The organism is Maccoyibacter intestinihominis (assembly GCF_040096355.1).
Classification (GTDB): domain Bacteria; phylum Bacillota; class Clostridia; order Lachnospirales; family Lachnospiraceae; genus Maccoyibacter; species Maccoyibacter intestinihominis.
On the sequence record NZ_JBBMEX010000007.1, the window covers coordinates 1 to 115,343 of the forward strand.

Here is a 115,343-nt window from a genome sequence, read left to right on the forward strand (position 1 = left end):
TCTTGAAAATACTGACTTTTAGCCTCTTTCAAAGAAAAATCCTCGGCGGAATGCCGAGGTCTTTGTCTACAGTCTGACCATCCACAACCGCGTTGTGAATGGTATTTCCATGAATAATTATAAAAACTATTATAAAATTCATTTCAAACTCCTAATCTAGTCACCCAATACTCTGGTTACACAGATTGGGGAACGGTAAAATGCATTGGAGATCTTGATTCCTGTCTTCTTAGAACTTGCATGTACGATCTGTCCGTTTCCAATGTAAATTGCAACATGGCTGATGCTGCTTCCGCTTCCGTAGAAGAATAAATCTCCCGGTTTTGCCTCTGATGCACTGATCCTTGTACCACAATTTGCCTGTGCTTTAGAGGAATGTGGCAGATATACACCGTATTTTGCAAAAATAGAAAGTGTAAATCCGGAACAGTCAGCGCCGTTTGTCAGGCTTGTACCACCCCAGACATACGGATTTCCAACAAACTGTGTTGCATAGGAAATCAGATTTACTCTGACATCGGATACTCCGTTGCCATAGCGAACCTCTGTCATGGTCATTGCTTTTGGAAGCTGCACGGAAATATCTACATAGTCTTTGCTGATAAATCCGTTGGTATTATCTAAATCAACTTTTACCCAGCCGCTTAAATCTTCTAAAACATTCAGTTCTTCGCCCTGTGGCATCAATGCTAAAATGCTGCACTCTGTGTTCGGCTCTTCCCTAACATGTAAAGTTGGTGTCTTAACGGTTGCGATCGTCTGCTTTACTTCTTCTGCACGGGCTGCTGCCTCTTCTCCCGTGATCAGGTAATCTGCACTGACATAACCTGTCACATCACCGGACTGGATCTTATACCAGCCATCTAAAGTCTCTAAGATCTCGCCTGCGGCATTCTTTGGCATCTTACCTACCATGCTGCTGTCTGCAGAAGGAGTCTCTCTGACATTTAATGTCTCCTCCACATTTGCGATCCCTAAATTCGTATATCCGTAAATCGTAGCAGGTGCTTCTTTTGTTACCTCTACATCATTCTCTGATACGCTTGCCTCTTCTTTCTGCTCTGCCGGCTTGTCCTTAATTGCCTCTGTAAATAATGCTCCGGCTCCTGCAACGGTCTGCACTTTATGGTTTTCCTTCGCCTGTGCCGTTAAGCCTGTCAGACTGCTTCCTGTAAAAATAAGGGTTCCTGCCATTGCGATTGCAAAGAACCGATTTATATTCTGATTCATAAAAACCTCCTGATAAAAGAAAAACAGTAGAATATGTAATACTCTACTGTTACGTTGTTTTTAAATTATAACAACATTTTTTTACACTGTCAACACATTTGCGTAATATTTACGTAACATTTGTCATTTTTATAAATCAAAATAGATCCTTGCGATCTTAATATCCTGCTGTAACTGCGCTTTTAATTCATCTATGGATGCAAATTTTACCTCTGCACGGATGCGGTGTAAAAATTCCACTTCTACCGCCATATCATAAACATCGTCAGAAAAATCCAGCACATGTGTCTCGACACCGATCGGATTATCTCCCTCGATCGTCGGTTTACATCCGACATTGGTGATTCCACAGTATTCCTCTCCTCCGATCAGAATCCTTGTGATATAGACTCCAAATGGCGGCAGCAGTTTGTCATCCTCAGGCACCAGATTCACGGTTGGAAACCCGATCGTCCTTCCAATCTCATTTCCATGCTCTACGATGCCCTGTACAAAAAAGGAATAGCCTAACAGTTCATTTGCCTTTTCGATATTTCCTTCTTTAATATACTCACGGATATAGGTGCTGCTGATATCTCTTCCGTCACTCTGGATCTTTTCGATCACCTGTACCTCATAACCGAATTTGTCAGCATATTCTAAAAGCAGCTGATAATCTCCCATGCGGTTATGTCCAAAATGAAAATCTGTACCGACCACCATGTATTTTACATGCAGTTTTTCTACCATCATACGGATAAAATCCACTGCATCCATATTGCGGATTTCCTCTGTAAACGGACATTCCACCACATAGTCGATCCCCATATTTTCAAAGACATGCATTTTTTCCTCGTTGGTTGTCAGCACGTCTCCACGGTCATCTTCCACCTTTTTTCTCGGAGGAATGTCAAAGGTAAACACCACGGCTTTCAGATCATCTGTTTTTTTCTGTAATACGGTATCTAAAAGCAGCCGGTGTCCTCTGTGGATCCCATCGAATTTCCCAAATGTGATGACCGTAGATTCTTCTATATTAAAATCCGTTGTTCCTCTTAAATAAATCATTTTACTCTCTCACTTACTGTTCCAAAAAAATTTTCACAGGCTTGTAATTTTCCTGTCTTTTATCATAACGGTAGATTCCGATAAACCGTCCTTCTTCATCATAAATACGGATGGATTCTGCCTCATCCGATATCGGCGGTGTTACAAAAAATGCTTTTGCAATACGGTTTCCGTTATAGAGCACTTTGCCGTATTTTTTTTGTACCGTTACCGCTTCTAATGCACGAAATACATAGTCTGTCGGATAGAGGATCTGTTCTAGCTCTCCTGCATCCCGTTTTTTCTCAATTTCTCCTAAGGTCAATGCCTGTTCTATGGAAAAATCTGCCACTCTTGTCCGTTTTAACGACTCCATACAACCACCACAGCCCAGTTTCAGACCAATATCGTGGCAAAGAGTACGGATATACGTTCCTTTCGAGCAATGTACCCGCATGGTCACACGCGGAAGTTCTATGTTCTCGATTTCAATCTCATAAATCTGAACCAGTCTGGGTTTACGCTCTACCTCGATCCCATTTCTTGCAAGGTCGCACAGTTTTTTTCCGTTGACCTTTAATGCAGAATACATCGGTGGTATCTGTTCGTATGCTCCGACAAATCCCATAATGGCTTTTTTTACTTCTTCTTCGCTGCAGGTTACCGCCGACTGCTCTAACACGGTTCCTGTGGTGTCCTGCGTATCGGTGGTCTGTCCAAGCAGCAGGACTGCCTCATAGACCTTGTCCTTATCGGTTAAAAGGTCGCAGACTTTTGTGGCTTTTCCAAGACATACCGGCAGCACCCCTTCTGCCTGTGGGTCTAAGGTTCCGGTATGTCCGATCTTTTTCTGCCCTGCGATTCCACGCAGTTTTGCCACTACATCGTGGGAAGTATAGCCTTTTTCTTTGTATACATTTAAAATACCGTTTAGCATCTTCTCACCCTTTATATCTCTGAAACGTCAGAAGACAGTTGTTTTTTCATCTCTTCTAAGATTTTTTCTATGATCTCGTCTGCATTTCCTTCCATAGAAACTCCCGCTGCGCGGATATGACCGCCGCCGCCATACTCCATGGCAACTCTCGCCACATCCATGCCTCCGTTAGAACGCATGCTGACTTTATAACCGTCCTCTGTCTCATACAGGAAAACAGCCGCCTCTACGTCTTTGGTCACACGAAGCTGACTAACGATCCCGTCTAAATGCTTTGGCAATACCTCAAATTCTTCCATCTGCTCTTTGGTCACTACGGAAGTAATGACCGCACCGCCAAGCTCTAATTTAGACTGTACCAGCGCCTGACCTAAGATCCGGTTCTGTTCATAGGTCTTTGTATAAAAGGTCTTATCTACGATCTCGGTAAAGTCGATTCCCATATCCATCAGCTTTCCGGCAATGTTCATGGTCTTTGCCGAAGTTGATGAATACTGGAATACTCCGGTATCATGGATGATCCCCACATAGATACATTCTGCAATCTCTTTTGAAATCTTTTTCTCGTCTAAAAGCTCAAACACCAGCTCCGAAGCAGAACTTGCATGCGGAAAGATGTAATTCTCATCGGCAAAACTCTGATTGCTGATATGATGGTCTATACAGATCGTCTTTTTTGCTACGTTAAAATACTGTGCAGCCTCTCCTAATCGTCCGGTATCTCCGCAATCCTGTGCAATGAACAGATCATATGGTTCATGCTCTGCACACTCATGGATGATCTCTTCGGAACGCTTTAAGAATTTAAAAATGTTCGGAATCGGTTCTAAATATAAATCCACCTGAATCTGCGGATAATTGTCTTTGATATAATTATAGGTTGCAAGGCAGGAGCCTACGCAGTCGCCGTCCGGACGGACGTGTCCTGCGATCGCTGCTGTCTGTACTCCCTGTAACTGTGAATCCAAGTCTTTCATGCTTTTTCCCCCGGTCTCGCTGTATCTCTACTCCTGTATATCCTTTGTTACATCATCTATCAGTTTTGACATATTGACACCATATTCAATGGACTGGTCTAAAATAAACTGTACCTGTGGTGTGTTACGCAAATTGATATTCTTTGCCAGCGTTCTTCGGATATAGCCTTCCGCACTCTTTAAGCCTGCGATCGTATCTTTCTGGGACTGTTCATCCCCTAAAACAGAAATATATGCTTTACAGGTCTTTAAGTCCGGTGCTACTTCTACTGCAACCACACTGGTCATCGGATTGATCCGCGGGTCTTTGATCTCCCCACGGATGATATTGGAAAGTTCTCTTAAGACTTCCTCATTAATCCTTGTATTCTTAATACTGTTTTTTCGCATTCTGCCTCTATTCCCTTCGTTCTATCTCGGCACTTCTACCATAATATATGCTTCAATCTGATCTAATTCCTGGATATCATTGAAGTCTTCAAATACCAGACCACATTCATAGCCTGCTTTTACTTCTTTTACATCATCTTTAAAACGTTTTAAGGATGCAAGATTTCCTTCAAAGATCTGTTTTCCTTCTCTGGAAATACGTACCATACAGCCACGCTGGAAATAACCGTCTAAGACATAGGAACCTGCAATATTTCCAACGCCGGATGCTTTAAAGATCTGACGTACTTCTGCATGACCGATGACTTTTTCTTCAAAGATCGGGTCTAACATTCCCTTCATGGCAGCTTCTACATCCTCGATGGCATTGTAGATGATCTTGTACAGACGCACATCTACACCCTCACGGTCTGCAATCGCTTTTGCAGTGGTATCCGGGCGTACGTTAAATCCGATAATGATGGCATTGGATGCAGATGCTAACGTAACGTCGGATTCGTTGATCGCACCAACACCGCCATGGATGACTTTGACTACAACCTCTTCGTTTGAGAGTTTTACAAGACTCTGTTTTACTGCTTCTACAGAACCCTGAACATCTGCTTTGACGATGATATCTAACTCTTTGACATTTCCGGACTGGATCTGGGAGAACAGATCGTCTAAGGACATCTTGGATTTTGTCTCTTCGATCAGGCGGTTCTTGCCTTCTGAAATAAAGGTTTCTGCAAAGCTTCTTGCCTCTTTTTCTGTCTCCGTGGATACAAATACTTCTCCTGCTCCCGGTACGCTGGATAATCCTAAAATCTCTACCGGTGTAGATGGTCCTGCCTCTTTTACATTGCGTCCCTTGTCATCGATCATGGCACGGACACGTCCGTAACTGCTTCCGCAGGCAATCGGCTGACCGACTTTTAAGGTTCCTTTCTGTACTAAAACAGTTGCTACCGCACCACGGCCTTTATCCAGTCTTGCCTCGATGACGATACCACGCGCCTGACGTTTTGGATTTGCCTTTAACTCACAGATCTCTGCTGTTAACAGGATCATCTCTAAGAGCTGGTCAATACCTTCCCGTGTATGTGCGGATACCGGAACGAAGATGGTGCTTCCACCCCAGTCTTCCGGAATTAATTCATATTCTGCAAGCTCCTGTTTTACTTTTTCAATATTGGCATTCGGCTTATCAATCTTGTTAACTGCAACAATGATCTCGATACCTGCTGCTTTTGCATGGTTGATCGCCTCTACCGTCTGTGGCATGACTCCATCGTCTGCTGCTACAACTAAGATCGCAATATCTGTGGAATTTGCTCCACGCATACGCATTGCCGTAAATGCCTCGTGTCCCGGTGTGTCTAAGAAAGTGATCTTTTCTCCGTTGATCTCTACCATATAGGCACCGATGTGCTGGGTAATACCACCAGCCTCACGGTCTGTTACATGAGTATCACGGATCGCATCCAACAGAGAAGTCTTACCGTGGTCAACATGACCCATAACGCAGACTACCGGTGGACGTTTTACCATCGTGCTTTCGTCTTCTTCTTCCTCTCTTAAGAGTTCTTCGATCACATCGACTTTTACTTCATGTTCTGCTAAACAGTTGAACTCTAAAGCGATCTCTTCTGCAGTATCGTAATCCACATCCTGGTTTACGGTTACCATCGTTCCTTTTAAGAACAGTTTCTTTACAATTTCTGACGGCTGAACCTTCATCTTATCTGCTAATTCACGGATTGTCAGTGAATCCGGCAGTGTGATGGTACGGATAGTCTCTTCTTTTTTCTCCTGTGGCTGCTGTGGCTGTTTTTTCTTCTTACCGCCATTCTTCTCTAAATTAATATAACGCTCCTGCTTCTTGTTGCCGAAGTTATCTTTATTCTGACCCTTATTCTTCTTATCGTTTCTACGGGTATCTCTGCGGTCTTTTCCGTTATTTTCTTCTACCGGTGTCGCACTCTTGTTGAATTTGTTGATCTCCTGATCTAATCTCGGACGAGATTCTTTCTGGCGATTCTGACCGACTCTGTTGTTACCTCTATTGTTTTGGTTATAATTGGCATTCGGTTTATGATTCGTACGGCCGTTCTGATTCTGGCGATTATTTTCCTCATTTCTAGGTCTCCTCTCACCCTGTCTGTCTGCCTGCTGTGCGCGGATCGGACGATCTCCCTGTGGACGTACCGGTCTTTCTCCCTGCGGGCGTTCCCCCTGTGGACGCATCGGACGGTCTCCCTGCGGTCTTGCCGGTCTGGCTCCACCCTGTGGTCTTGCACCTCTGTTTCCGTTCTGATTGTTATGCTGTCCGTTATTTCTGCGGTTATTCGGCTGTTTACTGTTCTGTGGATTGTATACTGCCGTAATACTGGATTTTTTCTTCGGACGTTCCTGATGTGCGTCTTCTTCCTTTTCTGCTGCCTTTGGTGCAGCTTTTTCCTCTTTTACCGGTTCGCTCTTTGCAAACTTTTTCTTAACAACCCGGATCACATCGTCCTCAATAGAACTCATGTGACTCTTCACCTCTATATTCTGCTCTGATAAGTACTGTAATATTTCCTTAGACTGTATATTTAATTCCTTTGCAAGTTCATGCACTTTGACTTTTGCCATTCCATTTCCTCCATTATTCAATTTTCTCACCGCTTAGTATCTTACTCTCTAACGCTTTTGCAAATCCGCTATCGGTAACTGCAAGGGAAGCCCGATACTGTTTTCCGATACATCTTCCTAAATCCTCTTTTACCGCATATTCATAATATGGCACTTCGTAAAATGCACACATGTTGCGGAACAATTTTTTCGTATTATCGGAAGCATCCTTTGCCACGATGACTAAGCCGGCTTTTCCTGCCTTGACCGCTTTTTCCGTTGAAAATTCCCCACTCTCTATCTTCCGTCCTCTCGCAGCTAACCCAAGCATCTGCAAGACTTTATCATTTTTCAATCGCTTCCATCTCCTCTTCGAGCTGTTCATAGATTTCTTTGAGAATCGCAGTCTTTAATGAGCGCTCCAGTCCTTTGGACTTCTCTGCTTTTTTCAGACATTCACTGTCTGCACAAAGATATGCGCCTCTTCCATTCTTCTTTCCTGTCGCATCTAGGATGATCTCATTCTCGGATGTCTTGATGACGCGAATCATTTCCCGCTTATTTTTCATTTCACCGCATCCTACACATTGACGCATCGGGACTTTTTTACTCGTCATAGTCGTTCACTTCATCCTCATCTGTTTCCTGATAGTTATCTAACTCTTCCTCTGTATCCGGTTCAATGTACTCGCCATTCTCATCGTAGTACTCTTCCCCATCTTCGTAATATTCATCCTCATAATCATTCTCGTAATCGATGAAGTCACCGGCTTCTCTTGCCTGCGTCTCACTCTTGATATCAATCTTGAACCCGGTCAGTCTTGCAGCAAGTCTTGCATTCTGTCCTTCTTTTCCGATTGCTAAGGATAACTGATAATCCGGTACAACAACCTTTGCTGTCTTTTCTTCATCATCTGCAATAACAGAGATGACTTTTGCCGGGCTTAATGCATTCTGGATTAAGATCGCGGAATTCTCACACCAGTTGATAATATCGATTTTCTCGCCGCGCAGCTCATTCACGATCGCATTGACACGCGCACCGTTCATTCCGACACATGCACCGACCGGATCGACATCCGGGTCATTGGAATATACGGCAATCTTTGTTCTGCTTCCTGCTTCTCTTGCAATACTCTTGATCTCAACGATACCATCTCTTACTTCGGTTACCTCTGATTCAAACAGACGCTTTACCAACTCCGGATGTGTTCTCGACACTAAGATCTTTGGTCCTTTTGAAGTGGATTTTACTTCTAAAATATAGAGTTTGATACGCTCGGTAGGTTTGAACACTTCCCCTTTGATCTGTTCGCCCTCTGTTAAGATTGCATCTACTTTTCCAAGATTGATGCTTACATTCTTACCGATGTAACGCTGAACAACACCGGTTACTACATCGCGCTCTTTGCTGTAATATTCGTCAAACAGCACTTTTCTCTCTTCCTCACGGATCTTCTGTAAGATGACGTTCTTCGCATTCTGTGTCGCAATACGTCCGAATTCTTTGGATCTTACTTCGATGTTTACGGTATCTCCAAGATCATATCTTGAGTCGATCATTTTTGCATTTGCAAGGCTGATCTCAAGACAGGGATCTTCGACCTCTTCGACTACGGTTTTTTCCTGATACACATGAAACTCGCAGGTCTCCGGATCAATGTTTACTTTAATGTTATCTGATTTTCCAAAATGATTCTTACAAGCGGTAACTAAAGAGTTCTCTATAGCCTCAAGCAAGGTATCCTTACTGATATTTTTTTCCTCTTCTAATACATTTAACGCTTCTAACAATTCATTGTTCATTATGATATTCCTCCCATTTAATTTGTTATTGTACGCTAAAAATCAAATGCTAAACGGATCAATGCGATATCCGTTTTTGCAAAAGTCAATTTTTCGTCTTCTTCTGTCTGAATTGTTACGGTATCATCGTCATAACCGGTTAAAACTCCGTAAAATTCTTTGCTGCCGTTCATGGAACGATAGGTACGGATCTCTAATTCTTTTCCCATACTGCGAATATAATCTTTTTCCTTTTTGAGCGGTCTGCCAAGTCCCGGTGAACTCACTTCAAACACATAGGAATCTTCAATATAATCTTCCCTGTCTAAAATCTCATTCATCTCTCTTGCTACAATTTCGCAGTCATCCACCGTAATGCCGCCTTCTTTATCAATATAGGCTCTTAAATACCATGTACTTCCCTCTTTGACATATTCCACGTCTACGAGTTCAAAATTGTTTCTTTCGAGAATCGGGGTAATCCAGTGTTCCGTCTGTGTCTCATACATTTGTCTTTTTGACATATTCCCACCTTCTTTCATTTCCATTCTGGCTGTTCTTTCGGACATGACCCTAACATAAAATCAAGAGCGGACATTTGTCCGCTCTCAACCTAGTTAACTCTACATATCGTATATATGATAACACTTGCTACATAGAAATGCAAGTATTTCCAAACAAAAAATGCTCAAAACCGATTATCTTCTGGCTTTGCGCATCTTCAAGGGTTGGGCTATTCATTAATGAATAAACAGTTCGTAGGGGAATCGAACCCCTGTTTTCGCCGTGAGAGGGCGACGTCTTAACCGCTTGACCAACGAACCTTAGTATTTATTTTGTTGAACCGCGTCAACAATTGGTATTATATATGGTCTTACAAAAAAAAGCAAGTACTTTTTTTTAATTTTTTAAATTTTTTTATTTTTTTGTATTTTCCTGTATTTTTCCGTAGGAAATTGATGCTGGCTGGCACGATACTTCCTATAGGATCAAGGTGTCAGAAGTCAGCCCACAATTTAGTGACTGGCAACTTGCACAAAACAGACTCGGCTTTGTGCAAGTTATTTACTGTTTCCACTTTCTCTACTGCGAAACAGAATCCGCTAAGTGTTCAAGTATCTCTGTAATTTTCCTGCTCTCTTCTAAGCAGATATTTTGCAGATTCTCGGAATTTTCTGCCTGCGCAGATACTTCCTCTGTGGTTGCAGACAGATTGGATATCTGGTCTACGATCTTTGCGTTGTTATCCTGTAAGTTTACACAGTCATTGTGAAGTGTCTGAACTTCTTCATTGGTTCTCATCAGGTCAGAAGCAATATTTTCAAAGGATGTATTGGCTTTTTCCATGATCTCACTGTTCTGCTGAACGGTTTCTGCCGTATGTGTCACGGTCTTTACCATGTCCTCAATCTTTCCGATAAAGTTCTCTAATACCTGTTCGATATTTTCGGTAGACTCTTTTGTCTCATCTGCCAATTCGCGGATCTCATCTGCGACTACGGCAAATCCCTTTCCGGCTTCACCGGCTCTTGCCGCCTCAATCGAAGCATTTAATGCAAGCAGGTTTGTGCTCGAAGAAATGCTTGAGATCGTCTCTGTAATACCTTTCATATTGACAATCTCTTCTGATAAATACTGCATTTCGTCACTCAGCTCACGGCTTTCTTTTACGATCGTATTCGTACTCTCCTGTAACTCATTCATATAGACCTGTCCCTGATTAGAAGCTGTTACAGATGCCTGTACGAAATCCTGTACAGTTTCAGAAACAACATTGATTTCCCGGATCAACTGCTGAATCTCCGTGGTCAACTGTGTCTGCTCCTGAATGCTCTCTGCGGTCTGCAGCGTACTGGATGCAATCTCCTGTGTTGACATCGCTGATTGCTGCATCTGGTTTCTTAAACGTACTGCAGATTCTTTCGAGGTGCTGACAGTCTCTTTGACAGCTTCCGAAGTCTCTAACAACTGCATCATCTGATGTTCCTGTTCCTGCTGACCGATCTGTATCTCTTTTTCATCCTCCGTTGCAAAAATCCTCTGTAAACGATTTGTGTAAGCATAAGTCAGTACAAATAAAATGTTGATGACAATCTGTGTTAATACAACCATCAGTGATGATGTGCCCATTTTCAGTCTTGCTAAAAACAGAACCGTATTAACCACAAAAACTGCTGTCAGTGCCACGGTTGTAAATTTTTTATCATGGTATACTACCACGACGGAACAGGCTATGTAAGAGCATGCAAAGATAATAATATGCGCTGAAAAAAGTATCCAGAAAGAGTACGTCAGTCCGTAAAAGACAATCAGAAAATAACGAACTGCGTACTTATCTGCAAATTTCGTTCCTAAAATCAAAAATGCAATGACTCCTGCGAGTGCAGAAACCAGTGTGGAATATAAGACCAGATTGTTGCCGTTATATAGTTTTTCCGTAAACGTAAAAGCCGGAATGATGGCGGTCAGAAAACCCACAACGGCCAACATGGTCTGGTTTGTTTTTTTCAAACGTTCCATATATAACCCCCTCCTTCTATGTTCGATGTATGGATTGCATCTTTCATAGCTCCATTTCAGATATCATTAAAAATCTGATAAATATCAATCTTTAAAGCATCCGTATTGGACATTCCGATAAAGATTCCCCCATAACGATAACCATCCTCTAATTCTTCGCAGCGGACAACTTCGATCACTACGTCAATAATTTCTTTCGTCCAGATTTGGATCTTTGTGTTATAGTGAGAACCCACTTCAAGCCGCTGTCCTGCTTTAAACCCGATTCCGGTTCTTGAAATATCCACTACTTCCACATGGGAATAGCGAAGTGTCGTAACCCCATCCTCATCTAAACGCTCTAATTCGACGGTCACGTCTAACTCCAGCCGTTTATGTTTTCTTTTTTCTTCCATAGTCCTTAATCCTCTCCTTCCTTCGTGTTTTCCGAAGTAATAAACATCGCATCCCCAAAACTGAAGAAACGGTATTTATTCTCTATTGCCTCCTGATATGCCGCAAGGACATGCTCTCTTCCTGCTAACGCTGACACTAACATCAAAAGCGTGGATTCCGGCAAATGAAAATTCGTGATCAATGCATCTAATATCTTAAAATGGTACCCCGGATATATAAATATCTCCGTCCAGCCACTGGTCGGCTCGATCGTGCCATCTTCTTTTGCAGCCGATTCCAATGTCCGACAGCTTGTCGTCCCTACACATATGATCCGTCCGCCTGCACGTTTTGCGGCATTGATCGTATCCGCTGCCTTTTCATCTATCATATAGAATTCCGAATGCATATGATGTTCGCTGACATTCTCTACCTTTACCGGCCGGAATGTTCCCAATCCGACATGGAGTGTGACCTCTGCAATATGGACACCCTTTTCGCGGATCGTCTGTAACAGTTCCGGTGTAAAATGCAGTCCCGCAGTCGGTGCAGCGGCAGAACCATCATATTTTGCATATACCGTCTGATAGCGGTTTTTATCCTTTAACCGGTGTGTAATATACGGTGGAAGCGGCATCTGTCCCAGTCTGTCTAAAATTTCTTCGAAGATTCCCTCATAAGAAAATTGTATCAGACGGTTTCCCTCTTCTACTACGTCTATGACTTCACCTGTTAACAGTCCGTCTCCAAATATGATCTTTGTACCCGGTTTTGCCTTTTTGCCCGGCTTTACCAGTGTCTCCCAAATATCATTTTCTCTTCTTTTCAACAAAAGGATCTCTATATGGGCTTCGGTCCCTTCTTTCACTCCATACAAACGTGCCGGAATTACTTTTGTATTATTGATTACCAGACAGTCACCCGGATTCAGATAAGATACAATATCCCGAAAGATCCGATGTTCTGTTTTTCCGGTATCCTTATCTAAAATCAGTAATTTAGAACCGGAGCGATCCTCTAACGGATCCTGTGCAATTAATTCCTGTGGAAGTTCAAAATCAAAATCTTTTACGTTCATTACCTATTCCTTAAAAGAGCAGAATTCGCTGAATCCTGCTCTTTGCTAATTATTCTTTTACCATATTTAATCTGACTTCTACTATTTCTGACGGATTGGATTTCTTCTGGTATGTAACCCATATACAATCAAATCTGCCATTATAAGTCATTTTCGGTATCGTATAGGAACTCTTATAGATTCCATATTTACTGAAATGTTTCTTATCTGTGCTTACAAATACAGAATATATCTGCCAGCCACTCTTTGCTTTTAAAGTAATCTTCTGATTTTTGAAAGATTTGGTATGATACCAGTAATCTTCAAAGCATCCTTTGAACTTGGATGTTACATCCGTACTTCCGATCTTCATCTGTTTTACAGGTGAAGAATATTTTTTAACAGTAACCTTTGTGCTGATCTTCTTAGAACCCACTTTACAGGAAATTGTTACTGTACCAGGTTTTTTATAATAGTACACATCTACAGAACCCGGTTTTGCTTTTACCTTTGCAATGCTGGTATTAGAACTCTTCAGATTCTTGATCTGTGTTGCTTTGGTGCAGTTAAAAATCGACACATTGACTTTCCATGTAGTATACGGTGAATCTGTTTCATAGTATACTGTCTGGTTGCCGTAAAAACTTGGTGATGCTGCGGCAGCTTTATTGCCTGCTGTCGGAATTACTAATACGCCTGTGAGCATTACTGCAAGTGCCATAACCAGTGACAGGCTTTTTTTCATGATTTTTTTCATTCTTCTCTTTCCTTTCTCTTTCTCCAAATATTTTGTCTCTTTCTTAAAGAAAAAATATGATAAAATTCACATAACGATTATAACATAGTTATTTACGGAGTTCAATTCCCAGTTCTTCCAATTTTTTCAGGATCTTATTCATTGCGTTCTGGATATCGGCATCCTCTAAGGTCTTATCCTGTGCACGGAAGGTCAGCGTATAGGCAATGGACTTATAACCGCGTTTGATCTGTGCTCCTTCGTAAATATCAAACAGTGCATAGCGTTCTAAATACTGTCCGCCTTTTTCATCAAATACTTTTTCGATGTCGCCTGCTAATACCTCTTTTGGCACTACCATGGAAAGGTCTCTCGTTACTGCCGGGAATTTTGCAATACCCCGGTATTTACGGTCAAAACTTGCATACTCCACAATATACGGCATATCCAGAACTGCTACATAGACACGTTCTTTGATCGCATAATTTGCGGCAACGGTCGGATGGATCTCTCCTAAATAACCAATGACATTTCCGTGATATACGATATCTGCCTGACGGCCCGGATGTAGGAATGGCTTCTTATCAGACGGATCATATTCTGCCTTTTCATGCATTCCAAGTTTGTCAAAGAGCTCCTCTACGACTCCCTTCATCGTATAGAAGTCCCCTTCTCCATACATTCCGAGTGTGAACTGCATACGTTCTTCCGGTAATTCCGTAACCGGAGTCTGCTTTGGAAGATAAATATTTCCAAGCTCATACAGACGCACATTTTGGTTTCTTCTATTATAATTGGTTGCTAAGGAAGCCAACATTCCGTTTAAGGAAACGGTTCGCATAATACTGAAATCTTCGCCTAACGGATTGGTGATGACTACGGTTTCACGCAGTGGGCTGTCTGCCGGAAGCAGCAGCTTGTCAAATACTTTCGGGCTTTCAAAAGAATACGTCATTGCCTGTGAAAATCCACAGAATTCAGCGATATCTCTTGCTAATTTTTCCACGCGCAGTTTGAAGGATAATTTTCCGGTAGTTGCCTCTCCGCTTGGAAGGGAGGTTGGTATCTTATCATATCCATAAAAACGTGCAACCTCTTCCGCAATATCTGCATCACACTCTAAGTCCTGTCTCCAGGATGGAACTAAAATCTCGTTTTTCTCTTTGTCATATCCTAAGTCTAACATTTTGAAGTAGTCTAACATGGTTTCCGGTGCAATGTCTGTTCCGAGCAGTCTATTGTATTTTTCCGGTTCAAAAGGGATATTTCTTCCCTCTTTGACGGTTGTATAGACATCTACAACTCCACCGACTACTTCTCCTGCACCTAATTCTTCGATCAACTGGCAGGCGCGGTTCATTGCCTCGATCGCATTATTCGGATCTAAGCCTTTTTCAAATTTTCCGGACGCATCGGTACGAAGTCCTACTTTTTTAGAGGAAAGACGGATATTGGTTCCATCAAAGCAGGCAGCCTCAAACAGCATGGTCTTTACATCGTCTGTGATCATGGAGTTCTCACCACCCATGATTCCTGCAATACCGATTGCTTTTTCACCATCACAGATCATCAGTACGGAATCATTCAGCGTACGTTCCTGTCCGTCTAAGGTCACAAATTTCTGTCCTTTTTCTGCTCTTTTTACTACGATCTGATGTCCTGCGATCGTATCTAAGTCATAGGCATGCATTGGCTGACCGTATTCTTCCATGACATAGTTGGTAATATCTACAATATTGTTGATCGGACGGATTCCCTGTGCGGCAAGTCTGCGCTGCATCCACTCCGGTGACGGTGCAATCTTAATATTTTTTACTACACGCGCAGTATATCTTGGGCAAAGCTTTGTATCTTCTACCGATACTTTAACATAGTCATTGACATCCTCATTATTTCCGGTTGCGGTGACTACCGGCGGATGGAACTCTTTTCTGAAAGTTGCTGCTGCCTCTCTGGCAAGTCCGATGATTCCAAAACAGTCTACACGGTTTGATGTGATCTCATACTCAAATACGGAATTGTGAAGTCCGAGTGCTTCTACTGCATCTGCTCCAACCACTGCATCTTCCGGGAAGATATAGATTCCATATTCCGGTGCTTCCGGATACATGTCCTTTGTAGAACCAAGCTCTTCTATTGAGCACATCATACCAAAAGATTCCACGCCTCGCAGTTTTCCTTTTTTGATCTTGACTCCGCCCGGAGTCTTTTTTCCATCATGACCGCCTGCCACACGTCCGCCGTCTAATACGACCGGAACTTTGTCGCCTTCTTTTACGTTTGGTGCTCCGGTAACGATCTGGATATTTTCTCCTGTACCAACGTTAACCTGGCAGATGATCAGCTTGTCTGCATCCGGGTGTTTTTCAATCTTTTCAATCTGTCCAATGACGATCTTCTCTAAATCCGCATCTAACTCCTCATAACCTTCTACTTTAGAGCCGGAAAGTGTCATTGCATCCATATATTCCTGTGCCGTACATGATAATTCCGGCACCATTGATCTTATCCATTCTAATGATGTTCTCATCGCTATTCTCCTTTACCTTTTCATCTAAAACTGTTTTAAGAAACGGATATCGTTCTCATATAAAAGACGCATATCATCAATCTCATATTTTAACAGGGCAATTCGCTCTAATCCCACTCCGAATGCAAATCCTGAATATTCTTCCGGATCAATACCGCTCATTCTTAAAACCTTCGGATGTACCATTCCACAGCCTAAAATCTCGATCCAGCCTTCACCCTTACAGAAGCGGCAGCCTTTTCCACCACATTTAAAGCAGGTAACATCCATTTCCGCACTTGGTTCTGTAAACGGAAAATGATGCGGACGGAATTTTACTTTGGTATCCTCTCCAAACAGTTCTTTTGCAAATTCTGCTAAGGTACCTTTTAAATCCGCAAAGGTAATGTTCTTATCTACAACCATTCCCTCAATCTGATGGAAAGAAGGGGAATGTGTCGCATCCACTTCGTCGGAACGGAACACTCTTCCCGGTGCGATCATACGGATCGGAAGTTTTCCTTCCTCCATGACACGCACCTGTACCGGAGAAGTCTGGGTACGGAGCACGATACTGTCATTAATATAGAATGTATCCTGTTCGTCTCTTGCCGGATGGTTCTTTGGAATATTTAACGCCTCAAAGTTGTAGTAGTCCTGTTCTACTTCCGGTCCTTCTACGACTTCATAGCCCATGCCGACGAAAATACGCTCTACTTCTTCTAATGCGATCATATTCGGATGACGATGTCCGACAGAATTCTGTTTTGCCGGTAATGTTACGTCGATCACTTCTTTTTCTAAACGGTGCTCTAACTCTGCACTCTCTAATTTTTTCTTTGTCTCTTCTAAGGTACGCTCAATTGCCTCTCGTGTCTCATTTACTAACTGACCAACCATCGGACGATCCTCCGGTTTTACGTCTTTCATACCCTTTAAAACTGCGGTCAGCTCTCCTTTTTTTCCAAGAACGGAAACACGGACATCATTTAACGCATTGAGTTCCTTTGCCTCCTCTATCTGACGCACCGCTTCCTCTCTGATTTTTTGCAGCTTTTCTTTCATAATAAATCTCCTTTCTTAGTCGCATCTTCGCCCGAAAGACTTTTTGCTTTATAGCATAAAAAAGCTCCGTCCTTCTTACATAAAAAGGACGAAGCATTCTCCGCGTTACCACCTTAATTCCCAAAAATCGGGCTCTTCATTCAGATACTTAACGTGTATGACCCGTCCGGACCTACTTACCATTCTGTTCAATCCGGAAGCTCCAGTGAGAAATTCGTCTGTTACCTTACCTTAAAGATGCTTTCAGCCGATGGCATCCTCTCTCTGAAAAAAGTATAACAGACTACTGACACTTTCTTTGCTTTTCTTCTAAACTTCTCACATTTTAGCACAGCCTGCTAAAAACTGCAAGTGATTTCTTATCTCGTTCATTCTTATGTTTCCGGTTATTTCTTATCTCCCACTCGCTTTTCATGCAATTTTGCTCTCCATTTGTGGAACAGATCCGAAAAGACAACATTGGTCTCTGCACAGAGCAGCAGGATGTACATACAAAAATACAGCCACAGCATGACAAGCACGATCGTTGCCAGACTTCCATAGGTGGAAAATCCGTTAAAATACTCCACATAAATAGACAGTCCAAACGAAAATACATACCACGAAACGGCACTTAAAATTGCCCCCGGAAGTTGACTCTTAAACGAAGCCTTGCGGTTTGGCACCATTTTAAAGATCCATGCGAAGAAAAAGATCAGCACACCCATGATAATAATGATACGGATTCCAATCAGCACACTCATAAAATGCGAAATGATCGGCACATACCGAATGGCTGCCTTTTGCAGCGTACTTCCGAATACCAGCAATACCAGCACGGTGATCAGTGTCAGGATCAGGACTACGGTATAGAATATCGCACGGAAACGCAGTACAAACCAGTTTCTGGTTTCCTGACAGTTATTGACCATATTCAGTCCGGTTCCTAAATACTGCAAGCCCTTCGCAGACGACCAGATTGCAACCACCGCCGCGATCGAGATCAATCCGACAGACTGATTGTATACCTCCGCAATGATCGAGTTCACTAGCGGCGAAATATAGTTTGGCATATAATTTCCTACTGCCGTTGTCAGCATATCCTGTGAGATCGGTGTGTATTTTAATAAGGAACTAAACACCACCAAAAATGGAATTGCCGACAAAATAATAAAAAACGCCGACTGTGCCGCAAAGGCTGTAATATTATCTATCCGGCATTTATCTAAAAATGTTTTTACATTTCCAAAAATCTTCCAAAGCATTGTTTTAAAAACCTCACTTCTGTTTCTCCGAATAAAAGGTTACCATGAACTTTCTGTTTTGGCAAGTTTCTCAATAAATACTCTCAATTTTCACATCATGATAGAAAAATCCTAAAATTTCATCGCAGGAATATCCCGCCTGTGCCATTCCGTCCGCACCATACTGGCTCATACCGATCCCATGGCCAAATCCGCCGCCGATGGCTGACGCGGTCTTTGTGTTCTTATCATAGTCTAAAACACAATACGCACTTGGCAGTACGGTCATCTGGGTATTCTTTGTTCCATCCTGAAGTGTGACTTCTTTTAAAGCAGCTCCTAAAATCCTACGGATATTATATTCATTTTTCACAAGTGCCATTCCGTTCTCAAATTCCAGTTTCAGTATCTTAACCGCTCCCGAAGTTCCGCGTTTTTTCACGGATACTTCCGTAATTGCTCCAAATCCTTTTAAGGATTTTTTCTTCGTTCCATCCTTTGCATAAAATGTAATATTTTTTCCATTTGCTTTTTTCTGCTCTTTTAAGATATTTCGTATATTTTCGTCCTTTTGGTTAAAATCTAAAGCCGCACTCCAGCGAAAATACGGTGTTTTTCCGTCAAAACATACTTCATCCCCGCTTTGGATATAGGTCCTGAAATTCTTCTCTTTAGATAGATCCGTTTTAGGAGCATCGTTTTTTACCCAGACACTTTTTAAATATCCATAGGTCTTATCATCCGAAAGATTCCAGTTTTCCATTGTTCCGGTATGTCCGCAGGAGGTGGAATAGTAATATGCCTCTACGACATTTCCCTTGTATTTTAATACCTGACCAACCGTATCTTCAACTGCTTTTATGGACTTTTCTCCTGCCGGATTCTTATTGTATACCTGATAATTCGTACTGTCATCTACATGCGCACCAAGTGCCGCATAGTCACCTTTGACCATTTGCATACAGGCATAACTTCTGGCACAGATTGCCTGTGCTTTTAATGCCTCTACATGGAATTTCTCCGGCATCTCACTCGGCAGGACACCACAGATATAGTCCTCTAAAGATATCTTATTCACCACAGTATATCCCTGTTCACTGTGACGCAGTTCCATACTGCCGGAATAGCCTAAGGTTTCTCTGCTTCCATCCGCTTTCGTTAAATAGATTTTTCCATGATCCGCTGCCTTGATCTTGCATGCTTCCTCGGAAGTTCCTAATAGTTCCGCTGCCGATAATACACTGCCTGCCTCTGCTTCTCTTTTTTCTTCCCCTAATGTGATCTTCATTTTCTGTTCAGAAGTCAGATAAATATTTTCATAATACGGCGAGCCTTCATTTAAAAGCAGCACGCGGATATTTTTGATATTTGCCGGCTCTTTTAGCAATACTGCCTGCACCTTGCCGTTTCCAACGACATATTGGACATCCATATTTCCAATGACAATATCCTGAAATGTCTTCTCTTCTAAGGTTCCATAAATCTTATAAACCGGGACCCGCTTCGCTAATGGGATTTTTCCATAGCCTTCTATCTCAATCTGTGACTGATCCATCGTAATCAGATTTCCGGTGATCGTGTCCTGTTTTTTTCGGATTTCTTTAATCTTTTCTTTTTCAAATACAAGGTCACAGACGATATTGCTTAATTCTCCATCTGTGCTTTTTGTATCAAATTCATATTCTTTGCCACAAAAAAACACAACTGCTTTTCCATCGGCAAGCGTTTTCAGATATACATTTGCCAAAGTACTCTCGCTCTTTTTTTCCTGCTTTACGATCCCTAATATCTTTTGATCGGTCACATACAGACGATACTGCTTCATTTCTTCTAAGGTGATTCCCTGCAAAGAAAAAGAACCGATACTGGTATCCACGCTTTCCTTCTTCTCATTCACGCCAAGCACCAGAACACTTTCTTTTTTGATCCGCTGCTCTGAATCTAAATAATCTAAAATTTTATCATAGATCGTATTCCACTCTTCTCTTGGTACTTTTTTCGCGCCGCTCTTTTTTTCATAAGTAATATAGTCATTCAGATGCAGACGTTCTAACACTTCCTCCATATCGGCATATGTAAGATAAGCACCGTCTAACTTTAAGCTGACACCGGTTACTTCTTCCAGTTCATTTTCCGCTTCTGCTACCGATACACTGTCTTTTGTCTGTCCTCTATCTGTGATAACCCTGATCGTAACGACGATCCCAAGCAGTAATATCGCTGCCAACAATAAAATTCCTGTTTTTTTCTTCGTTCTTTTTTTCATGGACCAATCCTCAATATTTCTTATAGAGTAATGAAAGAAGCTGCTAAATACTTAGCAGCTCCTCTTCTTCCTTCGTACAATCTATCTTTTGTAAAAGTCCTCTTCTGTACTTTTAACAGCTCCTCTTTTGTACCGGGTTCTCTTTTGTTTTCATTTCTCTTTCGTTCTATTTATCTTTTGCATATGTTCTCTTCTGTATCTTTAGAATCTTTTGTACTCTAAAAATCTTTCGTGTCCCATATACATTTTCTTCTGTAATACCCAAAATGCCGTTTCCTACAATTTTGACTCCTAGCAAAGCTAGGTGGGTGTCCGCAACTGCTCTTCTGCCTTCCGCTGCTGACGGCGGCCTGGCATTCAAGTCAGCGATATGAGAATCCCATGAACGTAAATGTAGGTTCAAAATAGTAGGGTGTCGCACATCCCAGGAATTTTTGATGCTTTTATTATACTCTAGTATTTGTTTCTTTTCAATAAAAAATAAGTTGAAAATTTTGTCAAAATTTGTAGGAAATTTTTGTATAAAATAGGACTTGCTTTTTCTATGCAAAACGTGTACGTGACGGATTTATTTCAAGATTTTCTATCCATTCTTCCGACAGGCACTTTCCGATAGATCTTCTCCTGTATCATCTAAATTTCATAATGCAAAAAACAAGACACAGAATTCAAACATCCTGTGTCTTGTAATATTTCACCCGTTAAACAGATAACGCGTCTTTATTTTCCTTTTTTTCTGCTTGTCAGAAATTTTTATTTCTGAGGACCAGCAGCTACTAATGCCTTACCAGCATCGTTTCCTTCGTATTTAGCAAAGTTCTTGATGAATCTGTCAGCAAGGTCTTTTGCTTTTGTCTCCCACTCGGAAACATCTGCGTATGTGTCACGAGGATCTAAGATTCCTGTGTCTACACCTGTTAACTCTGTTGGAACCTCAAAGTTGAAGTATGGGATTTTCTTTGTAGGTGCATTTAAGATAGCTCCGTTTAAGATCGCATCGATGATACCACGAGTATCTTTGATGGAGATACGTTTTCCTGTTCCGTTCCATCCTGTGTTTACAAGGTATGCTTTTGCACCGCTCTTCTCCATCTTCTTAACGAGCTCTTCTGCATATTTCGTAGGATGAAGCTCTAAGAATGCCTGACCAAAGCAAGCAGAGAATGTAGGTGTTGGCTCTGTGATTCCACGCTCTGTACCAGCAAGTTTTGCTGTGAATCCTGACAGGAAGTAGTACTGTGTCTGCTCCGGTGTCAGAATGGATACCGGTGGAAGTACTCCGAATGCATCTGCTGACAGGAAGATTACGTTCTTTGCTGCCGGTGCAGAAGAGATCGGACGTACGATATTCTCAATGTGGTTGATCGGGTAAGATACACGAGTATTCTCTGTTACACTCTTATCTTTGAAATCAATCTTTCCGTTTGCATCTAATGTTACGTTCTCAAGAAGAGCGTCACGTTTGATCGCGTTGTAGATATCCGGCTCAGAATCTTTGTCAAGGTCGATAACTTTTGCGTAGCATCCACCCTCAAAGTTGAATACGCCGTTGTCATCCCAGCCGTGCTCGTCATCACCGATCAGGAGACGCTTCGGATCTGTGGAAAGTGTTGTTTTACCTGTACCGGAAAGACCAAAGAAGATTGCTGTGTTCTTTCCATCTAAGTCTGTGTTTGCTGAGCAGTGCATAGAAGCCATTCCTTTTAATGGAAGGAAGTAGTTCATCATAGAGAACATACCTTTTTTCATCTCTCCGCCGTACCATGTGTTGATGATAACCTGCTCTTTTGTTGTAATGTTGAACATTACTGCTGTCTCAGAATTAAGACCTAACTCTTTATAGTTCTCAACTTTTGCTTTAGATGCGTTGTAAACAACGAAATCAGGCTCGAAGTTCTCAAGCTCTTCAGCAGTTGGTTTGATAAACATATTTGTTACAAAATGCGCCTGCCAAGCAACTTCTACGATGAAACGGATTGCCATACGGGTATCTTTGTTTGCTCCGCAGAATGCATCTACTACGAAAAGTCTCTTGTTAGAAAGCTCTTTCTTAGCAAGCTCTTTTACTGCATCCCATGCTTCCTGAGTTGCAGGATGGTTGTCGTTCTTATACTCATCAGAAGTCCACCATACAGTGTCCTTGGAGTTCTCATCCATTACGATATATTTGTCTTTTGGGGAACGGCCTGTATAAATACCAGTCATTACGTTAACAGCACCAAGCTCACTAACCTGACCTTTTTCAAAGCCTTCCAGTTCTGGTTTTGTCTCTTCCTCAAATAACGTATCGTAAGAAGGATTGTAGACAATTTCTGTAGTTCCGGTAATACCATACTTACTTAAATCAATGTTTGCCATCTTCCATTTACCTCTCTTCTTTTTTTTAGTAATAGGCGTCTACATTACGGTATCTCAATGAGACATCTTTATGTAATGTATTAAAAAAAATACACTACAGTACACTATACACTATGTTAAGTTTTTGTCAATATCTTTTGACGAAATTTCTTTAATTTTTACCGTCAGATGCTGCGGATAAATCACTCTTCGAAAATGATGCCGGTAACAGTTCTGCTAAGGTCATTTTCCTGTATTCACAGCTCTTTGCTGCCATCAGCACGACGAACTTCTCAGGCTCTGTAAATTCTAACAATACCTGACGGCAGACTCCACAGGGTGCTAGGTATTCTTCCGCGTCCCCGCAGACTGCGATCGCCCTAAATTCCCGCTCGCCTTCGGACACTGCTTTAAAGACTGCTGTCCGCTCTGCACAGTTCGTTGGCGTATATGCAGCATTTTCTATATTACAGCCGGTATAGATCCTGCCACTCTTTGTAAGGAGTGCCGCTCCGACCCGGAAGCCTGAATATGGAGAATAGGAATATTCTTTGGCTTCTCCTGCTTTTTTTACTAACAGTTCTTCTGTTTTTTTATCTAAATGCTTTAAATCCAAATGATCTGAATTTAAGTTTTGATCCTGCACTTCACTCATGTACTACCCTCCTCACTTTGCCTTTCTGCCCGTAAAATACAGACACGCTTTTCCCTCTGAGTATACCATAATTTTATCAGATACTGTCTGCATATTTATAAAATAATCGTAAATTTTTCTTAAAAAAAGTTTGAAATCGTGGAATTTTTCTTGTGTCGGTATTCATAGAATGTTATGATATATCAGAAACATAAAGGAGGGAAACTATGACTACAAATAATTTTTGCGAATTAACTCCTGAAATTATGGAGCTCTCAAAAAAGTGTTCTGAGGCTGCTACGATCGACCCTGAGTTATATGGTAAATATGATGTAAAACGCGGTCTGCGTGATCTGAATGGTAAGGGTGTTCTTGTTGGTCTGACAGAAATTTCTGATGTCTGCTCCACTAAGATTGTAGACGGAAAATCAGTTCCTGCCGATGGAAGTCTCTACTACCGGGGCTACAATGTAGAGGATATCATCAAAGGAATTGACAAAAGCAGCCATTTCGGTTTTGAAGAGTGTACTTATCTGTTGCTCTTTGGAAAACTGCCTACAAAGGAAGAATTACAGAGCTTTTGTGCACTGTTGAGTCAATACCGTACCCTGCCGACGAGTTTTGTGCGTGATATCATTATGAAAGCGCCGAGCAAGGATATGATGAATACTCTCGCCAGAAGCGTTCTGACTCTGTATTCTTATGATGACCGTGCAGACGATATCACACTGCCGAATGTTCTTCGTCAGTGTCTTCAGCTCATCAGTCTGTTTCCGCTGTTATCGGTTTATGGCTATCAGGCTTACAACCACTATCATGATGGTGCCAGCCTTTTTATCCATGCTCCACAGCCGGAACAGTCTACTGCCGAGACGATCCTGCATGTACTGCGTCCTGACAGCAAATACACACCATTAGAAGCAAAGCTGTTAGACATTGCTCTGATCCTTCATATGGAACACGGCGGTGGTAACAACTCTACTTTTACCACACATCTCGTCTCCTCTTCAGGAACCGATACTTATTCTGCGATCGCAGCAGCCATCGGCTCTTTAAAAGGTCCAAGACACGGCGGTGCGAATATCAAAGTTGTAAAAATGTTTGATGATATGAAAAAACATTTACATGACTGGACCGATGAGGCTGAGGTAGAAGCATACCTGCGGGCACTTTTGAACAAAAAGGCATTTGACCATGCCGGACTGATCTATGGTATGGGTCACGCAGTATACTCACTTTCCGATCCCCGTGCAAGGATCTTCCGCTCTTTCGTAGAAGAACTGTCACAGGAAAAAGGACTCAATGAGGAATTTGCACTCTACACTTTAGTAGAACGCCTTGCACCAAAAGTCATTGCCGAAGAAAGAAAAATTTACAAAGGTGTCAGTCCAAATGTGGATTTCTTCTCAGGATTCGCTTACAGCATGTTAGATCTTCCGTTAGAACTGTACACTCCTATTTTTGCGATCGCCCGTATTGCCGGATGGAGTGCTCACCGTTTAGAAGAATTATCTTACAATGGCAAGATCATGCGTCCTGCCTATAAAAATGTCTGTGACCACAGGGAGTTCATTCCTATGGATCAGCGTTAACAAGATTGTTTTCACGATCAGACATCTTATGCCCTAATGAAAACAGAAAGAGAATTCCCAAAGTCACTATCGACTTTCAGGAATTCCCTCTTTCCTTTTTCTTTCTGCTTCTTTTTTCGGATTTTTATCTTTCTGATCTCCACATTTTATTTCAGATATTTTTCTCTGGCACTTCTCATTTCCTTACAGAACCATAATACCGCTATGATAAAAACAGTCAATGCAATGATATTCAATAATTTAATGGAGCCAAGACCATACTCATTGATCGTGCAGACCGCTCCATAGACAATACAAAGGATTCCAAATACCAGAGTCTTTTGATACATCGCCTCACAAAATCCTACCGGATCTTTGCAACCGGTCAACTCTTCTGCCGGGATCAGCATACTTGCCGGCACATTGGTCTTATGCATCTGTAACGCTCCCCGTACAATTAAAAATCCATATCCTAAAATTACAATATCAAAAATCATCAGAAAATTAATTGATTCCATGTTTTCCTCTCTTTTCTCCTGTTATTTTGCAAATGTCCATCATGCAAGCATGTTGACTCGCTTGCACTCATTATATCATTCTTATCCTGTTTTGCAATTTACTTTCTTGTTATTTTCGGTAATTTTCGTCGATATTCGTCAAATGTCACAAAATAACGATTGAATCATACCGGTAATTAGTGTAAAATAAAATAAATACATTAGATTATTGGAGGGTTTCGTGTATGTTACTTGAAAACGCAAAAATATTAGTTGGTGATGATTCTATTCTTGCCAGAAAACAGCTAAAGGATGTGCTGACTTCTTTCGGTGCTAAGAACTTTATTGATGCAGCGAACGGTCAGGAAGCGATCGATCAATATAAAGCCGAAAAACCGGATCTCGTATTTTTAGACATTGTAATGCCTGTTAAAGACGGCATTGCTGCTGTACAGGAAATCTGTGAATTTGACGCTTCCGCAGATATTGTGATCGTATCTTCTGTCGGAACACAGCATCAGTTAAAACAGGCAATCGAAGCAGGTGCAAAGGACTTTGTTCAGAAACCTTTAAATGCAGAACAGGTGGAGAATATTATTAAGATTCGATTTGAAGGGAGATAAGCTATGTATACACAATTTTTTGGCAACTATCTTTTGGAAAAAGACATCATTACCACAGAACAGCTTTTAGATGCTTTACAGGAGCAGTCTAAGGTTCATTTAAAACTGGGTACTCTTGCGATCCATGAAGGATATATGACTGCCGGCGAGGTAGATAATATCATTATCATGCAGACGCATCAGGATAAGAAATTTGGAGAACTTGCCATTGAAGAAGGTTATCTGACAGAAGAACAGGTCAATGCTCTTTTAGAGGCTCAGAAACCGGACTATCTGCTTCTTGGACAGGCTTTAATCGAGAAGGGAATCCTGACCAATACACAGTTTGAAAATATTCTGATCGAATATCAGTCTGACAATGAGATTTACAACTTAGATCTTACGGATTTCCAGAAGAAAAAATTCGATGAGATGATCCACGGACTGGGTGATTATATTGATGAATTACAGTCGAAACGTTTAGTAGAATATTTACAGCTTTTAATTACAAATCTGATCCGTTTTATCGGCAATGATTTTACCATCCTCTCTCCGCTTCCATGCAAAGAGTATCCTGCTGTTTACTGTGTAAACCAGAATATCGATGGTGCTTTCACGGTAAGCTCTTATTTAGATACTACCGAAGTAGCTGCGATTGAATTTGCATCCCGTTATGCCAATGACAGCTTTACAGAATTTGATGACTATGTAAAAGCTTCCCTAGAAGATTTCTTAAATCTTCACAACGGATTATTCAATGTAAATATGTCAAATACTTATTCTACCGAGCTTCAGCTTTTACCGCCTGAGGTTCATACTGATTGTTTACTGACCTTTGAAGATGAACATTTCATCCTTCCGGTAATCTATCCGTTTGGAACATTGAATTTTATCTTCTATATTTCTAAATCTAAATAATGAAACGTTCAGATTTTAAGATAGGATTTTCCAAATTGACTTACATAATTCTACATACTACAAAACAAAGAACTCCGGTACCCACCGGAGTTCTTTGTTTGAAACCTTATCTTATTACAGTTCTTCTCAAACACAAGACACTGCTGTCTCAATACTTTTTACACAGGACATTGCTGTATCTTACATCTCAATGCTTCTGCTTATATTTTTTATATTTCTGAATTACATACCAAGAAATTCTTTAACGACCCTTGGCATCTCATCCACTTCACAGGTTGCCTTATGACGTACCGGTGCATTGCGGATCTCTTCGATCGCATTCGGTATTTTTACATTGCCGATCTTGGATAATTCATCGATCAGTTCAAACTCTTCCATTGTATCGTATTTTGGATCGATCGCATCCATAACGCTTCTGCTGAATTTGAACGGACTTGCTGTAGATGCAATGACAGTTGTGGTCTGGTCATCCTTTGTCTCTGCTTTATATTTTCCATATACACTTGATGCAACTGCTGTATGTGTATCTAAAATATATCCTGTTTTTTCATAAAGTGTACGGATTGCCTCTGCAGTCTCTTCTTCGCTTGCATAATTTCCATAGAAATCTTTTAATTTTTCCTGCATCTGTGGTGTGATCTCATAGACACCTTCTTTTGTCAGTGCAGTCATAAATTCTACATTTTTCTTTGCATCATTTCCGGCTGCCCAGTAGATCAGACGTTCTAAGTTTGAAGAGATCAATATATCCATAGATGGAGAGGATGTCAGGATAAACTCACGATTCTTGTCATATTTTCCGGTTTCAAAGAAATCATAGAGTACTTTATTCTCATTGGATGCACAGATTAATTTTGCAACCGGAAGTCCCATATTTTTTGCATAAAATGCAGATAAGATATTTCCAAAGTTTCCGGTCGGTACTACGATGTTAATTTTCTCATCTTTTGCAATTTTCCCATTTGCATATAATTTTGCATAAGCATATACATAATATGTAATCTGCGGTATGAATCTTCCGATATTGATGGAGTTTGCAGAAGAAAACTGATATCCTGCAGCATCTAACTCTTTTGCTAACTCTTTGTCAGAAAACATTTTTTTCACACCGGTCTGTGCCTGGTCAAAGTTGCCGTTGATTCCGACTACATAGGTGTTATCCCCTTTCTGGGTCACCATCTGCTGCTTCTGGATCGGGCTGACTCCGTCTTTTGGATAAAAGACAACGATCTTTGTTCCCTCTACATCTGCAAATCCTGCCAGCGCTGCTTTTCCCGTGTCTCCGGAAGTTGCTGTTAAGATCACGATCTCATTATTTACCTGATTTTTCTTTGCTGCTGTTGTCAGTAAATGAGGAAGGATTGACAATGCCATGTCCTTGAATGCAATGGTTGCCCCGTGGAACAGTTCTAAATAATATGCTCCATCTGCCTCTACTAACGGCGCGATCTCTTCTGTGTCAAATTTGCTGTCATATGCCTTATTGATACAGTTCTTTAACTCTTCTTCGGTAAAGTCGGTAAAAAAGAGCTTCATGACCGCATATGCTGTCTCCTGATAAGACATCTTCGCTAACTCTTCGATTGTAACATCCAGCTTTGGAATCGACTCCGGCACAAATAATCCGCCATCATCTGCAAGTCCCTTTAAAATTGCCTTGGATGCAGTTACTTTTTCTTCACCATTTCTTGTACTTGAATATAACAAATCCATCTTCTTATCCTCTTCCTGTTGTTCTATTTTCTTCACTGATTTTCATTATAATGGAAAGGAATATCGACTGTCAATATGCGATTATGTGTGATATAATGAGTGCAAGCGAGGCAACATGCTTGCATGATTGACGAACGACGAAATTACTGAGTGAGCTTTACTCACGATGTAATGAGTGCAAGCGAAAAGAATGTGCTTGCACATTCGGTGAGCGACAAATGTTGATCATGTGCTGTTTTTGCACATGATATAATGAGTGCAAACGAGTCATCATGCGTAGCAAACCTAAGCATATCAAATCCCCCCCACAAAAGGAGTCCCCATGTTACCAGGCGTATATCCGGCAAAACGAAAAGACGGCACCCCATATTTCCGTGCCGGCATCCATTATAAAAACAAACATATCAGCCTTGGCAGCTACACAGAGGAATCCCTTGCCCACAATGCCTATTCCCAGGCAGATTCTCTGCTCCATGATAGCGGGATCTCTTTAGAGACTGCACTCTTTTCTTCCCAATTCCTTTCTTTTGAAAAAATTGTAGTCCTCTGTAACTTCCGCGACAATGGCATGTACATCAAAACACCCATTTATCTGCGCCGTAACTATTTTTCCTATTACTTTAGTAAAAATGAAGAATATAAATTCGATATTGACGACCTTTTTTTCTATTCCCAGCATAAGATCTTACGCCGGGGTGGACGGTTGTTTGTCAATGAATATGGAATGCAGACCAGCATCTTCTCCCGCTACGGCATCCCAAGCCATGGTGTTCCGGGCAGGGATTTTACCTTTGCTAACGGTGATTCTACTGATCTGCGCTATTCTAACGTGATTCTTTTAAACTCCTACCATGGAGTCATCCGCCATGTCCAAAACGGAATGGTACGTTTTAAAGCCCGTATCCATATCAATGGCAATTATATCATCGGTTCTTATTCAACATCCGTCAAAGCGGCTGTTGCTTATAATAAGGCGGTAGACCTTGCAAAACGTCACGGTATTGCAAAGAATTTTCCTGAAAATTATGTAGAAGAGCTCTCTGCAAAAGAATATGCAGAGCTCTATACCAAAATTAAAATCTCAAAAAAATTCCTTGCCTACTTAGATTCCATGTCATCTATTTCTGATTGATGTAGTTGACAAGCCCTTCTGCCTTAATGATCTTTTGCATAAATTCCGGGAATGGCTGTCCCTGGAATGTCGTTCCTTTCGTCACATTGGTGATCACTCCGGTATCGAAATCCACTTCCACTTCATCTCCTGCTTCAATGCCTTTTGCTGCCGCAGGACACTCAATGATCGGCAATCCGATATTAATTGCATTACGATAAAATATTCTTGCAAATGTTTCTGCTATGACACAACTTACACCCGCTGCCTTAATTGCGATTGGGGCATGTTCCCTGGAAGAACCACATCCGAAGTTCTTATCCGCAACAATCAAATCACCGCTTTTTACCTGATTTACAAATTCCTTGTCAATATCTTCCATGCAATGTGCTGCAAGTTCTTTCGGGTCTGAGGAATTCAGATATCTTGCAGGAATAATGACATCGGTATCTACATTATCTCCGTATTTAAATACGCTTCCATGTGCTTTCATCTTCTACCTCCTACAATGTATCCGGTCCTGAGATTTTTCCGGTTACGGCACTTGCTGCTGCAACGGCAGGACTTGCTAAATATATTTCCGAATCAACATGTCCCATACGTCCGACAAAGTTACGGTTTGTCGTAGAGACACATTTTTCTCCTGCTGCTAAAATTCCCATATAACCGCCAAGACACGGTCCACAGGTCGGTGTGCTGACAACGGCACCTGCTTCGATAAAGGTCTTTAAGAGTCCCTCTTCCATTGCCTGTAAATAAATCTTTTGTGTCGCAGGGATAATGATCACGCGAAGACCTTTGGCTACTTTTTTGCCTTTTAAGATTTCTGCTGCACATCTTAGATCATCAATTCTTCCGTTGGTACAGGAGCCGATGACTACCTGATCGATTGTAATATCTCCCACCTCGTCAATGGTCTTTGTATTCTCTGGAAGATGTGGAAATGCAACGGTGGATTTTAACGTATTTAAGTCAATCGTGATCTCCTGCTCATACTCTGCATCCGCATCTGCCTCATAGATCTGATACGGGCGTTTGGAATGTTCTTTCATGTATGTCTCGGCTAACTCATCCACCGGGAAGATTCCATTTTTTGCTCCGGCTTCAATTGCCATGTTTGCAATGGTAAAGCGGTCATCCATTGTCAGATTTGCCACTCCTTCTCCGGTAAATTCCAAAGATTTATAGAGTGCTCCATCCACGCCGATCATTCCGATCAAATGTAAGATGACATCTTTTCCGCTGACCCATTCAGATGGTGCTCCGGTCAACTCTACCTTGATTGCCGCCGGTACTTTGAACCATGCTTTTCCTGTTGCCATTCCGGCTGCCATGTCTGTACTTCCGACTCCGGTGGAAAATGCTCCAAGTGCTCCATATGTACAGGTATGTGAATCCGCACCGATGATCACATCTCCCGCAACGGTCAATCCCTGCTCCGGTAAAAGTGCATGCTCGATTCCCATCTGCCCTACATCAAAATAATTTGTGATTTCATGTTTGCAGGCAAACTCTCTGACACATTTACAATGCTCTGCTGATTTGATGTCTTTGTTCGGTACAAAATGATCCAGTACCAACGCTATTTTGTCTTTATGGAACACACCGTCCGTCTTCATTTTTTCCATCTCATGGATTGCGACCGGTGATGTAATATCATTACCCAGAACTAAATCCAAATCCGCTTCAATCAACTGTCCTGCACATACAGAATCCAGACCGGCATGTGCTGCCAGAATCTTCTGCGTCATTGTCATTCCCATGCATAGTTCCTCCTTTTTGTTCTGTCATAATTTTAGTGTGAAAACGTATGTAATATCTATTGTTGCTATCATAGCACAGAACATGCTATAATAACAATACATATTAAACATATTTATTATAACTTTTTGTTATGGAGGATTTATGTATCAGAATTTATCATCTTACCGGATTTTTTATACGGTTGCAAATACAAAAAATATTTCCAAAGCTGCTAAAGAACTCTATATCAGCCAGCCGGCAATCAGTAAATCGATCCAGAAATTAGAAGAAAGTCTTGGCACAAAGCTGTTCGAGCGCAGTTCCCGCGGTGTCGCACTGACAGATTCCGGAGAACTCCTTTATACACATGTAAAATCTGCCTTTGAAACACTAAGCATCGGAGAAGACCGTCTGCGGCGCTCCATTGAACTTGGAATCGGTCATCTGACGATCGGTGTCAGCTCTACCCTGTGCAAATATGTGCTTTTACCTTATCTGAAAGAATTTATCAAGGAGAATCCGCACATTAATATCTCCATTTCCTGTCAGTCTACCAACCAGACCTTAAAACTCCTAGAAGAAGAAAAACTGGATGTCGGTCTGATCGGTAAGCCTTATCTGTTAAAAAACATTGATTTTTATTCTTTGCGTGAAATTGAGGATATTTTCGTTGCCACAAAGGATTATCTGCACAACTTAAGCATCCGTGGTGTCCGTCATGACCAGATTTTACAAAATGCCACACTGATGCTGTTAGATAAGGAAAATATGACGCGTCAGTATATTGATGACTATTTTCAGGAAAATCATATCTCTTTACAGGATATCATTGAAGTGTCTAATATGGATCTTGTCATTGAAATGGCTAAGGTCAGCCTCGGTGTCGGCTGTGTCATCAAGGATTTTGTCAAAGAGGAATTACAAAACGGTACGCTTTTAGAAATCCCGCTTGGCATCCCGATCCACAAACGTGAAATCGGTTTTGCCTATAACCGGGATATCAAAGTGTCGGATTCCTTAGAAAAGTTCATTCATTTTTATGAATCCTTCCGTTAGATTTTCTACTCATAAAAAGGCTCCCTCCCAGGTAACAAGTCATATTCTTTCGCTTGTCTACCCGGAAGGGAGCCTTTTATTTTATAATTTTATTCTTTTCCTACTGAACTTTGTTCTATCGTAAAGATTAGTTGTTGATCAGCTTATCCTCCTCATTGTTCCAGCTGTAAAGTTTGCGGATTTCTTTTCCTACAGACTCTGATGGATGCTCTGCTGCTAATTTTCTCATTGCCTTGAAGTGAACCTGACGTCCTGCATCAGACATATCTAATAAGAACTCTTTTGCAAAAGAACCATCCTGGATATCGGAAAGTACTTTTTTCATTGCCTTCTTAGTATCCTCTGTGATGATCTTTGGTCCTGTGATATAATCACCATACTCTGCTGTGTTAGAGATGGAGTATCTCATTCCTTCAAATCCTGACTGATAAATTAAATCTACGATTAATTTCATCTCATGGATACATTCAAAGTAAGCATTTCTTGGATCATAACCAGCTTCGCAAAGTGTCTCAAATCCTGCCTGCATCAATGCACAAACACCACCGCAAAGAACTGCCTGCTCACCGAAGAGATCTGTCTCTGTCTCTGTTCTGAAAGTTGTCTCAAGAACACCTGCTCTTGCTCCACCGATTCCAAGTGCATATGCTAATGCCATATCTAATGCTTTTCCTGTTGCATCCTGCTCTACTGCTACTAAGCAAGGTGTTCCTTTTCCTGCCTGATACTCGGAACGAACGGTATGACCCGGTGCCTTTGGTGCGATCATGGTAACATCGACATCCTTTGGAGGTACGATACATCCGAAGTGGATGTTGAAACCATGTGCGAACATTAACATGTTGCCTGCCTCTAAGTTTGGCTCAATATCGTTTTTATACATATCAGCCTGCTTCTCATCGTTGATCAGGATCATGATGATATCAGCTTTTTTTGCTGCTTCTGCTGCTGTAAATACTTCAAATCCCTGTTGTTCTGCTTTTGCCCAGGATTTAGAACCTTCATAAAGACCGATGATAACGTTGCATCCGGACTCCTTTAAGTTCAATGCATGTGCATGTCCCTGACTTCCGTAACCGATGATCGCGATGGTCTTTCCATCTAAAAGTGAAAGGTTACAGTCTTCCTGATAATAAATTTTTGCTGCCATTATGTTATCCTCCTAAATTATAAAAAATTGATAGCTTAATCTAAATATGTAACATCGTCACAACCTCTGGTAAGTCCGGTCAGTCCCGTTCTCGCCAACTCTAAAATCTCATATCCCTGTAATAAATCTAAGAAGGAATCGAGCTTTGCCTGCTTTCCTGTCAGTTCGATGATCATGGAATCGTGGGTAACATCCACGACTTTTCCATGGAAAATCTCTGTGACATTCAAGATGGCCTGACGATCGGTATCCTTTGCACGGATCTTTACCATGATCAATTCCCTTGTTACGGAATTGTCAGGTTCTAACTTCTTGATATCCAGTACGTCTTCGAGCTTTGCTAACTGCTTTTCAATCTGCTCTAAGACCAGCTCATCTCCACTGGTTACAATTGTAATCCTTGTAAACCTCGGATCAGCCGTAACACCGGATGAAAAACTGTCAATGTTATATCTTCGGCGGCTGAACAGCCCCGAAATACGGCTTGTTACGCCTGCTGTATTCTCTACCAGAATAGATAATACCTGTCTTTTCATAGAAAATCTTCCTTTTCTTACGTTTTCACACTAAGCACATTTTAGCATACTACATTCTTTTGTCAATGTTAAAACCGAATTTTGTCAAAAAGCAAATTTTATGATCAGGCCAAAAATCAGCAAATGTACCGGGTAGAAAAAGTAAAATATATATTTAACATTTATGCCCCGCTTGCCATTATAGTGGTAGATCGGTAAAAATGCCAGTGGTGCCGTAATCTCCCACAAGAACAGCACACAGCCGCAAAGTACTTGTCGCTTTCTGTCTTTTCGCAAAAAATACAATTCTGCGATTGCAAGCACTCCAAAGGCTCCGTAATCGGTATGTAACAGATGTGCCACTCCCATTCCAACGGCTGCTACGGCAATCTGTGCCAAAAGCTGCAACGCTTCCGACCATTCCTGCTTTTCACTCACATATTTCATCCCGGCTAAGACAAGAAGTGCGATCCACAGCGTAAAAAATACATTCTGACTTGAAAAATCATACCAGCTCTTAAATACGGCAAGGTCAAATGGTACTTCTGAGATAAGGCTGAACAGAAACAGTCTGCTGAAATATTTTTTCCAGTTGCCGGTATGCAAAAATCCTTCCACTAACAAAAAGCAGAAGATCGGAAATGCGATCCTTCCGATGCCACGGCATGCCATATCCACCGCTTTCCACCTGTTATATACTTTCATTGCCTCTACGCCTGCATCCATAACGCTGCCATCTGCTGCCTTTGGCATGACTCCCCGCTCTAAAATGCTTGCTCCAATGTGGTCTATCAGCATGGTAACCATTGCTATGATCTTCAATGTGGAACCTGTCAGACCTTTTTGCTGTTCCATTTCTACCTCCATGATCTTTCTATCGTCCTATCCGATTTTCTTTAAATAGTCCTCTAAGAGACTTGTTGCGTGTTTGTAGTCTAAGTCTTCGATATAACGTTTCAATTCCTCTAGGACCTCTTCCACATCCTCTGCGTAGCGGTTTTTATAAAGCTCTTTTAAACATTCCTCCGCTTCATCCATATCGAATTCAGCAAGTGCCTTTAAAATCTGATATACACTGCTTAATTCTAACTCCGGCAGAAAATCTCCATCGCGCTCTACCTGTTCGGATGCATCCTTCAGATAGGTGTCCACTCTGGTCATAACTTCATCTAAGGTATTTAAGAACTCATCTAATTTTGCTAATATCTCTGCCTGTTTTCCTTCTTTTGCCAGCTCCTCTAACCGCAATGCCTCATCCGCTAAATCTTCTGCTCCGATATTGCGGCTGCTTCCCTTGATTCCATGTACACTGATACGGAACTGTTCTAAATCCTCATTTGCATAGTCTTGAAGCACTTCCAGCATCTGTGACATTTCCCGATAGTATACCTGTAAGATTTCATGATATTTTTCAATATTTCCACCGATATTCCGGATTCCGATCGTGCAGTCGATCTCCGGCATCAGGCTCTTGATCGGTAATATCTCTTCCTGTTCTTCCGTCTCTTTTTGCTGTATCTTATCCGGAATAAAGCGTTTCAGCACCTCTAACAGTTCGGTGGTATGCAGTGGTTTGGTAAGGCTGTCATCAAACCCGCTTTTTTCATAAAAATCGGTCGTAAATGCCACCGCATTTGCCGTGATCGCAACGATCGGTGTATCTTTTCCGTTTTCTAACTCACGCATTCTCTGCAGGGTTTCAATCCCATCCATCTGCGGCATCATATGATCTAAAAAGATGATATCATACTTTCGTTTTTTTACCAGTTCTAATGCCTTTCTTCCACTATTTACCATTTCCGGTTCAATTCCGTAAAGCTGCATCAGTCCCTGCTCTACACTAAGATTGGATTCCATGTCATCGACAAGCAGAATATGTGCTCCCGGAAAGCAGACATGTATTTTTTCTAAAAAACCGTTTGATTCCATATATGCAACTGCACGTTCTCTTGTCATATTTTTTATGAATAAAGCTTCACTGTCTGCAATCTCCTGATAAAAATAGGCTAAAAACGTTGTTCCTTCATTCAGACGGCTCTGTACGGTAATATTCCCGTCCATCATTTTGACAAGCGACATCGTAATATTTAAGCCCAGTCCGGCTCCAAATACTTTTTCCGTTCTCGCATTTTTTGTCCGTTTGAAACGCTGAAAAATCTGCTCGGCATCCGTTTCATCCATCCCTACTCCGGTATCCTGAACGGAAAGCCTGATCTTATAACGGTTCTCTTCGCGTTCGCCTCCTAAGGACAAGGTAATGGTTCCGCTTTCTGTATATTTTATGGCATTTCCTAAAAGATTCTGGAAAATCTCTTTAACCCGCATCCGGTCTCCGTAAAATGCACTTGGAAATCCCTCTTCGATCTCAATCCGGTAATCTAAGTCCTGATTGTGCATATTCATATAGACCATATTTGAGACTTCATAGAGCAGTCTCTCCATCTCATATTTCTCGTGAGACAGCTCGACCGTGCCCGATTCCAGCTTTGAGACATCTAACAGGCTGTTGACCATCTCTAATACGCCTTCTCCTTCCCGGTAAACTGTCTTTAACGGGCCTTCTAAGTCTTTTGCCGTATTTTTTCGGATCGCAATCTCACTCATACCAAGGATCGTATTCATCGGGGTACGGATCTCATGCGTCACATTTGTTAAAAACTTAGTTTTCTGGGCATTCGCCTTTTCTGCCTCTTCTTTTAATATTTCTAATTGATGACTATACTCTTCTAAATCCGTGATATCATAAACGGTCAGTGCATAACCGATCAAAACACCGCTCTGCGTCCGCACCTCACTCTTCTGACAATTATAGTTTCTGCCTTTCCAGAGTATCTTTGACCGTTTTCCGGTCATTACATCGTGAAATTCTTCACATTCTTTGACAAAATCCGGCGTTTCCCAGACCTCCGGAAAATGCTTCTCCATAAACTGGTTTGCCTCTAAAAAATGCTCTTCCGTGTCAAAGATCAAAAGTCCTAAATCCATATTGTCCGCCACCAGTGCTTTTGCATTCTGAATGACTTCCATATAATTAAAATGGTTCAGGGCATGGATCAGCAACAATGCCGACAGTCCGATTCCGATACAGACCGGACTGTAGATACTCTTTCCTTCAAACAGATATAAAATTGCGATCATCAAAGGCAGGAGTGATACCTGCAAAAGGATGTGTGCCCTTTTTTTCCGCATCTGTCCAGTGTTATCTTTTGTATTCTGATAGTATTTCCACGCCAGATAAAAACAGAAAAAAGAAGTCAGCAGCAACACTGCATAAAAGAGATAAAACCCGATCCCATGCTGTATCTGGAATTTAAAATAGCCGTTTTCTCCCGTCCGTACGTCCAGTTTCCGGTAAAACCAGTGATGAGAGGAATCTGTCAGTAATAACAGCAGGAAAAAAGCATAGGCACTCATAAATCCTATGGTGATCTTTCTGTCAATGCGAAAACCGGTGACATAGATAATGTAATGGTAGTAAAAGATAAACAATATCCCAAACACAAAATCTGACACCATCCGGTCTATGATCAGCAGCTGCGGAACATAGTCCATACAGAGCAGTTCTCCGACCGTTACTAAAAAGCAATAAATCAAGGAGACCAGCATAGACGCCATATTGATACGTCTACCCCTGCTCTCCTTTCTTCCTGCAAGACAATAAATTGCCATTAATATAATTACAATACAGATCGTGTTAATTACTAAAGGCATTCCCATATTACTCGTTTTCTCCCAATACTGCCGCAACACGTTCCCGGATATAGTTTACCTTAAACGGTTTTACGATATAATCTGCGGCTTTGACATCCTTACATTCCAGTATCGTCTGCACATCACTGGCACTTGATAAAAAGATGACCGGTATATTTCCCGGAAAACGCTGGCGGATCACTCTGACTGCCTCAATTCCACTCATATTCGGCATAAGGATATCCATTAGGATCAGATCCGGTGTTGCTTTCTGTAAGTATTCAATGGCTTCACTGCCGGAGCGTACGGCAATAATTTTATATAATCCGTCCAATGCAGCTTTTACGGAACGGATACTCGTTACCATATCATCTACAACCAGAATTGTTTTAATCTCTCTGCTCTTACGCTCTTTTTCAAACTCTATCATTTCCTGCTCATCAATTGTCTGTGTATTGACCTGATTGATGATCGTGATATTCATTCCTACGGATGAGTCATTCAGATTTAAATCCGTTCCATCAAAAAATCGGACTGTCGGACGCAATGGGCTTCCTAAATGATTTTCGACGACGATGGCTTCTCTGCCATCGGATAATAATACCGTTACACCCTTTGGATATACAGGAACTTTATCCATAAATGCACGGACCACCTGCTGATCAAACAGTGTTCCACAGCCACCCATCAGATATTCTAACGATTCCGAATAGGTGTATGCTTTTTTATATGCACGGTCACTTGAAAGTGCATCATATACATCTGCCACATGGATGATCTTTGCAAACGGATGGATCTTGTCTCCGGTCAGACCGTTCGGATAGCCGCTTCCATCCTCATTTTCATGGTGGCTCAATACTGCCGCTTTGACTCTTGCCGGAATGTTCCATTTTTCCTTTAACATATCATAGGAACGCTGGGAATGACTGCGTAAAAGTTCATTCTCCTCCGGTGTCAGTTTTCCCGGTTTATTTAAGATTGCCTTATCTATGGAGATTTTTCCAAGATCATGAAATACTGCCGCGGAGCAAAGATCTACTAATTCCTCATTGGTATATCCCATTCCCATTCCGATGACTACGGAAAGTACCGCTACATTGACGGAATGTCGGAATGTATAATCATCAAAAGTACGGAGGTCTAACATATCTAAGGATATGGTTTTTGCCTCCATCAACTGCTTTACGATGCTCTCTGCAACGTTTACTGCCTCTTCTAAATCCAGCTCCTGCAATGCCTCTACCGCATGATTACGCAGTTCGGCTGTAATGGTGTCCTGAATGACAACATCTTTTGTTAATTCGTCCTCTATATAGATTCCCGGGTATCCCCGCTCTCTGATCCTGACAATGATCTCATCACTTAACAGCTTTCCTTCCCGCAATAAGGTTCTGGTTTCGTAATCATAAATTGATTTTGCCAGCATCATTCCATGTTCTACTCGTTCTATCGGTACAAATCTCATATGTCCCCTCCGCAATAAATTATGTGAATTTTCCTAAAATATAACATTTTATGACTGACAAGTCAATCTTAATCCATTTTTCCTACCTATATTACAGGGTTTGACTTATTCATTTGGCTTTTGATAGAATCTTCCTGCAATCTGCTCTGTTTTGATCGCATTCACAAATGCATGTGGGTCAGCTTTTTTCACTTCGCGGATGATCGACTTGCTCTGTGCACTGGAAACTACGGAATAGACGATTTTTCTCTCCTGATGTTCATAGGAGCCTTCTCCCTCCATAATGGTTGCGCCATGGTTACTCATCTTTGAAATCACTTCATAAACTTCTGTTGCCTTATTCGTTACGATAAACAGGGTTTCATGCTGGTACTTCCGATATAAAATATGCACTACCTGCGTAGAGGTGTACTGGAATATGATCGAGTACAGGGCTTTATCCCATCCAAACAATACGCCTGCAGCCGCTAAAATGACCACATTGATGCCTAATACCACATTCCACGAATCGATCTCTTTTTTTTCTGAAAGATAGATTGCAATAAAATCCGTTCCTCCTGTTGTCGCATTCATATGCAGGCAGAGTCCGATGACAAATCCATTGATCAGTCCGCCAAAAATACTGATCAGCAGCGTATCGTATGTGATTGCATAGCCCGGTATGATATCGGTCAGGACACTTGTCAGCACGATCATCAGACAGGAATACATTGTGAATTTTTTACCAATGAATCGAAAACCGATATACACCGGTATGGCATTGAGCAGTATATTGACAATGGTATATGGAATTGTAATATGTAAAAACATGTCCGCTGCTCTTTGTATTAAAAGTGCCAGACCGGTCGCCCCTCCCGGATAGAGTCCTCCGGTTCTGACAAAGGATTTGATGTTCAATGCCATTAAAAAGGATGCGAAACATATGACAAGGATTTTTTTGATACTTTCTTTTGCTTCTGTTTTCATTTGTAGCCCCCATTCTTTTGTTTATTATTCAATTTATCATATTTAGGAGATTGTTTCAATGTGGTTGGTAGATCATTGTCACTTTTATATTTAGACATAAAAATAACCCCTACAAACAGTGTCACCACCATTCATAAGGGGTATTAATCATTTCAGAAATTTAACACAATATTCAATTATGCATTCATCTGAGCTGCAACTTCTGCTGCGAAATCTTCATTCTTCTTCTCTAAACCTTCACCGGTCTCGAAGCGAACGAATTTCTTGATCTTAATCTTTGCATTGTTTGCTTTTGCAACTTCTTCTACATATTTGCTTACAACCTGTTTTCCATCTTCAGCTTTTACATAAACCTGGTCTAATAAGCAGATTTCTTTTAACTCTTTGTTGATACGTCCCATTACCATACCGTTTAAGATCTTCTCGTTTGCATCCGGCTTCTCGTTCTTAGCCTGTACCATTAAGATTTCTTTCTCTTTCTCGATATAGTCTGCATCTACTTCATCTCTGCTGGTGTAAAGTGGTTTTAATGCTGCTGCCTGCATTGCAAGGTTCTTTGCCATCTCTTTGATGTCATCGTTGATCACATCTGTCTCAACGTCTACTAATACACCGATTTTTCCGCCTGCATGGATATAAGAAGCGATAAATCCGTTCTCTTCTTTTACCTGCTCAAAACGACGGATATTCATGTTCTCACCGATTACTGCGATCTGCGCTGCTAATGCTTCGTTTACAGTTTTGCTTGTATCCGCTGCCCAAGGCTCTGCTAAGAATGCCTCGATATCTGCTGCACTTGTAGTTAATGCCTGTGCTGCAACTTCTGCAACATAGTTCTGGAATTTCTCATTCTTTGCTACAAAGTCTGTCTCAGAGTTAACCTCTACAACAACTGCGGCTTTTGCATCATCTGTCAGTTTTGTAACTACGATACCCTCTGCTGCAATTCTGCCGGCTTTTTTCTGTGCAGTTGCAAGACCTTTTTCACGTAAAAAGTCTACGGCTGCTTCCATATCACCATTTGTCTCACCTAATGCCTTTTTACAATCCATCATTCCGGCACCGGTCATCTCGCGTAACTCTTTTACCATTGCTGCTGTAATAGCCATTTTATCGTCCTCCATTTTTTACACAATACAGGACAGGCAAAATGTCTGTCCTGAGAATTCTCTTATTATGCTTCTTCAGCTTCCTCTGCTTCAAACTCTTCTGCTGCTTCTACATCAACTGTTCCCTGATTAGCTTCTACGACTGCATCTGCCATCTTAGAAACGATTAATTTTACTGCACGGATCGCATCATCGTTTCCAGGAATTACATAGTCTAATTCTTCCGGATCACAGTTTGTATCACAGATACCAATTAACGGAATACCAAGTGTGTGTGCTTCCTGTACGCAGATTCTTTCTTTCTTAGGATCTACTACGAAGATTGCATCCGGAAGACCTTTCATGTCTTTGATTCCGCCAAGGTTCTTCTCTAATTTATCCCATTCTTTCTTTAAAGCAATTACTTCTTTCTTCGGTAATACATCAAATGTTCCGTCCTCTGCCATTGCTTCGATCGCTTTTAATCTCTCGATACGGCTCTGGATAGTCTTGAAGTTTGTAAGCATTCCGCCTAACCATCTCTCATTTACATAGTACATTCCACATCTCTCTGCCTCTGTTTTGATAGCATCCTGAGCCTGCTTCTTTGTTCCTACGAAAAGGATTGAACCACCGTCTGCTGCGATATCACTTACTGCCTGATATGCTTCATCTACTTTTCCTACAGATTTCTGTAAGTCGATGATATAGATACCGTTTCTCTCGGTGTAGATGTATGGAGCCATTTTAGGATTCCATCTTCTTGTCTGATGTCCGAAGTGAACACCTGCTTCTAATAACTGTTTCATTGAAATAACACTCATTTTTTTTACCTCCATGGTTGTGTGCTTCCATATGCTTCATTCCAAAAAACAACCTTTGGCACCAGCTTTTTGGTCTACATATGTGTTTTATAAATTAACCTCAACGATTATATCACAGTTTTCCTGCTATAGCAAGACTTTTATCGATTTTCCTGCTTCGTCGTGAGGATTTTTGCAACTTCTTCGTAGCTTGCCCCTTTTGGCACGGTAAATGTTCCCGGCTGTATCAGATTATCGACATTCGTATCATTGATATATTTGCTGAATGCTGCCTTATCATCGATCAGGCCTGCATCTAACAGTTTTTGTGAGATCGTATCCGAATATTCACCCGGAAGGATACTGACCTCTACCTGCTCTACCGTCTGTTTTTGTGCTGCTGCAGCATCACTGTCCTGAGTTTTTTCTGACTCTGCATCTGCTTTTGTCTGATCATTCTTCGTCTGATCATCTTTTGCCTGTTCCTGCTTATCTTTGTTATCGCTTTTGCTTTCTTTGCTGTCTTCTTTCTGACTGTCCTTTTGATCTTTACTCTCTGAATCCTGTTTCTTGTCTTTATCTAATTCATTGATCGTCTTTCCATCCGTCTCATCCATGACCATTCCCAATGCTTTTGCACGCCGGATGACTTCTTCATCGGAAAACATCTGATCCTGATTTACATGAATCCCTATGATAAAGATGATCGTTGTGATCAGGATTCCGATTCCCAGACCTCTTAAATAATATTTTAATTTCACTCTGCCTGCTCCTCTTTTTCATATAAATCTATGACCAGTCTTATAACGCCGAGTCCTAATCCTAACTCTTTTGCAATCTCTACTTCCGACATTCCCTGCCGTCTTAATTCTAAGATCTGCTCATTGCTGTCTGCAGGCTGCTCTTTTTCTACTTCGCCCGTTTCTTCTGTCTCCGGTACTTCCTCTGCTTCATCCGAAACTGCCTGTACCTCTTCTAACATATTTTTATTATTCTCGGTAACATTTTCCATTAAAATCTGTGAATTTTCATGTTCTTCTTTTGCTTTATACAGTGTTTCCTGTACCATTTCCTCGGTCACGATTTTTTGCAGATTTTCTACCCGCTGCTGGATCTCATTCGAAAAATCTATCATTTCCTTATGTTTGTCACCTAACATGCTGTACAAAAACATGATTTCATTATGGCTTTTATTAATGGACTCAATGACGGTATCCGAATACTCACTGATCGCCATGATCTTTTCGTTTGTCTCTTTGTCGCTTTCGCGGTCTAATTTTTCTAATACTTCTTCTAATTCTGTCTCTAACTGCTCCTGAACCTTATCGTGGGATGCTGCAATTTCTTTATCTACGATATGTGCGATTTCCTCCTGGCTCAGCTTTGCAATCTTATCCAGTTCATCCGGTGATAATTTTTCCGTTACAAAAAAACTTCCAACCATCAAAATCAGTCCGGCCGCAACCAGACATATTTCTATTGCTGTCATATCTGCTCCTTATATCTTGATATCAAATCCGCCATGTGCTGATTTTTGCACTACTTTTCCATCTTTTGCAGCGTCTTTTTTCTTTTTGCTCATGGACTGTTTATATTTATTCTTTCCTTCTTCTCTCGCATCAAAACGTTCCTCTTCTTTTGAGGCGTTGTCCTTATGCTTCACCTGCGAAGCATCGTGATATTCCTGTTTTTTTATTTCCACCTGAATATTTTGCTGCTCCACCACCGGCTTGGCATCCTGCTGGTGTTTCATCATTCCAACATCGTCTGTTCTTTGAATGGTAGCGAAATCCACCGGTCTGATCGTCATAGTCCCACTCCTTCCATGTGTTTCCTGATTTTATAGTGTAGTACGGACAATCTCTCCATCTTTTTTGATGTACTGACAGAAATTCTGTTCATCTTTCACACGCATCTCTAAATCGGATATGGCGACCGTTACACCAGGATAAATCGTTTTACTGACCTGAATTTTTGCATGATTTGCAAACATCAGCTCCTGCTGTAAATCTGCATATTCATTCCGCAATTCTTCCACTGTGCGTTTCTTTGCTTTATAAGCGTAGGCTAACTTCTGCACATAGCTCATCCGCTCCGGCGGAAGCTGCTCTCCACTTTGCAGTTTTTTCGTATAAGTCGCAAGGATCACTTTGCACTTATCAAGTTCTTCATTCTCTTTTTCAAGGGTTTCTTTTAACTCCTGAAAACGTTCTTTTTTCTTCGGGTCAGCGCCAACTTCAACTCGGGTGTCTGTTCCCATCGGAGAACCGATTGTCTGTGCCTCTACCAATGCACCTGCACGGATCATTCCTCCGGTAATAAACCCTTTCTTTCCGCTGACATGTATCTCACTCGACGCTGATACACGGCTGTGCAGAATGGAACTTGTCTCCACAAATCCTCCGGATGATACAATCGCATTTTCGATAAACTGACATATAATATTGCTATCTGCCTGAAGATAGCCTTTTCCCATTCCGTGAATCCCGCGTTTTACAATGATCTGACCGCCTGCTTCTAACAGTGCATCTTCCACGACACCTTCTACGATGATGTCGCCTTTTGCACGGACTTCAAATCCGCCTTTGACATTTCCCGCAACATGCACATTTCCTGCATACTCCACATTTCCAATGGAATTATCGACATCTGCCGGAACTTCAAATACGGAAGATACAAAGACTTTACCTTTTACCAGACTTGCATGACCTGTTACTTCCGAAAAAATCTCTGTCTTTTCTTCATTACATTTGATGTTATTTGCGTAATCCAATGTCAGACTGCGAACCGTTCTCGGACTGATTTCTTCGCCAAATACATTCATTCCCGGTGTTCCCGGATCTTCCGGTATCAGACGTGCTAAAAGATCCCCTGCTTTAACATGACTGATTGTATTCAGATCACGATAATCTACGGAACCGTCTTCATTTTTTTTCGGCTTTAAATTCAGGTTTGTATTAAAAAAGTATTCAATTTTAGCATCTTTTCCATGTATCGGATTTTTCCCTTTTGCAAAGACATAATCTTTACAGTATTGGCGGTTCTGTAAAAATTCCTGAATAGCTGCCCGGTTGATTCCAAATTTAATATTCTGAAGCTGCAGATCCTTGATGATCGAAGTCTCATCTGACAGGTCTCCACCATTTGCCGGAGGATAAAAACGGCATATCACCTGCATTTTATCTAATGACACATGTGCTACCATGACTTCATGAACTGCCATTTCCAAAGAACGAGCAACAAGAACACGTCCTCCCTGCTCCGTGTTATGGACTGCTGTATTTAAATCTTTTAAATCATAATGGTTTAACTGCCGCATTTCTAAATAATCCATTAATTCTTTAATGTTTACAGCCTCTCCACCTTCTGTTGGCGGATAAATTTTCACAAAAACGCCCTCTGATTGTACTTCTAACTGAAAATAGCCATTCATATTGTGTCCCCCTGCTCCATCTAATCTGTCAAAATATTCATATACGGTCCCATTTTTTTCTTCATCTTCTGCAGTGCCTTGGTATGCAGCTGTGAAATTCTTGATTCCGACACCTCTAATACCCTGCTGATCTCCTTCAATGTCAGATCTTCATAGTAATACAGAAGAATTACTTTTTGTTCCTTCTCCGTAAGCAGTTGCATTGCGTCTTTTAACATCCGTTTCAGCTCTGTTTCTGCTATAACCTCCTCCGGCTGTGCAAAGCGGAAATTGCCTTTTGCATCCATAACCGGTTCATTTCCTGACTCCACAAATTCATTCAGTGATACAACATTCGTAACCTTAAGCTGTGACTGCCAGCTTAACAGTTCTTCCCCACTGACCCCAAGTTCTTCCGCTAACATCTCATCTGTTGGCGTTTTTCCGGTACGCGCTTCTAAACTCTTGATTGCCTCATCGATCTTTCTCTGACGCTGCCGGACAGTTCTTGGAATCCAGTCCATTTTACGGATCTGATCTAAAATAGAACCCCTGATGCGCAGACTTGCATAGGTTTCAAATTTTACATCTTTATTTGTATCAAATTTATCAATTGCATCTATTAATCCAAAAACTCCATAACTGACCAGATCCTCATATTCTACGTTTCCACCCAGATACATGCTTAATCTGCCTGCTACGATTTTTACTAACGGTGCGTATTCTATGATGATCTGTTCACGCATTTCCTGTGTTGGATTTTTTGTGTACTTTTCCCAAATTTTCTGTCTCTCGACTTCTTTCATAAAAAGCCTCCAAAGCTACCCCTTTAGATTTCTACATTCTCTTCCGGTTCTTCTTCTGTCGTCGGTTCCGCCTCTGAAGTCTCCTCTTCCGTTTCTTGCGAATCCTCCGGGTTTTCTTCTGTATCAGCCGTTTCTTCCTCTTCTTCCTTCATCTGTGCAAAATTCTTGTCAAGAATTATTTTCACAATACCCCCAAGGATATAAAAAACGATTAATACTAACAGAAGGCTTTTTGTAAAAGCCATTAACTCCATGTGTGTATATATTGCGATAATGCATGTTACAAATCCTGCACTCAGCATTACAATCGCTGGAATTGGTTTTGTTTTCATCCCGCATCCCTCAAACTCTAAATGATTTTATTTTCTTTCCCGACCGATTTGATCATAAAATCTCCTGTATTACAATCTAATACTACAGTACGACCATAATTCAACCCGGTATCTTCCGCAACAATGCGAATTCCAAGTTCTTTTAACTTTTTCTTTGATGCTTCTGCATTCTTGGCTCCGATATTTCCTACTTCAGACAGACCACTTACCTCAAACATTCTTGCTCCACCGGCTATTTTTGCCACTAACCTTGCCTTTGAAGCTCCTGCCGCCGTCACTTTTCTGATCAGTTCCTCAATTCCCGTATCCGCAAATTTTGCAATGTTAGAATTATTCCTTATCTTCGTGCTGTCTGGCAGCATGATATGTGCGAGTCCTCCGATTTTTGTTACCGGATCGTACACCGCTATACCAATGCATGAACCTAGTCCTAACGTAGTAATAGCATCTGGGGCCTTGCATACGTTTAAATCAGCCATTCCGACTTTTATAGTAGCTCCCATGTATTACTCTCCTTATATTGCGATTCCAAGTGCTGATAATATTTTGTCATAAGAATCCAGTTCCGGTAAAAGGATAAAATATCCTTCGATCATCACTTCGTCCCCAAACTGTGTCTCAATTAAGAGTGCATTGTCTCCATATTGTCCAAACATGCAGGCCGGCACACTTAAAATTGCTGCTGCCATGTCAATTGCAACATATGGTATGGTAGGGGAAATCGTCAGGTTTGTCATACTTGATAATGCTGACAAGTAAGAACCTGCAATAATATTTCCTATCTCTTTGATCGCAGATAAATCCATTTCCGTAAAATCTTCTTTGTAATCCGGGTCACGTCCCATCAAACGGTTTACCAGATAATGTGCAGAATCTAATTTCATCAGAAACATCATACTTCCCTCAATATCCTGTTCTAACCCCAAATAGATTCCTACAATGGTTTCATCCTCTGCTGAAATTGCAGAACCGAATTCCTGGAAGGAAAGCAGTTCTACTTTTGGTACATTCATGTTCAGCCGCAAGTCTAACATACTTGCTATTGCTGTTGTTGCATTTCCCGAACCAATATTTCCAATTTCGCGCAGAACATCTACATACAGCTCATTCACTTCCTCAAAACTGAACTTTCCCATGATGTCCTCCTCCTATCCACTTCTATATACAAAGATTGGATATGATGCTAAAGCATCATATCCAAAATCTGTTATGAATTTTCTTTCTCATCTACCACGCTGCTGATATCAAACAGGGAGATCAGATCGTCCCCGTTCTTTCCGATTCCATTGATGAATGTGCTCTTAACATCCTTTGGATTGTGTGCAACCTTGTCGATCTCTTCTGAACCAAGTGTTACAACTTCTTTTACTTCATCCACGATGATCCCTAACACACCCTTCTGCTCAATCTTTAAGATGATGATACGGCTTGTATTCGTAAACACATCATCCTCAAGTCCCATTTTCAGTCTGAGACTCATAACCGGAACAACTTCTCCACGCAGATTGATAACGCCTTTAAAATACGGCTGTGCTTTTGGAACTCTGGTAATCTTTTGCATACGCACAATATTGTCTACATAACTAATGTCTATTCCGTACTGCTCGTTTCCAAAAGTAATTACAATGTATTGTTTTTTGTCATTTTCCATTGTTTCTATTTTTGCTGCCATTGCCGGAACCCCCTTACATTAATGTATTAACATCCAGGATCAATGCAACTTCACCATCACCGAGAATGGTTGCTCCACTGATCAACTTCGTTGTGGAAATGTACTCTCCAAGAGATTTGATAACGATCTCCTGCTGACCGATCAGATTGTCGATAACAAGTCCTGCTGTCTTGTCTCCCTTTTGTACAATAACAACGGTTAAGTTCTCATCATCTTCTACCGGTTCAAAATCCAGCTCCCGGTCCATACGGATCAGAGGGATAACGGCTCCACGGATATGTATTACCTCCTTGGATTCCACATACTTGATATCGCTTGTGGAAATATATTCAATGGTCTGAATGGATGCTAATGCGATCGCATATTTTTCATCACGGATTTCAACCATCAATGCCTGGATAATCGCAAGTGTTAACGGAAGTCTGACAATGAATTTGCTTCCTTCACCCAGTTTGGAACGAACTTCTACATCTCCGCCTAATGCTTCGATATTGGATTTTACAACGTCTAATCCTACACCTCGTCCGGAAATATCTGAAATCTGTTTTGCCATAGAGAAACTTGGCATAAACAGGAAGTCGATGATTTCTTTCTGGCTGAGTTGTTCTGCTGCTTCCGGTGTCACCAGTCCGCGTTCGATTGCTTTTTCTTTTACGCTTTCTGTGTCAATACCGTTACCGTCATCGCCAACTTCGATGATAACGTTATTTCCTTCCTGGAATGCTTTTAAGAAGATGGTTCCAACTTCACTCTTGCCACGCTCTTTACGGAGTTCCGCACTCTCAAGTCCGTGGTCTGCGGAGTTACGGAGAAGATGCTGTAACGGATCACCTAACTGGTCTACTACCGTTCTGTCTAACTCGGTATCTTCACCGGTCATCTCTAACTCCATCTTCTTGTTCAGACGTTTGGATAAGTCACGGATCATTCTCGGGAACTTATTTACAACGCTTTCGATCGGAACCATTCGTACTTTCATAACGGACTCATGCAGATTCGTTGTGATTCTTTCGAGATACTCGATCTGTTCCTGGAAAGTCTGTACCTGATCTTCTTTGTTTTCGCCTGTCATACTCAATGATACCAGACTGTTCTTTGCGATGATCAGCTCGCTGACCTGATTCATCAGTGCATCTAATTTTTCAATATCTACACGGATCGTACGGTTTGTAACCGGTTTCGGTGTGGATTTGCCCTTGCCTGCTGCCTTCTTTTCTGTGCTTGCAGGTGCCTGTGCTGTTTTTGCCGGCGCCGGATGTGTCTCTGCCGGTGCTTCTGCCTTTTCAGGCTCCTCTGTTTTTTCTTCTTCTGCACCGCCTTCAAATGCTGCAATAGGAATTTCTTCTCCTGTTACTGTTTCTATTTCTGATACAGCATTTGCTGCTGCTTTGATCTTTTCAAAATCTGTCTCTTCACTGTCTAAGAAGAAGGAAAATTCATCTTCAAACTTCTCATCTTCAATATCCTGTGATGATGGTCTGTATACAATGATCTGTCCGAAATCTTCTACTGCCTTGAATACTAAAAATGCTCTTGCTGCTTTTAACAGGCACTCTTTCTGGATCTTTACGGTGATTGCATAGACTTTATGACCGGCATCCTGTGCCTCTTTGATGTCATCTTTCTCTTTGTTGTTTAACTCAAAGTCCATGTAATTCGTTACAGCCTTTGTCTCCTGTGCAGGTGCTTCCGGTTCTGCTGCCGGTGCCGCTTCACTCTCTTCTGCACCGCCTGCTAAAATATCATTTAACTCTTTGACAATCGCTTCATTGTCATTTGTTCCCTCATCTGAGGTCTCTTTTACATTTTCAAGATATCCGTCAATTGCATCTAAGCAGTCAAATAATACGTCGATCAGGCTGCTTGTTACTTTCATCTTATCACTGCGGATCTCCTGGAATACATTTTCCATATCATGGGTCAGACGCTGCATTCTCTTAAATCCCATGGTTCCTGCCATTCCTTTTAAGGAGTGTGCTGCACGGAAAATCTCATTAATTACGTCTTTGTTCTCCGGCTCTTTTTCCAACTGCATAATGTTGTCGCTCAGAGTCTGTAAATGTCCGTTTGTCTCATCAATAAAAATCTCAAGGTATTGGCTTACATCCATATCACTTTACCCCCACATTCTTTATTATTGCCTGTGCAATTTCAGTCAAAGGAACAATCTCATCTGCTGCACCTGCCTCAGCAATGGCTTTTGGCATTCCATATACCACACAGCTTTTTGCATCCTGTGCGATCGTATGCACCTTTTTATGCTTCTGTAATTCTATAATTCCCTGTGTGCCATCCGCTCCCATTCCTGTAAGAATGACACAGATAATCTCATCATAAGCACAGTCATTTAAGGATTCATACGTCACGTTCGCACATGGCTTCAAGCCTCCGATTGGAGCCGCATCACTTAATGTAATCCGATGTCCGCCACCCGGCATTTTCTTTACCAGCATATGTTTGCCACCCGGTGCGATATATACCGTACCTTTTTGCAGGACATCTCCTTCCTGTGCTTCCTTTACGGAAACCTTGCTGACTTCATTTAAGCGGTCCGCCATGGTCTTTGTAAATCCTGCCGGCATATGCTGCACTAAGACCATTGGTGCATTCATTTCTTTTGGAAGAAATGGAATGACACTCTGTAATGATTTCGGTCCGCCTGTGGAACATGCAAGTGCGATCAGTCTGTCTCCGGATACATTGTGTGACACTCTTGCCGGTGTTCTGACCGGTTGTGTTCCGGTAACCGGCTTTATGTCCGGCATCCTATGCACATTCTGCTGTGTCTCAAATACGGCTCTTAAGACTCCTAAAAGCTGCTCTTTGAACGGATTGCCTTTTGCCTCAATGATATTGGATGGTTTTGGAACAAATTCAACTGCTCCGCGTTCCATTGCTAAGATCGTTGTCTGGGCATCTCGTGTTGTCAGTGTGCTGACCATGATGACCGTTGCTTTGATCTTATCTTTCTGCAGTTTTTCTAAAAGCTGCAGTCCATCCATCTTCGGCATATTAACATCTAAGATCACTGCATCATAACTGGTGGTCTTTAATCTTTCGTAGGCTTCTAACCCATCTCTGCAGACATCATTTGCCTGAAATTGTTTGTCCGTGTTAATTATATCACAGATGACCCTTCTCATGAGTGCAGAGTCATCAACAACCAGAATATTTCTCATACAATTATCCTTTTTCGTTTCTGCGTTTTTTGCGTTCTTCTTCAAAAATATATCGGATAATATCTTCCCTTACTTTATTATCCTCCATGATAAATTCTATCCTTGTCTCATATCTTGGTTCGCGATACTCTAATTTCTTCCATCCTACGATCCTGCCCTTGATATGGTACTGCTTATCCATATTATCCGAGATCAGTTCTAACTCCATCAAAACGAACTGGTTCGCTTCAAATTTTTCTTCGGAAACAAATCTTGCTCCGCCTCCGCTGATATCTAAGATGGTTGCCCGCTTCTCTTCTTCGTCCGGTACCCCCTGTATGTGTTCTAGCAGTTTTTCGGTGTCTCTTTCCTTGGATTCGTTTTCGGCGATCCGGTAATATTTCATATCCATGACACATGGAAAACGATAATATTCCCTTCGCTGGAACTTGGCAAGCTGTGTCTTTAATTCTACTTTTAACATGTAGATATTGTTAGACTTAAACCGCTCTTTTACCTGTCCAATGGCACGGTACAGATTCTTCTCTGCATAAAATACGAACTCAAATCTGACTCCTAAATGTAACAGCACATACTTACCTTCCTCGATTGGCATGGAAATGTCAATATCCCCATTTTCATGGATTTCCTGTATCCTGCTTGTATAGACATGCGCTACTTCCCCCGTGCTGCCCTGTCTTTCTATCTTTTGTACTGCCTTGATCTCTACTTTGTTTCCCGGACGTAAAATATCTGAAACCATCTCTTCACCTCATATATCAGTCTATTTTCTGGTTAAAATATTAGAAAAGAACTGCGAAAATCCCCTTCTCATTATAAATTGCTCCTGCTCCTCATTGACCAGATTATTTGCCAATACTCTGAATGCGTTAGATATATTGGACTCCGGTGCCATAAGGGATACGGTCTTTTGCTGCCGTACTGCTTTTTCTATCACTGCATCCTGCGGTATCATGCCAAAATAATGCAGTGTTCCATGCAAAAACTGTGATACAACAGACTCTAACTTATCGTATACCAGCTTTCCTTCCTGTACGCTGTTCACTTTATTGGCTACCACATGTATCTGTATCCCGTTCTTGATAAATCCCGGATTCCGGTACAATGCTTTTAGCAGTGAATAGGAGTCTGTCAAAGAGCTTGGCTCCGGTGTTGTGACCAGGATCACTTCAGGACTTGCGATCACAAATTCCAACACACTGTCCGATACTCCTGCTCCTGTATCGATCAGTATCACATCTGCAAGCTCATCTATTTTTGACAGGCTGTGTACCAGATAGGAAATCTGGTCCTTGGTCAGATTGTTCATCGTCACAATTCCGGAACCCCCCGAAATAAATCCGATATCCATCGGACCCGGTGTGATGATCTCGCGTATATCCCTGCCCTGATAGATCAGGTCGCTCAAATTATATTTTGGTATTGCTCCAAACATTACTTCCACGTTTGCAAGACCTAAATCTGCATCAAAAATGATAACTCTCTTCCCCAACTTCCGTAACTGAACTGCCAGATTCACAGCAACACTTGATTTTCCGACACCGCCTTTTCCACTGGTTATGGTAATCACTCTTGCTTTCGGCGTCATCTGCTGATTCTGCAGTTTAATCACATTTCTGATTCCCTCTGCCTGATCCATGCGTTACTTTCCTCCTAACAGATTCTTTACGATTTTCTGAGTGTCAAAAATCTCAATATCATCGGGTACATTTTGTCCGTTGGTAATATAGGACAGCTCCGCATCGGAATATAATTTTACATTCAGCAGATTTCCATAAGTGGATGTCTCATCTAACTTCGTGAAAATGATCTTGAACTCTGATATTTCTTTGTAAATATCAATAATATCAAGTAAGTCTCTGTATTTCGTTGTCGCACTTAATACCAGATATACGGATTTATCGTATGCCTCATCCACGCTGTCGATCAGCTCTTTGATATCCTTTCTCTGGCTTTCACTTTTGTGTGAGAATCCTGCTGTATCTACCAATACCAAGTCATAGTCCTCGACATTGGCAATTGCCTGGTTCATCTCTTCTGCAGAGTAAATGATCGTAAACGGCTCATTTAAAATGTTTGCATAAGTCCGCAGCTGTTCTGCTGCTGCGATACGGTAAGTATCTGCTGTTAAAAATGCAACCTTTTTTCCCTGCTCTACCTTATATTTTGACGCAATCTTAGCGATCGTGGTAGTCTTACCCACTCCGGTTGGTCCGATGACAAAGACGACTTTTGGCTTAGAGCCGCTTAGATCAATCGGTTTGGGCTGACCAAATTTTAAGATCAGCTTCTGATATACATTAGATAGAATATAATCCACACTGTTTCCGGCTTTCATAATATTCTCTAATTCATCGATCACCTGATTTGCATATTTTTCACTGACATCATTATCTAACAGTGTCTTATAGAGCATTTTGATAAAATGAAAATTCTCTGCTCCTGCCTTGCTCTGTTCCTTTTTTGTTATCAGCGGTTCCTCATTTTCTTCCGGGTGATGTTCCTCTTCTGAAAACCGGTGTTCGATCATGTTCTGTAAACTGTTCAGACGTTCCTCAATCCCATTGGTGTCTGCCTTATTTTCTTTCAGTACGGATTCAAACATATCCACTGCCTTTGCAGGCTCCGGTTCTTTATGCTCTACCGGCGGCACCTGGATTGGTTCATCCGCAGTCAGATTGATCTGCTCATGCATTTTAAACGGAGAATGAAAGGCTGCCATCGGTGTTCCCTGCTCGGTCTCTTCTTTGGCTGCCGTTACCTCATAGGTTGTCTGCTTGAACAGTCCTAAAAAGCCTTTGCTTTTGATCGTGCGCACATTCATGATCACAACGTCCGCACCCATTTCCTGTCTTGCTTTTTCTTTTGCTTCTTCCTCAGTCTTTCCCTGAAACTTATTAATTGTCATTAGTCTGTCACCATCCCAACTGACTGCAGTTCTACATTAGAATCCACCTCATTGTAAGATACTACAATCAAATCTTTAAAATATTCCTCTGTCAGTTTCTTAAAATACATTCTCACGATCGGAGATGTAATGATAATCGGACTCTTTCCAAGATTCTCTAACTTTGCGATCTCTGTCTCAACAGAATCCATAATTGCTTTTGTTTTTTCCGGATCCATCGTCAGATATGCTCCCTGCTCGGTCTGCTTTACAGAAGACATGATCTCCTGTTCTACTTTCGGATCCAGCGTTACGACACTTGTAACCTCGTTTGCCGGAAAATATTTATTTGAAATTGCCCGCTTGAGGCTCTGTCGTACATATTCAGTCAATACATCGGTATCTCTTGAAGTCGATGCATGGTCTGCTAATGTCTCAAAAATGGTCAGCAGATCTCTGATGGAAATTCCTTCGCTAAGCAGATTCTGCAATACCTTCTGAATCTCTCCAAGTCCTAAAAGTTTTGGTATCAGCTCCTCGACTAATGCCGGATTGCTCTCTTTAATATTGTCTACTAAATTCTGTACATCCTGTCTTGTTAACAGTTCTGCAATATGGCTTCTGATGACTTCCGTCAGATGTGTTGCAATAATAGACGGTGGGTCAACAACGGTATAACCCAGACTCTCCGCCTTTTCTCTCTGTCCTTCTGTGATCCAGATCGCAGGAAGGTGGAAGGACGGCTCAAAGGTCGGGATACCGGAAATCTCTTCTGTAACATATCCGGGATTCATTGCCATATAATGGTCAAACAGGATCTCTCCCTCTGTAACCTGTATGCCTTTGATCTTAATAATATATTGATTCGGATTTAACTGAATATTATCTCTTAATCGGATAATTGGCACAACAGTACCAAGTTCTAACGCAATCTGCCGCCGAATCATAACCACACGGTCTAACAGGTCTCCACCCTGATTGACATCGGCTAACGGAATGATTCCATATCCAAACTCTAACTCGATCGGGTCTACTTGTAACAGGGAAACCACATTCTCCGGTCTTCGTATCTCGTCGGCTTCCGTCTCTTCTTCCGAGACCTCTTCCTCTATGCTTTCAATGCCCGCAGTCTGCTGCATTTTTCTTCCTACGACAATATACATAGCTCCAAACGGAACAAACAGGATAGGATTTAAAGGTGTCACGATTCCTAAGAAGATCAGGGTGGCTCCTACGATATATAATACTTTTGGAATTCCAAAGAGCTGCTTGATCAGTACCTCTCCAAAATCTGCCTCTTTTGATGCCTTAGTAACCAAAATACCGGTGGAAAGAGAAATGACCAGAGAAGGAATCTGGCTTACTAAACCATCACCGATGGTCAGAAGTCCATACTGCTGGATCGCATCTGCGAATGGCAGCCCCTGACGCATCATACCCATGGCTGTTCCACCGATTAAGTTAATGAATGTAATGATCAGTCCGGCAACAGCATCTCCCTTTACATACTTCGTAGCACCATCCATGGCTCCGAAGAAGCTGGATTCCGCCTGAATCTTCTCTCTTCTCTCTCTTGCCTGTTTTTCATTGATCGTACCTGTATTCAGGTCGGCATCAATCGCCATCTGTTTACCCGGCATTGCGTCCAATGTAAAACGTGCCGTTACCTCAGATACACGCTCGGAACCTTTATTGATAACGATAAACTGGATCAGTACCAGTACGATAAAGATAATGCCTCCGATGATCATATCACCGCCACCAACGAAACTTCCGAAAGTCTCTACGACATTACCCGGATCTCCGGTTGTCAGGATCAGACGTGTGGAAGATACGTTCAGAGAAATTCTGAACAGTGTGGTAAACAGCAATAACGTTGGGAAAAATGACATCTCTAAGATTTCCTGTACAAACAGTGCATTGAACAGGATGATCAATGCGATGGAAATGTTGACCATCAGCATAACGTCTAATAAGATGCTCGGAATTGGTATAATAAAGAAAATAACCGCACAGAGCAGATATGCTGCGATTCCTAAATCCGCTTTTTTCATGGTTATTTTCCTCCTTCCGTCTTAATTAATTCTGGTTTTTCATATGATATACCATTGCTAACACTTCTGCAACTGCCTGATAGAGTTCCGGCGGTATCTCCTGTCCGACATCTACCGTCGCATAGAGTGTTCTTGCAAGTGGTTTGTTTTCTACAATTTCAATTTGATTTTCTTTTGCAATTTCTCTGATCTTCATTGCGAGATAATCTTCACCTTTTGCTAGTACAACCGGTGCTTTGGCAGTCTCGCTGTCATAGGAAATTGCAACGGACAGATGCGTCGGGTTGGTAATAACAACATCTGCTTTGGGGACATCCTGCATCATACGGCGCTGGGACGCTTCACGCATCCTGGACCTCTGCCTGCTTTTGATCTCCGGATTTCCCTCTGTATTCTTGAACTCTTCGCGTACCTCCTGCTTCGTCATCTTCATCTCTTCATTAAAACGATGCTTCTGGTATGCCCAGTCCAAAATACCCACGATCAGATACACCAGACTGATCCGCAGTCCCGTATCTATAATAATGGTTCCACAGAGCACAATTGCCTGTGATAACGGAATCTCATATAAAATAAACAGATTATCTTTCTGCTTATTTACACAGCTATATGCAACATAAGCGATCAGTGCGATTTTTAAAATCGACTTAAACAATTCAAAAAGAGACTCTTTTGAAAACATCCGCTTAAATCCGCTGATCGGATTAAACTTGTCTAACTTTGGCTGCATCGGCTTGGTACTGACTTTCCAGCCCACCTGTACAATACTGACAACAAATGCCACAATGACTCCAACCGCTAAAAACGGTGCCATGATCTTAATGGAGTCTATGATACTCATTCTAAAAAGCTGGTCAGCGGCATGGATGGACATTCCCTGTCCATTGCCCTTTACAATTTCCGGCATTTTATTATAAACTGCTGAAAATTCTTCTAAAAAGCCCTTGCCTACATACGATATAAATACTTTTAATACCAAAAACAGGGCAATCAGATCCATGGCGGAATTCAATTCCCTGCTCTTTGCAACTTTTCCTTCTTCTCTGGCATCCCGCAGCTTTTTTGCTGTGGCAGGCTCGGTCTTTTCACCGCCCGGACCATCTTTTGCAAACCATTGAAGATCATACTCTAAGTACCGTTTCATCTCTTCCAAATCAGTACATTCCTTCTATAAATGATACGATCAGCTTTTTCATTTCTTTAAACACAAAGTTTGAAATGCTTGGTAAAAGCCGAATGGTCAAAAACATAATTAAAAATCCTATCAGGATCTTCATCTGCATACCGATGGCAAACATGTTCATCTGCGGTGCAACTTTTGCCATAATTCCCAAAATGCAGTTCAGTATCATCATAACTGCAAAAATTGGTAAAATGATCCGGAATGCGATCACAAACAGATCTGTCATATAAGTTAAAAACGACTGGAACAGATGATCCCATTGAAACACCTGTCCATTGACCGGAATCAGTTTGTAGGAATCCACCACCGCACGCAGAATATAATGATGCATATCCGTTGCGATCAGCAACAGCAATAACAGATAATTATACAACTGACCGGTAATATTGACCTGTGTATTATTCATCGGGTCATACTCGGTTGCCATCGACAATCCGATTTCCATATCGATCATATTTCCCGCTAATAAAATAATGGAATTACAAACACTTGCCGCAAATCCTATGAGCAATCCTGTAATTCCCTCCCTGATAATGATAACGGCAAATCCAAATACACCTTCGTAATCAAGTGCAGGTCTCTCTAAAATCTGAAACAGCAGTATAGCAACCATTACGGAAAAACCAATTTTTACACGTCTTGGTGTATTATTGGTTCCATAAAATGGTGCTACTGCCACAAAACTCGCAACTCTGACCACTATCATCAAAAAGTATTCAAATGTAACTAAAGAAAAACTCAAATTTACCATAACCGCTTAGCTTAAGAATACGCCGAAATTCGACCACAAATCTGTAATATACTCTGTTAGCTGTGTCAGTATCCATGAACCAAAAATCATCATTCCTACAAACACGGCAAGAATCTTCGGCACAAACGTAAGGGTCTGTTCCTGTATGGATGTCACCGTCTGAAAGATACTGATGATCAGACCTATGATCAATGACACCAATAAGAGCGGAGCCGATACCACGATGATCGTATAAATTGCCTGACTCGCAATATCTAAAACTTCTCCCTGTGTAATCATTCTCCTCACTCCTTTTATCTATCTGTCACATAAACGTTTTTACCAGATTTCCGATTACCAGATCCCATCCATCCGCTAAAATGAATAAGAGAATCTTAAATGGTAAAGAAATGGTTGTCGGTGGAAGCATCATCATACCCATGGACATCAATACGGATGATACCACCATATCAATGACAATGAACGGAATATAAATGATAAATCCTATAATAAACGCCTGACGGAGTTCACTGATAATAAACGCCGGTATTAAGACGGTGTTTGTAATTTCTTCCTTGTCTTCATAGGTTACGTTTGCAATTTCACAAAACAGGTTAATATCTTTTACCTGTGTCTGACCAAACATAAACTCCCGAAGCGGTTCCATTCCTATCTCTAATGCTTCTTCCTGCGTAATCTCCCCGGCATCTAATGGTTTGATCGCTTTTTCATTGATCTGCGTAAACACCGGTGACATGATAAATAATGTCAGAAACAGTGCAAGTCCTATCAGAACCTGGTTCGGTGGAGATGTCTGCGTACCAATCGCACTCCTTAAAAAATGAAGCACTACGATGATCCTCGTAAACGAGGTCAGCATGATCAGAATCGATGGTGCTAATGTGATCACTGTTAAGAATAGCAGGATCTTAATCGGAGCTGAAAGGCTTCCCCCATCGTTGTTGTATGCAATGGAAAAACCATTGTTTACATCTTCTGCGGCATCAGGTACCGACTTTTTTTCACTCGTTGTCTTCGTACTGCTCCCCGCTGAAGTTGCATATGCCGTCTGTGTTGTACACATAGAAAGTGTCAACACCAGTACAACGGTCGCAAACACAACGGAAGCGATACAATACCACTTCTTAAATTTCTTCATCTTTTCTGCCTATTTCTTTGGCAGGCGTTCTTTGATTTTTTTCAGAATCTCCTGAAAGTTTTCTCCTGCCTCTGTCTGTTTTATCACTTCATAAGTATCCAGATCATGAAGCTGCTCTTTTGTCAGCGTTGTCAGCATGGTAATCTCATCTTTTCCAACACCAATGACCAAATAAACCTCACCGGCTTCAATAATCTGAATATATTTGTTCTGTGTCAGACGCAAAGTCTCAACGATCCGCAGATTCTTATTAAAAGATCTGCTCTTCTGATACCCTGCAATCCATTTCGTTGTAAAATATGTAATTGCCAGAACAAAAATGAAAATCAGCAGGACTCCCAACAACTGTATAAAACTGTCAAAACCGGAAGTCTTCATCTGTAATAAAATCATCCTTTAACCAACTACTTTTTTAACAGCCTCTAATACACGTTCTGCCTGAAACGGTTTTACAATAAAGTCTTTTGCTCCTGACTGGATCGCTTCAATAACCATTGCCTGCTGGCCCATTGCTGAACACATGATAACGGCAGCGTTTGCATCAGCCTCTTTAATCTTCTTTAATGCCTGGATTCCATCCATTTCCGGCATTGTGATATCCATAAGAACTAAATCCGGTTTTGTCTCATTATACTTTTCAACCGCTTTTGCTCCATTTTCTGCTTCTCCTGCAATTGCATACCCGTTTTTTGTGAGAATGTCCTTGATCATCATTCGCATAAATGCTGCATCGTCACAAATTAAAATACTCTTTGCCATAGTTTAATCTCCTTATTTTTCATTCTATTTGATAATTTCTGTAATTCTTACTCCAAAACTTTCTTCAATTACAACAACTTCGCCTTTAGCTACATATTTGCCATTGACTAATACATCAATCGGCTCACCGGCAATCTTATTTAACTCGATAATAGTTCCCGGTGCAAAATCTAAGATTTCCTGAATGGACTTGCTGGTTCTTCCTAACTCTACCGTAACCTCCAGTGGAACATCCATGATCAGATCAATGTTCTCTTTCTGGAATGCAGCGGACAAATCCCCCATAAATGGCTGGAACTGTGCCGGCTGTACATTGACCGGCTGACCCATCATTGGCTGGCTCATCATTGGTTGACCCATCATCGGCTGTCCCTGCACCGGTTGACCCATCATTGGCTGACCTTGCATTGCCTGACCCATCATCCCCTGATCCATCATCGGCTGACTCTGCATTGTCTGCTGTGGAGCAGGCTGCGGTGTCGGCTGTGGTTCCGGTTTTACCTCCGGCTGTGGTGTTACAGATGCATTTGCTGCTGCATCCTGTTCCATGTTCTGTGTAATACTTGCACACATCTCTTTTGCAAAAGAGATTGGATACAACTGCATGATCGTACTGTTTACCAGATCGCCGATTTCCATTTTAAAAGAAATCTTAACAAATGGATTCTTTAGGAACTCATCAATAGTTCCTTCATCCACATTTTCCTGTAAATCTATTAAATCCGCATGTGGCGGGCTGATATCAATCGTCTTATTCAGCATGGAAGATAGTGAAGTGGCTGCCGAACCCATCATCTGGTTCATTGCCTCACAAATTGCACTCAGGTGCAATTCTCCTAATTCTCCATCTGTATTTGTTCCATCACCGCCCATCATCAGGTCGGTAATAATCTTAACATCATTTTCTTTTAAAATCAAAAGATTGTTGCCATCGAGACCTACCGTATATGCAATTCGGATAAATACACACGGTCTCTCATAAGCCTCTACGATATCATCCCATGTTGCCAAACTTACAACCGGGGTTGAAATCTCTACTTTACGGTTTACCAGCGAAAATAATGTAGTTGCCGCGGTTCCCATGCTGATATTGGCTATTTCTCCAATCGCATCTTTTTCATTGTCTGTCAATGAAGTATTCTGTGTTGCATTTTCAGAACCCGTATCATTCAGTAATGCGCTGATTTCTTCCTGTGACAATATTCCATCCATTACTTCACTGCTCCTCTCTTATTACTGATGTAATTCTTACCGCATATTTATCTCCCGAGGAACCCGGTAGTGCAGTAAATTTTTTGATATTCCCAACAAAGACATCCAGTTCCTGATTTACTTTTGTATCAAGCCTGATAATATCTCCAACCTGCAGACCGGAAAAATCACTGACCGAGATCGTGCTGTTTCCAAGAACTGCTTTCATTGGTATCGGCGCTTTCGAGATCAATGTCTCGATCGCATCTACATATTGCTGTTCATCTTTATCCTGCATTGTGGAATACCAATACTTCGTATTCAGCTTATCCATAATGTCTTCTAATGTAAGATATGGCAGACAGACATTCATTAGTCCTTCCACATCTCCGATTTTTATATTGATCGTCACAATTGCTATCATTTCACTCGGTGAAATAATCTGAGCAAACTGTGAATTTGTCTCAATCCTCTCTAACCTCGGATGAATATCTACAACATTCTCCCATGGTTCATGAAGCAGATTAACACAGACGGTCAGAATCCTCTCTATGATCAGAAGCTCAATTTCCGAGAATTCCCTGGTCTTTTCTAACGGTTCCCCTTCGCCGCCTAACATTCGATCAACCATAGCATAACCCAAATTAGAGGCAATTTCCAATATGATATTTCCTTTTAAAGGTGCAAAATTAATGATTCCCAATAAAACCGGATTTGATAGTGCATTGGAGAACTCTGAATACGATACTGCCTCCGAGTTCATTACTTCTACCTGTATTGCCTTTCGCAGATAAACCGGAAGGTTTGTTGACAAAAGCCGTCCATAATGCTCAAAAATAATTTCCAACGTCCTCAGATGTTCTTTGGAGAATTTTGCCGGTCGTGCAAAATCATAATTTTTAATCTGTTTTTCGTCACTGTCTTTTATTTCTTCTGCATCCAGTTCTCCACTGCTTAATGCCTGCAGAAGATTATCAATCTCATTTTGCGATAAGACGTCGCCCATGTAAATCTCACCACCTGTCCGTCTTTTGTTTCCTATTCTTTACTGGCATGTCACGCTGGAGAATCCGACACTGACAATAAAGTCGGAATCAAACATCGTTCTGAGATTCTTTAAAATCTCATCCTGAACTGCCTGCTGGTCATCTCTGAACTCTTCATATGTATAGCTGGACACGACACTGTTGATCTCATTCTGGATCACACTTGCTTTTGTGGAAATTTCTTTTCCATAGCTCTTGTATCCTTTGTTCTTCGTATCCATGGAAATAGATGCTTTTAATACCACATAATGGTCTTTTCCATCTTCACCTTTTTTAAAGTTGATGGTCATCTCATTCTCTAAATCATAAGTCTCGATCTGCGCCATCGGCACGCTTGCAGCACTCTCGCCATTTGCACCATTTAACTCAAGATTGATTGCAGAGGCAACTGTCTCCACAAGCTGATTGGATTTCTTTACGGATGGTATAATCCCAATTGCTAAAATTGCTGTCAATATTGTATTTACCAACACCAGCGCCAGTATCAGGACTGACATTAAATTTTTCTTCATTGTTCTTCCTTTCTACTCTCCCTGTGCCGGAGAGTTATAAGAATTGTAAATCTTAACCTCCACACGTCTGTTGATCGCTCTTCCTTCCGGCGTGGAGTTATCTGCAACCGGAACATAATCTCCTCTTCCTGAGGATTTTATCAATCCCGGATCCAAATCCGTCTTTTCACGAATATAATCTGCCACTGTCAACGCACGATACATTGACAACACATCATTGTCTTCATATTTTTGATTATGGATTGGCACATTGTCTGTGTGTCCTTCTATATCAATCATATTTTTGTCATATTGACTTAAGATTTTACTAATCTTATCCACTAACGGATATGCATCTTCACGGATATCTGCCGAACCGGAATCAAATAGCAGCGCTCCATTCAGAGTGATCAGAACATATTGGGCATTAAAGTCTACCTCTACCTGATTCTGTATTCCTTCTTCCTGTGCCTGTTGTTCCACCTGTTCTGTCATCTTTTCAGACTCATCTAACGCTTCCTGTTCGTAAGCCTCTTTGATATCCTCTTCACTTTCTTCCGTGTCCGTGGAATTTGCCTGCTTTTTATAATACTCATCTAAAAGTTCTAACTGACTGACACCAGCTGATATCATCTGTCCGTCACCGATAGATGCTCCTCCCGATGGTAATATACTAAAGCTGCTTTGCAGTGAAGCGATTACCATTTCGAATTTTTCTGCATCCACTGTAGACATTGAAAACAGCAATACGAAAAAGCAAAGCAGAAGATTCATCAGATCAGCAAACGTATTCATCCATGGTGCTGAACCCTTCGGTGGATCTTCTTTTTTCTGTCTTGCCACTATTCTTCACCTCCGGCTTCCCTTCCATCAGTTGAGAAGCTCTCTCTGACTCCAGGAGATAAGAACGATTTCAGTTTTTCTTCTATTACACGAGGGTTTTCACCTGCCTGTATGGAAAGCAGTCCCTCGACTGTAACCTCTTTCAGTCTGATCTCTGTTGCATTCATCTGTGCCAACTTTGTTGCAGTAGGTGTACAAAGCCAGTTTGCAATCATAGAACCATAGAATGTTGTAACAAGTGCAACTGCCATCTGCGGTCCGATCGTGGACGGGTCATCCATTTTCTGTAACATGTTGATCAGACCAACCAAGGTACCGATCATACCCCAGGCAGGACCTAACTCTGCCCATTTTTCCCAGACACTGATAACTCCTTTGTGCCGGTCCTCGATACAGTTTAAATCTGTCTCTAAAATTCCTCTTACCAGTTCCGGATCCGTACCGTCTACAACTAACATAATTCCTTTTTTCAGGAAATCATCTTCTATATCGGATGCTGCTTCCTCTAATGCAAGCAGTCCTTCCTTACGGGCTATATTTGACAGATTGATGATATTTCGGATTACTTCTCCGGTATCTGCTGTCTCATTCTTAAAAATCAGTTTAAAACCCTTCAATCCATTGATGAAGTCCGGCATCTGATTTGACATCATAACACCTGCTAACGATCCTCCAATGGTAATAAAAAGAGACGGGACATCCCAGAAGTTTCCAAACATTTGCACGCCACCGCTGGTTAACACGCCGACGATAAACATTCCAAAACCTAAAATCAGTCCTGCCAATGATGAAATATTCAATCTGTCCACCTACCTATTCCCATAATTTATGGCATATTTTACAGGATATATTTTCCTCAAAATTGCCATGAAAACCTTTATAAACATATTACTAGATTTTTTGTTTCTTGTCTACGATATTTAAAAGAATTTTTTGCTATTTATAAAATATTTTGTTAAAATACCGCAGACTTTGTCAAAATTTAGCAATATCTTTATTCCACTGATCTTATACAAGATATAGGGGAACGGTTCATTTCCGTTCCCCTATATCTGTTTTTTACTATCTGAGCATCTCACTCAGGGATTCTCAGTTATCGTTTCAGATTGATCAATTCCTCTAACAGTGTGTCGGATACTGTAATAATTCTGGAGTTTGCCTGGAATCCTCTCTGTGTTGTGATCATCTCCGTAAACTCTGAAGACAGATCTACGTTGGACATTTCTAACATACCGGTAGACATAGTTCCACCGCCTGCTGTAATATCTACACCGATACCATCGAACTCACCGGAGTTCAATGTTGTAGTATAACAGTTGTCTCCGACCTTCTCAAGACCCATTGCATTTGCAAACTGGGCTACAGCAATCTGTCCTAAGAGAATGGTATTACCATTGTCATAAGAACCATAGATCTTACCGTTAGTATCTACAAAGACTCCGATCATATCTCCTGATTTCTTACCCGTTCCGGTCTTTCCATCCACATCACCTTTATCCATTCCAATGGTAGAGCTTCCACCATTATCGAACCATTTAGTTCCGGTGAAATCAATGTCAATGTTCTCAAAATTACCACCTAAGGTGTCTTTTAAATTCAAAAATACATTGTCCTGACCGGTTGCACCGATATAATCAAAAACACCGTCATCCGGATTGAACTTCAGTGTATAGTTTGCACCGGATACATTGGCAGTTACCACACCGTTTGTCATAGTAATACCTGTTGCATAAGGTGATACACCAAACGCCTCTGCTAATGTCTTGGTTGTTCCACCCGGTACCTGAACATAGTTACCGCCGCCGTTATCGGCCACTTCTACTAAATTGCCTGCAGCTGCATCATAACGGTAATAAGTTGCATTGTATTCAAAAATGTTATTTGCTGCATCTACTGTTGTCCAGCCTGCACGCGGTGTGTAAGTCTTAGTCTGTGATTTTACGGCACCAAAAATATCTCCTAAGTAATCCGGATCATAAGTGCCTGTAACACTGTCATATTTTGTCTGGTCTAAGATAGACTTGTTTGTGGAATCTAAGATGTCTGTCAGCTCTACTGTATATTCTCCGGTGTCTCTGTTCGTTTCTTTGATCGCAAATTTTGCAACATAAGAATATCCAAGAGCATCGTAGAAGCTTAAGTTCATCGCCTGTCCTGCTTCACTGGTAACATCGGTACTGTTTTTATCTAAGACACCTTCACATCTGCCGTTCACCGTTGCTTCCGGTGCGGATGTCATATTTTTTTCACTCATAACGCGAAGTGCAGATACCGTATCTTTTCGGATATCTCCGGTGGTCGGATCCACCTGCCATCCCATAACGTTATATCCGGTAGATGTCATACAGAGGTTTCCTGCTCCATCTACATAAAAGGAACCAGCTCTTGTAAACTGCGTGCCGGAACCGTTACTTACAATAAAGAAACTGGTTGCGGAATTGGTATCATTGAGCTTGATATCAAAAGCTCTACCGGTTGTCTGGGATGCTCCTGGACCGGTAATATTAACAGATGTAGAACCGGTAGTAACACCAAGACCGATCTGTTTTGCGTTCACACCACCGGTACCGGTCAGTGCATTTGGTCCGGATGCTCCTGATAAATTCTGATACATAATCTCACTGAATGTTACGGAAGATGATTTAAATCCTACGGTATTTACGTTTGCAATATTGTTACCGATAACGTCCATCTTCGTCTGGTGTGTTTTTAATCCTGATACACCAGAATACATTGATCTCATCATAATGAATGACCTCCTATACTTTTTGCCGTAAACTGTCTTATCTGTCAGTCAAAGACATTAGCTTCCGTTAAGGTCCGGCTAAATAATTACGGCACCGTCGATATTTGTAAATATGTTGTCTGCTGCTTCTTTTTGATCCATCGCTGTTACCACGGTCTTATTTGGTACATTTACGATAAATGCTAAAGAATCCACAATGACTAATGACTCATTGATCCCCTTTTCACTCGCTTTTTGAACTCCCGATCTGAGCCGGTTATTCTGTTCATCTGTCAGATTGATATTTCGGTTTTCCAAACGCATTGCTGCATGTTTTGAAAACTTCAATCCCTGTTTTTCTTTTAATATCTCTGCAAACGAAATCTCTGAACTCTTTTCCAGATTCTTTTGGTTTTTCGTTGTCAGAAACTGGTCTGTAACCTGCTCAATGGAAGAAAACGTATGATTGACACGGTTCATAAAACCATCTCCTTACTTTTCTCCTACTCACCCTTAGACGAATCCTCTGTATTGCCCTTCAAGGTTTTTAATTTTGCTTCTAACTGCTCTAGTGTCTTCACTGTGTCCGGTGAAATAAAAGATTTCTGATAGTCTGTCAGGCTGTCATATACAGTTCTTGCAGATTTAATCTTCTCTTCATCATAGATCGTCAGATTTTTTTCGGAAGGTAATGCCTTCACCATATTGGTAAAGGATTTTGCAACGGTTGTTGCTGTGTAGTAATCCGGGTCTGATACGGTATCTAAATCGTCAATATTATAAAGACTGTCATTAACAGAAATATATACTTTTCCGTTCTCTCTCATCACATACTCTACCATACCGTGATCGTAGGATGTCTCTCCTGTCTGGTTATTGGTTACTTTTACAAATACATATTTTCCAACTAAGTTGTATGCACTTCCCTCGGTCAGACTCTGATTCAGGTTCTGCATCTCTTCTAACTGTGAAAATGTAGCAAGCTGTGATATGTACTCTGTGTTATCGGTAGGCTCTAATGGATCCTGATACTGCATCTGCGCTACTAAAAGCTGTAAAAACGCATCCTTGTCTAAAGCTCCGCCTGCGGCATCACTCTTATTCTCTGTTGACAATGATGTATTCGATGCAGAAGAATCTACAAGCTTTCCGTTTTCAATCTGTTGAATAATTGCCATTTACATTCTCCTTTCTAGATTCTAGGCTGTAAAGTCCACGCTGTTTCCGTTGTCTCTCATGATCTTTGCAACTAACATTTCCTCTTCACTCATCAGTCCGGATAGCTCATCTAACTGATTCATGGAAATATTTCTTCTTGGACTCTTAGATGCCTGTTCTCTTTGCTCATCCTGTGCACTTCCCTGCTGGTTCTGCTCAAGGTTTCTTTCAAATTCATGACTGGCGATCGTAACTTCTACCGCCTCAACCTTGATTCCCTGCTGGTTCATGTTTTCTCGTAGCTGGATGGTCTGATTTTCTAAGGCTTCTTTTACAATCTCATTCTGTACGGCAAGATGTGCTGTAACCACACCTTCTTTAGCTGTAACCTGTACATAGATCTTACCTAAGTTCTCCGGATTGAGCTGCATCTCCATGGAAGTAGTATCTCCCTGATACATCACTCTGGTAAATTCACTGACCTGTCGGATGACATCTAACGTATTAAACACAACATTCTGTGGCACTGCCGTTGTCGGTGCTGCCGTAATATTGTCAGTTCTGATCGTCTGAACGGTCTGCTGGAACGTATGCTCCGTAAAAATGCTCTTCTCTGTTGTATCGTTCTGCTGTAACAAGGAAGCGTCATCCTCTGTCGTCATACTGTTTTCCGGTGCTTCTTCCTGCTGACCTTCCTGCTGTGAAGCTGTCTGATCATTTTCCACACGCACTTCCTGCGAAACCGGTTCTTCCACATTCTGTACATTGCCATCACTTTCTACGGATTCTGTTGCTGCTGCATTGGTTTCTGTAAGTCCTGTCACCTGTGACTTCTGCTCCGTGATCTGAACGTCATCTGTCTGCTGTACTTTTAATACATCTGCCTGAGTATCTGTAACCTCCTGCATCTGCTGTGGTACTTCTTCTGTGATCTGCGCTGCATTCTGCTCAAGCTGTGCGAATACCTCCGCTACTTCCTGTGGTGTCATTCCAAGTTCCTGTAATAAGTTCTTACTTAAAACTTCCACATTCTGCATCAGTTCCTGAAAATCCGCATTCATCAAAAGTCCTAACTGGTCTTCCTCTCCGGTCAGATTCATCACAAGATTTGCTAAGTTTACAGGGTCCATTAAATCCTGATAGGTCAGTCCTAACTCTTTCATTGCTGCTTCTAGCTGTGCATCATCCACGCCTAAGAGTTCCTTTACTTCCTTTTGGACTTCCTTCGCAAATTCTTCTACCGCCTGATCGACCTTTTGCATATCCGCATCGTCTGTCTTACCGGTTACTTTTGGAATCCGGTCATCCTTTGTGGAAAGTTTCTCGTATTCCACCGTTTTGTTCGATGTGCTGTCAGAAACCTGAAATGTTACCGGATTGTTCTGCTGTGAATGATTCACTGCAAAATTCCCTAACATTGACATAAAATCAACGGCTTCCTGCTCATCTTTTCCCGATTTTTTTGATGCAGATGTCTGAACCGTCATTCCTGCGGTCACTTTTGAAACATTTGCACTGGTCATCTGTTTCTCCTCCTTTCTTTGATTTTCAATGTGCTTTTATATATTCTAAGGCTCCATGAGTTTGGTTACTTTTGCTGCTGTATCCGTCTTCATGTTACCGAGAATATCACCTCTGGCATCTGCTTTCATGGCACTTAAGATCTTTGCAACAAGTTCTAAGTTGTCTGTCATGGTATCAAAAATTGCTGCTGCCTGTTTCGGTTTCATCTGCGAATATGCCTTTACATAATCTGACATATCATCATCTTTTTCCTGCTGTTCTACTACCTGTTTATACAGATTCTCTGCATTCTGCGGATCTATACTCTCGTAATATTTCTTATATTCATTTATATCGGGTGCCTGGTCAGAAAAAACAACCTCCTTATAGAATTTTGCCTTTTCTTCCTCAAACTTTTGCTCATTTTCTTTATACTCTTTCCACTGAGCCGCCTGTGCCTCTAAATCTGCCACATATGCATCATTCTCAGAATTGCTCTCTTTTGCATCTGCTAATTCTTTTTCGAGTTCTTTGATGTATGCAACTGCCTCATCTACGGTCTTGTATGGATATTTGCTGTCTTCTTTGGTTTTTGTCTCTTCTTCCTCTGTCTTTGGAAGGATTTTATTGACATACGGAACATCCTTTAAGATCGGCTGCATAACGGTTGAGCCAAATCCTCCGACATCAAAATGTATCAGGACTGCTAAAATAGCAATCCAGATGACAATAATCATCAGTGTAACAAAAACGACTGCCGCCTTGCCGCCACCGGATTCTTCTTCAAACTCATCTGTCGTACCGTTTTTCTTCGCTTCCTTTTTCGCAAGTTTTCGATTCCGTTTTTCTTCTTTTCTTCTGGCTTTCTCTGCCTTCTTTGCGGCTTTTTTATCCATGCCTGCCGCCGGGCCTAAATTCTCTTCTGCCATATTTCCACCTCATATCAGGATTCTTTGTGGTAATTATAGCTTACAAGCTCATCCACCATCCTGTTTTCCTCATAAGCCACTTCCTGCTTAAACTCCTCAAATGCCTTTTCTCTCAGCTTTTCATAAGTCTTTCTCTCGATCATTACCTGATTGAGCTTGCTTCTTGCAAGTTCCACATTCTTTTCCGCCACATGAACTTCTATCATCTGTGTACGGATCGCAGATTTCATTGCATCGATCGCATGCTTACAGGTATGAATCTTATGTACATCAATGGTTCCCTGTACCAGTTCCCTTGCCTGTTTCTCATATCCTGCTTTTCTGATGATCAGTTCCCTTAGTTTATCCTCTTCTTTACGCAGTCTTGCATTTGCCAAGCCGTACTCCGCTTTTCTCTGCTCTTCCATCTTTATTTTTAAATCCAGGATATTCTGCATCCGGTATACGAACTTTGCCATACATGCCACTACCCTTCAAAAAGCTGTTCTAAAAGCTGTACTTCTTCGTCAAACATAAATTTTTCATCGGTTCTCTGTCTTAAAAACTCGTTGACTGCTTCAATCTTCGAAATCGCATAGTCTATATTTTTATTAGATCCCTGCTTATAGGCCCCGATGTTGATCAGATCTTCTGCCTCCGCATAGGTTGCTAACACATTTTTTAATTTTCCGGAAGCTGCCTTGTGTTCATCATCCACGATTGCACTCATAACACGGGAAATACTCTGCATGACATCAATTGCCGGATAATGGTTCTTATGTGCAAGTTTACGGTTCAGCATGATATGTCCGTCTAAAATACTTCGTGCCGTATCAGTGATCGGCTCGTTGAAATCATCTCCGTCTACCAATACCGTATAAAGTCCGGTGATCGAACCTTTATCTGAATTTCCCGCACGCTCTAAGATTTTGGGCATTTCTGAATAAACACTTGGCGGATAACCACGCGTTACCGGCGGCTCTCCTGATGCTAATCCGATCTCACGCTGTGCCATGGAAAAACGTGTCAGGGAATCCATCATTAACAGTACATCTTTACCCTGATCTCTGAAATATTCTGCTATGGCTGTTGCTGTCTTTGCTGCCTTATTACGGATCAATGCCGGTTTGTCGGAAGTCGCAACAACTACCACAGAGCGTTTCATTCCCTCTTCACCAAGATCCCGCTCCACGAATTCGCGCACCTCTCTGCCTCGCTCTCCGATCAGTGCTATGACATTGATATCTGCTTTGGTGTTTCTTGCAAACATTCCCATCAGTGTACTTTTTCCCACACCGGAACCTGCAAAAATTCCAATACGCTGACCTTTTCCTACCGTGATCAGTCCGTCCACCGCTTTGACACCTAACGGCAGAACCGTATTAATAATCTCTCTTGTCATCGGGTCAGGTGGTAACGCCTCTACCGGATATTCCTTATCAAACGTCAAGCCTTCTGCATCGGTCGGTCTTCCAATTCCATCCACCATATGTCCGAGAAGTTCATCTCCAACCGGAACAGTCAGGGGATGTCCGGTATTTTCCACGATACATCCGACTCCAAGTCCCTCAATCCCTTCAAATGGCATTAACAGCAGGCGTTTATCACGGAATCCGACAACTTCTGCCATCGTATAGATTCCTTTCGACTGGTCGATCACGATGCGGCACAGATCATTGATCTTCGCATCCGGACCAACAGATTCGATCGTAAGTCCTACAATCTTAACAACTTTTCCTAATTGTTTAAAATATGTCTTTTCTGTTAGCTGTAAATATTTCTCTGCATTAAAAGCCACTGAACTCACCTAATTTATACTCAAACTCTTTAAATCTTTGATCAGATTTTCTAACTGGACACCCAGACTGCAATTAAAGATTCCGGAATCCGTCTCGATCATGCACTGGTTTTCTTCTAACATCGGGTCTGCGATCATTTCTAATGAAATATCCTCTCCGACACGTTCTTCAAGCTCGTGACGATGGTTCTCCATAAACTCAAAATTCACTTCTGCCACACGGATACGGAAATCCTTACTTCCTTCAATCCCCATGATCGCATCGGATACTAAAGAAAGCAAAATCTCGGTCTTATCGTCAAACTGAATATGGAATACTTTTTCAAACACATGTACTACAACTTCAACGACCTGTTGTTCCATATGCTGCAGTTTATTCCGGTAATCTGTATTCAAAGATTCTTCTAACTGTTGCAGGTGTCTTTGCATCTCCTGCTCTTCGGCATCTGCTTTTGCTTTACCTTCGTCATAGCCGCGCGTTCTGCCTTCTTCTTTTGCCTGTTCTAAAAGTTCTGCTTTCCGCGTCTGTGCATCATTTAAAATTGCATCCGCCTTTGCTTTTGCTTCACTTAAGATACGCTCTGCCTCTTCTTTTGCTTCCTCGATTGGATCTGCCTGTGGTTCCTCAAGAATGGCTTCGACGTTCTCTGCACCAAGTCCCTGACTGAATCCATCGGTAAAATCCACTTCTGTTCCAGCCTGCTCGCGCATCTTTTTTGCCATTTCTTCTATTTTCTGTGCAACAATGGCATTGGAATTGATGATGCGAGCACCTTCCTGTTTAGGCGCTACGCCCCACTGTTTATAAAGATTAGACAATAATCTCGTCACCTCCGCCTCTGGAAATTACAATCTCTGCCGAATCTTCTAACTTACGGATAATACCAACAATCTTCTGCTGTGCTTCTTCTACATCTTTCATACGAACCGGACCCATGAATTCCATGTCTTCCTTGATCATAGCAGACAGACGCTTGGACAGGTTCTTAAAGATAACATTCTGTACTTCTTCATTGGCACCCTTAAGTGCGATACCAAGGTCATTGTTATCAACGTCACGCAACACACGCTGGATCGCACGGTCGTCGAGAAGAAGGATATCTTCGAATACGAACATTTTCTTACGGATCTCATCAGCAAGTTCAGGCTGCTCGATTTCGAGAGATTCCATGATATGCTTTTCTGTTCCGCGGTCTACCGTATTCAAAATATCTACGATCGCATCGACGCCACCGACGATTGTGTAATCCTGATTTAATAAGGATGCCAGCTTTCGTTCTAACACACGCTCCACCTCTTTGATAACATCCGGAGATGTACGATCCATCATTGCGATTCTCTTTGCAACATCCGCCTGTTTTTCCGGTGTCAATGCACCTAAGATCATTGCAGACTGTGCCGGCGACAGATAAGACAAGATCATCGCAATAGTCTGTGGATGCTCGTCCTGGATAAAGTTCAGCACCTGACTCGGATCTGTCTTTCGGATAAATTCGAACGGACGCACCTGAAGGGAGGCCGTCAGTTTTGTGATAACATCCTGTGCCTTCTGTTCGCCGAGTGCTTTTTCCAAAAGTTCTTTTGCATATCCGATACCACCCTCTGCAATATACTGCTGTGCAAGACATACCTGATAGAACTCATTTAAAACATCTTCTTTTTCCTGTGGAGATATGCTTCTTGTGTTCGCAATCTCTAAGGTCAACTCTTCAATTTCTTCTTCTTTGAGGTGTTTAAAAATTGATGCGGATTTTTCAGGTCCTAAGGTAATCAAAAGGACTGCCGCTTTCTGAACACCGGTTAACTCTGCATTTGCCATTTTTTAATCCCAATCATCATTCAACCAGTTGCGTAACAATGCTGCTACCGCCTCCGGATTTTCGTCTACAAATTTCTCTATTAAGATTCTTGTCTCTGATTTCTCATTCAGACCAATATCTTCTAACTCCGCTTCCTTCGTTGTCTCTAACAGAGTCTCAACGGAAAGTTCCGGCTCGATCTCCTGTGTCGGATCTTTTCTGGTACTGCGGAATACCACAAATCCCAGTAATGCAAAGATCAGAACTGCAAGCGCGATCTGTAAGTAGTCGCTAAATGTTCTGCCGGAATCATCCGAATGTTCAAAGAACGGTACTTCATATGCCACAATCGAGATATTCTCCTGTGGAATACCTGTTGCATTTGCCACCATTGGATATAAATCTTCATCGACATCTATTTTTTTACGTTCGCTGTTCTGTGCCGCAAACTCATCAAATGTCATATCATCCAATTTACCCTGTGCCTTAAGAGTATCCTCGTTATAAATCTTATTAACACTACATACTACTGTCACAGAAGATTCATCGTATTTTACATCTCCGACTGCACCTTCGGTCTCCGTTATTTTTTCATTCGGGTTATAATCTCTGGTAATATCTGAAATGGTAGATGATGTAGTTTCACCATCCCGCATCATATAAGTGGTATCATCATTAGAATCCGTTCCCGGAACTGCCGCTGCTCCTCCGGTGGATTCTGACTCATAGATACTCTCTTTATCCAGATATCCCTGTTCCTGTCCATCTTCTACATAGTACTGATGGTCTGTCACTTTCTCTTTATCAAAATCCAGTGCCAGGTTCATACCAACTTCTACGTTATCATAGACATTCGTTCCCATAACAACATCTTTGACATTGCTCTTGAACTGATTTTCCACTTTCGTTCTGTACGAAAGATTACTGCTCGCCTTACCGGCGTTTGAACTGCTGTCTCCGCCGGAAAAAAGCATATTCGTATCAGAATCTAAAATCGTAATACGGTCTGTTGTATCATTACCAACCTCCGTTGCTATGTACTGCGCAATTCCTGCCGCCTGGTCTTCGTCCATCTCTCCGTCCAGTGTCAGGATCACACTTGCATAAGTTTCTTCATCCTTAGAAATGATCGTACCGTCATCCGCCGGCATCGAAAGTGATACCGTTGCACTCTCGACATTTGACAAATTTGAAAGATGATCTGCAAACCGTTCTTCTAAGTATAGCTGATATTTCTTCGTCTTATCTGCTTCTGTAGAAGAAAAGCCGCCATCAAATACGTTATCGATCGAGTAACCCTCTGTCGGAATATCGTTAGATCCCAAAAGAATGGATGCTGTCGCCTCATCTTTTTCGTTTACCGAAAAAGTCAGTCCATCCTTCGAAACCTCATATGCAATACTTTCACCCTCTAACAGATCTTTTACGGTTCCCGCTTCTTTGGTAGATTCGCAATTGATCAAAGTTACCATCTTCGGTCTCGTCATGATGAATGCAAGAACCACGATCGCCATAACCACAACTGTCACAATACTGATCAACAGTGCTTTCTGCTTTGTGGTAAATTTACTCCACCATTCCTTTATTCTGTTTAAAATTCCCTGTAGTCTTTCCTGCATTGTCTGTCACTCCACGATTCTCATTAAATCTGCATATTCATAATTTCCCGATATGCCTCTAGCACCTTATCTCTTACAGCTACTGTGTACTGTAATGCTACATTTGCCTTTTCCTGGGCAATCTGCAAATCGTGAGTATTCGTTGACTCTCCTAAAGAAAACTGGATTTCTGCCGATTCTGCGCTGTTTTGCAGTTCATTTGTCTCATCCACCATGCCCAGTGCTGACTGGAACACGCTTCCGAAATCCCGATTCTCTGTTTTTGAAGCCTTTGCCGACTCCTCTAATGCATTCTTTATGTAATCTGACGTTACATGTGTAATTGTTGAAATATCCATTATCTGTCAGCCTCCCGTATCATTCCTACTTGCCAATCTGTAATCCTGCCTGTGCGATCGCCTTGCTTGCATCAAATGCAGTTGCATTTGCTTCATATGCACGGCTTGCATCGATCAGGTTTGTCATTTCCGTTACGATATTGACATTTGGATATGATACATAACCATTCGCATCCGCATCCGGATGGGATGGGTCATACTTCATAATATAATCTGTCTCATTGTCTTCTGTGACAGATACCACTTTTACACCATTCCCTGCATACTGCTGTCTGGTTCCCTGCAGTACATTGGTAAAAGGTGTTACATCCTTTTCCTGAAATGTTACAACTTTTCTACGGTACGGTGTTCCATCCACCGTTCTCGTTGTATTGACATTTGCCACGTTCTCCGAAATAATATCCGTTCTAAAACGCTGTGCAGTCATTCCGCTTGCGCTGATGTCAAAAGCCTGAAATAACCCCATGTTCAGTCCCTCCTTATCCTAATACACTCTTAAACCTGGAAATCTCGTGGGTAATGCTGTCTGTTAACGCCGTGTAACGAAGCTGCTCTGATGCCAGTTCCACCTGTTCTGTATCCACATCTACATTATTACCATCAAGACGGTAAGAAAAATTCGATGAATCCGTATAGGCTGTTGCATTCAAATGGTTCATATGCAGATCCTTTACTTTCTGATCCAGTGTTACATACTTGCTTCTTCCAAGTTCCGTTTTTAAAACGCCTTCAAAATCCACGTCTTTTCTCTTGAAGCCCGGAGTATCTACGTTTGCCAGATTGTTCGTGATCGTTGCCTCCCGTAACCAGCTCGCATCCGCTGCCTTATCCAGCACATTGATATAACTAAATGCTCCTGATGTAATCATATTCCCGCTCCTTTCTCTTGCTGTCCCTCTTTCTATTTGTCATATGTTTTCACATTCTTCTTTATGTTCAAAATTTGGACATAGTATTAGATTTTTCCTAATCATATTCTATTATAAATTATCCTGTAAAAAAGACAAGTATTTTTTTGTTCTTTTTTATTCGTTTTTGCTGATTCCTGTCAAAGAAAAGCCCTTGTTTTGTGATATTATCGACAATTTTTTTATTAAATTTTTTCAAAAAAATAAAAAGGACCTATAGTATTCTATAAATCCTTTTATCTCTCTTCTTAAAATCCGTTTAAGCTTTTTCTCTTTGTTTTTTTAATTTATCCAGTTCATCAAAGACTACATCGTTAATAACCTTGATGTATGTTCCCTTCATACCGGAAGATCTTGATTCAATGACTCCTGCGCTCTCAAACTTACGAAGTGCATTGACAATGACCGATCTTGTGATCCCTACCCGGTCTGCGATCCGGCTCGCTACTAATATTCCTTCACTACCGTCTAACTCATCAAAAATATGTGTGATCGCTTCTAACTCCGAGAACGAAAGCGTGCTGATCGCCGATTTGACAATCTGTACTTTTCTCTCTTCTTCTGCATTTTCCTCATGTACGGAACGCATCATCTCAAGTCCGACTACCGTGGTTCCATATTCACTCAAAATAATATCATCTATATCGTACGCTCCGTTATCCCGATAGATAAACAGCGTTCCGAGACGTTCTCCGGCAATATCAATCGGTGTAATGATCGCCGTGTATTTCTTGATATCGGAAACAAAGCCAAGTGTCTCAAGATTTACATTCTCTTTTGTAGACAAGATCCCAAGCAGACGCTCGTTTAATTCCGGATCAATAAATCCTCCCACTTCATCCACGATCAGTTCGTCGATCTCGTCCATTCCTTTCATTTCACTGGTTCCAAGCACTTTTCCCTTTCTGCTGATCACCAGTACATTGGATTTTAAAATCTCTGTTAAAACATCACAGATATCATTAAAGACTACTTTAGAGGAATTATTGTTGTGTAAAAGTTTATTTATTTTTCTGGTTTTGTCCAGTAATTGAACACTCATCCTGCTACCTCCCACTTCGCTCTATATAGTTTTCAGTACATTTATATAATATCATGTTTTGTCAGACAATTCAATCTTTTTTTGAACTTCATTCGCTGAATTCATTATTTTTTCACTTTTTCGATCACATGACCGCACTGTGTGTTAGAGCATACGATCTTATTGCCCTTTTCCACCATGAAACTTCCGCATTTCTCGCAGTTGATCCCTGCCGGTTTCTGCCAGGACATAAATTCACATTCCGGACTGTTTTCACAACCGTAATATTTTCTGCCTTTTTTCGTCTTTTTGATCACTACTTCTTTTCCACAGAGCGGACAGGCAATTCCTGTTTTTTCCAGATACGGCTTCGTGTTACGGCAATCCGGGAATCCCGGGCAGGCAAGGAATTTTCCGTGCGGACCGTATTTTACTACCATATTTCTTCCACACTGTTCACAGACCACATCCGTAACCTCATCCTGAATCTGCACTTTTTCTAATTCTTTTTCTGCCTGATTAACGGCTTCGTCTAAATCCGGATAGAAATTGGCCACTACGGTCTTCCAGTTTACCTGACCGTCCTCGATGCTGTCGAGCAGGGACTCCATGTTTGCCGTAAAATGGTCATCGACAATACTTGGAAATGCTTCTTTCATCATATCGTTGACTACTTCGCCTAACTCTGTCACATAGAGATTTTTATTCTCTTTTACCACATATCTTCTCGCTAAAATGGTAGTAATGGTCGGTGCATAGGTACTTGGTCTTCCGATGCCGAGTTCCTCTAAGGTTTTTACTAAGGATGCCTCCGTGTAATGTGCCGGTGGCTGTGTAAAATGCTGTTTTTCATCAAATGATTCCCATACAAGGGTCGTATCTTTGTCAATGGATCTTAAGAGTACGTTTTCTTTTCCCTTTTCATCGTCATCACTCATGTATACCGTCATAAATCCGTCAAAGACCACTTTAGAAGCAGATACGTTAAAACGATAAGTACCTGCTCCGATCTTAACGGATGTGGTTTCGTATTTTGCACTGTTCATTCTGCTCGCGGTAAAGCGGTTCCAGATGAGCTGATACAGACGGAACTGATCACGGCTTAAGGAATCTTTGACCTTCGCCGGTGTTCTTGTGATATCGGAGGGACGGATCGCCTCATGCGCATCCTGGATCTTATTGCTGTTTGTCTTTTTTGCCTCACTGACGGCTTTGTATTCTTCTCCGAAGGTCGCACTGATATATTCGGCTGCCGCACTCTGTGCCTCTTCGGAAATTCTCGTGGAATCCGTTCTTAAGTAGGTGATCAGACCTACGGTTCCGCTGCCCTTGACATCCACTCCTTCATAGAGCTGCTGTGCTAACCGCATCGTCTTTTGTGTGGAAAAATTCAATACTTTGGATGCTTCCTGCTGTAAGGTACTTGTCGTAAAAGGAAGTGGTGCTTTTTTGGTACGCTCTCCTTTTTTTACCTCTAATACCTGATAATCGGCATCTTTCAATTCTGCTAAGATACCATCCATTTCTTCTTTGGATCGGATGGTACGTTTCCCGTTTTCATCGCCATAAAATTTTGCAACTAACGGCTTTTTCTCTCCAGGGATCTGTAAATCTACATCCAGTGTCCAGTATTCTTCCGGAATAAATGCATTGATCTCTTCTTCTCTGTCACAGATAATACGCAGTGCCACTGACTGCACTCTTCCGGCACTTAAGCCACGCTTTACTTTTGCCCATAAAAGCGGACTGATCCGGTAGCCTACCATGCGGTCTAACATTCGTCTTGCCTGCTGTGCGTTCACCAGATTCATGTCTATTTCACGCGCCTGTTTTAACGATGCCTTAACGGCACTCTTTGTAATCTCATTAAAACTGATACGGTAGACTTTTTTATTCTCTAATTTCAATGCCTGGGACAGATGCCAGGAAATTGCTTCTCCTTCGCGGTCGGGGTCAGTTGCGAGATAGACTTTGTCTGCTTTTTTTACTTCTTTACGCAGTTTTGCTAAAATATCTCCCTTTCCACGGATTGTAATATATTTCGGTTCGTAATTGTTTTCCACATCAAATCCGAGCTGACTCTTTGGCATATCACGGACATGCCCATTTGAAGCTACCACCTCATAATTCTTTCCTAAGAACTTTTTAATTGTCTTTACCTTTGCCGGTGACTCCACGATCACTAAATATTTTGCCATCAGAAAACTCCTTGTTTTTCATTCCTCATTCTTCTATATAATAGTTCCGGAAGGATTCAAATACCAGCCCTTTTGCCAGTAATCCGAGCAGGATTCCTGCTGTTGCAGAAATTCCAAGCCCTGTTTCTTCCGCTATTTTTTCTATATTTTTAGGTTCCATGCTCAAACAACTATACACCAAGGATTCTTCTTTTGCAAGACACTGTTTTTTATTTTTTCCCATTTGCAGGCTTTGTGTGGCATTGTAAGGAAGCTGCTTTAAGAACTCTTCTACGGACAAAATAATGCCCGCACCCTGCTGAATTAAAGCATTACAGCCGTAACTCAATGCATCGGTTGTCCTTCCCGGAAAGACATAAATATCTTTTCCCTGTTCTAAGGCGTGCTCTGCCGTGATGAGTGAGCCGCTTTTTTTCTTTGCCTCTGCGATCACTACCACTTCTGCAAGTCCGCTGATGATCCGGTTTCTTGCCGGAAAATAATATGGTTTTGGCGTTGTCTTTGGCGGCAGTTCGGAAAGTATCCCTCCCTGCTGTCGGATTGTTTCATACAGTGCTGCATTTTGTTTCGGATAACAGATATCTACACCGCACCCTAATACCGCATAGGTCTCTCCACCGCCTTTGATCGCTCCTGCCTGCCCTGCCGCGTCTATCCCCTCCGCCAGTCCACTGATGACCGGAATACGGTTGCGTCCAAGTGCCTCTCCTAATTTTCTTGCCATATAATGCCCGTATTCACTGCATCTTCTGGCTCCTACAATGGCAACGGAAAGTCTCTCTCCCGGAAGTTTTCCACTGTAGTACAGTGCAAATGGAGGCTGGTAAATATTTTTTAACTTTTTCGGATAATTTTTGTCACATGCAAACGTAACGCTTACGCCGCCTTCTTCCAGTTTCTGATATTCTTCGTTAATATCCCACTTCCTTTTTGCCTTTGTGATACGCTGTATCTCTTCTTCTTTTAACTGTGGTATTTTTTGATAGGTTTCCTCCGTTCCACGGTACACTTCTTCCGCCGTCTGAAAGTATTCTAACAGGATGTTCTTTTTTCCATTGGATAATCCGGTGTTATCCAGCCAGTATTTATATTTCATCGTCGTCTCTCCCAAAAATTGCTGTCTATGGAGCGGTAACAGATTGCTTCGTGCAGATGTTCCATTCTGATCTCTTCGCTTCCTTCGATATCTGCAATGGTACGCGCTGTTTTTAATATCTTATGATAGGAACGCACGCTTAAGTTCAATGTCTCATAAATCTGCTGCATATGGCGTTTCTCATCTTTTTTTAATGCACAAAATGTCGCGATCTTTTTTGCCGGAATCTGGCTGTTATAAAAAAATCCCTCCTTTTCATAGCGTTCTCTCTGTCTTTTGTGCGCCATGACTACCCTCTCCCGGATGCTTTCCGAGCTTTCCTCCTGTGTTGTCTGCTCTAATTCCTGATAGTGTACTTTTTCTACTTTAACACACAGATCCATGCGGTCTAGTAACGGCTGGCTGATGCGGTTTCGGTATCGCCGGATCTCATAGTCTGTACAGGTGCATTTTTGCATATCGGGATAATATCCGCACTTGCACGGATTCATGGCTGCGACTAGCATAAAATCCGCCGGAAATGTATATTTTCCATGCGCACGGATGAGCTGGATCTGCCGCTCCTCCATCGGCTGTCGCAGTATTTCTAAAGTTCCCGGTTTAAACTCTGTCAGCTCATCTAAAAACAGTACCCCCGCATGTGCTAATGAGATCTCTCCCGGCTTTGGATTTGCCCCGCCTCCGGCAAGTCCCTGTGCGGAAACCGTATGATGCGGACTTCGGAATGGACGCACTCCGATCAGCCCCTGCGATTCATCGAACATACCGCAGATACTGTAAATCTTTGAGACTTCGATCCGCTCTCTTTCGGTCATTGGCGGCAGAATGGACGGAATCCGCTTTGCTGCCATGGTTTTTCCTGCTCCGGGAGGGCCTGCAAACAACAGATTGTGTCTGCCTGCCACCGCAATCTCACATGCCCGCTTTAGCATTTTTTGTCCCGTGATCTCTGAAAAATCTGCCTGCGTGGGAGGTTTTATTTTCGTTCCTGTTCCTTCTATTTTTATATCTGCCTGCGGCTTTTGATATTCCCCTTTTCGTAAATATTCGACGACCTGGTTTAAATGGCTCATCCCAAGGCTTTTCATGTGCGGGACTAACGAAGCCTCCTTTTCATTTTCAAACGGAACGATCCCTGTCTGATGCCCTGCTTCTGACGCCACTGCAGCCATTGGTAATATACCGGGAATCGGAACTAATTTCCCACTCAGGTTCAGTTCTCCTAAAAAGATCGTATTTTCCACACGTTTTTTCGGTACCGCTTCTAAGGCTGCTAAAATCGCAACTGCTACGGCTAAGTCAAATCCCGAACCGGATTTTCGGATGCCTGCCGGGGAAAAGCTGATCGTGATCCGTTTTGCCGGAAGCTGATAGCCGCAGTTTCTTAAGGCTGTCCGTACCCGTTCCTTTGCTTCTTTTACTTCAGAACTTAAAAAGCCTACCATTTCAAAGGTCGGCAGTCCCGGACTGACATCTGCTTCTACCTGTACTAAAATCGCCTCCATACCGTGCAGTACCGAGGTTGTTACCATACTATACAATTTTCCTCCTTTTTCCCGTGGGAATCTGGCGAATTGCCTGGAAATAAAAAAGATATTGTTATTATATCACACTTTTTCTTTTTGAAAAGATTTATTTTTACCCTGCTCCAGTCTGTTGGAGCAGAGCACAAGTTTTTTATCGATCCTCTTCTTCAAACTGTCTGCGCAGCTTTGCCAATGCCTTTTTTTCGATCCGGCTGACATAGGAGCGGGATATTCCTAACGTCGCTGCCACTTCCCGCTGTGTATGCGGTTCTTCCCCTAAGACTCCATACCGCATGGCTATGACATGTTCTTCCCTGTCCGTTAGTACCTGCGGCAGATATCCATAGAGTTTTCTGATATTTTCGCACTCCTCCATTTTTTCTACCACATCTACTTCTTCATCTGCGGCAATATCTAACAGATTGATCTGGTTCCCCTCTTTGTCCGTACCGATGGGTTCATATAAAGAGACTTCCCTTGAGGTTTTTTTCTTCCCTCTGAAATACATCAGAAGTTCATTGTCAATGCACCTTGCTGCATAGGTTGCAAGTTTTATCTGCTTATCGGTCTTAAATGTTCCGACTGCCTTGATCAGCCCTATGGTCCCAATGGAAATCAGATCCTCCATATCTTCATCGGATGCCTGATATTTCTTTGCAACATGGGCTACCAGTCTCAGATTGTGCTCGATGAGCTGGTGTTTTGCTTTAAGGTCCCCTTCCTTCATTCTCTCTATGCATTCCTTTTCTTCTTCTGGGGTGAGAGGAGATAAAAAAGTCTTCACATTTCCACCTTAAAGCCGCTTTTCTAACATTGTATGAAAGGACACTGCCCTAAGTGCCTTTCCCCTTTTTCTTTTTTCGCTGATTTTATTTTTAGACAATTTTATTTTCGCTCTGAAATATGTTAAAATTGTAATCTGAAGTATGTTAAACTTATAATTAAGAAATGTTTACAATTTTGTGACTCGTATGGATTAGGATGTTAAAAGACGGCTCACAACTTAGTGACTGGAAGATTGCACAAAAGTGTGCTTCGCCCGAAGGGCCTTTTGATACCCAAATCTTATATTAGAAAGAAACGAAAACTATTATGAAACGTACCCTGACTTATACAATAGAAAACGAAATTACAGTCTTAGATTTTTTAAAACGGCATGGTTATTCCCACAGTGTCATTACTCATTTAAAACGGACACCCTACAGCATCCTTGGCAACGGGAACTGGCTCTACGTCAATGACCGGTTAATGCCCGGAGATACCCTGACCATTCATCTGATCGAAGAGGAAAGTTCTGCTAAGATCCTCCCGGTTCCAATGGATTTAGATATTGTATACGAGGATGAAGATATCCTGGTTTTGAACAAGCCTGCCGATATGCCGATCCATCCTTCCCTGAACAACTATGAAAATACCCTTGCAAACGGTGTTGCCGACTATTATCAGCAAAAAGGGGAGGCTTATGTTTTTCGCTGTATGAACCGCTTAGACCGTGACACTACCGGTCTTACGATCCTCGCAAAACATATGTTAAGTGCTGCCATTTTATCACAGGATGTTGCGAATCGTGCCGTCCATCGTACCTATCTTGCCATTGTAGAAGGAACTTTGACCGGGAGCGGTACGATCGATGCCCCGATCGGAAGGGAAAGTAACTCTCTCATTACCCGCTGCATTGATTATGAACATGGAGAACGTGCCGTGACGCATTACCGCAGTCTTGCCTGTCATAACGATCTGACGCTTGTTTCACTTCGGTTAGAAACCGGGCGTACACACCAGATACGCGTTCATATGAAACACTTGGGTTATCCTTTGATCGGAGATTATCTTTATCATCCTGATATGACAAAAATCAGCAGGCAGGCTCTGCATTCGAGCCTTTTAGAATTCACACATCCAATTACAAAAAAGGCAATGAAGCTGTCTGCTCCACTGCCTACTGATATGCAAAAATTATTTCCGGATTTTTAAGAATTTATCTCTATACAGATCCGGGTGTCAAAAAACGGTTTCATGTATTGTCTTAAACGCCCGTCCATGGGGCGTTAAGATTTTTGCTGCATGTTCTTTCCAGCCACAGTTGCCTTTGTGACTATGGGAGGAATGCCAAACTCTTAATACTCTGTCATTATCCAGAAATTTTCTGGCACGGATGCCGGAAAAACAGATAAAAGATCATACACAGATTTACTTTATCACATCCGCAAACGTAAACCGCACCACCTTCGCCAAATCCTCCGGTGCAACCTCCACCTGATACCCGATTTTTCCTGCACTGAAAATGATATGCTCCTGTTCTTTCGCTGTGCTATGTAAAAATGTTGTAAATACTTTCTTCATTCCGATCGGAGAACATCCCCCATGGACATAGCCGGTCAATGGTAAGAGTTCTTTGGATTTCAGCATTTCAATGGATTTTTCATTGGCGGCTTTGGCTGCCTTTTTTAAATCCAGTTCTTCTTCTACCGGAATGACAAATACATAATTCTTCTTGCTCTTTGCCACTGTTACTAATGTTTTATAGACCACTTTCGGGTCTTGCCCTAACATATCGGCAACCTCGGTTCCGCTATATGCCTGTGAATTGTCATATTCATAGTGATGATATGGTATTTTCTTCTGGTCTAAAATTCTCATCACGTTTGTCTTTTCCATATCTGCCACATTCTCCTTTTTTCAAAACTTTTCATTTACCGGATAAATTATAGCACACAACCCTGTTTACTTCACGGTTTTATATTGTCTTTTTTTTGTTTCTTTTTTATAATGAAAGCAACTAGAAAACTTTTACATTAGAGGAGGTCATTATGAACACGAAAGCAGTACGCATTTATGGTGTGAAAGATTTACGTTTAGAGGAATTTGAACTCCCGACAATGAAGGATGATGAGATAGAAGCCCGCATTGTCACAGACAGCCTTTGCATGTCTACATATAAGGTATCGAATCAGGGAGAAAAGCATAAAAAACTTCCAAATGATCTGAAAAACCATCCGGTTATCATGGGACACGAATTTTGCGGAGTGATCACAAAAGTCGGCGAAAAATGGAAACATCTCTACAAACCGGGAGATTGTTTTGTTGCACAGCCAAACTTAGGACGTGCCGATACTTTTTCTCTTGGTTACTCTTTCCCATATGTCGGCGGCGAAGCTACCAACGTGGTGATCATGAATGAAGCTATTGAAAAAGGCTGCCTGCTCCCATATAAAGGAGAAGGATTTTTTGAGGGTGCTCTCGTAGAACCGCTCTCCTGTATCGTTGCAGGATTTAAAGCCAACTTTCATTTAAGAGACCGCAATGATTATGACCATACCATGGGCATCAAAGAAGGCGGTGCTTTAGCCATTTTAGGCGGAACCGGGCCAATGGGATTTTTAGCAATTGACTATGCGATTCACAATGACAGACGGCCAAAACATTTAGTTGTAACCGGACGTACCCAGAGCAAGCTGGATATGGCAAAACGCCTGTATCCTGTCGAAGAGGCTGCAAAATATGGCGTGACCCTGACTTATGTTCTGACGGCTGATGAAGATGATATTGTAGAGGAGTTAAAAGCACTGACACCGGATGCTAAAGGCTTTGACGATATCTTTTTAATGGCTGCAAAAGAAAGACTGGTAACCCAGGCTGAACAGCTTTTAGCCTATGATGGCTGCCTGAACTTTTTTGCCGGTCCTGCAGATTCTAAATTTGCTTCGACGATTAATTTTTACAATATCCACTACAATGCGACACATTTTGTCGGCACCAGCGGAAGCAACACGCAGGATATGAAGGATGCCATTGCCCTGATTGAAAATAAGACCGTTAATGTGGCAAAAATCGCAACGCATATTATGGGATTAAACCATGTTTGTGAATCGATTTTAAATCTTCCAAAGATGCCGGGCGGCAAAAAGATCGTCTATTCCAGCAAGGAATTCCCTGTGACAGAGGTATCTGCCTTTGGTGAAACCAATGAATTAGAGAAGCATTTAAAGGAATTGGTAGATGCGCATGACGGCTTGTGGAATGCCGAAGCCGAACAATACTTTTTAGAGCATGCGAAAGATATCTGATATAAAAATATAAAATACACCGTCCATATCAGGAAAAATGAATTGATACGGGCGGTGCATTTATTAAATCTTCATTTTATTTATTTCAAATCTTTTTCTATAACAATGCATCTGCAAGTTCTTCCATAACGCCAACGGTTTCCGGTTTCATTGTGGAACGGATCGTTACCACCGGTTCTACGATTGTCAGATCTTTTTGTTTTTCCAACATTCCCTTCATCAGCTTGGCTGCTGCCGGTGCCCAAGAACCATTTTCCATAAATGCCACGGTACGTTTCTGATAGTTCTTTGCCTTTAAATGATTTAAGAAATCTTCCATACATGGGAAAATTCCTCCATCGTAGGTTGCACATGCAAGTACCATTTTTGAATAACGGAATGCATTTTCTACGGCTCTTGCCATGTCATCTCTGGACAGATCCATAATGACGACATTTTTGGCACCTTTTTCGATCAGGATATCTCTCATTTTTTCAGCCGCCTGCTTAGTATTGCCATGAATTGACGCATAGGCAATGAGGATGCCTTCGTCTTCCGGCTCATAACTGCTCCAAATCTGATATTTTTCAATATAATAACCAAGGTTTTCTTTTAAGACAGGTCCATGCAGCGGGCAGATCATCTGAATGTCTAAACCGGATGCTTTTTTCAAAAGTGCCTGTACCGGGTTTCCATATTTTCCTACGATATTGATATAGTATTTTCTTGCCTCTGCGATCCACTCTTCATTTGCATCGAGACTTCCAAAAGTTCCAAATCCATCGGCACTGAACAGGATCTTTTCGGACTGCTCATAAGTTACCATAACCTCCGGCCAATGTACCATTGGTGCCATAAAGAACTGTAACGTGTGTTTACCAAGGTTTAAGGTATCGCCCTCTGCCACAACCACTTTTCTGTCAGAAACATCCAGGTTAAAGAACTGCTCCATCATCGGGAAGGTCTTAGCATTTGCCACAATCTGCATCTTTGGATATCTGCGGGCTAACATCTCAATATTTGCCGCATGATCCGGCTCCATATGGGACACGATCAGATAATCCGGCTCTTTTCCCTGAAGCTCTCTGTCCATATTTCGCAACCATTCACCGGTTGCACGCATATCTACCGTATCCATGACTGCTATTTTTTCATCTAAGATCAAATAGGAATTGTAGGATACTCCATTCGGTATCAGATACTGGCTCTCAAATAAATCTAAGGTTTTATCATCTGCTCCGATATACTTGATCTGTTCTGTGATTTCTACATGACTCATGTTATGTCCTCCTTATCTGCCTATGTTTTATATCATCATCTTAACGGATTCTTTCGGTTAATCCGACTTTTTTCTGCACTTTGCGCAGAGTCTTATTCGCATAATATGCTGCTTTTTCATCATTCTGCTTGATCATGCTCTCAATATATGCTTTATCTTTCATCAACTGCTCATAGCGTTCCTGTAACGGTTTTAAATGATCTGCTACCGTCTCGCCGACTGCTAATTTGAAATCCCCATAACCTTTTCCTGCAAACTCTTTTTCAATCTCCTCATAGGTCTTTCCGGTTACGGCACTGTAAATATCCATTAAATTGCTGATTCCCGGTTTTTCTTCCGCGTAACGCACTTCACTCTCGGAATCGGTAACTGCACGCTTGAACTTCCGGATGATCGTATCGGTATCATCTAAGAGCAGGATCGTTGCATTGGCATTTGTATCTGATTTTGACATCTTCTTGCCCGGCTCCTGAAGGCTCATGATCTTCGCGCCTTTTTTACCGATATATGCCTCCGGTATGGTAAATACATCTCCGTAGATGTTGTTAAAACGCTCTGCAATATCCCTTGTAATCTCTAAATGCTGCTTCTGGTCTACACCTACCGGAACCACATCTGCCTGATAGAGCAAAATATCCGCTGCCATTAATACCGGATATGTATACAGACCGGCGTTAATATTATCTGCATGTTTTGCCGCTTTATCCTTAAACTGTGTCATTCGGTTCAGCTCTCCCATATAGGTAAAGCAGTCTAAGATCCATCCTAACTCTGCATGGCCTGATACATGGGACTGATAATAGATACAGTTCTTTTCCGGGTCTAATCCCGCTGCAACATAGAGTGCATAGAGTGCTCTCGCATTTTTACGAAACTCTGCCGGAACCTGACGTACGGTCAGGGAATGGAGATCCATAACGCCGTAAATACATTCATATTCATCGGTCAGCTCCACCCAGTTTTTCAACGCTCCTAAATAATTGCCCAGTGTCAATGTGCCGGTTGCCTGCATTCCACTGTAAAGTACTTTTTTTCCATCTAACATGTCTTTTCTCTCCTTACTTTTTATTTTTTAAAACTTCTCTTCTGATATATTCATACGTCGCTTTCTCGCCTTCTTCTGCGAGCATCGTCAGCAGACGTTCTAAAAGCTCTCTCGTATTCGGATGCAGAATATGTATGCTTTTGCCATTCTCATAATATTCTAACGGACTTCTGTCTGTATAAGCACCCTTCTGATAGTTCTTCGCCGCGCTCACCCGGTCGATATACATCTCCACCACATATTTTACCGGTATCTCCATACCGCAGATCCCTTTTTCTTTGTCTACACTGTAGTCGATCCAGTACTCCATGTGATGCTTGTTTCTTCCCTTGTGATGCAGCCATGCAGAGGAATATCCCCTTGCGACCCTTTCTGCATTATTCGGACTCATATTGCCCTGATAATATTTGCATCCGACTAAAAATTCGGTCGGACTGTATTTACTCCAGTCGTGCATGATACCCTGCCGGTATAATCCCACTTTAAAGCAGCCTGCACGCACCAGTCTCTTATGATGTAAAATCGTCTTTAAATGCTGCCATGCTTTCATCTTATTTTCTTTACCTGCCCACTAAAATTGAAATTGTCTGCCCAAATGCCTCATAGGAATTATTTTTCAAAAGACGCGGTTCTTTAAAAAACGGACACATCTGTGCAGTATCCATGATCTGATACCAATGCTTTCCCTTTGGCAGCTTTGGAAGTGCAAATACCTGCAATCCCATATAAAAATTATATCCTATATAAAGAAATGTCTCCTCTGTATCCTCTTCTTTGGCATAACTCTCACTGTACATCACGCCCACAGCCCTTGCATTCCCTTTCACATCGCTGATCCAGGCTTCGGAACTGTGATAGGATAGATCCGGATACCCGGTTCTCTTATAATCACTCATCTGAAACGGTTTTTCCGAAAAAAGGATCGGATGCTCTTTTCGAAACTGCAACAGTTCACGGACAAATTCGGTATATTCCTCATACCGACCTTCATTTTTCCAGTTCACCCAGCCGATCCGGTTATCCTGACAATAGGCATTGTTATTGCCGTTTTGGGAATTTCCGATCTCATCCCCGCTCCAGATCAGCGGTATTCCCCGTGCCAAACACAGCATCGCCATTGCGTTGCGCATCTGCTTTTCCCTGATCTTTTTTACAAACTGCCTGCGGGTGGCTCCCTCAACGCCATAATTCGTACTGTAATTCCAGTTGTTTCCATCCAGATTTTCCTCGCCGTTATCACCATTATGCTTCTCGTTATAAGAAAATACATCCGCTAAGGTAAATGTATTACTGTTGGCAATATAGTTAACAGAATGTCCGCCGTCCTGCTGTCTTTTCATCACTTCCGTATATTCTACCATATCACCGCCTAAGTGATTCAGCATTTTTCTCGCCGGATATAAGAAATCATCATTATACACATAGATATTTCCATAATTTTCCTCTTTCAGATCATATGGAAATTTCTCATAAAATATTTTGGTTCCTGTCAGATACGGATCTTTTGCAATCTCTGCGATCGGAAGCCCTGCACCTAAAAGTTTAAATCCATCCACATGATATTCCATGACCCAGTAGCGTAAGATCTCTATGATGGCACCTGCTGTCTGTTCCGGCACAAAATGCATCTCCATGATCAGCTCCATCTGCTGTTTGTGTGTCTCTAAGATCAGACTCTTAAATTCCCAGTCTGCGTCTTTTTGGGATGCATAGGAAGATTTAACCGCAAAATAGTCACTCGGCGCATATCCCCAGTAATTCAGCCTGCCATTTTCCATTAATTCTTCAAATTCGTAGACCGGCATACATTCTAAGGTTGTGATCCCAAGTTCTTTCAGATAGGAGAGCCTGTCCATCACAGCCGCAAAGGTTCCCTTATTTCTGCCCCTGCCGTCCATGGAAAATCCACGCACATGGAGTTTGTACATGACCATCTCATTTGCCGGAATCTCTACACTGACATCTTCACTCCAGTCAAAACCTTCTTTTTTGAATCCGCTTAACAGTGCATCGTCTAAGGTTCTTTCGGTATCGCCCCACTTTTCCCTGCCGATCACACGCTCTCCGTAAGGATCACGCACTCTTTTTCCTTCAATCTCATAACAATAATAATATTTTTCTGCTTTTAAGGGATAAATGGTGACAGAACGCACCGAACCCACACGATACTGTGGTAGTACATCGATCTTTGCTGCCTGCTTTCCTGTCTTTTTTTCAAACAGCACTACTGCACAGGCAAGCTCTTTGGGACACTGAAAGGTAAATGTGACACCATCTGCACATTGCTCTGTTCCCATCTTTCTGTAATCTCCTGCCCGTGTCTGAAATATCATCTTTTTGTCCACCTTTGTTTTTTATCTGTATTATTATATCTTTTTTCGTGGAATTTGTACACACCCTTATCAAAAAGAAACAGGTATTTTTTCCTTGACTTTTCTACTTCTTGTTTTAAAATATCTCTATAGGAAAAATATGTATAAAATGAATGATATTTTGTAAAGGAGCCATATGCGTACCGTAAAAACACAAGATTTAACCCCAGGAATGATCACAGCCGAACCGGTCTTATCTAAACATGGACAGCTTATCGTAGCTGCTGACACGGAACTTACGAATCAGATGATCGCTCATCTGAGCTATTATAATATTCCATCTGCTTCCATTGTAGATGGTACGATCCCGTCTGCCGCTATCGCATCTATGCAAAAGACGGAACAGGTAACCCTGTCTTATTCACAAAAGATCCGCTCTTCCCGTTCTTTCCAGCGGTTTAAAAGCGATTATGTGAAGAAAATCCGTTTTCTTAAATCGTCCTTAAATGATTTGATCGACCGTACGGACCCAATCGACCAGGCCGAACTGCTTTCCGAATCCGTTGGCCTGTTTGGCAAACAGTCAACTACGATCTCTATTTTTGACAATTTACATAATATGCGTCAGATTGATGACTCTACCTATGCCCACTGTCTGAATGTCAGCATCATTTCGAGGATGTTCGGTATGTGGTTAAAGTATTCCGACGAGGACTTAGATGTTTTAACGCTTGCCGGACTGCTTCACGATATTGGCAAATGCAAGATTCCGAATGCCATTATCTTAAAAAAAGGCAAATTAACCGATGCAGAATACGAAGTGATCAAAGCGCATGCCCAGCTTGGCTATGACATCTTAAAGGATCAGCCATTGGATGAACGAATAAAAAATGCTGCTTTGATGCACCATGAACGATATGACGGCACCGGCTATCCAAATCATCTTGTCGGTAAGGAAATTGACGATATGGCAGCCATTGTTGCAATCGCAGATGTCTATGATGCCATGACCTCTGACAGATGTTACCGACGTGCGCTCTGTCCGTTTGAGGTAATTGCTTCCTTTGAATTAGAGGGATTAAACCGTTACAATCCACAGTTTATCCTCTGCTTCTTAGAGCATATTGCAAATACCTATGTCAATAACAACGTGCTTTTAAGCAATGGACAAACCGGTAAAATCATTCTGATCACGCAGAGACTGACACGACCGGTCATCCAGCTAGAAGACCAGACCTTTCTTGATTTAAATGACAGACCTGATCTCTATATTCAGGCTATCATATAAATACTAAATACATTTTTATTAAAAGGAGATTTAATTATGGGAAACAATGCACAGAATCCGGTGGATGATGAATCTGATATGCAGGTCACACTGTCTCTTGATGACGGCAGCGAAGTAGAATGTGCCATCCTTACCATCTTTGAATTAGAGGAACAGAACTATATTGCTCTGCTTCCGTTAGATGAGGACGGCAATGAAAATGAAGAAGGCGAAGTATTCATCTATCGCTATTTTGAAGACGAAGAGGGTAATCCTTCTTTAGAAAACATTGAGGACGATGAAGAATACGAAGCTGTTGCAGACCGCTTTGATGAGTTACTCGATGAAGCAGCATATGAGGATATGGATTAAATAAACTTTTGATTTAATTTTGATCAAGGAAACATTCATCAAAAACGGGATTCCGGATGATCCGGAATCCCGTTTATTTTATATTCTCTTTTATATTGCCCTATATATTCTTTCGTCTTTCTTTTTCTATTGTCTTTTATGTTGCTTTTTTATTTATCCTCTGTTCTCCTGTCTCTGCTCTCCCCGCTTCTGCGACAAAACGGGAAATCTCTGATTTTTTCCCATTATACTCCTGTACTGAACTGATCGACAGCCGGTGTCTTGCCCGCGTCATTCCCACATAAAACATTCTGCGCTCTTCTTCAATATCCTGCTCTAATACCGCTTTTTTATAAGGCATGATCCCTTCGTTGACATCGACAAGATAGACGATATCATATTCTAACCCCTTCGCGCTGTGTAAGGTTGCTAATGTAACTCCGTCCGGCTGCTGCTTCTGCTCTTTTGCCTGACGTTCTAACTCCTCTTTATATTCCTCCATATGTAAGAACCAGGCTTCATAGGACTGGTACTCTTTTGCACTTTCCTGCAGCTCATCTAACACTTCTAAGAGTTCTTCCTCTCGAATGTGGCGGTACTTTGCATATTCCCTGCAATAATCATCATATCCGATACCGCCCCGGATATAATTGACTGCCGCATAAGGCTTCATCATCGATAACATACGGATGTCATATTCTAACCGGTCGATCCGCTCTGCGATCCACGGCTGCTCTTTATAATACTCCATCCAGACATCAAAGGCAACACTCAGTTCCTCTAAGCTCTCTCTTCCGATATAACGTTTCGGACGATTGATGATCTTTAAAAAATCTTTTCTCTCCTGGCTGCCCTGTGCAATACGGATATAGGTAAAGATATCTCTTGCGATCCAGTGCTCATACAGATTCGGGATCTTATCTTTTGCGATAAACGGGATATTGTGGTTCATCAGCTGCCGCATCAGCATCCGCGGCTGGATATTCGTCCTGAATAGAATCGCAATCTCCTGATAGGGAACGCCCCTTTGTACCTGTCTTTTGATATCTGCAATGACGGCCTCATTTTCCGCCCACTGATTCTTGTAGATCGCAAATTCCACCTCGCCCGGCTGTGCACTCTGTGCCATGATCTTTTTTGAAAAACGTTCACCGTTGTGAGCGATCAGGTTTCCGGCTGCCTTTATGATCTCACGATCTGAGCGGTAATTGGTATCTAACAGAATCTTTTCTGCATCGGGATAGGATTTGGTAAATCCCAGCATCAGCTCCGGTTTCGAACCACGGAAACGGTAAATAGACTGGTCATCATCTCCCACCACAAAAAGATTATTATGCGGTAATGCCATCATTTTTACAATCTCAAACTGCAGTTTATTAATATCCTGAAACTCATCGATCAAAATATAGGGATACTGTTTCTGCCAAAGGGCTAAAATATCCTTTCTTTCACGGAACAGTTCATAAGTATAGACAAGCATATCATCGAAATCGATGAGTCCTGCTCTTTGTTTGCCTGCCTCATACTGCTGATAAATCTTTCGGAAAATATCTGCCGCACAGTTCTTTGCATAGTAATGTGCCAGATCGATCCTTTCATTTTTTACCAGACTGATCTCTGACAACACTCCGCTCATAAATTCCTGCTCATCCTCGTACTCTAACTCCATACGATGGATAATATCATACAAAATCTGATACTTTTTCTCTTCTCTGATGATATTCTGTGCCGTATAGTGATAGGCATTTTTGAGTACAGAAAAAAAGACGGCATGAAATGTTCCAAAAGTGACCGGATAGCGTCCCTCTCCCATCAGGATCGTAAACCTTTCCTTCATCTGTGTCGCTGCCGCTTTTGTAAACGTAATGACTAAGATATTCGATGGTCTGATATGTTGTTTCTCGATTAAATTTTTCACCCGTTGGGTAATTACAAGAGTCTTCCCACTTCCGGGACCGGCTAATATCAATGCCGGTCCTTTCCCATGGGTAATTGCCTCAGATTGAGGTTTGTTAAAAGATGATTTCATTTTTATGGTTCTTTTATAATTCTTTTTCTAATTTTTCAATGGCTGCTTTGATCCTGGAGATGGATTCTTCTTTTCCTAAGACTTCCATTAACTCTGTTGCGCCACCCGGTGTCATCTGTTTTCCTGACACTGCGGTACGGATCGGCCACATCACATAACCATTCTTGTATTCTTTTTCTTTTACATACTCACAAAGCATTGCATAGAGTGCATCGTTGGAATAATCTTCCTGCGCCTCTAAGCGTGGCAGGATGTCCTTTAAGACTTCTAAGGAAGATTCCGGTGAAGTCTTCATTTTTTTATGCGCATACATGCTGATATCATATTCCGGTACTTCTTCAAAGAAATCCACATGCTCTGCAATATCCGGGAAGATCTCGATTCTGGTCTTGACCATCTCTGCAATCCGGCGAAGATCTAAATCTTTGGTAATAGCCTTCTTTAAATATGGCTCTGCTGCCTCATAAAATGCATCAAAGTCCATTGCTTTTAAGTATTCCCCATTCATCCATTTCAGTTTGACAATATCGAATACTGCCGGGGATTTGCTGATCCTGTGATAATCAAAGTCACGGATCAGTTCGTCTAAGGTAAAGATTTCCCTGTTATCTTCCGGGCTCCATCCTAATAATGCGATGTAGTTTACGATCGCCTCCGGTAAAAATCCCTGCTCTAATAAATCCTCAAAGGATGCATGACCGCTTCGCTTGGATAATTTCTTATGGTTTTCATCGGTAATTAACGGCAAATGGATATAAACCGGTGATTCCCAACCAAACGCATCATACAGACGCTGGTATTTTGGTGCGGAAGACAGATATTCATTACCACGGACAACATGTGTGATATTCATGGTATGGTCATCTACCACGTTTGCAAAATTGTAGGTCGGATATCCGTCGGATTTGATCAGGATCATATCGTCTAACTCTGCATTTTCCACGGTAATATCTCCGTATAATTCGTCATGAAAGGTCGTTGTACCTTCATTTGGGATATTCTGGCGGATGACATATGGTTTTCCTGCAGACAGATTTGCCTCTATCTCCTCTTTTGATAGAGAAAGACAGTGTTTGTCATACATCGTGATCTCTTTTCCTTCTACGACCTCTGTCTTGATGGACTCTAAGCGCTCTTTATCACAAAAACAATAATATGCCTCGCCTTTTTCAATTAACTCTTTTGCATATTTCAGATAAATGCCGGTCTTCATACGCTCACTCTGTACATAAGGGCCATAACCGCCATCTTTGTCCGGTCCCTCGTCATGTTTTAACCCTGCGGTCTCTAAGGTACGGTAGATGATCTCCGTTGCTCCCTCTACATAACGTTCCTGGTCTGTATCTTCAATGCGGAGCATAAATTCTCCTCCGGCATGCTTTGCTATTAAAAATTCATACAATGCGGAACGCAAATTTCCCACATGCATTTTTCCGGTCGGACTTGGTGCGTATCTTGTCCTTACTTTTGTCATGGTGTTTCCCTCCTGTTTACGGTTGTGATATGGTATTCTCATCTGTCTATTCTGTATTGTAAAACAGCTATTTTCTATAAAACGATAAAAACGCCATGAAATATTATATAACATTCATGGCGTTTCATCAACTGTCGGAACGGATTTTCCTAGACTGTCAGTCCGTTCATATTTGTAATGGAAAATTTGATGTCATCACGGTCTGATATCCCGTTGAGATTTGTGATATCAAACCGTAAATGATCCTGATCAGTAATTCCATTCATATTTGTGATGTCAAACTGCAAGTCATCACGATACGTCATTCCGTTCATATCTGTGATATTGAATTTCCACCCTTTGTTGGAAATTTCATTTTCCCTGTTCGGATAATAAAACCACTTGACCATTCCAACACCTCCTCGGGGATTTTATTTTTCAATCCCTGTTCGGTATTTTCTACAGTTTTTGTGACTTTATACGAATAAAATGCTTAGTCTAATTCAATCTCACTTAATTCTTTCGGTGGAAGCTGACGGGAAGATGCTTTCTTCATTTTTTCAACTTCAACTTTTGCTTTTGCAATTGGAAGAATTGTTCCGGCTCCTGCTACACAGCCTCCCGGACAGCCCATTCCTTCGATCATGCAGCCGTTTTTCTTTCCTGCTTTTGCAAGCATTAATACTTTCTTACACTCTGCTAAACCTTCTGCATGTTCAATCTTAACATCAATATCCGGATAGAATTCATGGATACAGTTTGTAACTGCCTCTGCAACACCTCCGGCAACGGCATATCCACGTCCTGCTGCTGTCGCATTGTGCATAGAACCTTCTCCTTTTTCATCATTCGGATTGATTCCTTTTGCTTCAAACATTCCGCTCAATTCTTCAAAGGTGATAACAAAGTCTACATCGCTTCGTACCTCGCGGCGGCTTGCCTCTAATTTCTTTGCGGCACAAGGTCCGATAAAGACGACTTTTGCATCCGGATGTTCTTTTTTGATACTTCTTGCTGTTGCTACCATCGGTGTCAACTCTGAAGATACACTCTCGATCAGATCCGGGAACTGTGTCTTCGCAAGCATTGCCCAGGAAGGACAACAGGATGTCAATAAGAATGGAAGTTCTCCGGTTGCTACATGGTTTGCATAGTGATGTGCTTCTGCAACGGCTCCGATGTCTGCACCTAATGCAGTCTCTACAACATCACTGAATCCAAGCTCTAACAATGCAGCTTTTACTCTGCTTGGTGTTGCGTCCGGTCCGAACTGACCTACAAATGCCGGTGCAACCTCTGCAATTACGTTTCCCCCCTGCTTCATACAACGAATCAACTGGAAAATCTGTGACTTATCTGCAATCGCTCCAAACGGACAGCTTACCATACACTGACCGCAGGAAACACATTTCTCTGCATCAATCTTTGCACGACCATACTGGTCTGTACCAATGGCTCCTACACCACATGCCATAGAACACGGTCTTTCTTTTTTTGCAATGGCATCATATGGACAGACGGATTTACACTTACCACATTTGATACATTTTTCCTGATCAATCACGGCTTTTCCCTTTACACGGGAAATCGCATCCTTTGGACAGACCTCCATACATGGATGTGCGATACAGCCCTGACACATATTAGAAACTTCATATTTTTTGTCCTCGCAGAAATTGCAGGCAGATGGAATGACCTGCATAAGAGGCGGCTCATAATATTTTTCCGCAATATTACTCTCTTCTAATCCGCTTGTTACATGCACTACATGATCTGCCGGTCTGAGTGACATACCCATGGCAAGACGAACCCGCTCAGATGCAATGGCTCTCTCATGAAAAATGCTCTCACGGTAGCTTGCAATATCTCCCGGACAAACTTTAAATGGAATTGCCTCAATAGAATCATTGATATTCTCTGATTCATATGCTACCCTTGCAATTTCCGTAAAAATTTTGTGTCTGATTTCCGACACCGGTGTCTGAATTCCTCTCATACTTTCCTCCTATTTCGCTACATATGGTTTTCTATGTAAAATATTGTTAATTATTTAACACTTTCATCTTAATACTAATCTAACATAGGATTTCTCTTATGACAAGGGAATTTGTGCATGTACTAAATTTAATACTATTTTTTCGTATTTTTTTGTCGCATGCAGGAGGCACAACTGCCGCTGCAACCGATACAATCCCCGTTTTTACGCTTCTTACAAATGCATCGGACAGCCACAAATACTGCCACTCCGATGCCTCCTAATAAAATCCAGTCCAAAATATTCATGTTATCTCTTTTTCCTGCCTCCTATAGCAGACTTCCGATCCGGTATACGCCAAATGCAACCAGCCATGCGATGACGCATTGCATGATTACAATTCCGACTGCCTGTAACGCAGAATCCATCTCCCGTCTAATTGCTGCAATTGCTGCTACACATGGAGTATAAAGCAGTGTAAATACTAAAAAGCTGACTGCGGAAAGCGGTGTGAAAAAGCTTCCCAACGTCTGCGGCAGATTGGACATACTTGTGCCACACAACACGCTCATCGTACTTACAACGGCTTCCTTTGCCGTAAATCCTGTGATCAGCGAAGTAGAAATCCTCCAATCTCCAAAACCGAGCGGAGTAAAAATCGGGGCTACCCATCTTCCAAGCACTGCTAACAGACTGTTTGCACTGTCCGTTACCACATTGATTCGTGTATCAAAGGTCTGTAAAAACCATATGATGATCGTTGCCACAAATATGATCGTAAATGCTCTCTGTAAAAAATCTTTTGCCTTATCCCACATCAGTTGCAATACACTCTTTACCGATGGCAGACGATAGTTTGGAAGTTCCATGACAAAAGGCACCGGCTTTCCGCTAAAAACAGTTCCCTTTAGGATCAGTGCCACCAAAATAGAGACTACGATCCCGGTTACATAAAGTGCCATCATCACCAGTGCCGCATGGTCTTTAAAAAATGCCATGGCAAACACAGAATATACCGGTATCTTTGCCGAACAACTGATAAACGGGGTCAACATGATCGTCATTTTCCGGTCGCGGTCAGAAGAAAGTGTCCTCGTTGCCATAACTGCCGGCACGGTACATCCGAATCCGATCAGCATCGGCACAAAACTCCTCCCGGAAAGTCCGATCTTTCGTAACAGCTTGTCCATTACAAATGCAATCCTTGCCATATAACCGGAATCTTCTAAAATGGATAAAAAGAAAAATAACACCACAATAACCGGCAAAAAGCTCAATACACTTCCGACTCCTGCAAATACGCCATCTATGATCAGGCTATGTACCACCGGATTGATCCCATAAGCAGTCAGTCCCTTATCACAGATATCCGTGATCTGCTCAATCCCAAGGCTCAACAGATCACTCAGCCATGCTCCTATCAGTCCAAAAGTTAAATGAAAAATTAACATCATAATTGCTAAAAACATTGGAATTGCAAGATATTTATTCGTTAAAATTCTGTCAATCTTTTCACTTCTTTTATGCTCTTTGCTTTCTTTCGGATGCTTGACCGTATCTTTACATACTTTTTCAATAAAGGTATATCGCATATCCGCTAACGCTGCATTGCGATCCATCTTATGGTCTGTTTCCATTTCTTCTATGGAATGCTGCATCATTTCAAACTCATTTTGGCTGAAATTCAGCTTTTTGATAATTTCCACATCATTTTCGACCACTTTGGTTGCTGCAAACCTCGGAGAAATTCCAAGATTCTGCGCATGGTCTTCCACCTGATGCGAAAGAGCATGGATACAGCGGTGTACCGGTCCTTTTTCACAAAAATCCGTGATCTTCGGATATTTTTTTTTCTCGGCAGTCCGTATCACCTTTTCCACCAGTTCTGAAATTCCTTCTGCCTTTACTGCAGAAATCGGCACAACCGGAATGCCTAATTTTTCTGACATTCCCATAACATCTATGGAACCGCCGTTATTTCGCACCTCATCCATCATATTCAAGGCTAATACCATTGGGATCTGCATCTCTAAGAGCTGCAGAGTCAGATACAGATTTCGCTCTATATTGGTTGCATCTACAATATTGATAATGGCATCCGGCTTTTCATTGATCAAAAAGTCTCTCGTTACGATCTCCTCGCTCGTATAAGGACGCAGCGAATAGATTCCCGGCAGATCGACCACGGAACAATTCTTATGCTCTTTGATCTCTCCTACTTTCTGATCCACCGTAACTCCCGGAAAATTTCCCACATGTTGATTTGCGCCCGTAAGCTGGTTAAACAGAGTGGTCTTTCCACAATTCTGGTTCCCTATTAATGCAAAAATCATGGCATGTCCTCCGTTACCTCAATTTTTGCTGCATCCTCTTTCCGGATCGTCAGGGTATAACCTCTGATTTCTAATTCTATCGGATCTCCCATGGGAGCAACTTTTCTGATTTCTACTACAGTCTTGGGAATCAGTCCCATATCTAAAAGACGACAGCGCAGTTCTCCCTCGCCGCCTACTTTCGTAATGACTGCTTTTGTTTTGATTGGTAATAAATCCAGTGTCACTTCTTGCGTTCCTCTTTTCTAAATTTCTTTTGTTCGGCTTCATTATATTTTATTGAGAAAATGTTGTCAATATTGTTGATATTGAGTCTCATTTTTGAACAAAAGTGTGCTTCGCACACTTCGCGATTTTCAGATACTTCAATAGCACAGCTTTTGTTCCGCGCGCTCGCGGTTCGCAAAGCGATATTTTCCTTACCGCGAGCTGTGCATCCTCGCGGAGCGTTTTTATTTCATAGGAAAGCGTCTGCTTTTGCACGTTAATGTAACACGGTCTTTCCTATGAAATAATAAAACAGGATAGTGGATTTCCACTACCCTGCTGTGTTTTAATCAAATGCCGGATTGAATGCATAGAAATTCTTTGAATCCAGTTCATCCTGTACTTTTCTAAGTCCTTCACCAAATCTCTGGAAGTGAACGATCTCACGCTCTCTTAAGAAACGGATCGGATCTGCGACATCCGGGTCTTTGACCAGGCGAAGAATGTTGTCATAGGTGGTGCGGGCTTTCTGCTCTGCTGCGGATTTGCAGGAACAACCTTTCAAAAATTCCAATGTATCTCCACTGGTATTTCTCCCGTCTCTTTCGATTTTTTTCCAACGACAATATGATCGATCAGTTCCTCAACAATTTCTTTTGTTAAAAATTCCGGATTTATGTATTTTAAAATACGCTTGCCGCGTTCATCCCCTTTTTCTAATCGTTCCGTAAGTTCCGTTAACCTCTTTTTTTCAGATTCCATCAGCTTTTCTGACTGTTGTTTTCCCTGTCGGAATTCTTCTGTCAATTCTAGATACTCTTTTTCTGTTAAGATCCCGCTGACTCTATCCAGATAAGCCTGACTGATCCCTTTTTGATAGGTCTGTTGCTTCTTTTGATAGGTCTCTATCTTTTTTTCACACTGCTCCTGCTGCCTTCTGATATCTGTATCCAGCTTCAGATTTTTCTCTAATGTTTCTATATCCAGATATTCCTTAGACATCCGGTGAATCTCCGATAAGACGGCATCCTCTAATGCTTTTACAGAAATAAACGCTCCCTCACAGGCATCTTTTGCAATATGATGTGTAGCACACTTTAGATAATAGCGGTCTTTTGTCTTTGTGGAACGCATGTGATAACCACATCCGGCACACTTTACTTTTTCTGCAAAAATCCCTGTTTTTCCTGTAGCAAACGGCTTTGCTTTCTCCTCTAACATCCTCTGGACCGTGTTCCATAGTTCCTGATCTATAATTGCCTCATGGGTATTCTCTTTCCGATACCACGTTTCTTTCGGACGTGGGCGGTTCTGCTTCGTCTTATAGGAAACACTTCCATATTTGCCCTGCACCATCGTTCCGATATACATTTCATTGCGGAGCATGGCACTGATCGTATAATATCGCCAGAGTGTACTGTTTTGGCTTTCCGGCTGTTGATAACGAAGTCCTTTTTGTCTTTTGTATTCGGTTGGGTTTGGCACCCCCTGCTCATTTAAGATTTTTGCAATCGCAGTCTTACCATACCCCTGTGAAAACAGGGTAAACACTTCTCTCACAACCTCAGCCGCTTCCTCGTCTATGAGCAGATGTCCTTTTTGCTGTGGGTCTTTCTGATAGCCATAGAGTGCAAATGCCCCGATGTGATAACCGTTTTTCCGCTTATCGGTTAATACGCTTTTGATATTCTCTGACATATCTTCTAAATACCACTCATTGACCAGTCCGTTGATCTGTCTTGACTTTTTATTTCCTTTATTTTCCGTATCCGCGTTGTCTACGATGCTGACAAAACGGATGCCCCAGATTGGAAAATATCCGTGGATATATTTTTCTACCAATTCTAACTCCCTTGTAAAACGCGATTGTGTTTTACAGAGCACAATGTCAAATTTTTTATGTTTGGCGTCTTCTAACAGACGGTTAAACTCCGGTCTGCTCCGATCTGCTCCGGTATAATCATCGTCACTGTATATCCCATAGATTTCCCATCCCTGTTCTGTGGCATACTGGATCAGCATGGATTTCTGGTTCTGAATGCTTTCGCTGTCATCGGTGACATGGCGCTTGTCTTTGTCCTCTTCGGAAAGACGGCAGTAGATTGCTACTTTCATCTTTGCACCCTACTGCCGTTTTGTTCTGATCTTTGAATGAGTGTTACCCATTTTTTTGTATACTGTTCTTTTTCCGGTACTTTCGCTCCATTTTTAAAAACATGTTTGCATTTGATCGGTACTTTGTTCCGTCCCATTCTATCACCTGATTACATACCTGTTCTTATATCTTTTATGCAAAAAGTCTTGTACTTTATGACGGTGATTACGTTAGATACAAAAGGACTGTTAAACCAAAAGCCACATAACCTGTTAATCTCTAACAAGTCATGTGGCTTTCTTTTCTGATTTTAATTGTGCTTATGTCTATTCTTCGAAAGACTCTGCTTTCTTTGAAGTTTCCTCTGCAATCGGCATAGCACCATTATCCTCATGTTCGATTTCTTCTAAGGCATGGTTTTCTGCCTTTTCGTCGACATTGTCATCACGGTCCTCTTCATAAACAACGATCTCCTTGATCGTATGTTCATTTCCCTGCACCAGATAGGTGTGCTCGCTTCCGCAGTATGGGCAGGTCTTTCCATGTTCTACCGTACCATAGGTCTTTTCACAGTCTTCGCAGAATGTAACTGCCGGGATCATCTCTATTTCCAATGCACAATCTTTTAAGATCCCGCTCTTGGTACACTTCCATTTCCAACAGTCCTCTAAGTATGATGGAACTACCGTAGAAACTTCGCCAATCTCTAAGACCACCTTGGCAACATGATTGACATGGTTTTCAACCGCAATGGATTCCACTTTTTTTGCAATATGAAACACAATTCCTAATTCATGCATTTTTTTAACCTCTTTAAAACGGATAAGGATTATTTATCCTGCATTGCTTCTTTGTGTGCTTTGATCGCAGCCTTTTCCTCTGCTGTCTTTGGTGCAAATACGATCTTGACTGCACGCTTCAACTCATAAGGAACGATTGCCTTGAACTTATCTTCTGCAGGTATCATCGTGGAGCACTCCGGATGATCTCTGTGGAGTGTGATCGCATCAAATGCACACTTGGTTGTACAAACACCACAACCGATACACTTGTTAGCATCGACAATTGTAGCACCACAGCCTAAGCAGCGGGAGGTCTCGATCTTAACCTGTTCCTCTGTAAGTGCAATATGTGCATCCTTAAAGGACTTGTTGCCTAATGTCTCGTTAAATCCTTCGGACTGACGGGAAGAATTGTCATAACTCTCTACTAAGATATCATCCTTGTTGAGTTCGATGAATTCCCATTTATTACGTCCGATCGTCATATGACCGTTCTGTACATATCTATGTAAGGATTCAGATGCCCAGTGTCCTGCAGCGATCGCATCAATGGCGAACTTCGGTCCTGTCATGACATCACCACCGATAAAGAGATCCGGTGCACCCTGTACCTGATAGGTCAGTCCGTCTGCCACGAGTGCCGGTCCACGGAACTCTACTTCTTCGCTCTTTAACAGATCACCCCATACAGACTGCTGTCCTACGGCGAAGATCACACGGTCACATTCAATTGTGATCGTTTCATTTTCATCATATTTTGGAGCAAATTTCTTGCGTCCGTCTACTTCTTCAAATACAGATAAGCACTTCTTAAATACGATACCTGTTACCTTACCATCGCTGACAAGGACTTCCTTTGGTCCCCATCCGCATTTAATGGTAACACCATCTTCTCCTGCTTCTCTTACTTCTTCATCCGATGCCGGCATTTCTTTCTCTGACTCTAAACAAAGCTGTGTCACTTCAGAAGCACCGTTTCTTGCGCTGACACGGGAAGCATCGATAGCAACATTACCGCCACCGACAACAACCACTCTGCCGGTATATTCAGCACCGCCGCAGTTTGCATCCTTTAAGTAATCGATTGCTGTAAAGGTTCCTTCTGCATCATCTCCCGGAACACCCGGACGACGGCCTGCAGAGCATCCGATCGCAAGATAGAATGCTTTGTAGCCCTGTGCACGAAGTTCGTCTAAGGAAATATCCTTTCCGACTTCTACACCGGTCTTGATCTCAACGCCCATCTCGCGCATCACATCGATTTCAGCCTCGATCACATCTTTTTCTAACTTGTAAGATGGAATACCATAGCGGAGCATACCACCGGCATTCTCATTCTTTTCAAATACGGTTGGCTTGTAGCCTCTCTCTGCTAAATAGAACGCACAGGAAAGTCCTGCCGGACCACCACCGATAATTGCGATCTTTTCTTCCCATCCGTTTTTGTGGATGCTGGCAGGAACAACGATCGGCGGAACATATCTGGTATCTGCATGCAGATCACGCTCTGCAATAAAACGTTTTACTGCATCGATAGCGATCGGTTCGTCAATGGTTCCTCTGGTACATGCATCCTCACAGCGTCTGTTACAGATACGTCCACAGACAGCCGGGAACGGGTTCTGTTTCTTGATCAATGCTAATGCTTCTGTATACTCGCCCTGTGCTGCTTTTTTCAGATATCCCTGTACTGCGATATGTGCAGGACAGGCAGTCTTACATGGAGCGGTACCGGTCTTATGAGAATTGATACGGTTATTATCTCTATAATCCGGATCATAGTATTCCTTGCCCCATTTTACCTTATCCGGAAGCAGCTGTTTTGGATAGGTCACTTCTGTGCCATCTGCTTTACAGAGTTTCTGTCCTAATCTGGTTGCACCTGCCGGACAGTACTCTACGCAGCGTCCGCAAGCCACACATTTTTCCTTATCTACATGTGCAACATAAGCAGAACGTGACATATTCGGTGTATTGAATAACTGTGATGTACGAAGCGCATTACAGATATTTACGTTACAGTTACAGATACCAAAGATCTTGTTCTCTCCATCGATATTTGTGATCTGATGTACGAAACCGTTGTCCTCAGCACGCTGTAAGATTTCAAGAGCCTCTTCTTTTGTAATGTCATGACCTTTTCCTGTCTCACGGCAATAGTCTGCAAAATCGCCGACACCGATACACCAGCCATAATCATCATCTGCAACACCTTCGCTGATCGCCTTACGGGAAGCACGGCAGGAACAACGTCCTACACCGATCTTTCCTTCATACTTTGACAGCCAGTAAGATAATTTTTCAATGTCGATGGCTTCGTTTTCCATAGAGATTGCTTTTTCTACCGGAATAACATGCATGCCGACACCGGCACCACCCGGAGGTACCATCTGTGTAATACCCTCCAATGGGATATAGGTCATACGCTCAAAGAAAGAAGCAACATCCGGATGCTGTTCTAATCTTGGATTTCCCTTGACATCCCCAGGGATCTCTTCCATGTTGAAAAGTTCGGCAGATCCCGGTACGAACATCGGAAGTGTATAGCGTCTTTCTGACTGTGGTGCGGTACGGCCATTGTGGTCATAATGATAACCATAATCGTACTCTAACAGTCCGATGTAACTCATTTCGTCGAGTAACTTCTGGAAACCTTCTTTTCCTTTTTCTGCTACCTTGTCTTTGTTCATTTCACAGAGCTGGTCAAATGTGTAATGCGCACGTCTTTTCATGGTAAGACCCACCTCTGCCATTTCCTCTGTAATGATCTCTGCAAGTCCCCAGTATTCCGGATCCTCTGCGGTAACGCCACCGATCATATGACCGGCTACGTCTGTGATCCGCTTTCCTAAAGCGATGATCTTTGGACTTGGATTTTTGTCGCCTTTGTGATTCGCAGGCCACTCGTTGTACTTATTCATGTCCATGTCTATGCTCTCCTTTTCTCATTTCTTATTGTTTGTTTCTATTGTCTGCACCTGTGTGATGCTAAACATTCTCTTATGACTACTTATGTATGTTCTTCGCTCATGCCAAAATGCATCTCGCGCAAGCCTTCGATTTCATCACAGATTTCCTGCAATCCACAGGAACCGCAATCCATATTGACATCTTTTAACATATGGTCAATCGTTGCCGTGATCTGCTTAGTTTTTTTGAGTCCATCCTGCAATCTGCCGTAATCAACTTTCGGATCTGTAATAAAGATGATCCTGACTGCCTCTACTTCCTTATGTAAATGCAATGCCCGAAGTATGGCATTTCCGATCGCCGTAAAATTTAACCCTTCATTCAGTGCTTCTGCCGCCACGCGTACACTCTCCCTGTCATTAGAAGACGATACGCGCAGCATAAACCCTTTCGGATAGATATGGTAACGGAAATAGCCGATATTCCGGATCGTATTGTATAACCGATCTCCCGTTCCGATACTGTCCTTCGCGACACGCACCAGTGCGATCCTCGCATATGGAGTATCCTCTGTGATCTCCGGCAGATCTTTTCCTATGAGGATAATCTCATCTTCTGGAACAAAATCTTCCTCCGTCGTTACTAAGGTATTTCCTACGGCTGGAAGATTATGCCCTCCTAATTCATATGCCATATCTGACTGTAAGATCATCATTGCTTTTCCGGCATCCTGCCAGTCTCTACTGACAGGATCTGCCGCAGCACCAACCGGAAGGATATGCTTATCCTGCTTTTCAAGAGAAGTCAGGATATCATGGATAATCTCATCGTAAAGTCTCATAGATGTGTATCTCTTTCTATCTTATCGTAATGCTTTTGCATCAGCGGTTCGATCGCTGCTGTAAGTTTCATATCAAGATTAAAAAAGTAAACGATAAAACTCAAGACAAACAGACACACTAATACGATCGCAATGATCAAAATTACATGTAAAAATGTTGCCATATTAAACCGCTCCTTCCTTCGCCATTCCTTTTTGACGGGCAAACTCTGCTGCACCAAGCGCTCCCATAAGCTGTGGGTCGATCGGGAGATCAATGACTTTCAAATTCAACACCTTTTCGATAGCCTCTTTTAATCCATCGTTCTTTGCACATCCGCCTGTCAAAGTGATGGAATCCACAGCTCCTGCCTTCTTTGACATCACAAAACATCTTTTTGCAACGGATAACTCAATACCTGCGGCGATCTCATCCATCGGCTTGCCCTCGCCTACTAAGGAGATGACCTCTGACTCCGCAAATACGGTACACTGTGCCGTGATCGGGATTACATTCTTTGCTTTCAAAGACAACTTCGAAAATTCTGAAAGATCCATCTCAAATGCCTTTGCCATTGCCTCAAAGAAACGTCCGGTTCCTGCCGCACACTTATCGTTCATAGCAAAGTTTAAAACCGTTCCGTCGGCATCAATGGCAATACCCTTTACATCCTGTCCGCCGATATCAATAATTGCCTTAACATTCGGATCTGCCACATGCACACCCATAGCGTGACAGGAAATCTCTGAGATATTCTCATCTGCTGACGGTACCTTGTTTCGTCCATATCCGGTACCTACCAGATAAGCCAGATCCTCTGCTGATTTCAAATCCGGCACCTGTGCAACTGCCTTTTCAATGGATTCCTCACAGGAAAGAACCGCATTGATACGGCTGCGAAGTGTTACATCTGCCACCATCTTTCCTGTCTCATCGATGATGACACATTTTGTATAAGTTGATCCGGAATCACATCCGCCATAATATTTCATCTTGCTCCTCCTTTTTTACCATGAATGCTCGTCGTGTAAAATTTCCAGTGACGGATCCAGTGGTTCTTCCTTAAATACAGTTCTCATATAACGATTGACCTGATCACGAACGCCCTGACGGGATACGATCCTAGGATCAAACAGATCGTGCGTTACCCAGATCAGATGAATGCCTTTTTCTCTTGCCTTTTCCTCAAACTGACCATGCATGCCATTGAGTGCCTTACATGCCATATGCTCCCAGAGAATGACCATATCAGCATTGAACTCCTCGCAGTACTCCCAGAGTTCATCGAGAAGTACTTTGTAACCGCCATGGGTACGGTTTCTCATGATCATGTTTTCTGTCAGCCATGCCATATCGTAATATGCTTTTTCACGGTTCTGTGGTGTATCTTCCTCTGCGATCATCTCGGTATTTACCATAGAAAGCATATCGGTCAGTGGAACAATACCCCAGCAGTTTAATATCCAAAGCAAAAAGTCCATGTAAAAATGCGACTGTACGCCCCATACAATCGCACGGTGACGATATTCTTTTGCCATCATCATCTTGTCTTTGTATGCCTGATTTGCAAGTGCGGTAAGTTTTCGGTCTACATCGACAAATTCCGGCACCTTACCACAGATTGCCATGTAGTTTGTCTCGGTATAAAGTGCAAGATTTGAACCAAAGATCTGCGGATAATCGGTCTTATTCATATCGAGCCATTCCATACGGTGTCTGGTGGACTCGTTGACACGTTTTGCACACTCAAAGTAATATTTCCAATCCCATTTCTCGCCTGTCTTTTCTTCGATAAATGCGATACAGTTCCTGATCTCCTGTGCTGCGTAATCCTGTACGTCATCTTCTCTGTGGCGCAGCGGTGCTGCTAACTGGAAGATTGGTATACCATCTTCTAATTCCAGACGTTTTGCAATACCGCCATTACTCATAAGGGAACCGTCACAGGTTGTATTACACTGTACGGCACAGGCACCAAGGATCGGTGCATCATCATCAATGGAAACGCCAAGTTCTGCCTCCGGCATCGGACAGACATCACCGGCAAGTCCAAACTCCTGTGCCACATCGATATAATGCAGTGCCGCGTTCTGGTTCAAAAGAACCGATACATAGGTAGACGGTGTCTCACGGGAAAGTCCCTTTAAGGTAGGAAATCCCATCATAACGGCTGTCATTTCGTTTTCGTCTACAAGCACGACTTTCTTAGAGAACTCTTTATCATTGCCGATACGACGATCTCCGCGGAATAAGTTATCAAGAAGTTTTGCCACATCATAGACAACGAGATCCTGCTCTAAATGACACATACGAAGGTATGGTCCGCGAAGTCCCTGTGTATGTTTATCGACCATCATCGGTACTGCTAAATAGTTTGCCATCCAGCGATAGCGGAACATCGCTTTGATATTTCTGGGCTTGATGATAAAGCCAGCTAACTGCTTCATAATATAGAGCCAGCGTGTGTAATCATAAAAAGTATCCTTAAATCCACGCCACTCACGTCTGCTTCGTACTTTTCCATCGGTAAAAAATCTACCCAGCGCTTCTGCGCCTACTTCTTTTGCCATTATTTCTTACCTCCTTGAATCTTCTTGATCTCAATGCTCTCTACGAATGCCTGCACGCGTGTGCGCATCTGACCGGAAGAGCCAATGGAATATGGACGATCCACGGCAAGTACCGGATAGCCATGCTCATCACGGAGAACGATCGTACCGATCATCCGCTCATATGCCCATGGATCACAGAACTTCATCTGTTCGTAAATAATACCGTCTGCGCCGTATTCTTTTGCAAGATCTGCAACGTAATCGCGTCTGCCTGTCATCTTTGCCATATCCCAGTAACGTGGACACTGTGCTCTGCCCTGCACCTGACGACAGACCTGTTTTACAACATCTTCCTCGTCATTTAAGATAATCTCATCACGTCCCGGCAAAGATCCGTAGCAAAAACGGTCTGCACAGACATAAGCACCGGATTCCTCTACTAACCTGATCACATCCACATCGTCCACCTCGGAGCCGACAAAAACGACACGGGCACGATACTTGTCTGCCGCATCCGGCTCTCTCGTCTTGATCTCCTCTAATGTCTCACGGAGTTTATCTACGATCAGATGCTTTGGTGCCACATAACTTACCAGGGTAAGGATATGGAACTCATAGCCCGTTACGCGTGGATTCGCTTCTTTACGAAAATCACCGATCGCACGGATCAGGCGGCACACTTCGTTGTGCTGTTCTACGGCTGCACGGATAGCCTCATCCGATGTGTCGATCCCATATTTTTCTGCTAAAGGCTTTAAGATGTGGTTGCGGCACTGCAAAGTGTACATTTCTAATGCATTGTCATCATTCTTCTGTGGGATCTCCATATATTCCCAGAAAAATCCATCTTTTCCCTCTCCCATGGTTTTAAGCAGTTCCATATTCTCCACACAGCGGTTCATCATCGTACATCCGTCCGGTGTTACGATACCGTCCACAAAATTGTAACCGCCTTCAATGGCTCTTTCTAAAAGTGCTCTACTGTACTCACACAAAAAACTTGTCATGTAATAAGTAGCCATCTCCATAGAGCCTGTACGCGGTGCACGCAGTCTGACGGAAAATATTCCCGGAAGATTTAAAAGTGGTTCCGGTACATTTTCGCAAGTCGTTGCGATACACTTAAGCCCCTCACTTTGTGCCTGACGCACAAGTTCGTTATTCGCATCTTCTAACAACTTTTCAAAATAATATAAGTGCTTTAAGTCTTTCACGCTTTCCCTCCTTTACGCTTCTAAAATTCCTATACCGATCAGGGCTTCTTTTGCTCCTCTGACGATCGCCGCATCATCATCTAAATAAAATACACTCTCTCCCTTGATGTCGAACTCTGCTAACGAGGCATCCGATAATATGTAGGAAAGTACCGGAATATCACCCACATCCATGTACTGTTTGACATCTAAATTGGGAAGTCGGTTTGCGATCACACCGACCTTATCGTACATCACAAGTTCATCTGCTACCTGTTTGATTGTCTGAACGACCTGCGTTCCTTTCTTAGAAGAGTCCGTGATCAGCATGAGGTGTGTCACTTTTTCCATCACACGTCGGTTGATCTGCTCAATTCCAGCCTCTCCGTCAATTACGATATAATCATAATTCTCTGCCAAAAGACCGATCACTTCTTTCAGATAACTGTTGATCTTGCAATAGCAGCCTGCTGCCTCCGGTCTTCCGATCGCAATAAAAGAAAAGCCATCCATCTCGACAAGTGCGTCAAAAATACGATATCTGGCTTCTCCTAACAATTCAATTGCCGCCTTAGCGTTGCCGTCCTCTGCGTTTGCCACAACCTCTTTGCGAATATCGTCTACCGTGAGTTTCACGTCCACACCGAGTGCAGTAGACAATCCCACAGCCGGGTCTGCATCGATTGCAAGTATCCGCTTGTCGGGGTACGCTGCTACCAGAAGTTTGACCATAACTGCCGCAAGCGAAGTCTTACCAACGCCACCCTTGCCTGCAACTGCAAGGATTTTGGCATCAATCTTGTCTTTATTCATTTGCCGTCTCCCTTACTTATAAACATCTTTTTACATTCGTTTATAAAATGTTTATATAAATTTTATCACATGTACATACTTTTTTCGACACAAAATGCCACGATCATATAAAAATGTCATGTTATACAAATATGGCATACAAACTTCATACACTATTACTACTTGACCCTTATCTTTCGTGCAGTGGTTCTAAAATAAACAGCAGTGGTATTTTATTACTCCTACTCTTTTCCGTTTGCAATGACCGGTGTCGGTCTTCTTGTATCAAACACTTCTGCCGGCCGGATCATCTGGTCTAAGACCGTTGTCCGTCCCTGCGTTGCGGTATAGAGCAGATAGCCGTCCATATCAATCCGTCCCTGACGCACATTGTCTGCATTGATCTGTACCCAGTGTGGTTTCGAGCGGTCTACATTACAGAAAAAGTTATAACCGGCACTCTTATAATAGGCATACAGCGGATTGTCATTCGTATAAGGCTGCGGCCCTCCGATGTCATTTCCATGTGCAAAGATCAACGTGTCCACCGCTCCTACAATATTCTGTACATTCGCAACCCACTTCTCATTATCTGTCTTTAAACGTTCCACGGTCTTTCCCGTAACACTCAGATGTCCCCAGGTGTGGCTTGCAAACTCCCAGCCTTCCGCTTTTAGTGCATCAGCAATTTTTTTTGCTTTTTCAATCTCTTTTTCCCGGTTGTAATCAGGGTGTTCGTTCAGCCATGCAAGCTGATCCGGTTTTAAATGTTCTCTGACCTCGTAATCCGAATCTGTACGATAACCAAACACACCATTATATCCGGTCATGGCGATCATACCTCTTGCCCCTTTGTAGGCACCATCCGGGTGTTTCTTTAAGAATGTATTCAAACGTGGAACCACATCGTAATCTCCGATATGCTTCTTACCATCTGCTGTCTTATAAAGACACTTTACATCATTGTTGTCATCTAGGACCAGTCTTTCCGGAAATCCGGCAGGCTTATAGGAATGGTAATAACTCAGATCATCCACGGACAGAACGACCGCTTTTTTATCCGGTGGCAGCATCAGATTCGTGTTTGGTGCAAAAGTTACGTTGCCATTTTCATCCTTTGTCTCAACTACCAGATCACGCAGTCTTACAAATACATATCCATTGTCATACATCTGCTGGGTAATGCGGTCAAATTCTTCCACGGTTGTCATCCACGCGTTCATGCCGTCCACTGCATTTTTTCCCAATACGGATACGTTAAATGCACGATCCGTATCATTGATCAGGGAATGATAGAAAATGTGTGGCACTGCATTGACATCCACCGGAACACATGCTGCCTTTTGTTCTTCAAACTTTTTGATCAGTTTTGTGATCTTCGTATTTTCTTTATAATTTTTTACGGACTTTAAGAGATTGATCGCTCCGTCGTAATCATATCCCATCGCCAGCAGTTTTGCCTGCTCTATGTTCTTGTCCTTTTTCTTCGTTTTTTTCTCTGATGCTTCCTGTGACTGTTCTGTCTTTGTATTTTCTTGAGAATTTCTAATGCTCTGTGGTATAACCTTTACAATGATCACGATCAGAACCAGTATTGAAATTCCAAGTACCATGGAAAGCATCGCCTTTTTTCTTCCCATATCTTCCTCCGTTAGCATATATTTTTGTTGTTCTTATCAAGCCGCACCCTCTGCTGCCATATCTTCCATCAAATCTGTGATCGGATCACCCTTTGACTGGAATTCACAGGCATTAAATGGAATGCCCCCGGCTGCCTGCGGCCAGATTCCCAACGTATGATCTACATAATATTTGTCAAAACCGGATGCTTTAAGCTCCTCCGGTGATAAATCTCTTGTCAGCTGATGCACGATCGTAGAAACCATCTCTAAATGTGCCAGCTCCTCGGTACCGATATCATTCAAAATTCCTGCAACCTCACGATAAGGCATCGTATAACGCTGTGAAATGTATCGCATGGAAGCTCCAAGCTCTCCATCCGGTCCACCGTACTGCGACATGATGACCTGTGCGATCTTCGGATTGGTCTGTTTGATATTTACCGGATATTGTAATCTCTTTTCATAATTCCACATAACTTAACACATGCCTCCTTCCCACGGCCAAGGCTGGGTTGCCCAGTCCCAGTGATCTCCTACTTTTGCACTGTCGATCGTAAGAGGACCATACTGGTCTGCATAGGCACGAAGTCCCTGTTTGCGTAGTTCTTTGTAGTGTTTTAAATAATTTAATGCTTCTTCGTCGTCAGGATGCGTATCCAGATAAAGGGTAATGTCATTGACGGCAAAGCTTACCATATTGATCCACTGTAACAACTGTTTCTGGCTCATCTGCTGATTCATCATCCCCGCATCCCCTTTCTTCCGTAAAACGGTTTATTTAATTCCGGAAAAATGGTTCCGACCTGAAGAGCACGGTCCGGCTCATAGACATGCTCAAAATGCTGCCATGGTACATATGCCATTGCCAATGCAAAATCCTGACATGAGGACATATCGTAACGCTCACCGCATTCCCGTTGTCCCATATTGCTTCTATTGCAATTTCCCATAATGTTATTTCTCCTTATCTCTTTACTTACAAAATATGCATATTTTATTTTTTCGTGCATAAGAGAAATAACCCGTTTTGCAAACACACTTTAAGACTGGCTGCTTAAACTGTCAATGGAATCAATGATCTCTTTTAACTCCGGGACCATCTGCTTCTGACTTGCCGCGATCTCTTCTACCTCTTTTCGCATATTCAGGATATTTTTCGTATTATACTCTATGCGTTCTCGGAGTTTCTGTCTCCTTGCGATCAGATTATGCTGTACCTCGACCATTTCCTTGTCATTATAAATCGCTTCCGGATTGCCGGTCCATACCTTTGCATCATAGAGCTGATAATCTTTCAGTCTGCGTACCAAGCGGGAGTTATAGTAATCTAGTTCTTCGTTTGTCTGAAGATATTTTTCCTTTTCCCGCACTGCATCCTGATACTGCTCCCA

Annotated in this window: 106 protein-coding genes, 1 tRNA gene, 1 other RNA gene, 4 pseudogenes and 1 other annotated feature (1 of these 113 running past the window's edge); of the genes and pseudogenes, 9 read left to right on the plus strand and 103 right to left on the minus strand. The window is 42.0% G+C overall.

Features of this window, described 5'->3' with window-relative positions; genetic code table 11:
* Nucleotides 1-156 precede the first annotated feature (156 nt).
* The 22 genes from WMO43_RS07725 to WMO43_RS07830 all read right to left on the minus strand — a co-directional run bounded on the left by WMO43_RS07725 (nt 157) and on the right by WMO43_RS07830 (nt 23,680).
* Nucleotides 157-1,230: a C40 family peptidase gene (locus WMO43_RS07725; protein ID WP_353530796.1), complete on the minus strand. Its 1,074-nt coding sequence runs from the start codon at nt 1,228-1,230 to the stop codon at nt 157-159.
* A gap of 129 nt (nt 1,231-1,359) precedes the next feature.
* Entirely contained in the window at nt 1,360-2,277 is a 918-nt protein-coding gene (locus WMO43_RS07730; protein WP_353530797.1) for a bifunctional riboflavin kinase/FAD synthetase, read from the minus strand.
* 13 nt (nt 2,278-2,290) lie between these two features.
* Nucleotides 2,291-3,193, minus strand: coding sequence for a tRNA pseudouridine(55) synthase TruB (gene truB, locus WMO43_RS07735; protein WP_177963384.1), 903 nt, complete (start codon nt 3,191-3,193; stop codon nt 2,291-2,293).
* A gap of 11 nt (nt 3,194-3,204) precedes the next feature.
* Nucleotides 3,205-4,170, minus strand: coding sequence for a DHH family phosphoesterase (locus WMO43_RS07740; protein ID WP_353530798.1), 966 nt, complete (start codon nt 4,168-4,170; stop codon nt 3,205-3,207).
* Nucleotides 4,171-4,197: 27 nt separating this feature from the next.
* Complete coding sequence (gene rbfA, locus WMO43_RS07745; protein WP_353530799.1) at nt 4,198-4,560, minus strand: 30S ribosome-binding factor RbfA; 363 nt, start codon at nt 4,558-4,560, stop codon at nt 4,198-4,200.
* Between the two features lie 21 nt (nt 4,561-4,581).
* Nucleotides 4,582-7,173 carry a translation initiation factor IF-2 gene (gene infB / locus WMO43_RS07750; RefSeq protein WP_353530800.1) on the minus strand — a complete coding sequence of 864 codons (2,592 nt, stop codon included), beginning with the start codon at nt 7,171-7,173 and terminating at the stop codon, nt 4,582-4,584.
* A 13-nt stretch (nt 7,174-7,186) separates the two neighbouring features.
* Nucleotides 7,187-7,507, minus strand: a complete 321-nt coding sequence (locus WMO43_RS07755; protein WP_177963388.1) for a L7Ae/L30e/S12e/Gadd45 family ribosomal protein — start codon at nt 7,505-7,507, stop codon at nt 7,187-7,189.
* Nucleotides 7,497-7,769, minus strand: a complete 273-nt coding sequence (rnpM, locus tag WMO43_RS07760) for an RNase P modulator RnpM (RefSeq protein ID WP_353530801.1) — start codon at nt 7,767-7,769, stop codon at nt 7,497-7,499. The genes WMO43_RS07755 and rnpM overlap by 11 nt, the downstream gene beginning before the upstream one ends.
* Nucleotides 7,759-8,958 (minus strand): transcription termination factor NusA, encoded by a 1,200-nt coding sequence (gene nusA, locus WMO43_RS07765; RefSeq protein ID WP_177963390.1) that lies wholly within the window; start codon nt 8,956-8,958, stop codon nt 7,759-7,761. The genes rnpM and nusA overlap by 11 nt, the downstream gene beginning before the upstream one ends.
* A 35-nt stretch (nt 8,959-8,993) precedes the next feature.
* Complete coding sequence (gene rimP / locus WMO43_RS07770; RefSeq protein WP_177963391.1) at nt 8,994-9,461, minus strand: ribosome maturation factor RimP; 468 nt, start codon at nt 9,459-9,461, stop codon at nt 8,994-8,996.
* 228 nt (nt 9,462-9,689) lie between these two features.
* Nucleotides 9,690-9,761: transfer RNA gene (locus tag WMO43_RS07775), tRNA-Glu, on the minus strand.
* 259 nt (nt 9,762-10,020) lie between these two features.
* The gene (locus WMO43_RS07780) at nt 10,021-11,457 is read right to left on the minus strand and encodes a methyl-accepting chemotaxis protein (RefSeq protein ID WP_353530802.1); all 1,437 of its coding nucleotides are present in this window, start codon (nt 11,455-11,457) and stop codon (nt 10,021-10,023) included.
* Between the two features lie 56 nt (nt 11,458-11,513).
* Nucleotides 11,514-11,852: a PilZ domain-containing protein gene (locus tag WMO43_RS07785; protein WP_353530803.1), complete on the minus strand. Its 339-nt coding sequence runs from the start codon at nt 11,850-11,852 to the stop codon at nt 11,514-11,516.
* A gap of 5 nt (nt 11,853-11,857) precedes the next feature.
* The gene (gene queA / locus WMO43_RS07790; RefSeq protein WP_353530804.1) at nt 11,858-12,910 is read right to left on the minus strand and encodes a tRNA preQ1(34) S-adenosylmethionine ribosyltransferase-isomerase QueA; all 1,053 of its coding nucleotides are present in this window, start codon (nt 12,908-12,910) and stop codon (nt 11,858-11,860) included.
* Between the two features lie 49 nt (nt 12,911-12,959).
* Nucleotides 12,960-13,646 carry a hypothetical protein gene (locus tag WMO43_RS07795; protein WP_353530805.1) on the minus strand — a complete coding sequence of 229 codons (687 nt, stop codon included), beginning with the start codon at nt 13,644-13,646 and terminating at the stop codon, nt 12,960-12,962.
* Nucleotides 13,647-13,734: 88 nt separating this feature from the next.
* Nucleotides 13,735-16,155, minus strand: a complete 2,421-nt coding sequence (gene pheT / locus WMO43_RS07800) for a phenylalanine--tRNA ligase subunit beta (protein ID WP_353530806.1) — start codon at nt 16,153-16,155, stop codon at nt 13,735-13,737.
* Nucleotides 16,156-16,179: 24 nt separating this feature from the next.
* A complete protein-coding gene (pheS, locus tag WMO43_RS07805) occupies nt 16,180-17,199 on the minus strand; it encodes a phenylalanine--tRNA ligase subunit alpha (RefSeq protein ID WP_177962907.1) in 1,020 nt (339 codons plus the stop codon).
* A gap of 81 nt (nt 17,200-17,280) precedes the next feature.
* Nucleotides 17,281-17,507 (minus strand) — a binding site (T-box leader).
* A gap of 78 nt (nt 17,508-17,585) precedes the next feature.
* Nucleotides 17,586-18,443, minus strand: a complete 858-nt coding sequence (locus WMO43_RS07810) for a YihY/virulence factor BrkB family protein (RefSeq protein ID WP_353530807.1) — start codon at nt 18,441-18,443, stop codon at nt 17,586-17,588.
* Nucleotides 18,444-18,513: 70 nt separating this feature from the next.
* Entirely contained in the window at nt 18,514-20,688 is a 2,175-nt protein-coding gene (locus tag WMO43_RS07815) for a SpoIID/LytB domain-containing protein (protein ID WP_353530808.1), read from the minus strand.
* 254 nt (nt 20,689-20,942) lie between these two features.
* A non-coding RNA gene (gene ssrS, locus WMO43_RS07820) (6S RNA) lies at nt 20,943-21,122 on the minus strand.
* 319 nt (nt 21,123-21,441) lie between these two features.
* On the minus strand, nt 21,442-23,046 hold the full coding sequence (pckA, locus tag WMO43_RS07825; RefSeq protein WP_353530809.1) for a phosphoenolpyruvate carboxykinase (ATP): 1,605 nt from the start codon (nt 23,044-23,046) through the stop codon (nt 21,442-21,444).
* 151 nt (nt 23,047-23,197) lie between these two features.
* The gene (locus tag WMO43_RS07830; protein ID WP_353530810.1) at nt 23,198-23,680 is read right to left on the minus strand and encodes a cytidine deaminase; all 483 of its coding nucleotides are present in this window, start codon (nt 23,678-23,680) and stop codon (nt 23,198-23,200) included.
* A gap of 206 nt (nt 23,681-23,886) precedes the next feature.
* Here WMO43_RS07830 and WMO43_RS07835 point away from each other — a divergent pair, with 206 nt between their 5' ends.
* Nucleotides 23,887-25,251, plus strand: coding sequence for a citrate/2-methylcitrate synthase (locus WMO43_RS07835; protein ID WP_353530811.1), 1,365 nt, complete (start codon nt 23,887-23,889; stop codon nt 25,249-25,251).
* Nucleotides 25,252-25,397: 146 nt separating this feature from the next.
* On the opposite strand, the gene WMO43_RS07840 is transcribed toward WMO43_RS07835, so the two are convergent.
* Nucleotides 25,398-25,748, minus strand: coding sequence for a hypothetical protein (locus tag WMO43_RS07840; protein ID WP_353530812.1), 351 nt, complete (start codon nt 25,746-25,748; stop codon nt 25,398-25,400).
* A gap of 224 nt (nt 25,749-25,972) precedes the next feature.
* On the opposite strand from WMO43_RS07840, the gene WMO43_RS07845 reads away from it, so the two are divergent.
* Complete coding sequence (locus tag WMO43_RS07845) at nt 25,973-26,350, plus strand: response regulator (protein ID WP_177963193.1); 378 nt, start codon at nt 25,973-25,975, stop codon at nt 26,348-26,350.
* 3 nt (nt 26,351-26,353) lie between these two features.
* Nucleotides 26,354-27,247: a cyclic di-GMP-binding domain-containing protein, MshE-related gene (locus tag WMO43_RS07850; RefSeq protein WP_353530813.1), complete on the plus strand. Its 894-nt coding sequence runs from the start codon at nt 26,354-26,356 to the stop codon at nt 27,245-27,247.
* A 222-nt stretch (nt 27,248-27,469) separates the two neighbouring features.
* On the opposite strand, the gene thrC is transcribed toward WMO43_RS07850, so the two are convergent.
* The gene (gene thrC, locus WMO43_RS07855) at nt 27,470-28,960 is read right to left on the minus strand and encodes a threonine synthase (RefSeq protein ID WP_353530814.1); all 1,491 of its coding nucleotides are present in this window, start codon (nt 28,958-28,960) and stop codon (nt 27,470-27,472) included.
* Between the two features lie 322 nt (nt 28,961-29,282).
* On the opposite strand from thrC, the gene WMO43_RS07860 reads away from it, so the two are divergent.
* Nucleotides 29,283-30,092, plus strand: a complete 810-nt coding sequence (locus tag WMO43_RS07860; RefSeq protein WP_353530815.1) for a hypothetical protein — start codon at nt 29,283-29,285, stop codon at nt 30,090-30,092.
* Here WMO43_RS07860 and leuD read toward each other — a convergent pair.
* Complete coding sequence (gene leuD / locus WMO43_RS07865) at nt 30,079-30,564, minus strand: 3-isopropylmalate dehydratase small subunit (RefSeq protein WP_353530816.1); 486 nt, start codon at nt 30,562-30,564, stop codon at nt 30,079-30,081. The two genes, WMO43_RS07860 and leuD, sit on opposite strands and share 14 nt — an antisense overlap.
* 10 nt (nt 30,565-30,574) lie before the next feature.
* Nucleotides 30,575-31,834, minus strand: a complete 1,260-nt coding sequence (gene leuC, locus WMO43_RS07870; RefSeq protein ID WP_353530817.1) for a 3-isopropylmalate dehydratase large subunit — start codon at nt 31,832-31,834, stop codon at nt 30,575-30,577.
* A 142-nt stretch (nt 31,835-31,976) separates the two neighbouring features.
* Between leuC and WMO43_RS07875 the strand changes: the two genes are divergently transcribed.
* Complete coding sequence (locus WMO43_RS07875) at nt 31,977-32,870, plus strand: LysR family transcriptional regulator (protein WP_353530818.1); 894 nt, start codon at nt 31,977-31,979, stop codon at nt 32,868-32,870.
* Nucleotides 32,871-32,997: 127 nt separating this feature from the next.
* Here the strand turns inward: WMO43_RS07875 and ilvC are convergent, their stop codons facing one another.
* The 52 genes from ilvC to sigK all read right to left on the minus strand — a co-directional run bounded on the left by ilvC (nt 32,998) and on the right by sigK (nt 83,672).
* The gene (ilvC, locus tag WMO43_RS07880) at nt 32,998-34,020 is read right to left on the minus strand and encodes a ketol-acid reductoisomerase (RefSeq protein ID WP_353530819.1); all 1,023 of its coding nucleotides are present in this window, start codon (nt 34,018-34,020) and stop codon (nt 32,998-33,000) included.
* Nucleotides 34,021-34,055: 35 nt separating this feature from the next.
* Nucleotides 34,056-34,556 carry an acetolactate synthase small subunit gene (gene ilvN / locus WMO43_RS07885; protein ID WP_177963059.1) on the minus strand — a complete coding sequence of 167 codons (501 nt, stop codon included), beginning with the start codon at nt 34,554-34,556 and terminating at the stop codon, nt 34,056-34,058.
* An 84-nt stretch (nt 34,557-34,640) separates the two neighbouring features.
* Complete coding sequence (locus WMO43_RS07890; RefSeq protein WP_353530820.1) at nt 34,641-35,390, minus strand: TraX family protein; 750 nt, start codon at nt 35,388-35,390, stop codon at nt 34,641-34,643.
* A 27-nt stretch (nt 35,391-35,417) separates the two neighbouring features.
* Entirely contained in the window at nt 35,418-38,252 is a 2,835-nt protein-coding gene (locus WMO43_RS07895) for an ATP-binding protein (RefSeq protein ID WP_353530821.1), read from the minus strand.
* Between the two features lies 1 nt (nt 38,253).
* Nucleotides 38,254-39,690 carry an HD domain-containing phosphohydrolase gene (locus WMO43_RS07900; RefSeq protein ID WP_353530822.1) on the minus strand — a complete coding sequence of 479 codons (1,437 nt, stop codon included), beginning with the start codon at nt 39,688-39,690 and terminating at the stop codon, nt 38,254-38,256.
* 105 nt (nt 39,691-39,795) lie between these two features.
* Nucleotides 39,796-40,656 (minus strand): YitT family protein, encoded by an 861-nt coding sequence (locus WMO43_RS07905; protein ID WP_353530823.1) that lies wholly within the window; start codon nt 40,654-40,656, stop codon nt 39,796-39,798.
* Nucleotides 40,657-40,832: 176 nt separating this feature from the next.
* A complete protein-coding gene (gene tsf / locus WMO43_RS07910; protein ID WP_353530824.1) occupies nt 40,833-41,765 on the minus strand; it encodes a translation elongation factor Ts in 933 nt (310 codons plus the stop codon).
* Nucleotides 41,766-41,830: 65 nt separating this feature from the next.
* On the minus strand, nt 41,831-42,568 hold the full coding sequence (gene rpsB / locus WMO43_RS07915; RefSeq protein ID WP_177963053.1) for a 30S ribosomal protein S2: 738 nt from the start codon (nt 42,566-42,568) through the stop codon (nt 41,831-41,833).
* A 140-nt stretch (nt 42,569-42,708) separates the two neighbouring features.
* A complete protein-coding gene (locus WMO43_RS07920; RefSeq protein ID WP_353530825.1) occupies nt 42,709-43,308 on the minus strand; it encodes an MltG/YceG/YrrL family protein in 600 nt (199 codons plus the stop codon).
* Complete coding sequence (locus tag WMO43_RS07925; protein WP_177963051.1) at nt 43,305-44,036, minus strand: DUF6115 domain-containing protein; 732 nt, start codon at nt 44,034-44,036, stop codon at nt 43,305-43,307. The genes WMO43_RS07920 and WMO43_RS07925 overlap by 4 nt, the downstream gene beginning before the upstream one ends.
* A 9-nt stretch (nt 44,037-44,045) precedes the next feature.
* A complete protein-coding gene (locus tag WMO43_RS07930; RefSeq protein WP_177963050.1) occupies nt 44,046-44,357 on the minus strand; it encodes a hypothetical protein in 312 nt (103 codons plus the stop codon).
* 30 nt (nt 44,358-44,387) lie between these two features.
* Nucleotides 44,388-45,980, minus strand: coding sequence for a flagellar assembly protein A (locus WMO43_RS07935; protein WP_353530826.1), 1,593 nt, complete (start codon nt 45,978-45,980; stop codon nt 44,388-44,390).
* Nucleotides 45,981-46,000: 20 nt separating this feature from the next.
* Nucleotides 46,001-46,765: a FliA/WhiG family RNA polymerase sigma factor gene (locus tag WMO43_RS07940; protein ID WP_177963048.1), complete on the minus strand. Its 765-nt coding sequence runs from the start codon at nt 46,763-46,765 to the stop codon at nt 46,001-46,003.
* Nucleotides 46,766-46,788: 23 nt separating this feature from the next.
* Entirely contained in the window at nt 46,789-47,097 is a 309-nt protein-coding gene (locus tag WMO43_RS07945) for a hypothetical protein (protein ID WP_353530827.1), read from the minus strand.
* Between the two features lie 17 nt (nt 47,098-47,114).
* Nucleotides 47,115-47,600: a chemotaxis protein CheD gene (locus tag WMO43_RS07950; RefSeq protein WP_177963046.1), complete on the minus strand. Its 486-nt coding sequence runs from the start codon at nt 47,598-47,600 to the stop codon at nt 47,115-47,117.
* Nucleotides 47,601-47,612: 12 nt separating this feature from the next.
* Nucleotides 47,613-48,233 carry a chemotaxis protein CheC gene (locus tag WMO43_RS07955; RefSeq protein ID WP_353530828.1) on the minus strand — a complete coding sequence of 207 codons (621 nt, stop codon included), beginning with the start codon at nt 48,231-48,233 and terminating at the stop codon, nt 47,613-47,615.
* 71 nt (nt 48,234-48,304) lie between these two features.
* Entirely contained in the window at nt 48,305-48,769 is a 465-nt protein-coding gene (locus WMO43_RS07960; RefSeq protein WP_177963044.1) for a chemotaxis protein CheW, read from the minus strand.
* 13 nt (nt 48,770-48,782) lie between these two features.
* Entirely contained in the window at nt 48,783-50,879 is a 2,097-nt protein-coding gene (locus WMO43_RS07965) for a chemotaxis protein CheW (protein WP_353530829.1), read from the minus strand.
* A 1-nt stretch (nt 50,880) separates the two neighbouring features.
* Entirely contained in the window at nt 50,881-51,948 is a 1,068-nt protein-coding gene (gene cheB / locus WMO43_RS07970) for a chemotaxis-specific protein-glutamate methyltransferase CheB (RefSeq protein WP_353530830.1), read from the minus strand.
* A 4-nt stretch (nt 51,949-51,952) separates the two neighbouring features.
* On the minus strand, nt 51,953-52,690 hold the full coding sequence (locus WMO43_RS07975; RefSeq protein ID WP_353530831.1) for a flagellar brake protein: 738 nt from the start codon (nt 52,688-52,690) through the stop codon (nt 51,953-51,955).
* 21 nt (nt 52,691-52,711) lie between these two features.
* Nucleotides 52,712-53,587, minus strand: a complete 876-nt coding sequence (locus WMO43_RS07980) for a MinD/ParA family protein (RefSeq protein ID WP_353530832.1) — start codon at nt 53,585-53,587, stop codon at nt 52,712-52,714.
* A 3-nt stretch (nt 53,588-53,590) separates the two neighbouring features.
* Nucleotides 53,591-54,856 carry a flagellar biosynthesis GTPase FlhF gene (gene flhF, locus WMO43_RS07985; RefSeq protein WP_353530833.1) on the minus strand — a complete coding sequence of 422 codons (1,266 nt, stop codon included), beginning with the start codon at nt 54,854-54,856 and terminating at the stop codon, nt 53,591-53,593.
* Nucleotides 54,856-56,889, minus strand: a complete 2,034-nt coding sequence (gene flhA / locus WMO43_RS07990) for a flagellar biosynthesis protein FlhA (protein ID WP_177963038.1) — start codon at nt 56,887-56,889, stop codon at nt 54,856-54,858. The genes flhF and flhA overlap by 1 nt, the downstream gene beginning before the upstream one ends.
* Before the next feature lie 25 nt (nt 56,890-56,914).
* Nucleotides 56,915-58,033, minus strand: coding sequence for a flagellar biosynthesis protein FlhB (gene flhB, locus WMO43_RS07995; protein WP_353530908.1), 1,119 nt, complete (start codon nt 58,031-58,033; stop codon nt 56,915-56,917).
* A 10-nt stretch (nt 58,034-58,043) separates the two neighbouring features.
* Entirely contained in the window at nt 58,044-58,823 is a 780-nt protein-coding gene (gene fliR, locus WMO43_RS08000; RefSeq protein ID WP_177963037.1) for a flagellar biosynthetic protein FliR, read from the minus strand.
* A 6-nt stretch (nt 58,824-58,829) separates the two neighbouring features.
* On the minus strand, nt 58,830-59,102 hold the full coding sequence (fliQ, locus tag WMO43_RS08005) for a flagellar biosynthesis protein FliQ (protein ID WP_177963036.1): 273 nt from the start codon (nt 59,100-59,102) through the stop codon (nt 58,830-58,832).
* A 25-nt stretch (nt 59,103-59,127) separates the two neighbouring features.
* Nucleotides 59,128-59,961 (minus strand): flagellar type III secretion system pore protein FliP, encoded by an 834-nt coding sequence (gene fliP, locus WMO43_RS08010; protein ID WP_177963035.1) that lies wholly within the window; start codon nt 59,959-59,961, stop codon nt 59,128-59,130.
* Nucleotides 59,962-59,970: 9 nt separating this feature from the next.
* Complete coding sequence (locus WMO43_RS08015) at nt 59,971-60,354, minus strand: flagellar biosynthetic protein FliO (protein WP_177963034.1); 384 nt, start codon at nt 60,352-60,354, stop codon at nt 59,971-59,973.
* 3 nt (nt 60,355-60,357) lie between these two features.
* Nucleotides 60,358-60,720: a response regulator gene (locus WMO43_RS08020; protein WP_177963033.1), complete on the minus strand. Its 363-nt coding sequence runs from the start codon at nt 60,718-60,720 to the stop codon at nt 60,358-60,360.
* A gap of 24 nt (nt 60,721-60,744) precedes the next feature.
* A complete protein-coding gene (gene fliY, locus WMO43_RS08025; RefSeq protein ID WP_353530834.1) occupies nt 60,745-61,932 on the minus strand; it encodes a flagellar motor switch phosphatase FliY in 1,188 nt (395 codons plus the stop codon).
* Between the two features lie 4 nt (nt 61,933-61,936).
* A complete protein-coding gene (gene fliM, locus WMO43_RS08030; RefSeq protein ID WP_353530835.1) occupies nt 61,937-62,917 on the minus strand; it encodes a flagellar motor switch protein FliM in 981 nt (326 codons plus the stop codon).
* Nucleotides 62,918-62,956: 39 nt separating this feature from the next.
* The gene (locus tag WMO43_RS08035) at nt 62,957-63,469 is read right to left on the minus strand and encodes a flagellar basal body-associated FliL family protein (RefSeq protein ID WP_177963702.1); all 513 of its coding nucleotides are present in this window, start codon (nt 63,467-63,469) and stop codon (nt 62,957-62,959) included.
* A gap of 12 nt (nt 63,470-63,481) precedes the next feature.
* Nucleotides 63,482-64,291, minus strand: coding sequence for a flagellar motor protein MotB (locus WMO43_RS08040; protein WP_353530836.1), 810 nt, complete (start codon nt 64,289-64,291; stop codon nt 63,482-63,484).
* Nucleotides 64,291-65,091, minus strand: coding sequence for a motility protein A (locus tag WMO43_RS08045; protein WP_178025639.1), 801 nt, complete (start codon nt 65,089-65,091; stop codon nt 64,291-64,293). The genes WMO43_RS08040 and WMO43_RS08045 overlap by 1 nt, the downstream gene beginning before the upstream one ends.
* 293 nt (nt 65,092-65,384) lie before the next feature.
* Entirely contained in the window at nt 65,385-67,037 is a 1,653-nt protein-coding gene (locus WMO43_RS08050; RefSeq protein WP_353530837.1) for a flagellar hook protein FlgE, read from the minus strand.
* Between the two features lie 78 nt (nt 67,038-67,115).
* Complete coding sequence (locus tag WMO43_RS08055) at nt 67,116-67,496, minus strand: TIGR02530 family flagellar biosynthesis protein (RefSeq protein ID WP_177962239.1); 381 nt, start codon at nt 67,494-67,496, stop codon at nt 67,116-67,118.
* A gap of 23 nt (nt 67,497-67,519) precedes the next feature.
* Nucleotides 67,520-68,194 carry a flagellar hook assembly protein FlgD gene (locus tag WMO43_RS08060; protein WP_353530838.1) on the minus strand — a complete coding sequence of 225 codons (675 nt, stop codon included), beginning with the start codon at nt 68,192-68,194 and terminating at the stop codon, nt 67,520-67,522.
* 21 nt (nt 68,195-68,215) lie between these two features.
* The gene (locus WMO43_RS08065; RefSeq protein ID WP_353530839.1) at nt 68,216-69,697 is read right to left on the minus strand and encodes a flagellar hook-length control protein FliK; all 1,482 of its coding nucleotides are present in this window, start codon (nt 69,695-69,697) and stop codon (nt 68,216-68,218) included.
* A gap of 45 nt (nt 69,698-69,742) precedes the next feature.
* Nucleotides 69,743-70,606 carry a MotE family protein gene (locus tag WMO43_RS08070; protein WP_353530840.1) on the minus strand — a complete coding sequence of 288 codons (864 nt, stop codon included), beginning with the start codon at nt 70,604-70,606 and terminating at the stop codon, nt 69,743-69,745.
* A gap of 14 nt (nt 70,607-70,620) precedes the next feature.
* Nucleotides 70,621-71,064, minus strand: coding sequence for a flagellar export protein FliJ (gene fliJ / locus WMO43_RS08075; protein ID WP_177962235.1), 444 nt, complete (start codon nt 71,062-71,064; stop codon nt 70,621-70,623).
* Between the two features lie 8 nt (nt 71,065-71,072).
* A complete protein-coding gene (gene fliI / locus WMO43_RS08080) occupies nt 71,073-72,383 on the minus strand; it encodes a flagellar protein export ATPase FliI (protein WP_353530841.1) in 1,311 nt (436 codons plus the stop codon).
* A 9-nt stretch (nt 72,384-72,392) separates the two neighbouring features.
* Entirely contained in the window at nt 72,393-73,214 is an 822-nt protein-coding gene (locus tag WMO43_RS08085; RefSeq protein WP_353530842.1) for a FliH/SctL family protein, read from the minus strand.
* Nucleotides 73,195-74,202: a flagellar motor switch protein FliG gene (gene fliG, locus WMO43_RS08090; protein ID WP_353530843.1), complete on the minus strand. Its 1,008-nt coding sequence runs from the start codon at nt 74,200-74,202 to the stop codon at nt 73,195-73,197. The genes WMO43_RS08085 and fliG overlap by 20 nt, the downstream gene beginning before the upstream one ends.
* 3 nt (nt 74,203-74,205) lie before the next feature.
* A complete protein-coding gene (locus WMO43_RS08095; protein ID WP_177962232.1) occupies nt 74,206-75,801 on the minus strand; it encodes a flagellar M-ring protein FliF C-terminal domain-containing protein in 1,596 nt (531 codons plus the stop codon).
* 23 nt (nt 75,802-75,824) lie between these two features.
* Nucleotides 75,825-76,139: a flagellar hook-basal body complex protein FliE gene (fliE, locus tag WMO43_RS08100; protein ID WP_177962231.1), complete on the minus strand. Its 315-nt coding sequence runs from the start codon at nt 76,137-76,139 to the stop codon at nt 75,825-75,827.
* A 25-nt stretch (nt 76,140-76,164) separates the two neighbouring features.
* Entirely contained in the window at nt 76,165-76,605 is a 441-nt protein-coding gene (gene flgC, locus WMO43_RS08105) for a flagellar basal body rod protein FlgC (RefSeq protein WP_177962230.1), read from the minus strand.
* 13 nt (nt 76,606-76,618) lie between these two features.
* Nucleotides 76,619-77,008, minus strand: a complete 390-nt coding sequence (flgB, locus tag WMO43_RS08110; RefSeq protein WP_177962229.1) for a flagellar basal body rod protein FlgB — start codon at nt 77,006-77,008, stop codon at nt 76,619-76,621.
* A 298-nt stretch (nt 77,009-77,306) separates the two neighbouring features.
* Entirely contained in the window at nt 77,307-78,089 is a 783-nt protein-coding gene (codY, locus tag WMO43_RS08115) for a GTP-sensing pleiotropic transcriptional regulator CodY (protein ID WP_177963327.1), read from the minus strand.
* Nucleotides 78,090-78,193: 104 nt separating this feature from the next.
* Nucleotides 78,194-80,266: a type I DNA topoisomerase gene (gene topA / locus WMO43_RS08120; protein ID WP_353530844.1), complete on the minus strand. Its 2,073-nt coding sequence runs from the start codon at nt 80,264-80,266 to the stop codon at nt 78,194-78,196.
* A gap of 25 nt (nt 80,267-80,291) precedes the next feature.
* On the minus strand, nt 80,292-81,362 hold the full coding sequence (dprA, locus tag WMO43_RS08125) for a DNA-processing protein DprA (RefSeq protein ID WP_353530845.1): 1,071 nt from the start codon (nt 81,360-81,362) through the stop codon (nt 80,292-80,294).
* Nucleotides 81,359-82,894 carry a YifB family Mg chelatase-like AAA ATPase gene (locus tag WMO43_RS08130; RefSeq protein WP_353530846.1) on the minus strand — a complete coding sequence of 512 codons (1,536 nt, stop codon included), beginning with the start codon at nt 82,892-82,894 and terminating at the stop codon, nt 81,359-81,361. Before WMO43_RS08130 ends, dprA begins: the two co-directional genes overlap by 4 nt.
* A gap of 145 nt (nt 82,895-83,039) precedes the next feature.
* Nucleotides 83,040-83,672, minus strand: coding sequence for an RNA polymerase sporulation sigma factor SigK (gene sigK, locus WMO43_RS08135; RefSeq protein ID WP_353530847.1), 633 nt, complete (start codon nt 83,670-83,672; stop codon nt 83,040-83,042).
* A 308-nt stretch (nt 83,673-83,980) separates the two neighbouring features.
* On the opposite strand from sigK, the gene WMO43_RS08140 reads away from it, so the two are divergent.
* Nucleotides 83,981-84,862 carry an RluA family pseudouridine synthase gene (locus WMO43_RS08140; protein ID WP_353530848.1) on the plus strand — a complete coding sequence of 294 codons (882 nt, stop codon included), beginning with the start codon at nt 83,981-83,983 and terminating at the stop codon, nt 84,860-84,862.
* 216 nt (nt 84,863-85,078) lie between these two features.
* On the opposite strand, the gene ybaK is transcribed toward WMO43_RS08140, so the two are convergent.
* Nucleotides 85,079-85,546, minus strand: coding sequence for a Cys-tRNA(Pro) deacylase (gene ybaK, locus WMO43_RS08145; RefSeq protein WP_353530849.1), 468 nt, complete (start codon nt 85,544-85,546; stop codon nt 85,079-85,081).
* 152 nt (nt 85,547-85,698) lie between these two features.
* On the opposite strand from ybaK, the gene WMO43_RS08150 reads away from it, so the two are divergent.
* Complete coding sequence (locus WMO43_RS08150; protein ID WP_353530850.1) at nt 85,699-86,955, plus strand: zinc-binding dehydrogenase; 1,257 nt, start codon at nt 85,699-85,701, stop codon at nt 86,953-86,955.
* A gap of 97 nt (nt 86,956-87,052) precedes the next feature.
* Here the strand turns inward: WMO43_RS08150 and WMO43_RS08155 are convergent, their stop codons facing one another.
* Genes WMO43_RS08155 through WMO43_RS08170 form a run of 4 tightly spaced genes read right to left on the minus strand, consistent with a single transcriptional unit; the run spans nt 87,053 to nt 91,591 of the window.
* Nucleotides 87,053-88,213, minus strand: a complete 1,161-nt coding sequence (locus WMO43_RS08155; RefSeq protein WP_353530851.1) for an FprA family A-type flavoprotein — start codon at nt 88,211-88,213, stop codon at nt 87,053-87,055.
* Between the two features lie 40 nt (nt 88,214-88,253).
* Nucleotides 88,254-89,258 carry a tryptophan--tRNA ligase gene (gene trpS / locus WMO43_RS08160; protein WP_177963336.1) on the minus strand — a complete coding sequence of 335 codons (1,005 nt, stop codon included), beginning with the start codon at nt 89,256-89,258 and terminating at the stop codon, nt 88,254-88,256.
* 13 nt (nt 89,259-89,271) lie between these two features.
* Entirely contained in the window at nt 89,272-89,808 is a 537-nt protein-coding gene (locus WMO43_RS08165) for a DUF5662 family protein (protein WP_353530852.1), read from the minus strand.
* A 10-nt stretch (nt 89,809-89,818) separates the two neighbouring features.
* Nucleotides 89,819-91,591, minus strand: a complete 1,773-nt coding sequence (locus tag WMO43_RS08170; RefSeq protein ID WP_177963338.1) for an alpha-amylase family glycosyl hydrolase — start codon at nt 91,589-91,591, stop codon at nt 89,819-89,821.
* Between the two features lie 175 nt (nt 91,592-91,766).
* Here WMO43_RS08170 and WMO43_RS08175 point away from each other — a divergent pair, with 175 nt between their 5' ends.
* A complete protein-coding gene (locus WMO43_RS08175) occupies nt 91,767-92,858 on the plus strand; it encodes an HD-GYP domain-containing protein (RefSeq protein ID WP_177963339.1) in 1,092 nt (363 codons plus the stop codon).
* Nucleotides 92,859-92,894: 36 nt separating this feature from the next.
* Entirely contained in the window at nt 92,895-93,209 is a 315-nt protein-coding gene (locus WMO43_RS08180) for a DUF1292 domain-containing protein (RefSeq protein ID WP_353530853.1), read from the plus strand.
* Nucleotides 93,210-93,345: 136 nt separating this feature from the next.
* Here WMO43_RS08180 and WMO43_RS08185 read toward each other — a convergent pair whose 3' ends face one another.
* The 20 genes and pseudogenes from WMO43_RS08185 to WMO43_RS08285 all read right to left on the minus strand — a co-directional run.
* Nucleotides 93,346-95,217, minus strand: a complete 1,872-nt coding sequence (locus WMO43_RS08185; protein ID WP_353530854.1) for an ATP-dependent helicase — start codon at nt 95,215-95,217, stop codon at nt 93,346-93,348.
* 13 nt (nt 95,218-95,230) lie between these two features.
* Entirely contained in the window at nt 95,231-96,691 is a 1,461-nt protein-coding gene (gene gltX, locus WMO43_RS08190) for a glutamate--tRNA ligase (protein ID WP_353530855.1), read from the minus strand.
* Nucleotides 96,692-96,840: 149 nt separating this feature from the next.
* Nucleotides 96,841-97,080: a hypothetical protein gene (locus WMO43_RS08195; protein WP_177963435.1), complete on the minus strand. Its 240-nt coding sequence runs from the start codon at nt 97,078-97,080 to the stop codon at nt 96,841-96,843.
* 83 nt (nt 97,081-97,163) lie between these two features.
* Complete coding sequence (locus WMO43_RS08200) at nt 97,164-98,666, minus strand: 4Fe-4S dicluster domain-containing protein (protein ID WP_353530856.1); 1,503 nt, start codon at nt 98,664-98,666, stop codon at nt 97,164-97,166.
* Nucleotides 98,667-98,974: 308 nt separating this feature from the next.
* Nucleotides 98,975-101,205 (minus strand): annotated as a pseudogene (gene feoB, locus WMO43_RS08205) (ferrous iron transport protein B).
* A gap of 326 nt (nt 101,206-101,531) precedes the next feature.
* A pseudogene (locus WMO43_RS08215) lies at nt 101,532-101,726 on the minus strand (manganese catalase family protein); the annotation flags it as partial.
* A gap of 20 nt (nt 101,727-101,746) precedes the next feature.
* The gene (locus tag WMO43_RS08220; RefSeq protein WP_353530858.1) at nt 101,747-103,300 is read right to left on the minus strand and encodes a recombinase family protein; all 1,554 of its coding nucleotides are present in this window, start codon (nt 103,298-103,300) and stop codon (nt 101,747-101,749) included.
* Nucleotides 103,301-103,741: 441 nt separating this feature from the next.
* Nucleotides 103,742-104,080 (minus strand): annotated as a pseudogene (locus WMO43_RS08225) (hydrogenase maturation nickel metallochaperone HypA); the annotation flags it as partial.
* A gap of 29 nt (nt 104,081-104,109) precedes the next feature.
* Nucleotides 104,110-106,983, minus strand: coding sequence for an FAD-dependent oxidoreductase (locus WMO43_RS08230; RefSeq protein ID WP_353530909.1), 2,874 nt, complete (start codon nt 106,981-106,983; stop codon nt 104,110-104,112).
* A gap of 89 nt (nt 106,984-107,072) precedes the next feature.
* Nucleotides 107,073-107,813 (minus strand): carbon monoxide dehydrogenase, encoded by a 741-nt coding sequence (locus WMO43_RS08235; RefSeq protein ID WP_353530859.1) that lies wholly within the window; start codon nt 107,811-107,813, stop codon nt 107,073-107,075.
* Nucleotides 107,810-107,977 (minus strand): hypothetical protein, encoded by a 168-nt coding sequence (locus WMO43_RS08240; protein WP_177963443.1) that lies wholly within the window; start codon nt 107,975-107,977, stop codon nt 107,810-107,812. The genes WMO43_RS08235 and WMO43_RS08240 overlap by 4 nt, the downstream gene beginning before the upstream one ends.
* A 1-nt stretch (nt 107,978) precedes the next feature.
* Complete coding sequence (locus WMO43_RS08245) at nt 107,979-108,785, minus strand: acyl-CoA dehydratase activase (RefSeq protein WP_353530860.1); 807 nt, start codon at nt 108,783-108,785, stop codon at nt 107,979-107,981.
* Between the two features lie 15 nt (nt 108,786-108,800).
* Nucleotides 108,801-110,363, minus strand: a complete 1,563-nt coding sequence (locus tag WMO43_RS08250; protein ID WP_177963445.1) for a 2-hydroxyacyl-CoA dehydratase family protein — start codon at nt 110,361-110,363, stop codon at nt 108,801-108,803.
* Nucleotides 110,363-111,559 (minus strand): 2-hydroxyacyl-CoA dehydratase family protein, encoded by a 1,197-nt coding sequence (locus WMO43_RS08255; protein WP_353530861.1) that lies wholly within the window; start codon nt 111,557-111,559, stop codon nt 110,363-110,365. The genes WMO43_RS08250 and WMO43_RS08255 overlap by 1 nt, the downstream gene beginning before the upstream one ends.
* Before the next feature lie 12 nt (nt 111,560-111,571).
* Nucleotides 111,572-112,351, minus strand: a complete 780-nt coding sequence (locus WMO43_RS08260) for an ATP-binding protein (RefSeq protein WP_353530862.1) — start codon at nt 112,349-112,351, stop codon at nt 111,572-111,574.
* A gap of 221 nt (nt 112,352-112,572) precedes the next feature.
* Nucleotides 112,573-113,970: a polysaccharide deacetylase family protein gene (locus tag WMO43_RS08265; RefSeq protein ID WP_353530863.1), complete on the minus strand. Its 1,398-nt coding sequence runs from the start codon at nt 113,968-113,970 to the stop codon at nt 112,573-112,575.
* Between the two features lie 39 nt (nt 113,971-114,009).
* Nucleotides 114,010-114,426: pseudogene (locus WMO43_RS08270) on the minus strand (manganese catalase family protein); the annotation flags it as partial.
* Between the two features lie 3 nt (nt 114,427-114,429).
* Nucleotides 114,430-114,696, minus strand: coding sequence for a spore coat protein CotJB (locus WMO43_RS08275; RefSeq protein ID WP_177963450.1), 267 nt, complete (start codon nt 114,694-114,696; stop codon nt 114,430-114,432).
* Complete coding sequence (locus WMO43_RS08280; protein WP_177963451.1) at nt 114,693-114,902, minus strand: spore coat associated protein CotJA; 210 nt, start codon at nt 114,900-114,902, stop codon at nt 114,693-114,695. The genes WMO43_RS08275 and WMO43_RS08280 overlap by 4 nt, the downstream gene beginning before the upstream one ends.
* Before the next feature lie 90 nt (nt 114,903-114,992).
* A protein-coding gene (locus tag WMO43_RS08285) for an AAA family ATPase (RefSeq protein WP_353530864.1) crosses the window boundary here: on the minus strand, nt 114,993-115,343 show its 3' portion. Its footprint extends 840 nt past the window's final position; only the last 351 of its 1,191 coding nucleotides appear in the window; its start codon lies beyond the right edge, outside the window; its stop codon occupies nt 114,993-114,995.

What these genes read in the sequence shown, in the direction of transcription:
- WMO43_RS08050 (WP_353530837.1), bottom strand. Translation starts at nt 67,037, where the DNA reads ATGATGAGATCAATGTATTCTGGTGTATCAGGATTAAAAACACACCAG.
- queA (WP_353530804.1), bottom strand. Translation starts at nt 12,910, where the DNA reads ATGAACGTAAAAGATTTTGATTTTGAACTTCCACAGGAATTAATTGCA.
- rnpM (WP_353530801.1), bottom strand. Translation starts at nt 7,769, where the DNA reads ATGACGAGTAAAAAAGTCCCGATGCGTCAATGTGTAGGATGCGGTGAA.
- WMO43_RS08235 (WP_353530859.1), bottom strand. Translation starts at nt 107,813, where the DNA reads ATGAGACTTTACGATGAGATTATCCATGATATCCTGACTTCTCTTGAA.
- WMO43_RS08015 (WP_177963034.1), bottom strand. Translation starts at nt 60,354, where the DNA reads ATGATTTTATTACAGATGAAGACTTCCGGTTTTGACAGTTTTATACAG.
- WMO43_RS08175 (WP_177963339.1), top strand. Translation starts at nt 91,767, where the DNA reads ATGCGTACCGTAAAAACACAAGATTTAACCCCAGGAATGATCACAGCC.
- topA (WP_353530844.1), bottom strand. Translation starts at nt 80,266, where the DNA reads ATGGCAAAATATTTAGTGATCGTGGAGTCACCGGCAAAGGTAAAGACA.
- infB (WP_353530800.1), bottom strand. Translation starts at nt 7,173, where the DNA reads ATGGCAAAAGTCAAAGTGCATGAACTTGCAAAGGAATTAAATATACAG.
- gltX (WP_353530855.1), bottom strand. Translation starts at nt 96,691, where the DNA reads ATGACAAAAGTAAGGACAAGATACGCACCAAGTCCGACCGGAAAAATG.
- WMO43_RS08275 (WP_177963450.1), bottom strand. Translation starts at nt 114,696, where the DNA reads ATGATGAATCAGCAGATGAGCCAGAAACAGTTGTTACAGTGGATCAAT.
- leuC (WP_353530817.1), bottom strand. Translation starts at nt 31,834, where the DNA reads ATGGGAATGACAATGACGCAGAAGATTCTGGCAGCACATGCCGGTCTG.
- WMO43_RS08200 (WP_353530856.1), bottom strand. Translation starts at nt 98,666, where the DNA reads ATGAGAGGAATTCAGACACCGGTGTCGGAAATCAGACACAAAATTTTT.
- WMO43_RS07905 (WP_353530823.1), bottom strand. Translation starts at nt 40,656, where the DNA reads ATGAAAACAGAAGCAAAAGAAAGTATCAAAAAAATCCTTGTCATATGT.
- WMO43_RS08170 (WP_177963338.1), bottom strand. Translation starts at nt 91,591, where the DNA reads ATGATATTTCAGACACGGGCAGGAGATTACAGAAAGATGGGAACAGAG.
- WMO43_RS08140 (WP_353530848.1), top strand. Translation starts at nt 83,981, where the DNA reads ATGAAACGTACCCTGACTTATACAATAGAAAACGAAATTACAGTCTTA.
- WMO43_RS08250 (WP_177963445.1), bottom strand. Translation starts at nt 110,363, where the DNA reads ATGGCAAAAGAAGTAGGCGCAGAAGCGCTGGGTAGATTTTTTACCGAT.
- WMO43_RS07895 (WP_353530821.1), bottom strand. Translation starts at nt 38,252, where the DNA reads ATGGGAATGCCTTTAGTAATTAACACGATCTGTATTGTAATTATATTA.
- WMO43_RS07830 (WP_353530810.1), bottom strand. Translation starts at nt 23,680, where the DNA reads ATGAGTGAAGTGCAGGATCAAAACTTAAATTCAGATCATTTGGATTTA.
- WMO43_RS07860 (WP_353530815.1), top strand. Translation starts at nt 29,283, where the DNA reads ATGTTACCAGGCGTATATCCGGCAAAACGAAAAGACGGCACCCCATAT.
- WMO43_RS08060 (WP_353530838.1), bottom strand. Translation starts at nt 68,194, where the DNA reads ATGGCAATTATTCAACAGATTGAAAACGGAAAGCTTGTAGATTCTTCT.
- codY (WP_177963327.1), bottom strand. Translation starts at nt 78,089, where the DNA reads ATGAGTGTTCAATTACTGGACAAAACCAGAAAAATAAATAAACTTTTA.
- WMO43_RS08150 (WP_353530850.1), top strand. Translation starts at nt 85,699, where the DNA reads ATGAACACGAAAGCAGTACGCATTTATGGTGTGAAAGATTTACGTTTA.
- WMO43_RS07785 (WP_353530803.1), bottom strand. Translation starts at nt 11,852, where the DNA reads ATGGAAGAAAAAAGAAAACATAAACGGCTGGAGTTAGACGTGACCGTC.
- WMO43_RS07975 (WP_353530831.1), bottom strand. Translation starts at nt 52,690, where the DNA reads ATGGTTTCAGATATTTTACGTCCGGGAAACAAAGTAGAGATCAAGGCA.
- WMO43_RS08195 (WP_177963435.1), bottom strand. Translation starts at nt 97,080, where the DNA reads ATGGTCAAGTGGTTTTATTATCCGAACAGGGAAAATGAAATTTCCAAC.
- WMO43_RS08230 (WP_353530909.1), bottom strand. Translation starts at nt 106,983, where the DNA reads ATGAATAAGTACAACGAGTGGCCTGCGAATCACAAAGGCGACAAAAAT.
- WMO43_RS08245 (WP_353530860.1), bottom strand. Translation starts at nt 108,785, where the DNA reads ATGAAATATTATGGCGGATGTGATTCCGGATCAACTTATACAAAATGT.
- fliP (WP_177963035.1), bottom strand. Translation starts at nt 59,961, where the DNA reads ATGAAGAAATTTAAGAAGTGGTATTGTATCGCTTCCGTTGTGTTTGCG.
- WMO43_RS08280 (WP_177963451.1), bottom strand. Translation starts at nt 114,902, where the DNA reads ATGGGAAATTGCAATAGAAGCAATATGGGACAACGGGAATGCGGTGAG.
- WMO43_RS07955 (WP_353530828.1), bottom strand. Translation starts at nt 48,233, where the DNA reads ATGGGAAAGTTCAGTTTTGAGGAAGTGAATGAGCTGTATGTAGATGTT.
- WMO43_RS07795 (WP_353530805.1), bottom strand. Translation starts at nt 13,646, where the DNA reads ATGAAAAAAATCATGAAAAAAAGCCTGTCACTGGTTATGGCACTTGCA.
- truB (WP_177963384.1), bottom strand. Translation starts at nt 3,193, where the DNA reads ATGCTAAACGGTATTTTAAATGTATACAAAGAAAAAGGCTATACTTCC.
- flhA (WP_177963038.1), bottom strand. Translation starts at nt 56,889, where the DNA reads ATGAAAAAAGCGGATTTAGGAATCGCAGCATATCTGCTCTGTGCGGTT.
- WMO43_RS07845 (WP_177963193.1), top strand. Translation starts at nt 25,973, where the DNA reads ATGTTACTTGAAAACGCAAAAATATTAGTTGGTGATGATTCTATTCTT.
- WMO43_RS08130 (WP_353530846.1), bottom strand. Translation starts at nt 82,894, where the DNA reads ATGGTAACAACCTCGGTACTGCACGGTATGGAGGCGATTTTAGTACAG.
- WMO43_RS08265 (WP_353530863.1), bottom strand. Translation starts at nt 113,970, where the DNA reads ATGGGAAGAAAAAAGGCGATGCTTTCCATGGTACTTGGAATTTCAATA.
- tsf (WP_353530824.1), bottom strand. Translation starts at nt 41,765, where the DNA reads ATGGCTATTACAGCAGCAATGGTAAAAGAGTTACGCGAGATGACCGGT.
- flgC (WP_177962230.1), bottom strand. Translation starts at nt 76,605, where the DNA reads ATGGGGTTATTTCAGGCTTTTGACATCAGCGCAAGCGGAATGACTGCA.
- WMO43_RS07725 (WP_353530796.1), bottom strand. Translation starts at nt 1,230, where the DNA reads ATGAATCAGAATATAAATCGGTTCTTTGCAATCGCAATGGCAGGAACC.
- pheT (WP_353530806.1), bottom strand. Translation starts at nt 16,155, where the DNA reads ATGAGAACATCATTAGAATGGATAAGATCAATGGTGCCGGAATTATCA.
- WMO43_RS08035 (WP_177963702.1), bottom strand. Translation starts at nt 63,469, where the DNA reads ATGAAGAAAAATTTAATGTCAGTCCTGATACTGGCGCTGGTGTTGGTA.
- fliR (WP_177963037.1), bottom strand. Translation starts at nt 58,823, where the DNA reads ATGGTAAATTTGAGTTTTTCTTTAGTTACATTTGAATACTTTTTGATG.
- ybaK (WP_353530849.1), bottom strand. Translation starts at nt 85,546, where the DNA reads ATGGAAAAGACAAACGTGATGAGAATTTTAGACCAGAAGAAAATACCA.
- WMO43_RS07935 (WP_353530826.1), bottom strand. Translation starts at nt 45,980, where the DNA reads ATGAATGGCTATTTTCAGTTAGAAGTACAATCAGAGGGCGTTTTTGTG.
- rbfA (WP_353530799.1), bottom strand. Translation starts at nt 4,560, where the DNA reads ATGCGAAAAAACAGTATTAAGAATACAAGGATTAATGAGGAAGTCTTA.
- WMO43_RS07965 (WP_353530829.1), bottom strand. Translation starts at nt 50,879, where the DNA reads ATGGATGTAAGCCAATACCTTGAGATTTTTATTGATGAGACAAACGGA.
- nusA (WP_177963390.1), bottom strand. Translation starts at nt 8,958, where the DNA reads ATGAACAATGAATTGTTAGAAGCGTTAAATGTATTAGAAGAGGAAAAA.
- WMO43_RS07980 (WP_353530832.1), bottom strand. Translation starts at nt 53,587, where the DNA reads ATGGATCAGGCAGAGGGAATCAGAAATGTGATTAAACTGCAGAATCAG.
- WMO43_RS07950 (WP_177963046.1), bottom strand. Translation starts at nt 47,600, where the DNA reads ATGGGAGCTACTATAAAAGTCGGAATGGCTGATTTAAACGTATGCAAG.
- fliE (WP_177962231.1), bottom strand. Translation starts at nt 76,139, where the DNA reads ATGGATATTTCAACAATTACACATGTAACGTCAGATTACATAAAGAAT.
- WMO43_RS08185 (WP_353530854.1), bottom strand. Translation starts at nt 95,217, where the DNA reads ATGAAATCATCTTTTAACAAACCTCAATCTGAGGCAATTACCCATGGG.
- WMO43_RS07815 (WP_353530808.1), bottom strand. Translation starts at nt 20,688, where the DNA reads ATGAAAAAAAGAACGAAGAAAAAAACAGGAATTTTATTGTTGGCAGCG.
- WMO43_RS07835 (WP_353530811.1), top strand. Translation starts at nt 23,887, where the DNA reads ATGACTACAAATAATTTTTGCGAATTAACTCCTGAAATTATGGAGCTC.
- WMO43_RS08065 (WP_353530839.1), bottom strand. Translation starts at nt 69,697, where the DNA reads ATGACCAGTGCAAATGTTTCAAAAGTGACCGCAGGAATGACGGTTCAG.
- thrC (WP_353530814.1), bottom strand. Translation starts at nt 28,960, where the DNA reads ATGGATTTGTTATATTCAAGTACAAGAAATGGTGAAGAAAAAGTAACT.
- rimP (WP_177963391.1), bottom strand. Translation starts at nt 9,461, where the DNA reads ATGTCAAAAAGACAAATGTATGAGACACAGACGGAACACTGGATTACC.
- fliQ (WP_177963036.1), bottom strand. Translation starts at nt 59,102, where the DNA reads ATGATTACACAGGGAGAAGTTTTAGATATTGCGAGTCAGGCAATTTAT.
- WMO43_RS07875 (WP_353530818.1), top strand. Translation starts at nt 31,977, where the DNA reads ATGTATCAGAATTTATCATCTTACCGGATTTTTTATACGGTTGCAAAT.
- fliY (WP_353530834.1), bottom strand. Translation starts at nt 61,932, where the DNA reads ATGGATGGAATATTGTCACAGGAAGAAATCAGCGCATTACTGAATGAT.
- WMO43_RS07810 (WP_353530807.1), bottom strand. Translation starts at nt 18,443, where the DNA reads ATGCTTTGGAAGATTTTTGGAAATGTAAAAACATTTTTAGATAAATGC.
- flhF (WP_353530833.1), bottom strand. Translation starts at nt 54,856, where the DNA reads ATGACAATTAATAAGTTTCAGGGAAAGACTGAGGAAGAAGCAAAAGAA.
- WMO43_RS07730 (WP_353530797.1), bottom strand. Translation starts at nt 2,277, where the DNA reads ATGATTTATTTAAGAGGAACAACGGATTTTAATATAGAAGAATCTACG.
- WMO43_RS07930 (WP_177963050.1), bottom strand. Translation starts at nt 44,357, where the DNA reads ATGACGATCAGACCGGTGGATTTCGCTACCATTCAAAGAACAGACGAT.
- pckA (WP_353530809.1), bottom strand. Translation starts at nt 23,046, where the DNA reads ATGGCAAACATTGATTTAAGTAAGTATGGTATTACCGGAACTACAGAA.
- flhB (WP_353530908.1), bottom strand. Translation starts at nt 58,033, where the DNA reads ATGAAACGGTACTTAGAGTATGATCTTCAATGGTTTGCAAAAGATGGT.
- WMO43_RS08180 (WP_353530853.1), top strand. Translation starts at nt 92,895, where the DNA reads ATGGGAAACAATGCACAGAATCCGGTGGATGATGAATCTGATATGCAG.
- WMO43_RS08095 (WP_177962232.1), bottom strand. Translation starts at nt 75,801, where the DNA reads ATGCAGGAAAGACTACAGGGAATTTTAAACAGAATAAAGGAATGGTGG.
- WMO43_RS07940 (WP_177963048.1), bottom strand. Translation starts at nt 46,765, where the DNA reads ATGAAAGAAGTCGAGAGACAGAAAATTTGGGAAAAGTACACAAAAAAT.
- WMO43_RS07890 (WP_353530820.1), bottom strand. Translation starts at nt 35,390, where the DNA reads ATGGAACAGCAAAAAGGTCTGACAGGTTCCACATTGAAGATCATAGCA.
- rpsB (WP_177963053.1), bottom strand. Translation starts at nt 42,568, where the DNA reads ATGAGTGTTATTTCAATGAAACAGTTATTAGAAGCAGGTGTTCACTTC.
- WMO43_RS08055 (WP_177962239.1), bottom strand. Translation starts at nt 67,496, where the DNA reads ATGAACCGTGTCAATCATACGTTTTCTTCCATTGAGCAGGTTACAGAC.
- cheB (WP_353530830.1), bottom strand. Translation starts at nt 51,948, where the DNA reads ATGAGAAATATTCTGGTTGTTGATGACTCTGCACTCATGAGAAGGGTC.
- fliJ (WP_177962235.1), bottom strand. Translation starts at nt 71,064, where the DNA reads ATGGCAAAGTTCGTATACCGGATGCAGAATATCCTGGATTTAAAAATA.
- ilvC (WP_353530819.1), bottom strand. Translation starts at nt 34,020, where the DNA reads ATGGCAGCAAAAATTTATTATCAGGAAGACTGTAACCTTTCACTTTTA.
- WMO43_RS08155 (WP_353530851.1), bottom strand. Translation starts at nt 88,213, where the DNA reads ATGAGTCATGTAGAAATCACAGAACAGATCAAGTATATCGGAGCAGAT.
- leuD (WP_353530816.1), bottom strand. Translation starts at nt 30,564, where the DNA reads ATGAAAGCACATGGAAGCGTATTTAAATACGGAGATAATGTAGATACC.
- WMO43_RS07960 (WP_177963044.1), bottom strand. Translation starts at nt 48,769, where the DNA reads ATGGCAGCAAAAATAGAAACAATGGAAAATGACAAAAAACAATACATT.
- pheS (WP_177962907.1), bottom strand. Translation starts at nt 17,199, where the DNA reads ATGAAAGAAAAGCTGCAAAAAATCAGAGAGGAAGCGGTGCGTCAGATA.
- fliM (WP_353530835.1), bottom strand. Translation starts at nt 62,917, where the DNA reads ATGGGCGACGTCTTATCGCAAAATGAGATTGATAATCTTCTGCAGGCA.
- WMO43_RS07740 (WP_353530798.1), bottom strand. Translation starts at nt 4,170, where the DNA reads ATGAAAGACTTGGATTCACAGTTACAGGGAGTACAGACAGCAGCGATC.
- fliG (WP_353530843.1), bottom strand. Translation starts at nt 74,202, where the DNA reads ATGGCAAATGCAGAGTTAACCGGTGTTCAGAAAGCGGCAGTCCTTTTG.
- WMO43_RS08165 (WP_353530852.1), bottom strand. Translation starts at nt 89,808, where the DNA reads ATGAAAGCATGGCAGCATTTAAAGACGATTTTACATCATAAGAGACTG.
- ilvN (WP_177963059.1), bottom strand. Translation starts at nt 34,556, where the DNA reads ATGAAAAGACAGGTATTATCTATTCTGGTAGAGAATACAGCAGGCGTA.
- WMO43_RS07850 (WP_353530813.1), top strand. Translation starts at nt 26,354, where the DNA reads ATGTATACACAATTTTTTGGCAACTATCTTTTGGAAAAAGACATCATT.
- WMO43_RS07925 (WP_177963051.1), bottom strand. Translation starts at nt 44,036, where the DNA reads ATGACAGCAATAGAAATATGTCTGGTTGCGGCCGGACTGATTTTGATG.
- dprA (WP_353530845.1), bottom strand. Translation starts at nt 81,362, where the DNA reads ATGAAATATAAATACTGGCTGGATAACACCGGATTATCCAATGGAAAA.
- WMO43_RS07900 (WP_353530822.1), bottom strand. Translation starts at nt 39,690, where the DNA reads ATGAGATTTGTACCGATAGAACGAGTAGAACATGGAATGATGCTGGCA.
- WMO43_RS08020 (WP_177963033.1), bottom strand. Translation starts at nt 60,720, where the DNA reads ATGGCAAAGAGTATTTTAATTTGTGACGATGCAGCATTTATGCGAATG.
- WMO43_RS08070 (WP_353530840.1), bottom strand. Translation starts at nt 70,606, where the DNA reads ATGGCAGAAGAGAATTTAGGCCCGGCGGCAGGCATGGATAAAAAAGCC.
- flgB (WP_177962229.1), bottom strand. Translation starts at nt 77,008, where the DNA reads ATGATTACATCAGGAGCATTTAGTTATATCAATGTGCTGGATAAGGCA.
- WMO43_RS07780 (WP_353530802.1), bottom strand. Translation starts at nt 11,457, where the DNA reads ATGGAACGTTTGAAAAAAACAAACCAGACCATGTTGGCCGTTGTGGGT.
- WMO43_RS07945 (WP_353530827.1), bottom strand. Translation starts at nt 47,097, where the DNA reads ATGAAAACAAAACCAATTCCAGCGATTGTAATGCTGAGTGCAGGATTT.
- WMO43_RS08260 (WP_353530862.1), bottom strand. Translation starts at nt 112,351, where the DNA reads ATGAATAAAGACAAGATTGATGCCAAAATCCTTGCAGTTGCAGGCAAG.
- trpS (WP_177963336.1), bottom strand. Translation starts at nt 89,258, where the DNA reads ATGTTAGATGGAAAAAAAGTACTTTACAGTGGAATGCAGGCAACCGGC.
- WMO43_RS08240 (WP_177963443.1), bottom strand. Translation starts at nt 107,977, where the DNA reads ATGGCAACATTTTTACATGTAATTTTGATCATTGCGATCGTATTAGTG.
- WMO43_RS08220 (WP_353530858.1), bottom strand. Translation starts at nt 103,300, where the DNA reads ATGAAAGTAGCAATCTACTGCCGTCTTTCCGAAGAGGACAAAGACAAG.
- WMO43_RS07840 (WP_353530812.1), bottom strand. Translation starts at nt 25,748, where the DNA reads ATGGAATCAATTAATTTTCTGATGATTTTTGATATTGTAATTTTAGGA.